Annotated in this window: 83 protein-coding genes; 46 read left to right on the top strand and 37 right to left on the bottom strand. The window is 70.2% G+C overall.

The window, feature by feature from the left end; all coding sequences use genetic code 11:
* Positions 1-314 (bottom strand): L-lactate permease (locus tag ACILSK_RS19565; protein ID WP_395728857.1); only part of this gene is annotated, 314 nt, incomplete at its 3' end.
* 167 nt (positions 315-481) lie between these two features.
* Here ACILSK_RS19565 and ACILSK_RS19560 point away from each other — a divergent pair.
* Positions 482-1,216 (top strand): FadR/GntR family transcriptional regulator, encoded by a 735-nt coding sequence (locus ACILSK_RS19560; protein WP_395728856.1) that lies wholly within the window; start codon positions 482-484, stop codon positions 1,214-1,216.
* A gap of 101 nt (positions 1,217-1,317) precedes the next feature.
* Here the strand turns inward: ACILSK_RS19560 and ACILSK_RS19555 are convergent, their stop codons facing one another.
* Complete coding sequence (locus tag ACILSK_RS19555) at positions 1,318-2,697, bottom strand: FAD-binding oxidoreductase (RefSeq protein ID WP_395728861.1); 1,380 nt, start codon at positions 2,695-2,697, stop codon at positions 1,318-1,320.
* A 98-nt stretch (positions 2,698-2,795) separates the two neighbouring features.
* On the opposite strand from ACILSK_RS19555, the gene ACILSK_RS19550 reads away from it, so the two are divergent.
* Entirely contained in the window at positions 2,796-3,257 is a 462-nt protein-coding gene (locus ACILSK_RS19550; RefSeq protein ID WP_395728855.1) for a thiol-disulfide oxidoreductase DCC family protein, read from the top strand.
* A 14-nt stretch (positions 3,258-3,271) separates the two neighbouring features.
* Here ACILSK_RS19550 and ACILSK_RS19545 read toward each other — a convergent pair whose 3' ends face one another.
* Genes ACILSK_RS19545 through ACILSK_RS19530 form a run of 4 tightly spaced genes read right to left on the bottom strand, consistent with a single transcriptional unit; the run spans position 3,272 to position 5,090 of the window.
* A complete protein-coding gene (locus tag ACILSK_RS19545; RefSeq protein WP_395728854.1) occupies positions 3,272-3,745 on the bottom strand; it encodes a VOC family protein in 474 nt (157 codons plus the stop codon).
* 35 nt (positions 3,746-3,780) lie between these two features.
* The gene (locus tag ACILSK_RS19540; RefSeq protein ID WP_395728853.1) at positions 3,781-4,209 is read right to left on the bottom strand and encodes a VOC family protein; all 429 of its coding nucleotides are present in this window, start codon (positions 4,207-4,209) and stop codon (positions 3,781-3,783) included.
* A gap of 51 nt (positions 4,210-4,260) precedes the next feature.
* Positions 4,261-4,737 carry an SRPBCC family protein gene (locus tag ACILSK_RS19535; RefSeq protein ID WP_395728852.1) on the bottom strand — a complete coding sequence of 159 codons (477 nt, stop codon included), beginning with the start codon at positions 4,735-4,737 and terminating at the stop codon, positions 4,261-4,263.
* On the bottom strand, positions 4,734-5,090 hold the full coding sequence (locus tag ACILSK_RS19530; protein ID WP_395728851.1) for an ArsR/SmtB family transcription factor: 357 nt from the start codon (positions 5,088-5,090) through the stop codon (positions 4,734-4,736). The genes ACILSK_RS19535 and ACILSK_RS19530 overlap by 4 nt, the downstream gene beginning before the upstream one ends.
* 551 nt (positions 5,091-5,641) lie before the next feature.
* On the opposite strand from ACILSK_RS19530, the gene dnaK reads away from it, so the two are divergent.
* From dnaK to ACILSK_RS19510, 4 genes are read left to right on the top strand one after another with little or no spacing between them, the layout of a single operon-like run.
* The gene (gene dnaK / locus ACILSK_RS19525; RefSeq protein ID WP_395728850.1) at positions 5,642-7,495 is read left to right on the top strand and encodes a molecular chaperone DnaK; all 1,854 of its coding nucleotides are present in this window, start codon (positions 5,642-5,644) and stop codon (positions 7,493-7,495) included.
* Positions 7,492-8,190 (top strand): nucleotide exchange factor GrpE, encoded by a 699-nt coding sequence (grpE, locus tag ACILSK_RS19520; RefSeq protein WP_395728849.1) that lies wholly within the window; start codon positions 7,492-7,494, stop codon positions 8,188-8,190. Before dnaK ends, grpE begins: the two co-directional genes overlap by 4 nt.
* Before the next feature lie 40 nt (positions 8,191-8,230).
* Positions 8,231-9,454: a molecular chaperone DnaJ gene (gene dnaJ, locus ACILSK_RS19515; RefSeq protein WP_395728848.1), complete on the top strand. Its 1,224-nt coding sequence runs from the start codon at positions 8,231-8,233 to the stop codon at positions 9,452-9,454.
* A gap of 56 nt (positions 9,455-9,510) precedes the next feature.
* Complete coding sequence (locus ACILSK_RS19510) at positions 9,511-9,930, top strand: heat shock protein transcriptional repressor HspR (protein WP_395728860.1); 420 nt, start codon at positions 9,511-9,513, stop codon at positions 9,928-9,930.
* A gap of 27 nt (positions 9,931-9,957) precedes the next feature.
* Here the strand turns inward: ACILSK_RS19510 and ACILSK_RS19505 are convergent, their stop codons facing one another.
* From ACILSK_RS19505 to ACILSK_RS19495, 3 genes are all read right to left on the bottom strand, one after another.
* Complete coding sequence (locus ACILSK_RS19505) at positions 9,958-11,685, bottom strand: hypothetical protein (protein ID WP_395728847.1); 1,728 nt, start codon at positions 11,683-11,685, stop codon at positions 9,958-9,960.
* Positions 11,686-12,080: 395 nt separating this feature from the next.
* Positions 12,081-14,864 carry a helix-turn-helix transcriptional regulator gene (locus tag ACILSK_RS19500; RefSeq protein ID WP_395728846.1) on the bottom strand — a complete coding sequence of 928 codons (2,784 nt, stop codon included), beginning with the start codon at positions 14,862-14,864 and terminating at the stop codon, positions 12,081-12,083.
* Complete coding sequence (locus tag ACILSK_RS19495; RefSeq protein WP_395728845.1) at positions 14,861-15,148, bottom strand: DUF4242 domain-containing protein; 288 nt, start codon at positions 15,146-15,148, stop codon at positions 14,861-14,863. Before ACILSK_RS19495 ends, ACILSK_RS19500 begins: the two co-directional genes overlap by 4 nt.
* Positions 15,149-15,496: 348 nt before the next feature.
* Between ACILSK_RS19495 and ACILSK_RS19490 the strand changes: the two genes are divergently transcribed.
* Positions 15,497-15,817 carry a hypothetical protein gene (locus ACILSK_RS19490; RefSeq protein WP_395728844.1) on the top strand — a complete coding sequence of 107 codons (321 nt, stop codon included), beginning with the start codon at positions 15,497-15,499 and terminating at the stop codon, positions 15,815-15,817.
* Here ACILSK_RS19490 and ACILSK_RS19485 read toward each other — a convergent pair.
* The 4 genes from ACILSK_RS19485 to ACILSK_RS19470 form a co-directional block, all read right to left on the bottom strand.
* The gene (locus ACILSK_RS19485) at positions 15,814-16,440 is read right to left on the bottom strand and encodes a hypothetical protein (protein WP_395728843.1); all 627 of its coding nucleotides are present in this window, start codon (positions 16,438-16,440) and stop codon (positions 15,814-15,816) included. The two genes, ACILSK_RS19490 and ACILSK_RS19485, sit on opposite strands and share 4 nt — an antisense overlap.
* 73 nt (positions 16,441-16,513) lie before the next feature.
* Positions 16,514-17,500, bottom strand: coding sequence for an SPFH domain-containing protein (locus ACILSK_RS19480; protein WP_395728842.1), 987 nt, complete (start codon positions 17,498-17,500; stop codon positions 16,514-16,516).
* Positions 17,501-17,873: 373 nt separating this feature from the next.
* On the bottom strand, positions 17,874-18,116 hold the full coding sequence (locus ACILSK_RS19475; protein ID WP_395728841.1) for a hypothetical protein: 243 nt from the start codon (positions 18,114-18,116) through the stop codon (positions 17,874-17,876).
* Positions 18,117-18,122: 6 nt separating this feature from the next.
* Positions 18,123-19,091, bottom strand: coding sequence for an SPFH domain-containing protein (locus tag ACILSK_RS19470; RefSeq protein ID WP_395728840.1), 969 nt, complete (start codon positions 19,089-19,091; stop codon positions 18,123-18,125).
* 162 nt (positions 19,092-19,253) lie between these two features.
* Here ACILSK_RS19470 and ACILSK_RS19465 point away from each other — a divergent pair, with 162 nt between their 5' ends.
* A complete protein-coding gene (locus tag ACILSK_RS19465) occupies positions 19,254-19,715 on the top strand; it encodes a helix-turn-helix domain-containing protein (RefSeq protein ID WP_395728839.1) in 462 nt (153 codons plus the stop codon).
* A 172-nt stretch (positions 19,716-19,887) separates the two neighbouring features.
* Here ACILSK_RS19465 and ACILSK_RS19460 read toward each other — a convergent pair whose 3' ends face one another.
* On the bottom strand, positions 19,888-20,502 hold the full coding sequence (locus ACILSK_RS19460) for a ClpP family protease (RefSeq protein WP_395728838.1): 615 nt from the start codon (positions 20,500-20,502) through the stop codon (positions 19,888-19,890).
* 5 nt (positions 20,503-20,507) lie between these two features.
* Complete coding sequence (locus ACILSK_RS19455) at positions 20,508-21,155, bottom strand: ClpP family protease (RefSeq protein ID WP_395728837.1); 648 nt, start codon at positions 21,153-21,155, stop codon at positions 20,508-20,510.
* A 489-nt stretch (positions 21,156-21,644) separates the two neighbouring features.
* Here ACILSK_RS19455 and ACILSK_RS19450 point away from each other — a divergent pair, with 489 nt between their 5' ends.
* From ACILSK_RS19450 to ACILSK_RS19425, 6 genes are all read left to right on the top strand, one after another.
* On the top strand, positions 21,645-23,186 hold the full coding sequence (locus ACILSK_RS19450) for a DUF2079 domain-containing protein (protein ID WP_395728836.1): 1,542 nt from the start codon (positions 21,645-21,647) through the stop codon (positions 23,184-23,186).
* Between the two features lie 93 nt (positions 23,187-23,279).
* Complete coding sequence (locus ACILSK_RS19445) at positions 23,280-24,206, top strand: family 2A encapsulin nanocompartment shell protein (RefSeq protein ID WP_395728835.1); 927 nt, start codon at positions 23,280-23,282, stop codon at positions 24,204-24,206.
* A 162-nt stretch (positions 24,207-24,368) separates the two neighbouring features.
* Complete coding sequence (locus tag ACILSK_RS19440) at positions 24,369-25,859, top strand: peptidoglycan-binding protein (protein ID WP_395728834.1); 1,491 nt, start codon at positions 24,369-24,371, stop codon at positions 25,857-25,859.
* Positions 25,860-25,917: 58 nt separating this feature from the next.
* The gene (locus tag ACILSK_RS19435) at positions 25,918-26,328 is read left to right on the top strand and encodes a hypothetical protein (protein ID WP_395728833.1); all 411 of its coding nucleotides are present in this window, start codon (positions 25,918-25,920) and stop codon (positions 26,326-26,328) included.
* 1,035 nt (positions 26,329-27,363) lie between these two features.
* Entirely contained in the window at positions 27,364-29,340 is a 1,977-nt protein-coding gene (locus ACILSK_RS19430; RefSeq protein ID WP_407077050.1) for a family 2A encapsulin nanocompartment cargo protein cysteine desulfurase, read from the top strand.
* A 351-nt stretch (positions 29,341-29,691) separates the two neighbouring features.
* On the top strand, positions 29,692-30,741 hold the full coding sequence (locus ACILSK_RS19425; RefSeq protein WP_395728832.1) for a hypothetical protein: 1,050 nt from the start codon (positions 29,692-29,694) through the stop codon (positions 30,739-30,741).
* An 83-nt stretch (positions 30,742-30,824) separates the two neighbouring features.
* Here ACILSK_RS19425 and ACILSK_RS19420 read toward each other — a convergent pair whose 3' ends face one another.
* Positions 30,825-31,010 (bottom strand): hypothetical protein, encoded by a 186-nt coding sequence (locus ACILSK_RS19420; protein ID WP_395728831.1) that lies wholly within the window; start codon positions 31,008-31,010, stop codon positions 30,825-30,827.
* 226 nt (positions 31,011-31,236) lie between these two features.
* Here ACILSK_RS19420 and ACILSK_RS19415 point away from each other — a divergent pair, with 226 nt between their 5' ends.
* The 3 genes from ACILSK_RS19415 (at position 31,237) to fmdA (ending at position 33,444) form a co-directional block, all read left to right on the top strand.
* Positions 31,237-31,779, top strand: a complete 543-nt coding sequence (locus ACILSK_RS19415) for a hypothetical protein (protein ID WP_395728830.1) — start codon at positions 31,237-31,239, stop codon at positions 31,777-31,779.
* Between the two features lie 83 nt (positions 31,780-31,862).
* Positions 31,863-32,150, top strand: a complete 288-nt coding sequence (locus tag ACILSK_RS19410) for an FmdB family zinc ribbon protein (RefSeq protein ID WP_395728829.1) — start codon at positions 31,863-31,865, stop codon at positions 32,148-32,150.
* A gap of 40 nt (positions 32,151-32,190) precedes the next feature.
* A complete protein-coding gene (gene fmdA / locus ACILSK_RS19405) occupies positions 32,191-33,444 on the top strand; it encodes a formamidase (RefSeq protein WP_395728828.1) in 1,254 nt (417 codons plus the stop codon).
* Between the two features lie 106 nt (positions 33,445-33,550).
* Here fmdA and ACILSK_RS19400 read toward each other — a convergent pair whose 3' ends face one another.
* Positions 33,551-35,131 (bottom strand): CHAD domain-containing protein, encoded by a 1,581-nt coding sequence (locus ACILSK_RS19400; RefSeq protein WP_395728827.1) that lies wholly within the window; start codon positions 35,129-35,131, stop codon positions 33,551-33,553.
* Positions 35,132-35,179: 48 nt separating this feature from the next.
* Positions 35,180-36,196: a LacI family DNA-binding transcriptional regulator gene (locus ACILSK_RS19395; protein ID WP_395728826.1), complete on the bottom strand. Its 1,017-nt coding sequence runs from the start codon at positions 36,194-36,196 to the stop codon at positions 35,180-35,182.
* 312 nt (positions 36,197-36,508) lie between these two features.
* On the opposite strand from ACILSK_RS19395, the gene ACILSK_RS19390 reads away from it, so the two are divergent.
* From ACILSK_RS19390 to ACILSK_RS19375, 4 genes are all read left to right on the top strand, one after another.
* Positions 36,509-37,696: a Gfo/Idh/MocA family protein gene (locus ACILSK_RS19390; RefSeq protein WP_395728825.1), complete on the top strand. Its 1,188-nt coding sequence runs from the start codon at positions 36,509-36,511 to the stop codon at positions 37,694-37,696.
* A gap of 70 nt (positions 37,697-37,766) precedes the next feature.
* On the top strand, positions 37,767-38,513 hold the full coding sequence (locus ACILSK_RS19385) for a class I SAM-dependent methyltransferase (protein ID WP_395728824.1): 747 nt from the start codon (positions 37,767-37,769) through the stop codon (positions 38,511-38,513).
* 358 nt (positions 38,514-38,871) lie between these two features.
* Positions 38,872-41,496 carry an ATP-dependent chaperone ClpB gene (gene clpB, locus ACILSK_RS19380; RefSeq protein WP_395728823.1) on the top strand — a complete coding sequence of 875 codons (2,625 nt, stop codon included), beginning with the start codon at positions 38,872-38,874 and terminating at the stop codon, positions 41,494-41,496.
* A gap of 321 nt (positions 41,497-41,817) precedes the next feature.
* A complete protein-coding gene (locus ACILSK_RS19375) occupies positions 41,818-42,567 on the top strand; it encodes a thermonuclease family protein (protein WP_395728822.1) in 750 nt (249 codons plus the stop codon).
* Between the two features lie 217 nt (positions 42,568-42,784).
* On the opposite strand, the gene ACILSK_RS19370 is transcribed toward ACILSK_RS19375, so the two are convergent.
* Complete coding sequence (locus ACILSK_RS19370; protein ID WP_395728821.1) at positions 42,785-43,975, bottom strand: DUF4573 domain-containing protein; 1,191 nt, start codon at positions 43,973-43,975, stop codon at positions 42,785-42,787.
* 375 nt (positions 43,976-44,350) lie between these two features.
* Between ACILSK_RS19370 and ACILSK_RS19365 the strand changes: the two genes are divergently transcribed.
* Positions 44,351-44,824 (top strand): RDD family protein, encoded by a 474-nt coding sequence (locus tag ACILSK_RS19365; protein ID WP_395728820.1) that lies wholly within the window; start codon positions 44,351-44,353, stop codon positions 44,822-44,824.
* Here ACILSK_RS19365 and ACILSK_RS19360 read toward each other — a convergent pair.
* Both ACILSK_RS19360 and ACILSK_RS19355 read right to left on the bottom strand, forming a co-directional pair.
* The gene (locus ACILSK_RS19360) at positions 44,759-45,079 is read right to left on the bottom strand and encodes a hypothetical protein (protein WP_395728819.1); all 321 of its coding nucleotides are present in this window, start codon (positions 45,077-45,079) and stop codon (positions 44,759-44,761) included. The two genes, ACILSK_RS19365 and ACILSK_RS19360, sit on opposite strands and share 66 nt — an antisense overlap.
* A 14-nt stretch (positions 45,080-45,093) precedes the next feature.
* Positions 45,094-45,309, bottom strand: a complete 216-nt coding sequence (locus ACILSK_RS19355) for a hypothetical protein (RefSeq protein WP_395728818.1) — start codon at positions 45,307-45,309, stop codon at positions 45,094-45,096.
* A 364-nt stretch (positions 45,310-45,673) separates the two neighbouring features.
* Between ACILSK_RS19355 and ACILSK_RS19350 the strand changes: the two genes are divergently transcribed.
* The 9 genes from ACILSK_RS19350 (at position 45,674) to ACILSK_RS19310 (ending at position 60,295) form a co-directional block, all read left to right on the top strand.
* Positions 45,674-48,274 (top strand): LuxR C-terminal-related transcriptional regulator, encoded by a 2,601-nt coding sequence (locus tag ACILSK_RS19350; RefSeq protein WP_395728817.1) that lies wholly within the window; start codon positions 45,674-45,676, stop codon positions 48,272-48,274.
* A gap of 175 nt (positions 48,275-48,449) precedes the next feature.
* Positions 48,450-50,792, top strand: coding sequence for an MMPL family transporter (locus ACILSK_RS19345; RefSeq protein WP_395728816.1), 2,343 nt, complete (start codon positions 48,450-48,452; stop codon positions 50,790-50,792).
* Positions 50,793-50,875: 83 nt separating this feature from the next.
* Positions 50,876-51,688 carry a hydroxyethylthiazole kinase gene (thiM, locus tag ACILSK_RS19340; RefSeq protein ID WP_395728815.1) on the top strand — a complete coding sequence of 271 codons (813 nt, stop codon included), beginning with the start codon at positions 50,876-50,878 and terminating at the stop codon, positions 51,686-51,688.
* A gap of 5 nt (positions 51,689-51,693) precedes the next feature.
* The gene (gene thiE / locus ACILSK_RS19335) at positions 51,694-52,377 is read left to right on the top strand and encodes a thiamine phosphate synthase (RefSeq protein ID WP_395728814.1); all 684 of its coding nucleotides are present in this window, start codon (positions 51,694-51,696) and stop codon (positions 52,375-52,377) included.
* 150 nt (positions 52,378-52,527) lie between these two features.
* Positions 52,528-53,421 carry a universal stress protein gene (locus ACILSK_RS19330; protein ID WP_395728813.1) on the top strand — a complete coding sequence of 298 codons (894 nt, stop codon included), beginning with the start codon at positions 52,528-52,530 and terminating at the stop codon, positions 53,419-53,421.
* Between the two features lie 159 nt (positions 53,422-53,580).
* Complete coding sequence (locus ACILSK_RS19325; RefSeq protein WP_395728812.1) at positions 53,581-54,930, top strand: class I SAM-dependent methyltransferase; 1,350 nt, start codon at positions 53,581-53,583, stop codon at positions 54,928-54,930.
* Positions 54,931-54,933: 3 nt separating this feature from the next.
* Complete coding sequence (locus ACILSK_RS19320) at positions 54,934-56,133, top strand: alpha/beta hydrolase family protein (RefSeq protein ID WP_395728811.1); 1,200 nt, start codon at positions 54,934-54,936, stop codon at positions 56,131-56,133.
* A 63-nt stretch (positions 56,134-56,196) separates the two neighbouring features.
* Complete coding sequence (locus ACILSK_RS19315) at positions 56,197-56,619, top strand: response regulator transcription factor (protein WP_395728810.1); 423 nt, start codon at positions 56,197-56,199, stop codon at positions 56,617-56,619.
* 253 nt (positions 56,620-56,872) lie between these two features.
* Positions 56,873-60,295 carry a hypothetical protein gene (locus ACILSK_RS19310; RefSeq protein WP_395728809.1) on the top strand — a complete coding sequence of 1,141 codons (3,423 nt, stop codon included), beginning with the start codon at positions 56,873-56,875 and terminating at the stop codon, positions 60,293-60,295.
* Between the two features lie 118 nt (positions 60,296-60,413).
* Here ACILSK_RS19310 and ACILSK_RS19305 read toward each other — a convergent pair whose 3' ends face one another.
* The 4 genes from ACILSK_RS19305 to ACILSK_RS19290 form a co-directional block, all read right to left on the bottom strand.
* On the bottom strand, positions 60,414-62,405 hold the full coding sequence (locus tag ACILSK_RS19305) for a hypothetical protein (protein ID WP_395728808.1): 1,992 nt from the start codon (positions 62,403-62,405) through the stop codon (positions 60,414-60,416).
* Between the two features lie 4 nt (positions 62,406-62,409).
* A complete protein-coding gene (locus ACILSK_RS19300; RefSeq protein ID WP_395728807.1) occupies positions 62,410-63,723 on the bottom strand; it encodes a sensor histidine kinase in 1,314 nt (437 codons plus the stop codon).
* 24 nt (positions 63,724-63,747) lie between these two features.
* Complete coding sequence (locus ACILSK_RS19295; protein ID WP_395728806.1) at positions 63,748-64,497, bottom strand: DUF998 domain-containing protein; 750 nt, start codon at positions 64,495-64,497, stop codon at positions 63,748-63,750.
* A 251-nt stretch (positions 64,498-64,748) separates the two neighbouring features.
* Positions 64,749-65,429, bottom strand: a complete 681-nt coding sequence (locus ACILSK_RS19290) for a response regulator (protein ID WP_395728805.1) — start codon at positions 65,427-65,429, stop codon at positions 64,749-64,751.
* A gap of 585 nt (positions 65,430-66,014) precedes the next feature.
* Here ACILSK_RS19290 and ACILSK_RS19285 point away from each other — a divergent pair.
* Genes ACILSK_RS19285 through ACILSK_RS19270 form a run of 4 tightly spaced genes read left to right on the top strand, consistent with a single transcriptional unit; the run spans position 66,015 to position 68,538 of the window.
* On the top strand, positions 66,015-66,698 hold the full coding sequence (locus tag ACILSK_RS19285) for an energy-coupling factor ABC transporter permease (protein WP_395728804.1): 684 nt from the start codon (positions 66,015-66,017) through the stop codon (positions 66,696-66,698).
* Positions 66,695-67,030, top strand: a complete 336-nt coding sequence (locus tag ACILSK_RS19280) for a PDGLE domain-containing protein (RefSeq protein WP_395728803.1) — start codon at positions 66,695-66,697, stop codon at positions 67,028-67,030. Before ACILSK_RS19285 ends, ACILSK_RS19280 begins: the two co-directional genes overlap by 4 nt.
* A gap of 3 nt (positions 67,031-67,033) precedes the next feature.
* Positions 67,034-67,804 (top strand): cobalt ECF transporter T component CbiQ, encoded by a 771-nt coding sequence (gene cbiQ / locus ACILSK_RS19275; RefSeq protein ID WP_395728802.1) that lies wholly within the window; start codon positions 67,034-67,036, stop codon positions 67,802-67,804.
* Positions 67,801-68,538 (top strand): energy-coupling factor ABC transporter ATP-binding protein, encoded by a 738-nt coding sequence (locus ACILSK_RS19270; protein ID WP_395728801.1) that lies wholly within the window; start codon positions 67,801-67,803, stop codon positions 68,536-68,538. Before cbiQ ends, ACILSK_RS19270 begins: the two co-directional genes overlap by 4 nt.
* 91 nt (positions 68,539-68,629) lie before the next feature.
* Here the strand turns inward: ACILSK_RS19270 and ACILSK_RS19265 are convergent, their stop codons facing one another.
* From ACILSK_RS19265 to ACILSK_RS19245, 5 genes are all read right to left on the bottom strand, one after another.
* A complete protein-coding gene (locus tag ACILSK_RS19265; RefSeq protein WP_395728858.1) occupies positions 68,630-69,379 on the bottom strand; it encodes a L,D-transpeptidase family protein in 750 nt (249 codons plus the stop codon).
* A gap of 1,609 nt (positions 69,380-70,988) precedes the next feature.
* Complete coding sequence (locus ACILSK_RS19260; RefSeq protein WP_395728800.1) at positions 70,989-73,205, bottom strand: MMPL family transporter; 2,217 nt, start codon at positions 73,203-73,205, stop codon at positions 70,989-70,991.
* Between the two features lie 54 nt (positions 73,206-73,259).
* Positions 73,260-75,227, bottom strand: coding sequence for an amino acid transporter (locus ACILSK_RS19255; protein ID WP_395728799.1), 1,968 nt, complete (start codon positions 75,225-75,227; stop codon positions 73,260-73,262).
* Position 75,228: 1 nt separating this feature from the next.
* A complete protein-coding gene (gene glpX / locus ACILSK_RS19250) occupies positions 75,229-76,332 on the bottom strand; it encodes a class II fructose-bisphosphatase (protein WP_395728798.1) in 1,104 nt (367 codons plus the stop codon).
* A gap of 169 nt (positions 76,333-76,501) precedes the next feature.
* Positions 76,502-77,899 carry an alanine--tRNA ligase-related protein gene (locus tag ACILSK_RS19245; RefSeq protein ID WP_395728797.1) on the bottom strand — a complete coding sequence of 466 codons (1,398 nt, stop codon included), beginning with the start codon at positions 77,897-77,899 and terminating at the stop codon, positions 76,502-76,504.
* A gap of 184 nt (positions 77,900-78,083) precedes the next feature.
* Between ACILSK_RS19245 and ACILSK_RS19240 the strand changes: the two genes are divergently transcribed.
* Positions 78,084-78,992, top strand: a complete 909-nt coding sequence (locus ACILSK_RS19240; protein WP_395728796.1) for a hypothetical protein — start codon at positions 78,084-78,086, stop codon at positions 78,990-78,992.
* A gap of 18 nt (positions 78,993-79,010) precedes the next feature.
* On the opposite strand, the gene ACILSK_RS19235 is transcribed toward ACILSK_RS19240, so the two are convergent.
* Positions 79,011-79,724 carry a Clp protease N-terminal domain-containing protein gene (locus tag ACILSK_RS19235; RefSeq protein ID WP_395728795.1) on the bottom strand — a complete coding sequence of 238 codons (714 nt, stop codon included), beginning with the start codon at positions 79,722-79,724 and terminating at the stop codon, positions 79,011-79,013.
* A gap of 228 nt (positions 79,725-79,952) precedes the next feature.
* Between ACILSK_RS19235 and ACILSK_RS19230 the strand changes: the two genes are divergently transcribed.
* From ACILSK_RS19230 to ACILSK_RS19215, 4 genes are all read left to right on the top strand, one after another.
* Positions 79,953-81,755, top strand: a complete 1,803-nt coding sequence (locus ACILSK_RS19230; RefSeq protein WP_395728794.1) for a methylmalonyl-CoA mutase family protein — start codon at positions 79,953-79,955, stop codon at positions 81,753-81,755.
* Positions 81,752-83,914: a methylmalonyl-CoA mutase gene (gene scpA / locus ACILSK_RS19225; RefSeq protein WP_395728793.1), complete on the top strand. Its 2,163-nt coding sequence runs from the start codon at positions 81,752-81,754 to the stop codon at positions 83,912-83,914. The genes ACILSK_RS19230 and scpA overlap by 4 nt, the downstream gene beginning before the upstream one ends.
* 146 nt (positions 83,915-84,060) lie before the next feature.
* The gene (locus tag ACILSK_RS19220) at positions 84,061-85,494 is read left to right on the top strand and encodes a hypothetical protein (protein ID WP_395728792.1); all 1,434 of its coding nucleotides are present in this window, start codon (positions 84,061-84,063) and stop codon (positions 85,492-85,494) included.
* Positions 85,495-85,600: 106 nt separating this feature from the next.
* Positions 85,601-86,128 carry a DinB family protein gene (locus ACILSK_RS19215; protein ID WP_395728791.1) on the top strand — a complete coding sequence of 176 codons (528 nt, stop codon included), beginning with the start codon at positions 85,601-85,603 and terminating at the stop codon, positions 86,126-86,128.
* A 29-nt stretch (positions 86,129-86,157) separates the two neighbouring features.
* Here the strand turns inward: ACILSK_RS19215 and ACILSK_RS19210 are convergent, their stop codons facing one another.
* On the bottom strand, positions 86,158-87,456 hold the full coding sequence (locus tag ACILSK_RS19210; protein ID WP_395728790.1) for a hypothetical protein: 1,299 nt from the start codon (positions 87,454-87,456) through the stop codon (positions 86,158-86,160).
* A gap of 194 nt (positions 87,457-87,650) precedes the next feature.
* On the opposite strand from ACILSK_RS19210, the gene ACILSK_RS19205 reads away from it, so the two are divergent.
* Positions 87,651-88,427 carry an SDR family NAD(P)-dependent oxidoreductase gene (locus ACILSK_RS19205; RefSeq protein ID WP_395728789.1) on the top strand — a complete coding sequence of 259 codons (777 nt, stop codon included), beginning with the start codon at positions 87,651-87,653 and terminating at the stop codon, positions 88,425-88,427.
* Positions 88,428-88,512: 85 nt separating this feature from the next.
* Here ACILSK_RS19205 and ACILSK_RS19200 read toward each other — a convergent pair whose 3' ends face one another.
* Positions 88,513-88,698: a CsbD family protein gene (locus ACILSK_RS19200; protein WP_395728788.1), complete on the bottom strand. Its 186-nt coding sequence runs from the start codon at positions 88,696-88,698 to the stop codon at positions 88,513-88,515.
* 195 nt (positions 88,699-88,893) lie between these two features.
* On the opposite strand from ACILSK_RS19200, the gene ACILSK_RS19195 reads away from it, so the two are divergent.
* The 3 genes from ACILSK_RS19195 to ACILSK_RS19185 are packed head-to-tail and all read left to right on the top strand — an operon-like array spanning position 88,894 to position 90,314.
* Positions 88,894-89,037 carry a GPGG-motif small membrane protein gene (locus ACILSK_RS19195; protein ID WP_395728787.1) on the top strand — a complete coding sequence of 48 codons (144 nt, stop codon included), beginning with the start codon at positions 88,894-88,896 and terminating at the stop codon, positions 89,035-89,037.
* Positions 89,038-89,061: 24 nt separating this feature from the next.
* Positions 89,062-89,634, top strand: a complete 573-nt coding sequence (pyrE, locus tag ACILSK_RS19190; protein ID WP_395728786.1) for an orotate phosphoribosyltransferase — start codon at positions 89,062-89,064, stop codon at positions 89,632-89,634.
* On the top strand, positions 89,631-90,314 hold the full coding sequence (locus tag ACILSK_RS19185; RefSeq protein ID WP_395728785.1) for a TrmH family RNA methyltransferase: 684 nt from the start codon (positions 89,631-89,633) through the stop codon (positions 90,312-90,314). Before pyrE ends, ACILSK_RS19185 begins: the two co-directional genes overlap by 4 nt.
* On the opposite strand, the gene ACILSK_RS19180 is transcribed toward ACILSK_RS19185, so the two are convergent.
* Both ACILSK_RS19180 and ACILSK_RS19175 read right to left on the bottom strand, forming a co-directional pair.
* Positions 90,302-90,562 (bottom strand): hypothetical protein, encoded by a 261-nt coding sequence (locus tag ACILSK_RS19180; RefSeq protein WP_395728784.1) that lies wholly within the window; start codon positions 90,560-90,562, stop codon positions 90,302-90,304. The genes ACILSK_RS19185 and ACILSK_RS19180 overlap by 13 nt on opposite strands.
* A 22-nt stretch (positions 90,563-90,584) precedes the next feature.
* Positions 90,585-91,286, bottom strand: a complete 702-nt coding sequence (locus ACILSK_RS19175; protein WP_395728783.1) for a DedA family protein — start codon at positions 91,284-91,286, stop codon at positions 90,585-90,587.
* Between the two features lie 388 nt (positions 91,287-91,674).
* Between ACILSK_RS19175 and ACILSK_RS19170 the strand changes: the two genes are divergently transcribed.
* A complete protein-coding gene (locus tag ACILSK_RS19170) occupies positions 91,675-93,129 on the top strand; it encodes an FAD-binding oxidoreductase (protein ID WP_395728782.1) in 1,455 nt (484 codons plus the stop codon).
* Between the two features lie 233 nt (positions 93,130-93,362).
* On the top strand, positions 93,363-94,274 hold the full coding sequence (locus tag ACILSK_RS19165) for a DUF559 domain-containing protein (protein ID WP_395728781.1): 912 nt from the start codon (positions 93,363-93,365) through the stop codon (positions 94,272-94,274).
* 174 nt (positions 94,275-94,448) lie between these two features.
* Here the strand turns inward: ACILSK_RS19165 and ACILSK_RS19160 are convergent, their stop codons facing one another.
* Entirely contained in the window at positions 94,449-94,679 is a 231-nt protein-coding gene (locus ACILSK_RS19160) for a hypothetical protein (RefSeq protein WP_395728780.1), read from the bottom strand.
* Between the two features lie 256 nt (positions 94,680-94,935).
* Complete coding sequence (locus ACILSK_RS19155) at positions 94,936-95,532, bottom strand: SigE family RNA polymerase sigma factor (protein ID WP_395728779.1); 597 nt, start codon at positions 95,530-95,532, stop codon at positions 94,936-94,938.
* Positions 95,533-95,607 lie beyond the last annotated feature (75 nt).

Raw genomic sequence — 95,607 nt, 5'->3', positions numbered from 1 at the left:
AGGTCCTCGAACCGGCCGCTGATCACGGTCAGCTCGTAGAGCCAGATCGCGGCCAGCACGATCCACATGATCGGGAACAACCCGTACAGGATGCCCTGCGAGGCGCCCAGCAGGGTCAGGTCGACCGGCATCCCGAACGCCACGATCGCCACCAGGACCGATGCGGCGAGGCCGGCGAGGGCGGCGATGTGAGCCTTCGTCTTCAAGATCCCAAGGAAGATGAAGACCACGGCCAACGGGATGATCGAGACCATCGCCGTCAAGAACAGACTGTCGCCGACGGCGGTGACGTCGGGTGTGTACGGGGTCGCCATTGATCCTCCAGGGAAATGATGTGGTCAGTGCGTCTCGGGTGTGGTCTGACCAAAGAATGTATGGACCATATGGCATGGCTGCTAGGCTGTCCAGAGCGTTGGTCGAAAAAGTTGGCTGCAGATCCGGCAGCCGGCTGCCCGGCCGATGACCGAGCAAAGGAGAGCCAATGGCGGCACCGGCTGACTGGGCCCCTGTTCAACGGGTGCCGACCTACGAGCTGGTGCTCCGGCGCATCGAGGAACAGCTGATCAACCGCACCCTGCGGCCGGGGGACCGGTTGCCGCCGGAGCGCGAGCTCGCCACCGTGCTGGGCGCATCCCGGCCGGCGGTGCGGGAGGCGTTGCGCGTCCTGCAGGCGCAGGGCGTGGTCAAGTCGGCGGTCGGGACCGGTGCCGATTCCGGCACCATCGTCACGGCCGCACCGTCCGGCGCTTTGACCAGGCTGCTCCGGGTGCACCTGGCGGTGGCGTCATTCCCGCTGTCGGACGTCGTAGAGGCCCGGGTGATGTTCGAACGCTTCAGCGCGCTCGGGGCGGCGAAGGCCATCACCCCGGAATTCCTGGCTCGCATCGAGGCTCCGTTGCTGGCCATGGACGACCCCGGCATCGACCGCGCCCGCTTCAACGAACTCGACACCGAATTCCACGTGGCGATCGCCGAAGCGGGCGGCAACCAGTTCGTCGCCGATCTGACGGTGGCCGTGCGGGAGTCGATTCGGAGCGACATCCTCGGCACACTCGAACATTCCGGGGACTGGCCGGAAGTCCGGGACGGGCTGCGGGCCGATCACCACGCGATCTACCGCGCCTTGGCCGACGCCGACGGGCCGCGGGCGGCCGACGAGTTGGAAAAGCACATCGAGGGCTTCTACGCACGGATGCGGGTGGGCGAGCAGGACTGACGGCGGTGACCGGCTGCGCGGGTCGGCGCCGGCGGTGACCGGCTGCGGAATATCAGCGGCTCTGAGCCCGGCCGAAGTTCCGCAGCTGATCCGTGCTCCGGTCACAGGACCTTGCCCGGGTTGAACAGGTCAAGCGGGTCGAGCGCGCCCTTGATCGCCCGCTGCAAGGTGAGCGAGGCCGGGTCCAGTTCCGCGACCAGGCCGCGCCGCTTGAGCAGGCCGACGCCGTGCTCGGCGGTCACCGTCCCGCCCAACTCGATGGCGGAATCGATCATCTCCTCGAACGCCTGCTGGCTGCGCCGCCGGGCGTCATCGTCGCCGGGCTCGGTGAGCATCAACGGGTGCAGGTTGCCATCCCCGGCGTGCGCGATCGTCGCGATTCGGACCCGATGCCCCGCAGCAATGCGCTCGATCGCGGCCAGCATGGTCGGCAGCGCCGATCGGGGCACGCAGATGTCCTCGGTGAGGACAGGGCCCAGGCGCTCCAGGGCCGGATAGGCGAGCCGGCGGGCATCGAACAGTGCCTCGGCCTCGATGTCGTCGGTGGACTGGGCGGCCCAGAGCGCGCCGGCCCGCTCGAAGGCCTCGGCCATCGCGGTCGCCTCGAGATGCCCGGCCTCGCCGGGAGTGTCGATCCGGGCGAGCAGCAGCACGGCGGCGTCCGCCTCGATGCCCAGGTTCTTCCACTCGTTGACGGCGGCCAAGCAGGTCCGGTCGAGCAGTTCCAGGGCGGACGGGGTCAAACCCAGCCGGGTGACCAGGGCGACCGCCCGTCCGGCGTCGACCAGTTGGCTGAACGCGCCCACGACCGTGCGGGGTACACCCCTGACGGCCGGCCGCAACCGCAGGGTGATCTCGGTGATGACGCCCAGCGTGCCCTCGGAACCGACCATCAGTCCGGCGATGTCGTATCCGGCCACGCCCTTGGTGGTGCGCCGGCCCAGCCACGCCGTGGTGCCGTAGCCGGCCGGTCCGCCGACCACTGCCCGCAGGCCGAGCACGTAGTCGCGGGTGACGCCGTACTTCAGGCAACACAGGCCACCGGCGTTGGTGGCGGTGTTCCCGCCGATCGTCGACCACGGCGCGCTGGCCGGGTCCGGCGGGTACCACAGGCCATGTTCGGCGACGGCGGCCTTCAGGTCGTTGTTGACGACCCCCGGCTCGACCACGCAGGTGAGGTTGTCGACGTCGACCTCGCGGATGGCCGTCATCCTGGACAGATCGAGGATGACGCAGCCGTCCACGGCGTTGGCGCCGCCGGACAGGCCCGTGCCGGCGCCGCGAGGCACGATCGGGGTACCGAGGTCGGCGGCGATCCGGACCACCGCCGCGACTTCCGCCTCGGACCGGGCGCGGACCGCCACGGCAGCCGGGCCGACCGGTGCCCACTCCGCCTCGTCGGACGAGAGCGATTGCAGCACATCGGGATCGGTGACCATCCGGTCCGCCGGCAGCTCCCGGCTCAGCGCCTCCAGTAGCACGCTCACGCCCGCCCTCTCCCCGGTTCCGCGGTGGGTCCGACGACGGGCGATGCGGACGTCGCTGTCATGGCCGCGATGCTACGACGCATGATGGAGAGGTGACGGGACCGCTGCTCATCTACGACGGCGACTGCGCATTCTGTCAGCGCTGCGTCGACCTCGGTGGCCGGTTGCCGGAGCCCGTGCCCACCGAGCCCTTTCAGCTGCTCGACCTCGGCACGTTCGGCCTCACGCCGGCGCAGGCCCGGGCGGCGGCGTGGTGGGTGGGCGCGGACGGGTCGTTGCGGCGCGGACACCGGGCGGTCGCGGCGGTGCTGGCGGCCCAGCCGCGGCGCGGCTGGCGCACGGCCGGGTGGCTCATCGACCACCCGCCGCTGTCCTGGCTCGCCGCCGGCGGGTACATGCTCGTCGCCCGGTTCCGGCACCGGCTGCCCGGTGGGACCGCACAGTGCCGGGTGGACCTTCGAACCGATCGTCGGGCATCAGAACCGGATTTCGACATCCCGCAGCCGGCATCGGCGCGGCCGGGTGAAGATCCGCCGGACGGCGTCGATGCGTGAGGCGGCCAAGCGAGTCAGCCCCCGTCGGCGGCCCGTTCCAGTTCGGCGATGTCGAGCTTGGTCATCTTGAGCATGGCCTGCATCGCCCGGTTGGCGCGTTCCGGGTCGGGGTCGCGCTGCAGCTCCATCAGGCGGGTCGGGACGACCTGCCAGGACAGGCCGAACCGGTCCTTGAGCCAGCCGCACTGATCCGTCACCCCGCCGTCGGACAGCTTCGTCCAGTAATGGTCCACCTCGTCCTGGTCGGCACACATGATCTGGAAGGAGATCGCCTCGGAGAAGGTGAAGTGCGGGCCACCGTTGAGCCCGAGATACCTGGTCCCGTCGAGGGTGAACTCGACGGTGAGCACGCTGCCCTCGGTGCCGGGGGTATCCGGTCCGTAGTGGGTGATGCCGTCGATCGTGGAGTTGGGGAAGACCTCGGTGTACAGGCGGGCGGCCGGCTCCGCCTGGCCGTCGAACCATAGACAAGGGACCTGGGCAGGCATGACGTGAACTCCGTTCTGGGATGGGATGGGATGGCTCAGGCGCCGAAGCGACCGCGGGCGTCGTGCGGGATCAGTGGCTTGTCGGCCCGGGCCTTGATCTGCTGCACGGCCCAGGTGTTGCCGTCCGGGTCGGCGAACCCGAAGAATGTCCCGCCGTCCCGTTCGTCGAACACGCTGATCTCGGCGCACTCGACGCCGCGACCGATCAGCTCGGCCCGGGCCGCGGCGGCGTCGGCCACCACCAGTTGCAGGCCGCGCATCGAGCCGGGCGCCATCTCATTCTGCCCCGGCAGATTGCCCACCACGATCGAGCAGCCGGACCCGCGCGGGGTGAGCTGGGCGACGTGCATGTGCTCGTTCTCGGTGTCGTGGTCGAGATCGAAACCGATCTTGTCCCGGTAGAACTCGATCGCCCGATCGAGGTCGGCGACCGGTAGCAGGACGACTTCCAGGGTCCAGTCCATGACGTTTCCTTCCGTTGTTTGGCGAGAATCAGTGTCGTTGCTCGGCGGGAATCAGAGCCCGGCCGCCAGTTTCTCGAGCCGGTCGTAACCCTCGGTCACGCCGGTCTCCATGCCACTGGCCACCATGCCGTCGCGCGCCTCGAGTGCGGGATACACGCTGTGGATGGTCAGCCGGGTCCGGCCGTCGCCGAGGTCGGTGAAGGTCAGCGATTCGATGGCCACCACGTCCGGGAAGCCCTCGAACTCGAAGGTCTGGATCGCGAAGTCGTTCTCGCGGACCACGTGGAACACGCCGTTGAACTTGTACTCGCCACCCTTGCCGTCCTTGTGGACGTACCGGTACCGGCCGCCGGTGGTGAATTCCCACTGCTCGATGTCCATCTCGTAGCCGTTGGGGCCCAGCCACTGTCGGACCAATTCGGGTTCGGCGTGCGCGCGGAACAGGGCGTCGACGGGGGCGTCGAACTCGCGCACGATGTCGATGAACGGCACGCCCTCGGGGGCGGTGATCCGCACGGAATTGGTCATGACGGTTCCTTCCTCTCAGTGTCGGTCCGCGCGAGGAGCGCGTCCAGGTTGCGGAACTGCTGTTCGTGGATCAGCCGGTACCGGTCGATCCAGGCGGTCAGCGCCTCGAGCTGCGCCGCGTTGAGGTGGACGGGCCGGCGTTGTGCGTCCCGCGTGCGGGTGACCAGGTTGGCCTGCTCGAGCACCTGGATGTGTTTGGAAACGGCCTGTTTCGTGATGGCGAAGGGTTCGGCCAGTTCGTTGACCGTGGCCGGCCCGCGAGAGAGCCGGGCGATCATCCGCCGGCGCACCGGATCGGCCAGGGCCATGAAGGCCCGGTCGAGCCTGTCGTCGGAGGAGGGATCCACGATCACTGATCAACCGATCTCTTTATCAATCACTTGATTGATTAAAGGCTAGAACGACATGGAGGTGCTGTCAACCCCGGCCCGGCGGCCTCCCGCGCGGACCGGGGGCCGCGGGTCCGAACTCCTCATCAGCGAACCGAACTCCCCATCGACCAGGCGTCCGGTTCGCTGGACAGGAGTTGCCTGCGGGGCGTCGGCGTTGCCGCTGGTGCGGCCGGGTCGGCAGCGCGGGTGCGGCCGCGTCGTAGCACCGCCGAGCCGAGCACCGCCGAGCCGAGCACCACCGCACCGGCGTGGCCAACGGCCGCCACGATGGGAATCCGATGTGACTCGGTCGGCCGGAATAGATCACCGGGACCACCTGTTGGACCGGGCAGTAAAGTTGAGTCGAACAGACGCAAGTCCCTTGACACCAGCTTGACAACCCTGGGATCCGCAGGCATCGTCGCCTGGGAGTCCGGACAACAAAAGAAGACGAACGGCGAGGCCCGACCGGGCCCGCCACCAGATCACCCGACGGAGTTGGCTCCGTCGGGGAGTGTGCAGGAGGAAATTGCATGTCCCGTGCCGTCGGTATCGACCTCGGTACCACCAACTCGGTCGTCGCCGTCCTGGAGGGCGGCGAGCCGACCGTCATCGCCAACGCCGAAGGCGCCCGGACGACGCCGTCGATCGTGGCCTTTGCCAAGAACGGCGAGGTTCTGGTGGGCGAGGTCGCCAAGCGCCAGGCCGTCACCAACGTCGATCGGACCATCCGGTCGGTCAAGCGCCACATGGGCACCACCTGGAAGTCGCCGGACATCGACGGCAAGACCTACACCGCGCAGGAGATCAGCGCGCGGGTGCTCGGCAAGCTCAAGCGTGACGCGGAGTCCTACCTCGGTGAGTCCATCGCCGACGCGGTGATCACCGTTCCCGCGTACTTCAACGACTCGCAGCGGCAGGCCACCAAGGAGGCCGGCGAGATCGCGGGCCTGAACGTCCTGCGCATCGTCAACGAGCCGACCGCCGCGGCCCTGGCCTACGGCCTGGACAAGGGCGAGAAGGAGCAGACCATCCTGGTCTTCGACCTCGGTGGTGGCACGTTCGACGTGTCCCTGCTGGAGATCGGCGACGGCGTCGTCGAGGTCAAGGCGACCGCCGGCGACAACAAGCTCGGCGGTGACGACTGGGACGAGCGCGTCGTCAAGTGGCTGGTCGACAAGTTCAAGGCGGCCCACGGCATCGACCTGACCCGCGACAAGATGGCCATGCAGCGCATCCGCGAGGCGTCCGAGAAGGCCAAGATCGAGCTGTCCTCGAGCCAGCAGACGTCCATCAACCTGCCGTACATCACGGTGGACGCGGAGAAGAACCCGCTGTTCCTGGACGAGACGCTGTCCCGCGCCGAGTTCCAGAAGATCACCTCCGATCTGCTGGACCGCACCCGCAACCCGTTCCATCAGGTGATCAAGGACGCCGGCGTCAAGGTCGGCGACATCGATCACGTCGTGATGGTCGGCGGTTCCACCCGGATGCCGGCGGTCACCGACCTGGTCAAGGAGCTGACCGGCGGCAAGGAGCCGAACAAGGGTGTGAACCCTGATGAAGTGGTGGCGGTCGGAGCTGCTCTGCAGGCCGGTGTGCTGCGCGGCGAGGTCAAGGACGTGCTGCTGCTGGACGTCACCCCGCTGTCCCTGGGCATCGAGACCAAGGGCGGCATCATGACCAAGCTGATCGAGCGCAACACCACGATCCCGACCAAGCGGTCCGAGATCTTCACCACGGCCGAGGACAATCAGCCGTCCGTGCAGATCCAGGTCTACCAGGGCGAGCGCGAGATTGCGGCCTACAACAAGCGTCTGGGCATGTTCGAGCTGACCGGCCTGCCGCCGGCGCCGCGCAACGTGCCGCAGATCGAGGTCACCTTCGACATCGACGCCAACGGCATCGTGCACGTGTCCGCCAAGGACATGGGCACCGGCAAGACGCAGTCGATGACGATCACCGGCGGCTCCGCGCTGCCCAAGGATGACATCGACCGGATGATGCGGGAGGCCGAGGCGCACGCCGAGGACGACAAGGCCCGCCGCGAGGAGGCCGAGGTCCGCAACCAGGCCGAGGCGCTCGTCTACCAGACCGAGAAATTCATCAAGGACAACGACGAGAAGCTGCCCGAGGACCCCAAGGAGCGGGTGCAGGGCTGCATCAACAAGGTGAACGAGGCACTCAAGGGCACCGACGTCGCGGCGATCAAGTCCGCGGTCGAGGAGCTGGCCAACGAGTCGCAGCAGCTCGGTTCGGCGCTCTACGCGCAGACCCAGGCCGACGCGAACGCTGCCGGTGCGCCCGGTGGACCGGACTCCGGTCCCGGTGCGCAGGAGGAGGAAATCGTCGACGCCGAGATCGTGGACGAGGGCGACAAGAAGTGACCGGACCGCACGGGAACCACGAGGAGCCGGTGATTCGGGACAACCGTCGCGTTGACCCGACCACCGGCGCGGTCCGGGACCCGGGTGCCGCCGGGCCGGCCGAAGCGGCCGGCCCGCAGGCGGGTACCGGCCCCTTCCCGGGGGCCGGCCGGCACGCGGTGCCCGACCCGGCCAACACGGCCGACCAGGACAGCTCGGCGCAGCCGCTGAGCCTCGACCTGTCCGCGGCCGAGCTGGACCTGGCCCGGCAGGAGGCGGCCGAGCGGACCGCCGACCTGCAGCGGATCACCGCCGAGTACGCCAACTACCGGCGTCGGGTCGACCGGGATCGGGAGGCCCAGGCGGCGGCGGCGAAGTCGACCGTCGTGCTCGAGCTGCTACCGGTCCTGGACGACCTGGACCGGGCGCGCGCGCACGGTGACCTGACCGGGTCGTTCGGCGCGGTCGCCGACAAGTTGGTCGCCGCGGTGACCAAGCTCGGCCTGGAGCCGTCCGGCAAGGTGGGCGATCATTTCGACCCGGCGGTGCACGAGGCGGTGCAGTTCGGCACCTCGACCGAGGTGACCGAGCCGACCGTCACCACCGTGTTCCGGAGCGGCTACTCCTTCGCCGGGAAGCTGCTGCGGCCGGCGGTCGTCGTCGTCACCGGGCCGGAGCATGAGGCCGGGGCACCCGAATCGGGTGCGTCCGCCTGACCCCCGGCCACCGGAACATGAGACAGAAGGGAGGTTCCGGGTGAGCGCCAAGGATTACTACGAGAAGGACTTCTACAAGGAGCTGGGCGTCACGAAGACCGCGTCCGGCGACGAGATCAAGAAGGCCTACCGCAAGCTTGCCCGGGACCTGCACCCGGACAAGAACCCGGGCAACAAGCAGGCCGAGGAGCGGTTCAAGGCGGTCTCCGAGGCCTATGACGTGCTCTCCGACACCGAGAAGCGCAAGGAGTACGACGAGGCTCGGAACCTGATGGCGTCCGGCGCGTTCCGTGGCTTCGGCGGCGCGGGTGGCGGCGGGCCGGCGGGTGCCGGTGGCTTCGATATGAACGACCTGTTCCGCAACGCATCGCAGGGCGGCGGGATGGGTGCCGGTGCCGGCGGCATGGGTGGCCTCGGCGACCTGTTCGGCGGACTGTTCAATCGTGGCGGAGCGGGTGCGCCGGGCGGAGCCCGGATGCGCCCGCAGAAGGGCGCGGATCTGGAGACCGAGGTTCGGATCGGCTTCGCCGACTCGGTCAACGGGGTGACGGTGCCGCTGGGCATCACCGAGCGGTCCACCTGCCCCACCTGTCACGGGATCGGCGCCAAACCGGGCACGTCGCCCCGCGAGTGCCCGGTCTGTCACGGGACCGGCCTGACCACTCGCAACCAGGGGTCGTTCGCGTTCTCCGAACCGTGCGCGAACTGCCACGGGACGGGGTCGATCATCGACGACCCGTGCCCGACCTGTCACGGCGAGCGGACGGTCCTGCAGACCCGCAGGCTGACCACCCGCATTCCCGCGGGGGTCTCGGACGGGCAGCGGATCAAGCTGGCCGGCAAGGGCGAGCCCGGTCCGGGCGGCGGGCCGAACGGCGACCTGTACGTCGTCGTGCACGTGACGCCGGACGAACTGTTCGGCCGGAACGGGGACAACCTGACCCTGACCGTGCCGGTCACTTTCCCGGAGCTGGCGCTGGGCACCACACTGACGGTGCCGACGCTCTCCGGATCGGTGAGCCTCCGGGTGCCGGCGGGCACGTCGAACGGCCGCAAGTTCCGGGTCAAGGGCGCCGGGGTGACCCGCAAGGGCGTCACCGGCGATCTGATCGTCAGCGTGGATGTGGCGGTGCCGCAGAAGCTCTCGGGCGCAGCCAAGGATGCGCTGGAGTCGTTCGCGCAGGCGCAGACCGCCGACCCGCGGGAGGCCATCACCCGGGCGCTGCGCTCGCGGGACGGCGCCGTCACCGGGAACTCGTCATGACCCGACCCCGCGGCGGGCCCGGTTCCGGCGGCGACCGGACCGGGCCCGGCTTCGAGATGGACGCGCCGCTGTTCGTCATCTCGGTGGCGGCGCAGCTGGCCGGGATGCACGCGCAGACCCTGCGGTCCTACGACCGCGAGGGTCTCGTCTCGCCCGGCCGCACCGCCGGCGGCGGCCGGCGCTACTCGCACCGGGACATCGAGCTGCTCCGCGAGGTGCAGCGGTTGAGTCAGGACGAGGGCGTCAACCGCGCCGGCATCCGGCGGATCATCGAACTGGAGTCCCAGGTCGACGCGCTGCGGTCGCGGATCGCCGAGCTGACCGAACAGGTCGCCGAACTGCAGGACGACCTGCTCGGGGCCCGGATGGACGCGGCCAACGCCGCCGCCAACGCCATCGCCGGGCTGCGCCGGGACGTGGTGCCCTGGCAGCAGCCGGGCACCGCGATCGTCGCGTGGCGCAGGCCGCGCCGCTGACCGGAAGCCGGCCGGCGGCGCGCTCCGTCAGTGGAGATAGCCGCCCAGGCTCGACCAACCCCCGGAGCCGGGGGCACCGCGGTAGATCCACAAGGCGTTGTCGGCGCCGCGGGCGAGGGCCGACACCCCCGGTCCGGCCGGATCCTGGATCAGAGCGGGCGACGAGGTGATGACGCCACCGACCGGTGTGCCGGAGATCGTGAGCCCTCTGCTCCAATCGCGGAACGCCACGGCGACCTGGTCCCCGTCACCGGATCGAGTGGCGAACGCCGGCCCCGAACACGCCGGCGTCCCCAGGGGTGCCGACCCCTGAGGCCCGCCGGCGCCGAACCGGAAGACGATCACCTCACCGGCCGGCCCACGCGCACCCACCGTGGCCCGAGCCGAATCCGGATCCGCGGCGCCACCGAGACCGGACCGGAGAACCCCGCCCGCGGGCGTCCACGACGTCCATCGGGCGCCGGTCCAGCCGATCGTCCACACCTGACCGTCGGTTCCCCGGCCAAAGACGTCCAAGGTGCCGGGTGCGAGGGAAATGACGGCCGGTTGCGCCGTCAGTCTCCCGCCCAGGCCCTCCCAGCCGCTCCAGGCGCCGCCATCGGTTCCCGCGGCGTGGTACAGCGCCTGGTCGGTACCGACCACGAAGACGTCGAGTCGACTTCCAGCCCATGACGTCGCCGCGGGTCCGAACATGATCGAACCGCCGAGGGACCGGTATCCCTCGTCCGAGTCCGGGTTGGTCATCCAGACTGCGTCATCGCCACCACGAACGAATGCCGAGACCCCGGACGACGTGCGGGCGGCCGCCACCCCGCTGGGCGTCGGGTTGTTCGGATCGCCGTCGCAGCCGCTGAACGGGCCGAGGATGATGATGGTCCGGCAGCCCAGATCCTTGTCGCCGGACCCACGCCCGATGTTGACCGCCGACACGCAGACGGAATGTGCACCTACTGCCGCAGCCGGCAGGACGATGTCGAAACCGTACTTGCCGACGATGTTGTAGAAACTGGCGACGTCATCGCGGGGCAGGTTGGCCAGCCCTCCGATCGTTCGGGTGGCGCCGGAGGGGCCGGTGTCCGAGACCCGGATCTCCACGACGCCGTTGACCGCGTCGGGATCGAACGACCATCCGGCGACCCGGATCTGGCCATCCTGGGCGCCGGCCGCGTCCAGGGTCCCGAACGGATTATGACCGGCCTCGCCCAGGCCGGGGTCGACGGGGACGCTGGTGCAGGCCATCGAACCGCGACCGCCCGCCGGATAGGCCGCCCACGGCAGCGCGATTGCCGGCGCGTCCTGATTCTGCTGGACGTAGCTGGTCGCCAGCGCCTCCCATTTCGCATAGAGGTCGCCCTGCGTACTTCCCTGCACGGCCTCGGCAGCGTCGGTCGGCGCCATGGTCTGCCAGCCGTTGACATCCAAGAGCCCGAGATTAGGTGCTGCACTTCGAGTCCCGCCGAAGAAGGCCATCGACTCCCAGCGTGGGTCCAGCAGCCTCTGCACCGCTCCCTCGGGGTCGGTCCGGCCGGTGCTGTCCCCGTAGTCGCCCCAGCCCCATGCGGGCCGTTGCTGAAACAGGCCGATCGAGTCGGTGTCGTGGGCGCCGTCGAGGGAGCCGAACTTGTCGTGCGGGTATTTCAATGACAGCTTCACCACACTGAGCCAGTAGGCGCGACCCGGCGAGGGCCAGTTGAGGCTCGGACTCGTTCCGTCGTTGGCAAGGTTTCGAATCGAGGACTCCTGCAGCATCACCATCACAGCAATGATCTGACCTTTGATCGGGACACCCATCGTTCGCGCGACGCCGATCATGGTGCGGACGGCAGCGGCTCCGCGCGCTGGGACCGGTTCCGCCGCACCGCTCTGGTTCACCGAGCACGTTGCAGCACCGGCGACCGCCACCGACTCCGACGCCTGAGACCGCAGGGGCGCCGCCCAGGCAGGGCCGGATGCAGCCGCGATGAGGATGCCCGAAACCATGGCCAACACGATCCAGCAGGGAGGGCGCGGGCCTTGGAACCGTCCGGCCGGCGGCCGGATGCTGAAGCGCCGATCGCGGGTCATCACATAGTGCTACCAGTCGATCGCGTCACGTGCATGGTGTGTGCTTGACGTCGGCCTGTGCTCGGCGTGGCCGACGGGTCGCAGGATCAGGTCAGGCCCAGCTCGTCGGCCTGGACCACGACGGCCCGCCGGTTGGCCACGCCGAGCTTGGTGAGCAGGGCCGACACGTGATGATCGGCGGTCTTGGGTGAGATGAACAGCCGATTGGCGATCTCGGCGTTGGTGAATCCGCGGGCCACCAGCTTGGCGACGTCGAGCTGACGGTTGGTCAGCCCGGCCGGGTTCGACCGGGTGCTCAACCGCGGCCGGGCCGGCACCTGCGTGACTCCGTCCCGGCGCAGCGCCCCCCGGACCCTGTCCGCCGTGCCGACCGCGCCCAGCTGGTCGAGCATCTCGACCGCCCGGATCCGGTCGGCCGGCTCCGTCGAATCCGACCAGGCCAACGCCTCGGCGAACGGTTCGCCGGTGCGGTGCCACCAGGACGCGGCGCGGTCGGCCCGTCCGTCCAGCATGAGCCGGAAGGGTTCGGCGACCGTCGGCAGGACCGGCGCAGGTACCCCCAGCCGGGTCAGCCACACGGCCAGATCGCCCGCGGCCCAGGACGTCCCGTCGATCCGGGTGCAGTGTTGCAGCTGCTCGGGGGCGATCTCGGTCACCCTGGCGTCCGGGATCTGGGTCATCCACATCCGTTCGGCCAGCGCGGAGAGCACGGCCAGGCGGCGCAGCGGCTCGTCGATGGTGCCGCCGAGTTCCCACGCGGCGTCCAACGGATCGGGGACGCCGGCCGGCGTCTCGCCGCCGCGCCGCAGCGGCACCAGACCCGAGACCAGGAGCGGCCAGACCATGGCCAGCGGCATGCCATCGCCGTCGAGCACGAACGCGGCGTCCTCCAGGGCGGCGCTCCAGTGGCCCCGGGCGAAGTGCAACCGCGAACGCACCCCGGTCTGCCACTGCCGGCAGATCGGAATGTCCCGCTCCGTGGTGAACGGCAGGCTCTGCTCCAGGACGTGCTGCGCGTCCCGCAGCCGGCGCTGCTCCACATCCAGGTTGGCCAGGTTGGAATAGCCGGTGGAGGCGAGTTCGTCGAGGTTGTGGGTGCGGGCGTCCTCGATGACGTCGGCCACCCGGCTGCGGGCTCCCTCGTCCCCGCCGGCCAGGTCGGCCGCCGCGCGGATCAACCGGGTCCGGATGTCCAGCGCGTCGTTGTGCTCGGTGCAGGCGATGCGGTCGGCGTCGTCATAGCAGGTCACCGCCAGATCGAAGTCGTTGCGCATGTAGGCCAGATAGCCGCGGGTGGCGCGCACCACTCCGTAGGTCAGTTCCTTGCCGGACGTCCCGGCGATGGCGGTCGCCCGGTCGGCGTGCTGTTCGGCGTGCCGTCGGCGGGCGTTGTAGTACTCGAACACCGCGACGGCGTCGTGCGCGGCGGCCAATCCGTCCGGGTCGCCGGCCTCCGGCCAGAGCGGAAACGTGGCGCTGACGGTGGCGATCGCGTCGACCAACTTGTTCGTCATGTACTGCTCGAAGCCCAGCTGGAACAGCAGCCGAGCGCGTTCACCGGCCGAGGCGCCGATCAAATGGTCCAGGGCGATCCGGTAGAACGCCACCGCCTCGGTGTGCGAGCCGGCCCCGGTCGCTTGCCGGGCCGCCTCCTGCGCGTAGCGGGCGGCCCGGGCGGCGTCACGGGCGCCGACCGCGTGGTGGGTCAGCACGGCGGGGTCCGGTGGCTCGATCTGCTCCAGGGCGGCGACCAGCCGGGCGTGCAGCCGGGGCGCGCCGCCGGCCGGGATAGTGCTCTCGACCGCCTGCCGGGCGAGTTCGTGTCGAAACATCAGACCGTCCCGGCCGCGGGTGAGCAGGCCGGTGGTGTCCAGCCGCCGGAGGGTGGGCAAGTCGACCCCCAGCGCCGGCAGGGCCCGGTCGTCGAGCCGGTCCGGCGCGGTGGCCACGAGCTGCAGGACTTCGAAGTCGCCCGCGGTCACGTCCGCCGTGCGGGCCAGCACGGCGTCCCGGACGGAGCTGGGCAGGGGCCGGTCACTGTCTTTGGCCACCTCGGTCACGAAGAAGGGGTTGCCGCCGGTCAACGCGTGCACGACGGACGGCTCGAGCGTGGTGTCGGCCAGCAGCTCGCTGACGCCGGCCACCGAGAGCGCGTCCAGCCGCAGCGTGCACAACGCGTCCAGCCGCGCGAAGTCGCCGAGCAGCGGGCGGGCGGAATGGCCCGGCTCGATCTCGTGGTCGCGGTAGCTGACCAGCAGCGCCAACGGTCGGGTGGAGACCCGGCGGGTCAGGAACCGGAGCACGTCGACCGAGGCGGCATCCACCCAGTGCAGGTCCTCGATGACCAGGACCGTCGGTTCGGACGACACCGCCTCGAAGATCTGCTCGCAGATCTCGGACAGCAGCAGGTCGTGCCGCCGGACGGTGGCGGCGTACCCGCCGTCGACGGCGAGGTCCCGGAACGGGCCGAGGGGGCGAGGGGTGCTCAGCGGGTCGCAGCTGGCCCGCAGTATCCGGACCGGGGCGCCGTTGCCGGCGGTGACCCGGCAGGCGGCCGCGATCAGCGCCGACTTGCCGATGCCGGGCTCACCGACGACGGCGACCCCGGCTCCGTCACCGGCGAGCGCCGCTTCGATCGTCGCTCGAAGGGTGGCCAGTGAGCGGTCCCGTTCGACCAGCTCCACCCCGAAAGCGTAGGTCGGCCGAGCGTGCGAGGCCACCACTCCAGCACGGGTGGAGGGCGCGGAGAGCAAGCCGACGACGGAGGTGCCGGATTGCTCGGTGCGCACCTCGATCGGGCCGGCGGGCCGGGATACACCGAACGGTGCGACCCCCGCCCGCGGCGCCCGCGGCCAGCTGGTGACGGTCACGTGACCGGCATCTCCGCGGCCGTCTGCGGACCGAACTCGTTGGCCACCTCGGACACCAGGTTGGCCGGAAAGCCGCCCCGCCGGGCGTGCTCGAGGATGGTCTCGGCGTCCGCTGCCTCGTGCACGCAATAGACCTTGTCGCCGGCCACGAAACTGTTCACCCAGGTGTAGGGGACGCCCAGGGAGGCGACGGCCTCGTTGGAGGTCCGTGAGATCAGCGCCAGCTCGTCGCGGGTCAGCTTCGAGGCGCCCGGGATCTCGCGTTCGATCAGGAATCGCGTCATGGAGTGCTCCTTCGGTGCTGCCGGCGACCCCGTGTCGCCGGTGTGCGCACCACTGTCCGGCTTCGGCACCGTGCCGGGCATCGGGAGCCGCTCCCCATGTTCGGCGCCGGGAGAACTCCCCACTCGAGTCGCGCGGCCATGCGATCGGGCGGTTGCGCCGTGGGCAGCCCTCGAGCCGACAGGCGCAAGCCCGCGCCGGCCACGACCGCCGACGCGCCGAGATCACGAACTTCCGTTGCAGTAGCAGTTCTCGACCCGCTTCGCGGGCGGGAAAGGTGTTTGAATAAGACGATCTGAACAGGACTTACCGTGTTACCCACGGCCGCGAGTCTCGCTACCATCGAACACATGTCGAACATCGACCAGGCCGTCGCGTTGATCGCGACACTGGCCGCGCTCGACACCGACGGCACAGACCCCGAACTCATCGACGAGATCACCGCCCTGGAACAACTCAAGACCGCGATCAGCGCCCGACAGGCCCGGATCACCGACGCATTCGCGGTGTCCCAACGCGCGACACTGATCCAGACCGTCAACCGGTCGACGCCCGCCGCTCCGTGTGCGCCCAGATCGCGGTGGCCCGCCGGGACAGCCCAGTGTCCTGGCCCGATCGCCCAGGGCCGCCGCAAGCACGCGCAAGATTACGAAGTCCGGTTGCAGCACTAGGCGATCGGCAGGTCGGCCACTCTCGATGCGGCGAAGGCCAGGGTGGCGAGGGCCAGGATGATCAGCATCGCGCGGGCCGGCTTGTACCGGAACGACGACGTGACCCCGGCGAAGAACAGCGCGACCGCCAGCACGATGGTGTTCAGCACGTACTGCTGAGCGTTTTCGCCGGCCTGCACGGCTTCGGCGGCGGACGCCTCGGCCTGCGCCTGCGCATCGAGGTACCCGCCGCGCAGGGTGTCGAGATACACCTGGTCCTGGCTCAGCGGGGTCGGTGCCTGACCGGCGGCCACCTGCGCCTCCCACTTGTCCAGCGTGGGCAGGAAGTCGGGCCGGGCCAGGGACTGGCGGTAGAACTGGGCCAGGCCGGTGTTGCCGGCCTGCACGGCCTGCGCGTAGATGGCGATGAAGTTGGTGTCGTAGCTGATCGTCTGGACGGCCAGACCGAACTGCCGATTTCCCTCCAGCCGATGCTCGGCCTCGACCCGGTTGTCGTCGGTCTGCACCCCGGACCACTGCGAGGCCTGGTAGCCGCACCACGCGGTGCCCAAGGTCGTGACCGCCAGCAGCAGGACCGCGACGATCTCGAGCAGCCGATCCAGGAAGGTCTTCTCGTCGTTCACCGCGCCGCCTCACCGACTGCGGCCAGCGGGCGGGCACCGTGCGGCTCCGGGCAGGGCAGGATCGGCCGACCCGTCATGACCCGGTACCGGCGTCGTCCTGGCCACCCAGGTCGACCAGCCCGGAGCCCGTCAGTGGATCGGCGGCCGGGTCGACCGGGGCGGTGGCGGCCGGGTCGACCGTGGGGGTGGCCGCCGGCAGCGGTCGGGCGGCGACGGCGACGTTCAGCCCATCCGTCCGAGCGACCAGCTCCCGCCACAGGTCGGTCTCCCGGTACCGCCAGGCGTCGTCGCTCGGGGTCACGTGCTTCTGCAGATCGGTGTCGTTCTGCGCGCGCAGGGTGCGGGTCTCGGCCTCGGCACGCTCCCGTTCCAGCTCGTACCGGGCCCGCACGGTGGCCTGGACGACCTCGCCGGTCCGACCCAGATCGACGGCGCCCAGGACGAAGCCCGTCATCACGATGCCGTCGGCCTCCAGGGCGTCGCGGACCGCGGTGGACAGGCGCTGCTCGCAATCCCGGCGCTGAGCGCCGAAGAACTGCTCGATCCCGTCGTGGTGCTCGGCCAACGTGCTCAGGACGGCTCGGGTGCTGACGTCCCGGACGACGCCGAAGACTCCGTTGGGCCCGTACCGCTCGTGCACCTGCTTGAGGTTCTCGGGGAGCAGCTGGAAGCGAACCGTGACGACAACGGTCGCCTCGGTGCGATCGCCCAGGGTGACCTGCAGGGTCGGCCCGGACACCTCCAACCGGTCGAATGCACCGCGACTGACCCGGCGATCGCCGAGGACCCGTTTGAACCCCACCTGTTCGGCGTCACCCAGTCCGTCGGCCCGATACGCCAGCTCGACCGACGGGTACTCCTCGATGATGACCCGGCGGAGCGCGAAAACGAAGTGCCCGCCGGGGGGCAACGACCGGTCGGTCGCCTTGCCGCGGGCCATGACCAGGCCGAGGCTTCCGGATGGCACCCGGATCAGCGACGCGGCGAGGATGATCCAGACCAGCAGGCCGATCGCGGGCAGAATCAGGATCAGGAAGATGATCCAGGCCAGGGTGCTCATCGACCATCCTCCAGGTGGCGTCCTCGCAGGCTCGGACGCCGGGAATCGAGCGCCGATGAGTGTTCATGATTCGTTCGGCAAGCCTCACTCATCGACCGTCCTCCAGGTGGCGTCCTCGCAGGCTCGGACGCCGGGAATCGAGCGCCGATGAGTGTTCATGATTCGTTCGGCAAGCCTCACTCATCGCTGCGTCCTTCGGGTGGGCGGCCGACAGTCGTCGGGGATGAATCTATCCATCCGTGAGGATCCTGGCATTGGGGCATCCTGCGGCATGCACGGGCCGCCGCGCGTCACCCGTTGCGGACGATCACCGGACGGTGTAGGCCGCTCGTCCAGTTATGTCCGGGTCACTGCTGGGAACGGGGGTTCCGCCTCAGTCGGCCGAGCCCGGCCCCGGTCCCGGTTCGGCCCGGGGCCGCCCGCGCCGCGGAATCGGCGCCGGGTTGACTGGCGCCCGCCCGGCCTCCGCCAGGGCCCGCCGCAGCAGCACCTCGACCTGCGCGTTCACGCTGCGAAGGTCGTCGGCCGCCCATCGGGCCAGGGCGTCGTACACGGCCGGGTCCAACCGGAGCAACACGGCGTGTCGCTCCGGTTTGCCGCCCGATCGCTGCGCCACGCCGGCTCAGGTGTAGAGCGAGCCGGTGTTGACGACCGGTGTCGCCTTCTGGTCACCGCACAGCACGACCAGCAGGTTGGACACCATGGCGGCCTTGCGCTCGTCGTCGAGCACGACGACCTCCTCGCGCTCCAGCCGCTCCAGGGCCATCTCCACCATGCCGACCGCACCGTCCACGATCCGGGTACGGGCGGCCACGATCGCGCCGGCCTGCTGCCGCTGCAGCATGGCCTGGGCGATCTCCGCGGCGTAGGCCAGGTGGCTGATCCGGACCTCGATGATCTCCACCCCGGCGACCGAGATTCGTTGCGCCACCTCGTAGGCCAGCTCGGCGGAGACGATGTCGGTGGATCCACGCAGCGAGGTGGCGTGCTCATTCGAATCGTCGTAGGGGTGGGTGGTGGTGACGTGCCGCAGCGCGGACTCGGACTGGACGGAGACGAAGTTCTCGTAGTCGTCGACGGCGAACACGGCCTTGGCGGTGTCCGCCACCTGCCAGACGACGATCGCGGCGATCTCCACGGGGTTGCCGTCGGCGTCGTTGACCTTGAGCGTGTTCGTCTCGAAGTTGCGTACCCGCACCGACACCCGCCGGTGGGTGGACAGCGGCACCACCCAGGTCAGGCCGGTGCGGCGGACCGTGCCGATGTAGCGGCCGAAGAACTGAACCACCCGGGTCTCGCCGGGAGCGATGACCACCATCGGGATCACCAGCAGCAGCATCAGCACGAACGCGACGACCGCGATGGTGATCGGCATGGTGAGCGACATGCCCTTCGTAGCGGCATCGACGATGACGATCACCTGCCAGACGGTGACGCCCAGCATGGCCAGCGCCCCCAATAGGGCCAGGAACCCGCTGACCGCCCAGGCCGGGTGCTCGTCAACGTCCACCCGGATCCCGGAGTGTCCGACCGGTGTGCTCGCCGGCGGCTCGACCTGTGGGTCAATCGTGGCCTGCTGGGTGTCGATCATCGGGCGTCCCCTTGTCGTCGGGCATATATGGATATCTAAGTGATATCACTTTATCACCGGTTCGGCCACGGGTTTGCGCCGGTCGCGAACAACCGGGGTGTGCGCCGTCGCGCCGCCGTACCGTCGGCCGCAGGAGTGGCTCGACAAGGTGGGAGTGCGGTCGTGGGTGAGCTCATCTCGTTCGATCGGGAGCGTGCGGTCCGCCGGTCGGCGCGCGGTGCAGGGGTGGTCCGGCCGTCGGTCGCTCCGACGTCGGTGACCCCGGCCCCGGTGGCGCTGCGCCCGGTGGCCACCCCCGGGGCGGCTCCGGGTCCGCTGGCTTCTCCGTCGGCGCCGCGCCCGGCGGCCGGCCGGGAGCCGCTCTGGCGCGAGGTGTCCGGCGCCGTCCTGCGGGATGAGCGGCGACGTCAGGGTCGCACCCTGGTCGACGTGGCCGGCCGGGCCGGGATGTCCGTGCAGCACCTGTCCGAGGTGGAACGCGGCCGGAAGGAAGCCTCGTCCGAGATGCTGGCCGCGGCCGCCGGTTCGTTGGGGTTGGGCCTGGCCGAGTTGGCCCGACGCTGTGCCCTGACCCTGTCCGGCGCCGGTGCGGCACCGACCGGGCCCGTCCTGCTGGCCGCCTGACACCCCTCGAGCGGATCTGGGCCGCCTGCCGGGGCCGCTCCGCTGATCCTTGTCCCGTCGAATTGGACATTTCCGGCGCGAAAATGGGACGTGGATCAGCGAAGCCGAGAGGCCCCGGGGCGGGGGCGCCGGTGGGCCGAGACCGGGGCGCCGCTGCGGACGAGGCCGCCGCTCAGGCCGGCCGGGCCAGTGCGGGTTGGCGGCTGGTGATGATCATGTCGGCCAGTCCGTAGGCGACCGCCTCGTCGGCGGTGAAGAACTTGTCCCGGTCGGTGTCCCGGCGCAGCGTGGCCAGCTCCTGCCCGGTGTGCCGGGCCAGGACCCGCTCCATCTGCTCGCGCACCCGCAGCAGCTCACGGGCCTGGAGCGCGAGATCAGAGATCTGCCCCTGGCCGCCGCCGGTGGACGGCTGGTGCAGCAGCACCCGGGTGTGCGGCAGCAGCGCGCGCCGCCCGGGCGCCCCAGCGGCCAGCAGGATCGCCGCGGCCGAGGCGGCCTGACCCACGCAGGTGGTGGCCACCGGCGCCCGGACGAACTGCATGGTGTCGTAGATCGCCGTCATCGCCGACATCGAACCGCCGGGCGAATTGATGTAGAGGCCGATCTCGGCGTCGGGGTTGTCCGACTCCAGGTGCAGCAGTTGGGCGACGATGACGTTCGCCACGTCGTCGTCGATCTCGGTGCCCAGGTAGATGATCCGATCGGACAGCAGCCGGCTGAAGACGTCGACGGCGCGCTCGCCGTTGGCGGTCCTCTCGATGACGGTGGGGACGGTGTAGTGGCCCATCGTCGTCACCCCGCCCGCTCTGCGCTCATGCCGAGCCCGATGCGGCGCCGATCGGCGGCCGGGCGGATGTCGGTGGTGGTCCGCAGGATCGCATCCACCAGCCCGTAGTCGACGGCCTGCTCGGCAGTGAACCACCGGTCCCGGTCGGCGTCCCGCTCGATCGTGGCCACGTCCTGGCCGGACTGCTCGGCGGTCAGCCGGGTCATCAGACCCTTGACGTACTCCAGGTTCTCGGCCTGGATCTGCACGTCCACCGCGGTACCGCCGATGCCTGCGGAACCCTGGTGCATCAGGATCCGGCTGTGTGGCAGGGCGTATCGCTTGCCCGGGGTACCGGCAGTGAGCAGGAACTGGCCCATGCTGGCGGCCAGGCCCATGGCCAGCGTGCTGACGTCGTTGGGGATCAGCCGCATGGTGTCGAAGACGGCCAGCCCGGCGGAGACCGAGCCACCGGGCGAGTTGATGTACAGGCTGATGTCGGCGCGCGGGTCCTCGGCGGACAGCAACAGCAACTGTGCGCAGATCCGGTTCGCGATCGGGTCGTCGACCTGCTGGCCGAGTACGACGATCCGTTGGTGCAGCAGGCGGCTCGCCAGCTGGTCGTCGAACGAGCCGGCCAGGCCGGTCGCTGCGGGGGTGGTCAGGGTGGGCACGGAATCCTCCTGGCTCGTCGGGGTGGGTGCCTTCGACGATGCCCGCGAGGCCGTGGCGAGGGGAGCGAATCAACCGGCGGCGGATCCGCCGTGGGCGGATTTCCGATGGACTCGCGGTCGACGATTCCTCGGTCGGAGCCGGCGGCCCGGCCGAGGCCAGGCAAGCCCAGGCCCGGGGAACATCAGGTCGCCCGGTGCGACGCATTGTTCCCCGGTGCGGGGTGGGTGACGACGGCCCCGAGCCGCCCACCCGTGCGTGGGCGAACGCCGCGACGCGGGCGGACCGATCCCGCTCGGCCGGATCGGTCCGGACCGGTCGTCATCTCGGTCACGCCGTACGCCCGTTCGGCCACCGACCTGACACCGATCCGACATCGAACTGGCACGGTGGATGCATCCGCATCGTTCGATCCGGCACACTTCGTCCAGTTCGCCGGGATCCGGCGGTCGAACCGACGTCCGCCGACCCGACCCGCGGAGGAGCCCGCCGTGCCCGACCCTGCCGCCGATCCCGCCTCGGTGCCGCCGGCGCACCTGGTGGCCGGCCCGGGGCCCGAGAGGCGGGGGTGGCGCCCGGCCGGGCCCGGGTCGACCGGGCTCTTCGGTCCGGTTCCGTCCGGCGCGTGGGACCCCCGCCGCCGGCTGGCCGTGTGGGCCGTCAGCGTATCGGCGTTCGTGCTCTACACCTACGAGTCCGTGCTCCGGCATCATCAGTTCAAGACGACGCTCGACATCACGATCTTCCAGCAGGCGATCGCCCACTACGCACGCGGCGAGACGCCGAACGTGCTGTTGAAATCGCAGCTGCCGTTCAACAGCCTCGGCGACCATTTCACGCCCATCATGATGACCCTGGCGCCGTTCTACCGGATCTGGCCAAGCGTGGTCACGCTGCTCGTGGCGCAGGCGGTCATGCTTGCGGTGGGCGTGCACGTGGTGACCCGGGTCGCCGTTCGCCGGCTCGGCGGTCTGGGCTACTACATCGGGATCGCGTTCGCCCTGTCCTGGGGCGTGCTGAAGGTGCTGGATTTCGACTTCCACGAGGCCTGCTTCGCCGTGGCGTTCCTGGCCCTGGCCCTGGAGGCGCTGCTGGACGACCGCGGCGGCTGGTTGCTTTTCTGGTGCGCGGCGCTGTTGCTGGTCAAGGAGGACACCCCGCTCTACATCGCGGGAATCGGGCTGGTGCTCGCCCTGGGCCGCCGATGGCTGCCGGCCGCCGGGCTGCTGGTCGGGTCGGCCGTCGCCTTCGTGCTGCTGACGACGGTGGTCATTCCCTGGTTCAGTTACTCCGGCACCTATACGTACTTCGCGCTGGGCGCCACGGGCGACCGGTCCGGACCGTTCGGCATGGGGTTGACCGTGCTGGACAACCTGTTCAGCTGGGACGGGGTGACCCTGCTCGCCGCACTGGCCGTCACGGCCGCCTGGGGGCTACGGTCTCCGCTGATCCTGGTGATGCTGCCGACGCTGGTCGCCCGGTTCGCCTCGCAGCGCGACGTGTACCTGCAGATGAAGTACTACTACGACGGCCCGCTGATGGTCGTGTGCTTCCTGGCCCTGGTGGTCGCCGTGGCGCAGCGCCGGCAGCGGCTGGGCATCACCCCCGAGCGGGTCCGCGCCTTCTGGGCCGCACCGCAGGGCCTGGCCGCCGCCCTGCTGCTGGTCGTCGTGATCGACTACCAGGTGCACACCTCGGAGCTGCCGTTGACGCTGGAGGCGTCCCGGGAACCGTGCGGCTTCTGCGACGCCGCGCACCGGGTCATCGACCGGATCCCGCCGGGCGAGCGGGTGATCGCGGACGCCGGGGTGCTCGGCAACCTGGCCGACCGCAACCCGGTCCTGCTGGCCGATCGGGAATGGACCGATGGCACGCACCTGCCGCTGGACGCCGACTGGGTCCTGCTGCGGATGGATTCCGGCCCCGCCGGCACCGACACCTCCTGGCTCGATGAACGCCGGGCCATCCTGCTGGCGCACGGCTACGCGCAGGTCGCGCAGGACGGGACATTGGTGCTGCTGCACCGGAGTTGACCGCGTTTGCTGCCCTCCCATATCGGGAAGGGACGGTGGCGGTTAAGGTCCAGGGGTCCGGCCGGCGTGAGGACACATCAAGGAGTTGCGCGCATGACGACTGCCACCCATTCCCAGGCGCTGGGCGATGCCGCCGCCAGGAATCTCGCGGATGTCACCAAGACCGTTCCGCAGATGGCCACGATCACCCCGCGGTGGCTGGTGCACCTGCTGGCGTGGGTCCCGGTGGAGGCCGGCATCTACCGGGTGAACAAGGTCAAGCATCCCGAGGATGTCGACGTCGTCTGCTCGAACTACGACGAATCGCCGTTGCCGACGACGTTCGTGGATTACGAGGAGAACCCGCGCGAGTACATCCTCAATTCGGTCTCCACGATCCTGGACGTGCACACCCGGGTCTCCGATCTCTACTCGAGCCCGCACGACCAGATCAAGGAGCAGTTGCGGCTGAGCATCGAGGCCATCAAGGAGCATCAGGAGGGCGAGCTGATCAACAGCCCGCACTACGGCCTGATCTCCCAATGCGCGCCGAGTCAGCGGATCCCGACCATCAGCGGCCCGCCCACCCCGGACGATCTGGACAGCCTGATCGCCAGGGTGTGGAAGGAGCCGGCGTTCTTCCTCACCCATCCCGAGGGGGTCGCGGCGTTCGGTCGCGAGTGCACCCGGCGGGGCGTGCCGCCACCCACCGTGAGCTTGTTCGGCTCCCAGTTCCTGACGTGGCGCGGCCTGCCGATCGTGCCCAGCGACAAGGTGCCGCTGGAGAACGGGAAGACCAAGTTCGTGCTGATGCGCACCGGCGCCGCCCGGCAGGGTGTGGTCGGCCTGTACCAGCCGGGGCTCGCCGGGGAGCAGGGACCGGGGCTGTCGGTCCGGTTCATGGGCATCGACCGCAGCGCCATCGCCTCGTACCTGGTGTCCCTGTACTGCTCGCTGGCGGTGCTGACCGACGACGCGCTGGCCGTCCTGGACGACGTCGCCGTCGACCGGTTCCACGACTACAACCCGACCTACCGCTGACCATCGGCGGTTGCCCCTTCGCGCACACATCGCGGTCATTCGGACCGAGCTGATCGTCTTTCGGTGACGCGGCCCGCGACCCGGGCCTACCGTCGACGGTGGGCCCGGTGTGATGCCGGATCGGGTCCCTGCGGTCGATCTGTGGTTGCCGGGAGGGTGCTCATGGCCGGCAGCACCGAACGTGCGCGAGCCGACCGCCGGGACCGGCCCGGGTCCGCTGCGCCACGTCCATCGGCGGACCCGGCGCGACCGGCCGAGCCGGTCACCACCACGCTGCAACGCCGGGCCGGCAACCGCGCGGTGGCGTCGCTGCTGGGCATCGGGTCCGAACCCGGGTCGGCCGGCCGCCTGCGGGCGCACACACCGTCCACCGGGCCGGACGTGGCCTCCCGGGTGCTGGCGGGCGTCATTGCCGTGCAGCGGGCCCCGGGTCCGCTGACGCCGGCCCAGGAGCAGGCCGCGGTCGCCTTCGCCCGCGGCCATTACGACGTCAATTCGATCCGGGTCATCCAGGTGATCGTGGGCACCAAGGTCGACGGCAACTTCGGGCCGGTCTCCGCGCAGGCGGTGGCCACCTTTCAACCGGGCGCCGGCCTCGGTGCGACCGGGCAGGTCGACCAGCCGACGCTGGACGCGGTCCTCGCCCGGTGCGTGACCAACGGGCAGCAGGACTACGGCATCTACACGGCGGCGAACTTCCACGGCATCACCATCCGGGCCGGTGCGCTCACCGTGAGCTTCGCGGCCGGCCAGGCCGCCGCCGGGGCGAATGCCTTCGAAACCGGCGGGCTGCGGGTGATCACCCTGGGCCCGACCGCGCTGACGAACTCGGCGAAGGTCCGCGACACCATCAACGCGCAGCTCGCCGTGCCGGCCCCGGTGGCCGCCGCGCCCGGCCCGACACCCAACCTGCTCAAGCCGAATCAGGTCAAGGCGGCGATCGCCGTCAACAGGCGGAGTCTGCGGGATCCGCGGTCGGTGCGGGCGATCCAGGCCTTCATCGGGGCCACGCCCGACGGCGTGTTCAGCGCGGACACCGTGCAGCGGGTGGCCAACTTCCAGAACGGCGCCGGCTTGAAGGAGGACGGTCAGATCGGCCGGATCACCATCAACCCGCTGGTCATGGGCATGGTCGGGGCCGGCGACCGGAACAGCGCCATCCGGGCCATCGTCGACTTCTTCAAGCTGGACGAGAACGGGCTGGTGGACATCCACTTCTCCAGCACGGATGGCAACAACGCCACCACGACCGACCAGGCGATCCCGGGCAACTCGGCGATCACCGTCGGGCCGAGCGCTTTTGCCCAGGGCTGGGCGGGATTGGTGCACACCGTTGCGCACGAGTTCGAGCATGTCCGGCAGAACCGGGTGGGCATCGCCGACCTGCCGATCAGCGAGTTTCTGGGCGAACGGGTGGAGATCCTGTCCAGGGGCATGGATGAGGAGGACCTGGCCGGGTTCATGGACGATGCTCGACGCGCGTTGCGGGAATGGAACAAGATGCCCGCGGCCCAGCGACGGGCCAACTTCGCCAAGTTCGTGGAGGTCCGGAACAAGGTCCGGGCCCGGCTCGCCAAGGCCGCCAAGGCGGCGCCCCTCTCCGCGGCCGACACGGCCACGCGGACCGGTTACAACGCGGTGGTCAAGCCGTGAGGGCCGGACGGGCGGGCCGACTTCGCCCGGCGACGGGGTGGACCGAACGGCGGCGACCATGACTCTCCGGCTCGAACTGCAGGTCCCCGATGAGCCCTTGCGCCGCGCGGACCCGGCGCCGGTGACGGTCACGCTGATCAACACCGGGCCGTCCCCGGTGCTGGCGAACCACCGGATGGCGCCCGGCTACGCCGACAGCGACTCCCGCGAGGTGTACTTCGACGTGGACGGCGACTACGGCCGGCGCAAGTACGAGCGCGACCCACCGAGCGCCGACGATTTCGCACCGCTCGCGGCGGGCGCGCGGATCGGTTGCGAGATCGACCTGCTCGGCTGGTACCGGCTGCGTGCGGCCGGCACCTACCGGGTGGTCGCCCACTACCGCTGCGACGAGGAGTGGGTCGATCCGCCGCCCGGAACCTTCGCCGGGGTCGTCAGCAGCGATCCCGTGACCGTCCACGTGCAGTAGGCCGGCCCGACGATCTCGCGACGTCGTCGACCATCGGGTCCACCCAATCCCGGTGCCGACGGGCCGGACCGGACCCCGGTACGGTCGGTGCGAGGATTGCTCCGCGGGTCGACGTCCAGGCCGGGCCCGCCGTGCTGCCGAACGGACCGGAGAGTGGCATATGCGCAGGTCACAGTCATGACGGAGGTCAGATCGGCTGGCCTGCCGGCCGGCGTCCGGCCCAGCCCCGACGAGCTGACAACCGCATCGACTCCAGACCGGCCCGGTTGGCTACCCGACGAGGCGACGCTGAACCGGCTGGCCGGTGAGTTCTTCTCCGCCCTGCCGGGGGCTGCGCCGGGCCCGGCCGAACCGGTGGCCACCACCTCGCGCACGCCGGGTGGGGTCGAGCACGCCCCGCGCGTCGACGTGCCGGCCCGCTCGAAGGACATCCCCGCCGTGCCCGGCGACGCCGGCGGGTCCGGGGCCGCGACGCCGCTCCCACCCCCGGCCGCCCCCGACCTCCCCGGGCTCGCCGTCGACGACCCGGCCGCGGCGGGCTACGCCCCCGGACGGGCAGTGCCCGACGTCGGCGAGGCGATCACCGCGCTGCTCGGGGGCGCCGGTCTGGGCGCGACCGTGCCCGAAGGGCCGATCGTGCCCGGGCTGACGGGCCTCCAGCTCGCTGATCCGGGGGCGCTGACGCCGGCCGCCGTCGGGTTGGCCGAACCCCGGCCCGGGCCCGACCTGCCCGGGTTGCCGGGCGGTGACCAGCCGATCACCGGCGCCGGGCTGCCCGGCGGCCCACCGGATCTGACGGCGGCCGCACCGATGCGCAGCGGCGTGGGCGGTCCGGTCGCCGACCCGGCCGGAGTGCCGTTCGAGATCGCGGCCCTGCAGGTGCCGCTGCCCGGTGGCGAACAACTGCCGCCGCTTCCCGGCCTGGCGGCGCCGCTGCCCAGCGCCGGCCTTCCCGGCGCCCCGGCCAGCGACCAGGCATTCACCGGTACCGGCCGGCCCGGCGGTCCGCCGGACGTCACGACCGCCGCGGCCGGCCTGACCGGTGCGCAGCTTGGCGGGTCCCCGGCCGGGCCGGCCGGCCCGGCCGATCTATCGGGCTCTCTTCCAGGGCCGGCCGGGGTGTCCGGCGGCTCGGCGCTGCCGGTCGATGCGGCGGAGGGGCTCAGCCGGCTCCCGTTGGCCGCCCCGTTCACCCCGGCGAGCGGCTGGTCGGCGCCTCCAGGGCCGGCGGTGCCGACTCTGCCGAACGGATCGGGCGGGGCAATCCCCGGGGCGGCGGACGGGTCGGTGCCCGGTTCGTCGTCGGCCGGTTCGTCGTCGGACGACCTGCTGGCGCCCGTGCGGTCGCCGGCCGGCGCCGTTCCGGCCGCGCCTACTGATCACCGGGACGCGCCACCCGAGCCGGCCGCCCTGGCCGGACCGGGGCTGCCGTCGCTCCCGCAACCGCCGTTGCCGGTCCCGGATCCGCCCGCGCCTGTGCCGACCCCGTCGTCGCCGTTCTACTTCCTGGCCGAATCCTCCGCCTACCAGGACGCACCCGATCTGGAGTCACTGGCGGCGGCCGCGCTGAACCCGCTCGCCGCCGACCCCGCGCAGGTCGGCGTCCCGTCGCTGGGTCTCCCGGCGTCGGTGGACGTCCCGTCCGGCCTGCTGCCGACCGCCGGTGCGGTGCCGCCGGCGGCGGGCGCGCCGACCTACTACTTCGCCGACCGTGTCGAGCCGCCGACCCGACGGTCGGCCGATGCGGCGCAGGGGGCGGCGCCGCGGCTCGCCTCCGACCCGCACCCGCCGTTCGACGTCCGGCTCGTTCGTCGCGACTTCCCGATCCTGGCCGAGCGGGTCAACGGGCATCAGCTGGTCTGGTTCGACAACGCCGCCACCACGCAGAAGCCGCAGGCCGTCATCGACCGGCTGGCCCACTTCTACCGGCACGAGAACTCCAATATTCACCGGGCCGCGCACGAACTGGCCGCGCGCGCCACCGACGCCTACGAGGGTGCCCGGAAGACGGTCGCCCGGTTCATCGGGGCCGAGTCGGAGAAGAACATCGTCTTCGTCCGCGGCGCGACCGAGGCGATCAACCTGGTCGCCAAGAGCTGGGGGAAGGCGAACATCCACCGCGGCGACGAGATCATCGTCTCGCACCTCGAGCACCACGCGAACATCGTTCCCTGGCAGCAGCTCTGCGCCGAGTCCGGGGCCAAGCTGCGAGTGATCCCGGTCGACGACTCCGGTCAGCTGCTGCTCGAGGAGTTCTCCCGGCTGCTCTGCGAGAAGACCAAACTCGTTGCCGTCACCCAGGTCTCGAACGCGTTGGGCACGGTGACGCCGGTCGACGCGGTGGTCGAGATGGCGCACCGGGCCGGCGCCTGTGTGTTGATCGACGGGGCGCAGTCGATCCCGCATATCCGGGTGAACATGCAGGCCCTGGGCGCCGACTTCTTCGTCTTCTCCGGCCACAAGATCTACGGCCCGACGGGTATCGGCGTGGTGTACGGGCGCACCGAGGTGCTGGAGTCGATGCCGCCCTGGGAGGGCGGCGGCAACATGATCGCCGACGTGACCTTCGAGAAGACCGTCTTCCAGCACCCGCCCAACCGGTTCGAGGCCGGCACCGGCAACATCGCCGACGCCGTCGGGCTAGGCGCCGCGCTCGACTACGTCACCCGCATCGGCGTGGAAACCATTGCCCGGTACGAACATCAGCTGTTGGAATACGCGACCCCGCGAATGCAGGCGGTGCCCGGGCTGCGCCTGATCGGCACCGCCCGGGACAAGGCCAGCGTGCTCTCCTTCGTCCTCGACGGTTACCGGACGGAGGAGGTCGGCGCCGCGTTGAACCAGAAGGGCATCGCGGTGCGGTCCGGACACCACTGCGCCCAACCGATCCTGCGCCGGTTCGGCCTGGAGGCGACGGTGCGCCCATCGGTCGCGTTCTACAACACCACCGACGAGATCGACCGGATGATCGCGGTCCTGCACCGTCTCGCCGCCGACCGCGGTCGGCGCTGACCGCCTGCCCCCGCCCCACCCCGAACCGCCGCCCTGTCCGAACCGCCGCCCTGTCCGAACCGCCGCCCTGGCCCTCCCTCCCGCGCGGATCAACTACGCCTGCGCGGCTGAAGTGACCCCGAATGTGACGGGTGGGACAGAAGCCGATGACTTCATCCGCGCGCCGGTGACGGCGGCCCGACGCATCCCCGTCGTCCCCCGATCGGTGGAGGCCACCGTCCACCGGTGAAAGGGCCGGTCAGGCGACCTGGGTCCACCCCGCCGCCCGGCAGTATTCATGGTGTCCGGAGAACACCGGATGACGACCGAGAATTTGGCCGCCTCAGTCACTCTCGCCAGGAGAACAGGGACATGAGAATCATCAAGAAGACCGTGGCCGTGCTGCTCGCCACCACCGCCTTCTGCGGAATCGGATCGATGGCGGCCGTCGCCTTCGCCGATGCGCCGGCGACCGGGCACGCAACCGTCCAGGCCGCCGACCAGAGCCAGGTCGGCAAGGCCCAGTATTCCCGGGGCTTCCATGTCACCAACCTGTCCGGTGACACCGCCACCCTCATCTCGATCAACGGCGACAACCAGTTCGAGGGCAACCCAGGGATCGGTTCCATGCTCAAGCCTGGCATCGGTATGGACGACTTCGAGGTCACCTTTCTGGCCGCGCGCAACGACGGCGACGACATCACCTACAAGTTGACCGACCCCGCCGGCCACCAGGACGGGACGGTCAGCTTCCACGTCAACGTGGACGCCTTTGGCGCGTCGACGTCGGGTGCGGGGCCGGTGGACGGCCCGTTCCAGGTCTCCGCCAACGGTCCGACCATCACGATTCTCGACCCGGCCGGCACGGTGCACACGATCGCCGGCGACGACGCCCAGGCCCAGGCCGCCACCCTCAAGCAGTTCTGCGCCGAGAACACCGCCGCTCAGTGCGCGTTCACCCCGACGTCGGAGACCCACGTCGACGGCCCCAACCATGTCCTGGTCACCGAGGAGAACAACGGCACCACGCCGGCGGTGCTGACGGCCAGCAAGGGCGACACCGTTTCGTCCTCGGACAGCCTGGAGGTCGACGGCACCCTCGGCGTGAACATCCTGGGCATCGTGAATGCGTCGGTGACGCTCAAGTACGGTCACACCTGGGGAGAGAGCCACACCTTCAGCACCGGCGTCAGCAACACCGTGCCGGCCGGGTACTTCGGTGAGATCACCGCGATCGCCCCGATGGTCCGGGACACCGGGGACTTCGCCATCCACATGGGCAACACCACCTGGAACCTCACCGGCGTGCACTTCGACAGCCCGGATCCCGATGGTGCCGAGCACTTCGGCTACGACCAGCACCCGCTGACCCCGCAGCAGCTGGACACCCTGCCCAAGACCGCAGTCGTCCACGCGGCCTGACACCAGACCGACGCCAGGGCCCGAGCATTGTGCTCGGGCCCTGGTGGCGTCTCGGCGGACGGATCAGGTCAGGTCAGATCTGCTCAGGGCAGGGCGAACGCCATGAACAGCAGCAGCAGACCACCGACCAGGTTGAGCGCGCACACCGTCATTGCCACGCCGCCCCAGCGGCGCTGCCGACCCTGGACCAGCAACACGATCCCGCCGATCGTGAACGCCAGCGCGATGACGAAAAGCAACGCCCGGTAGGCGACCAGCGTCTGGCTCATCGTCTCTTCTCGCTCACCGGGACATGGTATCGACCGCGTCTGGGACGAGGACGACCCTGTCTCCGGCGATCCCTCCGCACAGTCGCCGTGCCTTCCTACCGCACTGGGGCGCTCGGCCGACCCCGACTCCGACTACGACTCCGGCTGCGACGAAGCAGGGGGAACGGGACAATCGACGGATGGGCGAGCGGCAGCGAAGGAACCATCAACCCCTGGGCGCGACGGAATGACGGACGCGGGCGGCGGACCGGCAACGACTGAGCGGGGCGAGTTCCACGGCCGCCGGTGGTACCAGCGCCGAACGCCGCTGGAATCGCACGAGGCCTCCCGCCGGCTGTCCGCCTACGTCTACGGCAACATCCTGATCCTGGCCGCGCTGGTTCCGTTCCAGGAAGAGATCGACGCCCGGCATGCGATGGTCGTGGTGATCGGGACCGCGCTGTGCACGTTCATCGCGCACGCGTTCTCCGAGTACCTGGGCGGTGACGGGTCCGTCCATCCGCGGGCCCTGCTCCGCGAGTCGATGCCGATCCTGACCACCGCACTGGTGCCGCTGCTGTTGTTGTGGCTCTCCCAGGTGACGCGGCTGCAGATGTCGACGGCTCTGCTGATCGCCGAGATCGTGATCGTCGGCCGGATCGCGTCGACCGGCATGGTGGCGGCCCGGTTGCGCAACGAGAAGTCGCGGGTGCGAGTGCTGCTGGCCGGTGTCCTGGTCGCCGCAATCGCATTCGGAATCGTGCTCCTCAAGGTCGCATTGACCCACTGATCGGCCGAAAACGGTCACTCGTCTGGTGGACCGCGGATGACTGCTCTACGGTGGAAGTTCGACCAACGGAGGTCACCAGCTTCATGACGATGTATGCGTTTCGGTGTCAGGAGTGCGGTCCGTTCGATGCCCGTTATCCGATCGGCTCAGCCCCGGATCGCTCCTCGTGCCCCGACTGTGGTGGCCCGTCGTCGCGGATGATCACCGCCCCGGGAATCGCCGGCGGACGCGATCCGTACCGCCTCGCGGTCGAACGCACCATGGCCTCGGCCGACGCCCCCCGGGTCGTCTCGTCGCTCCCGGCGACGAATTCCCGCCGGCCGGTGCGGGTGACCACTCACCCGTTGCACCGCACCCTCCCGCGACCGTAGTCGCCGTGGTATCCGTCCACCCGCTCAACGAGGAGCTGCCATGCCCGAAGTGATCTTTCCGCTCGACTCGTCCCGCAAGTTCGAGGACCAGGAGAAGATCGGTCACAACCGTTGGCACCCGGAGGTTCCGCCGGCGGCCACGGTCAAGCCCGGGGACAGCTTCCGTGTGCACTGCCGCGAATGGTTCGACGGCGCGATCGTCAACGACGATTCCGCGGACGACATCCTGAACGCGCCGCTCAAGACGGTGCACAAGCTGTCCGGGCCGTTCCGGGTGGAGGGTGCCAAGCCCGGCGATCTGCTGATCGTCGACATCCTTGACGTCGGGCCGATTCCCCAGGAGGACTCCGGCCCGCTGGCCGGTCAGGGCTGGGGCTACACCGGCATCTTCGCCAAGAGCAACGGCGGCGGTTTCCTCACCGACCAGTTTCCCGACGCCTACAAGGCGATCTGGGACTTCACCGGTCAAATCGCGACATCGCGCCATATCCCTGGAGTTTCGTTCGCCGGGCTGATTCATCCCGGGTTGATGGGCACCGCCCCGTCCGCCGAACTGCTGGCCAGGTGGAACGCCCGGGAGCAGGCGCTGATCGACACCGATCCGAACCGGGTACCGCCGTTGGCGTTGCCGCCGGAGCCCGAGTTCGCCGTGCTCGGATCGCTGCCGGAATCGGAGTACGCCCGGGTGGCCGCGGAAGCCGCGCGCACGGCCCCGCCGCGGGAGAACGGCGGCAACCAGGACATCAAGAACCTGTCGAAGGGCACCCGGGTGTTCTACCCGGTCTTCGTCGACGGGGCCAATCTGTCGATGGGCGACCTGCACTTCTCCCAGGGTGACGGCGAGATCACTTTCTGCGGGGCGATCGAGATGGGCGGGTTCATCGACCTGCACGTCGATCTGATCAAGGGCGGGATGGAGACGTACGGCGTCTCCGAGAACGCGATCTTCCTGCCCGGCACCGTCGATCCGAGATTCAGTGAATGGATTGCTTTCTCGGGGACCTCGGTGACCCTGGACGGCGAGCAGCGGTACCTGGACTCGCATCTGAGCTATCAGCGGGCGTGCCTGCACGCCATCGACTACCTGACCAAGTTCGGCTACTCCCCGGAGCAGGCCTACCTGATCCTCGGTGCCGCACCGATCGAGGGCCGGCTGTCCGGCGTCGTGGACATCCCGAACGCCTGTGCCACCGTGTATATCCCGACGTCGATCTTCAATTTCGATGTGCGGCCCAGCGCATCCGGGCCGACCCAGATCGATCCCGGACCGGGCGCGCCGCACTCCGCGCCCTGACCCCGGCCCGCGCGCCCCGGGCAACCCCTGCCGACGTGAGCCACCTGCAGGTTCCGCGCGGCGGAAGCACATGGATGGCTCACGCCGGCGGGCCGGGGCCGGCGGGTCAGTGACCGAAAGCGGCGACCAGTTCGCCGTCCTCGATCCGGTCCCAGGCGTCGGTGAAATCGTCGACCGCGGCGTGCGCGAGGTTCTGCTCGATCGCGTGCAACCGGCCGAAGATGAACCCGGCGACCCCGTCGGTGTCGCTCTCGATCGCCAGGGACGCCAGCAGCTCGGCCGCCCGCCGGGCATCGAGGTGTTCCTCGACCGATTCCTGGAGTTCCTCCAACGACGTGGCGAGCACGGCGGCGTCCGGACCGAGCGTTCCGACCGTCGCCTCGGCTGCGTAGCGCATGGTCGTCGCCCAGTCGCCGACCTCCTGCAGCGGTGACGTCCGGGACGGATCGGCGAGCGCAGCCTCGGCTAGCTCGGCGAGCCGGTGCCATCCCGCGGACAGCAGCACTGCGAGTTCGCGGGCGGCGGGTCGCTGGGCGCGCTTGGCCAGGGGCGGCGCCGCGATCAGGTCGTCCAGGGCCTGCAGCGTCGTCAGGTAGTCAGGGCCGGTCAGGAACAGCCCGGCCCGATCGGCGGCCCGGGTCAACCGAGCGGCGCAAGCCTGCTCCAGCCGGGTGCGGGCCCGGTCCCGGTACGGGGCCGGCTCCTCGGTGAGCTGATCGACCAGGCGTTGCCGTGCCGACCGGACGTCACGAGCCCCGTCGAAGGTCGCGGAGGCGCCGCGCAGCGAATCTCGCAGCGCGGATGGCGTGCCGCCGTCGAACAGCGGGGCGAACACGGTGAGCACGGCGGCGATCCGGCGGCAGATCGTCCGGGCGTCCAGCGCGGCGGCCGGGTCGCCCTCCCGCACCGCCCGGTCGGCGGCGATCAGCAGCTCGGACTGCCGGGCCACGTACCCGACGACCACGTCCCCGGCGGACTTGTTGCGACGGAGTGAGGGTCGCCGGAAGTCCAGGGCCCGCGCCAATTTGGACGGCGACGCAGCCGGCCGCGCCCCACCCGAGACCAGGACGTCGACGGTCGCGGCCAGCTGCTCGCGGGTTCCCCCGACGATCTCGGCCTCGACCTCCCGCCAGTGACGGGTCCGGTCGTCGGCGAGCGAGGTGGCGGTGACGTGGTCATCGGCGACCTCGATCAGCACCACGCCCGCGGCGTCCAGCAGATGACGGACGGTGCGCTCGTTGAGGATTCGACCGACCGGGACGAGCGGCCGACCTCGGGCGGCGCCGAGCACCAGGTCGCCGATCTCACCGGGCACCGCCTGCCCGTCGCCGGCGCTCAGCGGCAGCCCGATCTCGGTGCGGGCACCGTCCACGGCCGGCAGCTTCAGGTGCCAGCCGGCGTCCGAGCCGCCCGTGCGCCGGCGCAAGGTGATCTTGGACCGGAGCAGGTCGAGCCGGTCGGTGTCGTAATAGACGGCGTCGAGATGGTGGGTCACCGGCTCGGCGACGCCGGCGATCCCGACGGCCGCGAGTCGCTTGCGTTTGGCCAGTGGCGGCAACGACGCGTCGGGGTCGAGCTCCAGCTTGGTCTCGATCTCGAGCTGCCGCGTCGGCCCCGGGATCGCCGAGGGCGCGGGGACCTCGCCGGCGACGACTCCGGCGGCGGACTTCTTCTGACGGGCGGCCATACCTGTCGTTGGTACCCGCTCGGACTCCGCACACCAAACTGCGGCGTGTCACGGCGCGGCGGTCGAGCCCCGCACCTGCAGCGCCGGCCGCAGCAACTGCACGTCGCCCGGCCGAGTCGGATCGGCCATCCGGCGCAGCAGGGCCCGGGCCGCGCGCCGACCCACCTCGATATTGGCGTTGTCCACACTGGTGAGCCACAGATGACGGACCTGGGCGAGTGAGGTGTTGTCGTAGCCGACCATCGACACGTCCTGCGGCACCCGCAGGCCGAGCTCGGCCGCCGCGGACATGGCGCCGATGCAGCTGATGTCGTTGACCGCGAACACTGCGGTCGGCCGGTCCGGTCGACCGAGCAACCGGACAGCCGCCCGGTAGCCACCCTCCTCGGTCATGTCTCCCGCCTCGATGGTGATCCGATCGGCCAGTCCATGCGCGGTCATCACGTCGACGTAGGCGTCGTGGCGGAACCGGGCCACCGCCCCGTGGCCGCCGGCCAGGTGCGCGATCCGCCGATGACCGAGCTCGATGAGGTGTTCGACCGCCAGCGTGGTGCCGATCCGGTCGTCGTTGGCGATCACGTCGACCCGGGGCAGCACGATGTCCCGCCCGGCGGCCACCACCGTCGGCACCGCGGCCGCGGCGGCCGTGATGGACGCGGTGGACGGCATCGAACCGGCGAGGAGAAGCCCGTCGACCCGCATCTCCAGGAATCCGCGGAGCAGGGCCTCGTCCGCCCGCCGGTCGACCCGGGCGTCGGCCAGCAGGCAGCGGTAGCCGTGTTCGTCAAGCACGGCGGTGATGCCCTCCAGGCAATCGACGAACCAGGGGTTGCGCAGATCGTTGAGCAGGAGCCCGACGGTCTGGGTGCGCTGCGCAGTCAGCTGCCGGGCAATGGCGTTCGGTCGATAGCCGAGCTCGTCGATGGCCTGCTGGACGGCGTCTCGCCGGGCCGGGCTGACGTGCGGCGACCCGCGGAGGACCAGCGAGACAAGGGATTTGGAGACACCGGCCCGCATGGCGACGGTCCGGATGGTCGCCGGTCGGGCAGCGGGTGGTTCGGTCATGCCGATCCCCTCACCGTTCTTGGACCGGTCCATGTTAGCCGCTCGCTGACCCGCCGTCCGGCCCGAACGGCGGGCCGGGTTGTGGTCGGTGGTGGGGCCCGGGGCGGCCGCAGGCCATCGAATTGCCGACTTCGGGCGTCCTGAATCGGTACCGAAGGGCAAAACGTGGCAGGTCGGCGACGTGGATGCGGCGGCGCATCGGCTCGAATGATCCAGAACCCAGGGCTTGACGTTGCCGTGAGAGATTGCCAAGATGTCAGAACATTTGGACCGGTCCACAACGAAGGTGGACGACCCGTGGGAGGACCCGCCGTGACGAACAACGACCGCGCGACGCTCGGGGTGGCGGTGGCCGGATTCGGCTGGATGGGTCGCGTGCACACCCAGGCGTACGCCCGGCTGCTGCATCACTACCCCACCCTGCCGCTGGTCCCGAAGCTGGTCGCGGTCGCCGACGAGGTGCCCGGCCGGGCGGAGGAGGCCGCCGCGCAGTTCGGCTTCACCGAGGCCGTGCGGGATTGGCGTGAGCTGGCCGCCAACCCGGCGGTGGACGCGGTCAGCGTCACCGCCCCGAACTTCCTGCACCGCGAGATCGGCGTGGCCATGGCGGAGGCCGGCAAGCACATCTGGATCGAGAAGCCGGTCGGCCTGACCACCTCCGACGCGCAAGCCGTCGCCGACGCGGTGGCGACCGCCGGGGTGCAGGGCGCGGTCGGCTTCAACTACCGCAACGCGCCGGCCGTCGAGGCGGCCCGGGATCTGATCGCGGCGGGTGAGATCGGCCCGGTCACGCACGTCCGCGTGCGGTTCTTCAGCGACTACGCCGCGCACCCCGAAGGCGCGCTGACCTGGCGGTACGAGAAGCGGCGCGGCGGGTCCGGCGTGCTCGGCGACCTGGCCTCGCACGGTGTCGATCTGGCCCACTTCCTGCTCGGCGACATCACCTCGTTGGTCGCCGACACCGCGATCTTCGTGCCCGAACGGGGCCGGCCGAGCGGCGCCACCACCGCGCATGCGCGAGCCGCCGGCGGCCAACTCGGTCCGGTGGAGAACGATGACTACGCCTCCGCGCTAGTGCGTTTCGCGTCGGGGGCACGGGGTGTGGTGGAGGCCAGCCGGGTCGCCGTCGGCGATCAGAACGCCTACGGCTTCGAGATCCACGGCACCAAGGGCGCCGTGCACTGGGATTTCCGCCGCATGGGCGAGCTGGGCCTGTCTACCGGCACCGCATACCAGGACCAGCCGATCTCCACCGTCTTCGTCGGTCCGGGCGCCGGCGAGTTCCAGGCGTTCCAGCCGGGGGCGGCCAACGCCATGGGCTACGACGACCTGAAGGTCGTCGAGGCGGCCCGGTTCGTCCGGTCGATCGCCGAGAAGCAGCCGTACGGCGCGACGCTCACCGACGCGGTCCGGTCGGCGCAGGCCCTGGACGCGATGGTCGAGTCCGCCTCGTCCGGACGTTGGGTCTCGCTGTCAGCCAGCTTGCCGAGCGGACGGTGATCACCGCGGCGGCGCCGACGGTCAGGATGGTCGGCCGGATTCGTTCGACGCCCCCGCCTACCCTGACCTCATGGCGGATCGTGACGAGATGGCCACGTCCTTCGGTGCCCAGGCCGGCTCGTACGAGTCGGGGCGTCCGGACTATCCCCGCGACGCCGTCGCCTGGCTGCTCGAACCGGTTTCCGCGGGAACGTCCCCGCGGGTTGCCGATGTCGGCGCCGGCACCGGCAAGCTGACCCGGGTCGCGGTGGGGCTGGGCGCGACGGTGACCGCCGTCGAACCCGATGAGGCGATGCTCGCCGTGCTGACCACGGCCGTGCCGGGGGTGGCGGCCGAGGTCGGCAGTGCCGAGAAGCTCCCGCTCGACGACGCCAGCCAGGACGCGGTGATCCTTGGCCAGGCGTGGCACTGGGTCGACCCGGTCGCCGGCTCGCGGGAGATCGCCCGGGTGCTGCGGCCGGGTGGGGTGCTCGGCCTGATCTGGAACATCCGGGACGAGCAGACCCCGTGGGTGCGGCGGCTCACCGAGATCATGTGGCCCAGTCGGGCCGAGACCGCGCTGAGTGAGGGCGGTCCCGTGGTGGCCGCCCCATTCGGCCCGCTGGAGCAGCAACAGTGGTCCTGGGTCCGGCCGATGAACCGGCAGCGGCTGCTGGACCTGGTCCGGTCGCGCAGCTATGTCATCACCGCATCCGACGACGAACGGGCCCGCATCGAGGCCGGCCTGGCCGACCTGCTCGACGATGTCGGTGCGGTGGGCGGGACAACCGTCGGGATGCCCTACGTGACCAGCGCGTTCCGGGTCCTGCGACCGTGACCGGGGATCTCGCGCGTCGGTCGTGAACGGGAACCCGTCCGGTCGATGCCACCGGTAGGTGCCTCCGTGACATGGCGAAGACCGCGCGCTCGACCTCCGCAACGAGCTCAAGCGGACGATCGAGATCGAGGCGCGCAGGACGGTGACGTCGACGTCGGAGGCGGATGTGGTGCGACGGACGCCCGGCCGGGCGTTGGTGACCTTGCTGGTGACCAATCTTGAGCGGAATAGACTCAACTTTTGTGCGTTGCATCATGTGGACGTCTGGGTAGGCTGAAGTTGGTCCGTATCGGCGTCCGCAGAACATCCAGACAGACGAGACCCATCGGCAGCGCAAAGAAAGGCACAACAACCAGCCGTGAACCTCGAGAACCTCACTACGAAGAGCCGCGAGGTCGTCACCGCGGCCGTCACCGCCGCCACCTCCGCCGGGCACTCCTCGGTGGAGCCGGCCCATCTGCTGGGCGCACTGCTGGTGACCCCCGGTTCGACCGCCCCGGGCCTGCTGCGCGCCGTCGGCGCCGATCCCGCCGCGGTCAAGAGCCGCAACGACGCCCTGCTGGGCCGTCTCCCGCGGATCAGCGGCACTACCGTCGCGCCACCCGGCCTTGCCCGTGCCGTGGCGAACATCCTCACCGGCGCCGAACAGATCATGCGCGCCGCGGGTGACGAGTACCTGTCCACCGAGCACCTGCTCGCCGCGCTGGCGCGCCCGGGCACCGATGCGGGCGACCTGCTCAACCAGCTGGGAGCGACCACCGACAACCTGGTCGAGGCGTTCCCGGTGGTCCGGGGCGGCGACCGCAAGATCACCAGCCAGGACCCGGAAAGCACGTTCCAGGCGCTGGAGAAGTACGGCGTCGACCTGACCGAACGCGCCCGCGAGGGCAAGATCGACCCGGTCATCGGGCGGGACTCCGAAATTCGGCGGGTCGTCCAGGTGCTGTCCCGGCGGACCAAGAACAACCCGGTCCTGATCGGCGAGCCCGGCGTCGGCAAGACCGCCGTCGTCGAGGGGCTGGCCCAGCGGATCGTCGCCGGCGACGTTCCCGAGTCGCTGCGCAACAAGAAGCTGATCGCCCTGGACATGGGCTCGATGATCGCCGGGGCCAAGTACCGCGGCGAGTTCGAGGAGCGGCTCAAGGCCGTCCTGGAGGAGATCAAGAACTCCGACGGTCAAGTGGTCACGTTCATCGACGAGCTGCACACGGTGGTCGGCGCCGGCGCGACCGGTGAGGGCGCGATGGACGCGTCCAACATGCTCAAGCCGATGTTGGCCCGCGGCGAGTTGCGGATGGTCGGGGCGACCACCCTGGACGAGTACCGCGAGCACATCGAGAAGGACCCGGCGCTCGAGCGACGGTTCCAGCAGGTGTTCGTCGGTGAGCCCAGCGTCGAGGACACCGTCGGCATCCTGCGCGGCATCAAGGAGCGGTACGAGGCGCACCACGGGGTGCGCATCGCCGACTCCGCCCTGGTCGCCGCGGCGACGCTGTCGGATCGGTACATCACCAGCCGGTTCCTGCCGGACAAGGCGATCGACCTGATCGACGAGGCCGCATCCCGGCTGCGCATGGAGATCGATTCTCGTCCGGTCGAGATCGACGAGCTGCAGCGATCCGTCGACCGGCTGAAGATGGAAGAGCTGGCGCTGGAGAAGGAGTCGGACGCCGCGTCCCAGGATCGGTTGACCCGGCTGCGCCGCGACCTGGCCGACAAGAACGAGCAGCTCACCGCGATGAACGAGCGATGGGAGCGCGAGAAGTCGGGCCTGAACCGGGTCGGCGAGCTGAAGAAGGAGCTCGACGAGCTGCGCATGCAGGCCGAGCGGCACCAGCGCGAGGGCGACCTGGCCAAGGCGTCCGAGCTGCTCTACGCCCGCATCCCGGCGCTGGAACGCGAACTTTCGCAAGCCATCTCGGCCGAGTCGACGGATGAGGCCGCTGAGACACCCATGGTCAGCGAAGAAGTCGGACCGGACGACATCGCCACCGTCATCGCCGCCTGGACCGGCATTCCGGCCGGCCGCCTCATGGAGGGCGAGACCGAGAAGTTGCTGCGCATGGAGGAAGAGCTGGGCAAGCGCGTCGTCGGCCAGGCCGAGGCCGTCCGCGTGGTGTCCGACGCGGTGCGGCGCTCGCGGGCCGGCATCGCCGACCCCGACCGGCCCACCGGCTCGTTCCTATTCATCGGTCCGACGGGCGTCGGAAAGACGGAGCTGGCCAAGGCGCTCGCCGACTTCCTGTTCGACGATCCGCGGGCGATGGTCCGCATCGACATGAGCGAGTACTCCGAGAAGCATTCGGTGGCCAGGCTCGTCGGTGCGCCGCCGGGCTATGTCGGATACGACGAGGGCGGTCAGCTGACCGAGGCGGTCCGCCGCCGGCCGTACTCGGTGATCCTGCTGGACGAGGTGGAGAAGGCCCATCCGGACGTCTTCGACATCCTGTTGCAGGTCTTGGACGACGGCCGGTTGACCGACGGTCAGGGCCGCACGGTGGACTTCCGCAACACGTTGCTGATCCTGACGTCGAACCTGGGCAGCCAGGCGCTGATGGACCAGAGCATGTCGGAGGAGCAGCGCCGGGAGACCGTCATGTCGGTCGTCCGGGTGGCGTTCAAGCCGGAGTTCCTCAACCGGCTCGACGACATCGTGTTTTTCCACGCGCTCACGGTCGGCGAGCTCGGTTCGATCGTCGGCATCCAGGTGGACGCGCTGGCCAAGCGGCTCTCCGCGCGGCGGTTGACCCTGGACGTCACCCCCGACGCCCGCGAGTGGCTGGCGATCGGCGGGTTCGACCCGCTATACGGGGCGCGTCCGCTGCGCCGGTTGATCCAGTCGTCGATCGGCGACCAGCTGGCCCGCGAGCTACTGGCCGGCCGGATCCGGGACGGGCAGACCGTGCGGGTCGACGTCAACGACGACGACCCGGGCGCGCTGGTCGTGCGGCCGGTCGACGAGACCGTTCCGCTGACCGTCTGATCGGTCGGTCCAGGTCGGGCGCGGAACATCCGCGGGCGTGATGCCGGCCGTTGTTCCGCGCCTCTGGGACGGTGCGAGTGCGGGAGCTCGAACTCGGATCCAGTTGCTGCCGTTGGCCGATCGTCGGGCATGTCCGGCTGTCCCGGCACGTACGCTGCGATCGGGACGTCGGGCGCAGGGGGATCGATGACGATGTCGGGCGGGCCGCGCCGCCGCGCGCGCCGGGGGTTGACGGTTGCCGTGGGAGCTGCGGCCGTGGTCATGATCGCCGCCGCCGTTGTCGCCACTGGGATCTTTCGACCGGCCGCCGGCGATTCGTCCGTGACCGGCGACCCGCCGCGATCCACTGGCCTCACCTCCGCCTCGACCTCGGCGGCCACTGCGTCCGATCTGGGGAGCATCGCCCCCACGTCGGGCTACGTGCTCAAGGTTGTCGACGGCGACACCCTGCACGTGCGGATCGACGGCACGGACGAGAAGGTGCGGATCATCGGCATCAACGCACCCGAGACGGACGAGTGCTGGGGCGGCGAGTCGACCGAGGCGGCCGCCCGGCTGTTGGACGGGGCAACCGTCACGCTGGTCGCCGACCCCACCCAGGCCGACCGGGACCGTTACGGCCGGCTACTGCGGTACGTCATGCTGCCGGACGGCACCGATGTCGGGCTGCGGATGATCAGCGACGGCGACGCCGACGAATACACCTACGACAACGCGTACGCCAACCAGCAGGCGTACCGGGCCGCCTACGCCGCCGCGGCCGCCGGTGGGCTGGGCCTTTGGAGCGTGGCGACCTGCGGTGGGAATCCGGCGCCGTCGGGAACGCTGACCACGTCGTCGCCGTCCACGCCGTTGCCGTCCACGCCGTCGCCGTCCACGGCGCCAACGGCCGCGAAGGCCGGCCCGAACGGCTGCGACATCAAGGGCAACATCAGCGCGAACGGCAAGATCTACCACCTGCCCGGCACCCGCGATTACGACCGGACGAGCATCGACGAGGCGAAGGGTGAGCGCTGGTTCTGCTCGATCGCCGAGGCGCAGGCCGCCGGGTGGCGGGCGCCGGGGACCTGATCGCCGCCGGCATCGGCGGCCGAGTTCCGCTCGCGCCTCGACTGAGCCGCCGCCCCGCCCGCGAACGAGATCTCGATGCCCTGTGCGACGCTGAATACGGCTCATCCCGCCCGGGTGGCGCGTATGCGCGCATCGGTGACGAACAATGATGGGAAGGACCGGACGAAGGAGCGCTGCGGTGACCAAGCCAGACCCAACGACGCGGTCGGGGTCGGCTTCACGAGCGCCTCGGCGCGGCCGGCTCGAGTCGATGGCCCGCGGTGCCGTGGGCGCGGCCTGGGCGGCGACCGGTCCGCTGCGATGGGGAGCCGGGCTCGCGGTCCGCACCGCTGAAACCGCGGTTTCGGAGGTCGTTTCGCTGGCCGCGCCGCGACCGACCGAACCGCACGGACCGGCCTCGCCGAGCGCGCCACCGTCGAGCGCGTCGCATGGCCTCACGAGCTTCATCGACCGGCTCGTCGGCACGCTGTCTCCGGTGATCGATTCGATCGTGCGGACCGCCCTGGACGATTTGGATCTGACCCGCATCGTGCTCGACCGGGTGGAACTTGATCGGATCGTCGCCGCCGTGGATCTGGATGCAGCGGTCGCCCGGGTGGACCTGGACGGCGCCGTTGCCAGGGTTGACCTGGACGGCATCGTCGACCGGCTCGACATCGCCCGCATCGTCGAAAGCCTGGACCTCAACGCGATCCTCGAGCATGTCGACCTCAACCGTCTCGTCGGACGGCTGGACATCGACGCCATCCTGGCCAAGGTCGACCTGAATGCGGTGCTGAGTCGGGTGGAACTGAACCCGATCCTGGCCCGAGTGGATCTGGACGCGGTGCTGTCCGGGGTGGATCTGAATGCGGTGCTGGGTCGGGTGGAACTGGACCCGATCCTGGCCCGGGTGGATCTGGACGCGGTGCTGTCCGGGGTGGATCTGAATGCGGTGCTGGGTCGGGTGGATCTGAACCAGGTCCTGGCTGGCGTCGACATCGCGGCCATCGTGCAGCGGTTGGACCTGACGGAGATCGTCGCCGGTGTCGATCTGGACCGGGTGCTGGCGGGGGTCGATCTGAACCGGGTCCTGGCCGGGGTGGACCTCACGGCGGTGATCGGTCGGGTGGATCTGAACCAGGTCCTGTCCGGCGTCGACATCGCGGCCATCGTGCAGCGGCTGGACCTGAACGAGATCGTCGCCGGGGTGGACATCGAGCGGATCGTGACGGGCCTGGACCTGAACGCGATCGTCGCCCGCGTCGATCTGGACACGGCCATCGGGCGCGTGGACATCATCGGCATCGCCAACAAGGTGATCGACGGCATCGACCTCATCCCGATCGCCGAGAACGTCGTCGACGGCATCGACCTCGCCGGCATCATCCGCGATTCGACCGGCAGCCTGGCCTCCGAGGCCGTGCACGGGGTCCGGGTGCAGGGTCAGAACGCGGACGACGCCATCGGGCAGTTCGTGGGCCGGATGCTGGGCCGTCGCCGCCAGCTCGACGGCTCGCCGATCGGACCACCACCGATCGATGAGTCACCCGTCCTCCACCGCACGTCGACGAACGGGCGCGCGCTGCCGCCGAGCGATCGGAGCGGGCCGCAATGAGCGAGCGCCAGCGCGTGAATCCTGGTTACTCACGCCGGCCCGGCCCTTCCGCTGCGGTCGGGCGTGCGGGGCGTTCCGGGAGGGTGGGCCGATGAGCGAGCGCCAGCGAGCGAATTATCAACGCTCTCGTCGGTCCGGCCGAGCCGGCAGGGCCGAGCTAGCGAGGCGTTCCGGGAAGGTCGGCCGATGAGCCGTCCGATGACCGGGCACAACACCGGGCAGACGGAGCAACGGCCGGCGGGCATCGTTACCCGTTCCGCATCCGCCGGCATCGACCTCGCCGTCGTCATCGTCGTCAGTTCGATGGCCTACCTGGGTCTGGTGCTGGCCAAGTTGGTGTGGTCGCCGACCAACTTCACCTGGCCGACCGTCCCGGTCTGGCTCACCATCGCGTTCGGGTTCGGCTTCTCGGTGCTCTACCTGACCGTGGCCTGGGTGACGACCGGACGCAGCTATGGCGGCTATGTGATGGGCCTGCGAGTACTGACGAACGGCAATCGCAAGCTGGGCTGGGCCCACGCCCTCGTCCGGGCGGGGTTCTGCGTCTTCTTCCCCGTCGGCTTGGCCTGGGTCATCTTCAGCCCGAAGCGCCGGTCACTCCAGGATGTCGCGCTGCGCACCACCGTCGTCTACGACTGGCACATCGCCACCGACCTCTGAGCGAGCGTCCGCGAGCGAGGCGCCCCGGTAGGCGGGGGGCCACGCCGAATCAGGGCGCACGCAGATCTGCAGCCGCTGCACGATCAGGTTGAAGGTCTGGATCAGTTCCAGCAGCCGGTCGATCTCCCGCCGCTCGGCGGCTGTGCCATGCAGCGTCCGTCCCGACCGTTGCTCGAACGTCTCCATCTCCGGCAACGCCGACCGGACCACCGAGCCGACCTGACCCGCAACGTGGAACTCGTAGATGGCCGCCATCGTCAATCAGCCGGTCACTCGTTGGTCTCGCCGATGCGGCGGACCTCGATCAGATCCAGGCCGAGGCTCTGCAGCCGGTTGATGATTCCGTGCAGCGCAGCCTGGTCGGCCACCGGACCACGCATGACGGTGCGAACCGGAACGACCTCCACCGAGAAGTTCTCGACCTCGTCGAGAACAGTGTCGGGCAACTCCCCGGACACGCTGATCTCGTACTCGAGTGTCGACATGCGTTCCTCCCGAACCCTGTTGCCTCCCGGCACCCGAGGGGATTCCCTCGCTGTCCACAGACCAAGCGCCGACGGTCCCGATCGTCTCCTGGGAGTGGCGAGGCCCGCGTCACCCCGACCGGATGGTTGACCCTCCGGGTCGTGGTGTGGAAGTAATGCAGATCCGACCGGATCTCACTGAGCGTTCATAGAATGGGCCACAGCTCGCTGTACGCTCCTCCAGATCAGTGAGTGCGAAAATCGTAGAAGTCGGTTAGTTGCGTTATGCCGTATTCGTATCGGCAGGCGTCAAGGGCTATGAGGGTGATGAGGGTTGTCGACGGCCACGCATACGCGATCGACCGCGGCAGCGACGCTCCCTTCGTTGGTCGAGGGCGTCCGGCGGCAGCGCCTGGACGCGATGCTGGACCGCGGACTGGACCACACGCTCACCCTGGTGAGCGCCGGACCCGGGTTCGGCAAGACCCTCACTGTGGCTTCCTGGGTCCGGCGACGGCAGAGCGATCACGCGATCGGCTGGTTGGCCCTTGACCAGACCGACGACTCTCCGCACAGCTTCTGGTCGGGTCTGTTGGCCGCGATCCGGGCCAGCGGTGCGCTGCCCGACGGGAGCGCGCTCAACGATGTGATCCCGGCCAGCGTGTTCGGCGCCCGGGAGGTGGACATCGTGCTGGCCGGGCTGGCCGATCTGCGCCGGCGTCTGGTCCTGGTCCTGGACGACTTCCACCTGATCAAGAACCCCGAGGTGCTCGCCTCGGTCGGCCTGTTGCTGGAGCGACCGCCGGCCCGACTCACGCTGGTGCTGATCACCCGGTCCGATCCGGTGTTGCCCCTGCACCGGGTGCGGGTGGCGGGCCAGCTAGTCGAAATCCGGAGCCGGGACCTGGCGTTCAGCCGCCCGGAGGCCGCCGAGCTGTTCGCCATCGAGGGCTTCCGGTTGCGCGACGACCAGCTCGACACCCTCTACGCCCGCACGGAGGGGTGGGCCGCCGGGTTGCGGCTGGCCGCCATGTCTCTGGACCCCGACGACGTGGATGCGAGCGTGGAACGGGTCACCGGCAGCGACCGCGCCATCGCTGAGTACTTGATCGGCGAGGTCCTGCAACGGGTTGCGCCCGATGAACGAGAGTTCCTGCTGCACACCAGCGTGGTCGACCGCGTCTGCGGCGACCTGGCCGACGCGATCACCGGCGGCACCCACGGCCAGCAGCTCCTGGAACATTTGCAGGCGACCAACACGTTCGTGACGGCGCTGGACACAGAGAACCGGTGGTTCCGGTTCCATCCACTCCTGCGGGATCTGCTGCGGCACCGGTTGATGCTCGAGCAGCGCGACGGCGTTCCCGAGTTGCATCGGCGCGTCGCGGCGTGGCAGGCCGCCCATGGCGACCCGATCGAGTCGGTGCGCTCGTCGATCAAGGCGGGTGACTGGGACCGGGCCGGCCGCACGATGCTGGCCTGCATTCCGCTGATCCTGTCGGTGCAGGCTCCTGCCCTGGCCAAGGCGATCGAGCCGATGGTGCGTCGGGCCAACGAGAACCCCGCACTGTTCGAGCTGCTGGCGGCCTCGGCCTTCCACATGCAGCGCCGGGACTACGGCTCGATGAGTCGGGACACGGCCGAGGCCCGGCAGTACCTGGACGCCGCGCCCGCCGACCTGCGGGGGACGGCCACCGTGGTGCTGGACCTGTTCGACCAGGCGGCCTGCCGGATGAGCGGCAACTCGGCTCGGCAGATCGAGCTGTGCCGAGGCGTGCTGCACATGCTCGATCAGACGCCCCGTCGCGAGATCCCGTTGGGCCGGCACTTCCGCGCGGTCGCCACCGGCAACCTCGGCGTAGGCCAGCTCTGGACGGACGACATCGACGCCGCCGACCGGTCACTCGCCGACGCCGATCAGCAGCTCGGCGATCTCGGCATGGAACTCGCCGTGTTGAACACCTTGTCCTACCACGCGTTGCTGGACGCCATGGTCGGTCGGTGCCGTCGGGCGGAGCGTCGCGCGCGGGTGGCGCTGGAGAACGTCGACCGCCGGGGGTGGGGCTCCGAGATCCAGGGAATGTCGCTGCACCTGGCGCTGAGCCTGGTCCTGGCCGCTCGTGGCCACACGGACCAGGCCGCCAAGGCGGTCGCCAGAGGGCTGGCCGGGACTGCCGGAACCCACACCGATCGGGCCGTCCGGTTGGGGCTGGCCATCGCGGCCGTCGAAGTGGCCGTGTTGCGCGGCGACGGCGCGGCGGCGCTGGAAGCGGACTCGAGGGTGCGGGCCGGCATCGCGCGGACCCCAGGGACCCCGATCCGGATGCGGCGCTGGGCCGACGCAGCCGGTGCCTCGGCGATGATTCTGGACGGGCGACCGGCCGAGGCGATCGACCGGTTGGGTGAGCTTGCCCCGGACCGCGGGTTCTCGGCCGCCTGGCAACGGGTCTGGCTGGCCCGCGCCCTGCTGGACACGGGCGCGTTGCACCGGATGGATGGCGTCCTGCGCCCGCTCACCGAACCGGGCTGGCAGTACCGCGAGCCGGTGGTGTTCGCCCGGCTGCTGCTGGCGGTCCTCGCCGAACGCCAGCACCGGGACGGGGTCGCCCTCACCGAGCTGACTGCGGCCGTCGAGCTGGCCCAGGCCGAGGGAATCCGCCGACCCTTCCTGATGCTGGGCGATCGGCTGACCGGGATGCTGCGGCGTTACCTGGTGCTCGACGGGGCGCACCCGGCCTTCGTGACCGGCCTGGTCGGCGAGGCCCATGAGCCGCCGCGCGAGAACGGTGGTCTCGAACATCTCACCGAGCGCGAGCTGATCGTCCTCAAGTATCTGCCGACCATGCTCAAGGCGGGTGAGATCGCCGACGACCTGTTCGTCTCGGTGAACACGGTCAAGGCCCATCTCCGATCGATGTACCGCAAGCTCGGCGTGAGCAACCGCCGCGAAGCGGTGGAGCGGGCCCGCGCGCTCGGCCTCCTGTAGGCGGGCCGCCCCGGCGCCGGAGGGCCGCCTTGCCCGGCCGGGGCGGAGCTGGCGACCCGGGGCGCGACCGGCGTCATCCGCCCATACTTGCCGCATCGGCATCCGAATCGGAGCGGGCACCGGTATGCCGGCAGATGCGGTAGGAAACTGGACCAAACAGTGGAACGGACACTCAATGCCCATGCACGGACCCGAACCTGATCTCGACGCGCCGGGCGACGAATCGACGCCGGCGCGCGAGCCGCGCCGGCGGTCCGCGGTGCTGCGCGCGGTCGGCCTGATCGCCGTGGTTGTGGCCTGGCTGGCGATCGCCGGGCTGGGCGGCCCGGCCATCGGGTCGCTGTCCTCGGTGCAGTCCAACGATCAGGAATCATTCCTGCCGGCCGGCGCGGAATCGGTCGCGGCGACCGAGGCGGCGCGCGCGTTCGACGACTCCGGTCAGCTGCCCGCCTTCGTCGTCTTCACCACCGCCGACGGCGCGACGGCCACCCCGGACCAGCTCGCCGCCTGGCAGGCCTTCGCCGCCGCGCTGGCCGGCCAGCCGGTGTCCAGCGCCAAGGGCACCGATCTGGGCACCGTCGGCGACTTCCTGGTCGACGGGACGGGCGGCCAGGCCGCGCCGATCCCGGTGATCCCGGCGCAGGACGGGCAGGCCGCGCTGGTCATCGTGCCGCTGTCCGAGGAGAAGGTGACGACCGTCGGAGCCGACGGCAAGGACCCGCTGACCGACGTCGTCGATGCGATCCGCACCTCCGCCGAGGCCACCGTGGCCGACGCCGGGGCCGGCGGCGAGGTGCACATCACCGGCCCGGCCGGGCTCATCTCCGACCTGGGCGCCGCGTTCGCCGGGATCGACGGGCTGCTGCTGCTGGTCGCGCTGTCGGCCGTGCTGATCATCCTGTTCCTGGTCTACCGCGCGGTCGCGTTGCCGTTCGTCGTGCTGTTCACCTCGATCAGCGCGCTGGCCGCGGCCGGCGGGGTGGTCTACCTGCTGGCCAAGAACGGCGTCCTGGCGCTCAACGGCCAGAGCCAGGGCATCCTGTTCATTCTCGTGGTCGGCGCCGCGACCGACTACGGGCTGCTGCTGGTCTCCCGGTACCGGGAGGAGCTGACCAAGGTCGACTCCACCTGGACCGCGATCAAGCGGGCCTGGCGGGCTTGCCTGGAGCCGATTGCGGCCAGCGCCGGCACGGTGATCATCGGCCTGCTCTGCCTGCTGCTGTCCGACCTGAACTCCAACAAGGGCCTCGGCCCGGTCGGCGCCATCGGCATCGCCTGCTCCTTCGTCGCCGCCCTGACCCTGTTGCCGGCGCTGCTGATGGCCGGCCGCTGGCTGTTCTGGCCGCGGGTCCCGCGGGTCGCCGAGCAGGTCGGCGGCACGCACGCCATCACCCACCGCAGCAAGCCCGGGATCTGGGAGAAGGTCGCGGTGTTCGTAGTCCGCCGCCCGCGCCGGATCTGGATCATCACCGTCATCGTCTTGGGCGCGCTGTGCGCGTTCGTGCCCACCTTCAAGGCGTCCGGCACGGCCCAGACCGATGTCTTCCTCACCGATGTGGACTCCATCGCCGGCCAGGACGCGCTGTCCGAACACTTCCCCGGCGGATCGGGGAACCCGGTGGTCATCATCGCCCCGGAGTCGGTCGCCGCCGACGTCGTCGAAGCGGTCGGCGCGGTCGACGGCATCTCCGGCCAACCGCAGATCCTGACCGCCGCCGGCACCGGCCCGCAGGCCGCCGGCGCCCCCCCGCTGGTAGTCGACGGGAAGGTGCAGATCCAGGCGACCCTGTCCGCCGCGGCGGATTCGGAGGAGGCCGAGGCCACCGTCCGGGCCGTGCGCACCGCGGCCCACGCGGTGCCGGGCGCCGACGGGCAGGTGCTGGTCGGCGGGACCACCGCGATCCAGGTCGACACCAACGACACCTCGTCGCGGGACTTGACGGTGATCATCCCGGTGGTGCTGGTGGCCATCCTGTTCGTGCTGATCCTGCTGCTGCGCTCGCTCATCGCGGCGTTGCTGCTGGTCACTGCAACCGTGCTGTCCTTCGGCGCGGCCCTGGGGGTGTCGGCCCTGATGTTCAACCACGTGTTCGACTTCCCCGGCTCGGACCCGGCGGTGCCGCTGTTCGCCTTCGTCTTCCTGGTTGCCCTTGGCGTGGACTACTCGATCTTCCTGATGACCCGGGCCCGGGAGGAGGTGGCCTTCCACGGGCCGCATGACGGCATGATGCGCGGCCTGGCCGTGACGGGCGGTGTGATCACCAGCGCCGGCATCGTGCTGGCGGCCACCTTTGCCGCGCTCGCCGTCATCCCGATCCTGTTCCTGGCCCAGATCGCGTTCATCGTCGCGTTCGGCGTGCTGCTGGACACGTTCGTCGTCCGCACCCTGCTCGTGCCGGCCACCGCGATCGACATGGGCTGGTTCACCTGGTGGCCGATCCGGCCCAAGCCGACGAAGCATCAACTGGCGCAGCGGGAACACCGGGCGGTCGACGACCGGACACCCGCGCGGCAGTAGCGCCCGAGGCCCGCCGGCGCGGCGATCGGCCGGCCGGCCGACCCGCACCCGCCGGTCGCTGCGCCGAGTCGTACTGTCCGGGCATGACCAACACCTCGAGCATCGGTCCCGGCGACTGCGCCGACGCCCTGGCCACCTTGCGCGAGCGGTCCCCGCTGGTGCAGTGCCTGACCAACATCGTGGTCGCCCAGTGGACGGCGAACGTGCTGCTGGCCGTCGGAGCCGCGCCGGCGATGGTGGACAACCCCGAGGAGGCCGGCGCGTTCGCCCGGATCGCCGGCGGCGTGCTGATCAACCTCGGCACTCCGTACGCCGACACCACCGCCGCGATGGAGCAGGCGGTGGGCGCGGCGTCCGACGCCGGCACCCCCTGGGTGCTGGACCCGGTCGCCGCCGGAGCCCTGGCCTGGCGCACCGAGATCGCCCGCAAGCTGCTGTCCGACAGCCCGACCGTGTTGCGCGGCAACGCCTCCGAGGTGATGGCGCTGACCGGCGGGGCGGGCGGCAAGGGAGTGGATTCGGTCGACACCCCGGAGGCCGCGCTGGACGCCGCCGTCGAACTGGCCGGACTGCACGGCACCGTCGTGGCGATCAGCGGGCCGGTCGACCATCTCACCGACGGCGCGCGGGTGGTCAAAGTGGCCAACGGGCATCCGCTGCTGACCAGGGTCACCGGGGTCGGCTGCGCGCTCGGTGCCATGATCGCCGGATTCGCTGCCGTGCTGGACGACCCCCTGGTGGCCGCAGTGGCGGCGACCGCGACGTTGACCGTCGCTGCCGACGCGGCCGCGTCGTCGCCGTCGACGGCCGGTCCCGGATCGTTCGCCGTTGCCCTGCTGGACCAGCTCGCCACGCTCACGCCGGCCGAGCTGGCCGCCCGGGTGCGGCTGAGCTGATTTCGGTGCCGCGGCCGGTCGATCTGACGTTGTACCTGGTCACCGACACCGTGCTGTGCGGAACCCGCGGCGTGGCGGCCACCGTCGATGCCGCGGTACGCGGTGGGGTGACGGTGGTGCAGGTGCGCGACCCACGGGCCCCGGACGACGAGCTCATCCGGCTCGGACGGGCGGTGGCCGCGGCGCTCGCCGGTACCGGAGTGCCGCTGATCGTGAACGACCGAGTGCATTTGGTGGAGGCGATCGGCGCGGACGGGGCGCACGTCGGGCAGGGGGACCTCGATCCGGTCGCCGCCCGCTCGCTGCTCGGCCCGGCCGCGATCCTCGGCCTGTCCGTGCAGACCCTGGCCCACGTGGATGCGGCCGCCGCGCTGCCGCCGGGCACCGTCGACCACCTGGGTGTCGGTCCCGTCTGGTGGCAGGCCACCAAGCCCGACGCCGCCGACCCGGGCGGGCTGGACACCCTCGCCGCGATCGTCCGGCGCAGCCCGATGCCGTGCGTGGCGATCGGCGGGATCGACGCGGGCCGCGCGGCCTTGGTGCGGTCGACCGGCGCGGCCGGGGTGGCGGTGGTCAGCGCGATCTGCGGAACCCCCGATCCGGTCGCCGCGGCCCGGCGGGTGCGCGCCGCCTGGGACGGCGCCGACGCGCCGACCGCCCCCGTGGGTGCGGAAACTCGGCCGGCCTGAGGGCGGCTGATGTTCCGCAGGTCTGCCCGGCCCGGTCGGGTGAGGACCTTCGTCCCTGGCCGCGAGATCGGGGCGGGCGGAGGCTGAGGTCAGGACGTCCGACGAGTCCAGATCACAGGCCGGGCGGTCGTCCGGACGAGGAGTTCGACCATGACTGGGATCCGGTCGCAGATTGTCGTCGGGCTGGACGGATCACCCGAATCGTTGACCGCCGCGCGCTGGGCCGCCCACGACGCCCGGCTCCGCGGCCTGTCGCTGCACCTGGTGCACACGTACAGCATTCCCGCGGTGGGCATGATCGGGTACACGGTCCCGACCGCGCTGACCGACGGCCTGTACGCGACCGGCGAGCAGATCCTGGCCGATGCCAGGACCGAGTTGTACGCCGCCCACCCGGATCTGGAGATCACCGACCGGCTGGTCCAGGCCGACCCGCGGCCGGTCCTGGTGCAGGCGTCCCGGGGGGCGGCGCTGACCGTGGTCGGCACCCGCGGTGGCGGCCGCATTCCCGATGTGGTCCTCGGATCGGTCGCCGTGCACGTGGCCGCCCACGCGCACTCGCCCGTCGCCGTGATCCCGAACGGTTCGGCGGCCCCGTCCGGGGCGGACGGGCCGGTGCGGCTCGGTGTCGACGGATCGCGGATCAGCGAGGCGGCCGTCGAGTTCGCCTTCGACGAGGCCGATCGCCGGCGCGTGCCGCTGCAGGCGGTCATCGTCTGGGACGACGCCGACCTGCGCGGACTGGTCGCCGCCGGGACGCCGCTGGACCTGGTGGAGGACGGCAAGGAACATGCCCTGCTGGCCGAGCAGTTGGCCGGCTGGCGGGACAAGTACCCGGACGTCGTCGTCGAGCCGGTGGTGCGGCGTGGGCGCGCGGCCGAGGCCTTGCTGCGGGCCGACGCCGCCGGACCGGACCCGCAGATGATCGTCGTGGGTAGTCGGGGCCGTGGCGGCTTCGCCGGACTGCTGCTCGGGTCGACCAGCCACAGCCTGATCGGGCACAGCCGGTGGCCGGTGCTGGTCGTCCGCCCGCACGCCCGCTGACTGGGCAGTGACCCGGCCGAGGCCCCTCGTAAGGTGCCGGTCGGGCCGAAACCGCGGCGCCGCCGCCGATCCCGACGCAGCGATTCAGGCAGCGATGCCTGAACCGCCGACGGCTGGCGGCGCCGCACCACCCGGCGGTTGCCGGTCGGTCGCGTCGTGATGCACTCGACCCCTGCGGGGCGTCGTGCGCCCGCCCGATCGACAACCGCGGAGGTCACGGTGCCGAACACCCCCGCCGAGCGGATCGCCGCCGTCGCTGCATCCGTGCTCGGTGGCCCGCTGCCCGTCCGGATCCGGGCCTGGGACGGCAGTGAGACCGGTCCGGCCGGAGCCCCGACCCTCGTCGTGAGCCGCCGTGGGTTGCGCCGGCTGGTGTGGTCGCCGGGCGAACTCGGCTTGGCCGAGGGGTACGTCACCGGCGACCTGGACGTCGACGGCGACCTGGCCGAAGGCCTCGCCGCGATGTGGTCGGCGACCCGCGACGGAACGCTGCGCCGGCCGCGGTTGCACGTCACCGACTATCCCCGGCTCGCCGCCGCCGCGGTCCGACTGGGTGCCGTCGGACCGCGACCACCCCGCCCCGGTGCGGAGGCGCGGCTGCGCGGCGGAAAGCACACCCGCGAACGCGACCGGGCGGCGATCGCCCACCATTACGACCTGTCCAACGAGTTCTACGAGCTCCTGCTCGGCCCGACGATGTCCTACTCGTGCGCGTACTTCACCGGCGGTCCCGGCCAGCCGGTGGACGACGCGCAACGGGCCAAGCTCGACCTGATCTGCCGCAAGCTGGGCCTGGGCCACGGCCGCCGGCTGCTCGACATCGGCTGCGGCTGGGGATCGTTGGTGCATCACGCGGCCGAGCACTACGGCGCCGAGGTGGTCGGCGTGACCTTGTCCGGTGCCCAGCACGACTACGTCACCAAGCGGGTCGCCGACGCGGGCCTGGCCGACCGGGTGACCGTCCGGCTGGCCGACTACCGCGAGCTGATCGGCAGCCCGACCGACCGGGGCGCGTTCGACGCGGTCAGCAGCATCGAGATGGGCGAGCACGTCGGCGACGGTGAGTACCCGGTCTTCGCCCGCATCCTGCACGACGTGCTGCGGCCCGGCGGCCGGGCGCTCGTGCAGCAGATGTCCCGGGCGAAGTCGCACTCCGGCGGGGGCCCGTTCATCGAGACCTACATCGCCCCCGACATGCACATGAAGCCCGTCGGGACCACCGTCTCGATGCTCGCCACCGCCGGCCTGGAGATTCGTGACGTGCACGCGCTGCGCGAGCACTACGGCTGGACGGCGCAGGGCTGGTTGCGCACGCTCGAGGAGCGGTGGGACGACGTGGTGGCGATGATCGGCGAGCAGAGCGCCCGCATCTGGCGGCTGTACCTGATCGGCGGGGGCCAGGCGTTCGCGCAGAACCGGATGGGCGTCGACCAGATCCTGGCCGTGCGCCCGGACGAATCCGGCGCGGCCGGCCTGCCGCCCACCCGACGCGGATGGGACGGGGACTGACCGATGGCGAAGGTCCCGACGGTCGCCTTCGGCAATGCGGACTACGACGGCCAGTTCCAGCGGACCCTGCTCGCCTCGTACGCGGGGTTCGCCGACCTCGGCGAGGCATTCGCGACCGCAAGGGAGATCGGCAAGCCCGACGCCGAGCGCTGGTACAACGCGTGGTTCGGCCGGGCGGAGGCGGTCCGTGGGATCGCTGAGACGGCCTCCGCCGCCGGCGATCGGGCATCGGCCCGCAGCGCCTACCTGCGGGCCGCCGAGTACTACCGCCAGTCCTACTTCTTTCTCCGCAGCGACCTGGCCGACCCCAGCCTGCACCGCGCCTACGCCGCCCAGGTCGCCGCGTTCACGGCGGCGATCCCGCTGCTCGACCTGCACGTGGAGACCCTCGCGGTGCCGTTCGCCGGGACCACTCTCAAGGCGTACTTCTTCGCCCCGGACGATTCCGGCACGCCCCGGCCGACCGTGCTGGCCCCCTGCGGGTACGACTCCACCGCCGACGACGGGCTGGTCTACCTGACCGGTCCACTGGAGCGGGGCTACAACGCCGTCGTCTTCGAGGGACCCGGCCAGGGCGCGGCCCTGTACCGCGACCGGCTGTGGATGCGTCCCGATTTCGAGGTCGTCCTGTCGCCGGTGGTCGATCTGATCGCCGCCCGCCCCGACGTCCGAGCCGATCAACTGGTGCTCGTCGGGCGGTCGTTCGCGGGCTATCTGGCGCCCCGGGCGGCGGCATTCGAGCCGCGCCTCGCGGCCCTCGTCTGCGACCCGGCCCAGCCGGACATGGGCACCAAGATCCCGTCGGGCCTGGTCGGCACGGTCGCCCCGGCCGTCGTCAACGCGCAGATGCGGATGAACGCCGACCGACGGGAGTTCTTCGGCGCCCGGATGGCCGTGCACGGGCTGACCCGGATCTCGGACTACTTCGCCGAGTTGCGCCGGTACACGATGCTGGACGTCGCCCACCGGATCACCTGCCCCACCCTGCTCGTCGAGTGTGAGGGCGACTTCGTCGGCGGCGGCGGACCCGAGCTGCAGAAGGCGATGACGGGCACGGCGGCGACCCTGCTGAATCTCACCGCCGCGCAGGGTGCCGGCGGGCACTGCGGGGCGATGGGCCAGCGGGTCTGGAACCAGGTGGTCTACGACTGGCTGGCGACGACCCTCGGCCGCGATCGATCCGGTGGCCCGGCCGGGGGTTGACCGCCGCCGACGGTGCGGCCAACCCCCTGTCGACGGGCCGGCGGCCGCGCATGATCGATAGTGGTGATCGAGCCGAAGCCGGTCGAGGAGGTGATCGCCGTGGCGGAGCCGGACCCGCGGGTGCGCGTGCTGATCGTCGACGACCAGCGACCGTTCCGGGCCGCCGCCACCGCGGTCGTCGAATCGATCGACGGGTTCGAGGTGGTCGACGCGGTGGAGACCGCCGAGCAGGCCATCGACGGGATCGAACGCACCGGCCCGGAGCTCGTCCTGATGGACCTGAACCTGCCCGGGATGGACGGGGTCACCGCCAGCCGGCTGCTCCGGGAGCGGTACCCGGAGATCATGGTGGTCTTGCTGTCCTCCTACGACGAGGCCGAGTTCACCGACCTGATCAGCGACTGCGGGGCGAGCGCCTACGTGCCGAAGGCCTCGTTCGGCCCCGAGCGGCTCGAGACGCTCTGGCGGGAGCGATCTGGTCGGTGATCACCGGGCGACCTCGCGCCGAATTCGACAATCCTCATTGCCAGGAGGCCTGCTGGTCGATGGCTGGTGGCATCGCGGCAGACCTATCAGTCGAATCACCCAAATAGAAACAAATCGCCGCAGAGGCGCGCCTTATGGTTCGCCCGCGATCCTCGCGGGCTACCAATACGGCAGGGAAAAAGAAGGTGCGGCAACCGCGTGAAGCTTCCTACAATGACTGGCACGGAGTATTCGAGGCATACTCGGGGGCGAAATGAAGACAGTCGATTCGGGAGGCAAGGTCGTCTCCGGCGAAATCCGCGAAGGGTACGACGGATTCATATCCTACAGTCATAACGAACGGGATCGCCGGGCGGCGTTCGCTGTCAGGCGAGGACTTGAGCGGTACGCTAAGCGCTGGAACCAGCGACGGGCGCTCAAGATATTCCATGACGATCAATCCTTGTCGGCCAACCCCGACCTTTGGACGACAATTGAAAGTCAGTTGGCGCGGGCGCGTTGGCTGATTCTCATCGCCTCGCCCGAGGCGCGTGCTTCTTCGGGGGTGCGCAGAGAAGTCGGCTGGTGGTTGAAGAATCGATCGATCGAGACCATTCTTGTGGTGGTAGCGAAGGGTGAGATCATAGAAGATGATCGAGATCAAGGTGTTGACCTAGTCGCTTCGAATGCCCTTCCCGATGTGCTTGCCCGCGCCTATTCACGGGTGCCGCTGTGGCTGGACGCTCGATGGACCTCGTCGGAGAGTGACCCGAGGTTGCTGGAGGAAAAATATCTTCGGCTGGTAAAGGATCTTGCTCCGACATTGCATGAAAAGTCCAAGGAGGAAATGTCGGGTGACGCCGATCGGGAGCACCGCAGGACTCTACGGGTCACCCGAGGCGCGATTGCGCTCTTGGTTGGTTTGCTCGTGCTTGCCGTCGCCGCGGCCGCGCTGGCGGTAGTGCAGCGAAACATTGCGGTCGCGGAGAACAGGAAGGCGTTGGCTCGGCAACTCGCGGCCAGCTCGAACGCGCTTCTGGACAGCGATTTGGGTTTGGCCAACCTGCTCGCGGTGCAGGCCCATCAGCTTGACAACAATCCGCAAACGAGATCCGCGCTGGTACGCGCGCAACACTCGAACACTTCGCTGGAGCGCTTTCTCGCATTTGCCGACCGGGTGAACGCTCTCCAAATGGCCGATGGCGGCCGAATTGTTGTGGCTGGCCTGCGCAACGGGGAATTGATCAGGCGACGGGTCGACGCGACCGAAACAGCGGCCCTGTCGACTCTGCCGGCGCCGGTTGTCGCGGTGGCATCGGACGCCGATGGCGCCGTGGTGGCCGGGACCGACGGCACCGAGATCGTCGCATTCAAGCACGAAACACAGCTGCTTCATGTCCAAGCACCGGAAGGACAAGACGCCAAGCTGGTCAAGGTCGATCCAGCCGGGACCATGATGGTTGTTCAGACGGAGCCCAACGATCTGTCCAGCGCTCCGCGTCAACTGCTGGTGTACGACCTCAAGGGCGGCGCGCCGACGTCGATGCACTTGTTGGGATTGCGTCCGCTCGATATTGCCTTGTCCGGCGACGAACTGACCGTCCTCGATCCGTCCAGCTGGCAGCGTCTGAAACTGTCGGATTGGACATCCGTGTCGGGTGGGAATCTGGAGAACGGTGTGCATCAGAAGGCCGCCGGGCTCTCGCGCAACGGTGAGTACTTCGCCAGCATCAACGGAGTGACCGATGCACCGGACCTGATTCCGGTATGGAGTGCGAGTGCGGATTTCGATCCGCGTCGGCCGCAGGGCAACGCCTTTGCTCCGATTGAGGTGCCTACCGAGCTGGCCATCAGCCTGGATGGCCGTTCACTCGCGGTCAACGATAGCGGTGTGATCTACGTGTCTGATGTAGGCGCCGCCGGGGCCGATCGTCCGACTGCGATCGAACTCAATGGCGCCCGAAATGTCAACGTCGGTACCTTGCAATTCGTCGGCGATACGCGCCACCTTGCCGCAGCCTCGGACGACAGGGTCGTCCTGTGGAATCTGGATCAAGCCTCCCGATCGGTCCGGCGCATCGACGTCTCGGTGGAGGGATCGTGCAATGCGTGCCCGCTCCCGGCCCTCGCGGTCAATCCCGACGAAGAGTCCGTGGCGGCCGTGGGCTCGACCGGGACGATCGTCGACATAGCAAACCCGAGCAGCCCGGCCGTCTTCGACGCATTGGGGTTTTCGGTCGGGCCCAACTTGTTTTGGGATGAGCCCGGCGACAACCTCTATCTGCCCTCGACGAGCGACGCGGCGAGCCCGCATCCGGGTGTGACGCCGATCCGTCTTCCCAAGCACCTGGATGGGCCGGAGGATTCGAGCGTCGTCATTGCGTCGAGCATGCTGAATGACCGGGAGATCGCCGCCGTCGATGATCTCGCGAGGATCTACATCGTTGACGTCGGTTCCCCGAACGCCGTGCAGGTCCGCCGGGCCCAGGTCGAGACGACCGACTTCAACCGGGTTCCCTACGATGGCGTCGCGATCGACCCCGCGACGGAGCTCGCCGCGATCGTTTCGCCAACCGGTTCCACGAGCGTTGTCGATATTCGATCAGGGACGACCGAGCATGTCATCGACAGCGAGCAGGCGCAGTCGGTTTCCTATGCCGGCGGCCGACTGCTGGTGCAGCGAAGCGACGGCGCACTCGAGATATGGGACAAATCCGGCCGCGCCCTTGAACGAACAATCGCAGCCGACTCAAGGTATCTGGTGACCACAGGCAGTCCGAGCGGATCAATTGTCGTTCGACAACGTACCGATTCATCTATGATCCTTAGTGATCTCGAATCGGGCTTCACCTTGGCCGTCCTGCCGCCTGGGGACCGGCTCGGTCGCAAGACTCGCGCTGTCTTCGGGCCGGATGGCCAGCGCCTGTATATCGTGACGGAAGCGGTATTCGCGGCCAACGGTCGTGGACGTCCAGGGATTCTTGAGATTGTGGACCTTTCGGACGGTGCGTTGATCAGCGGCGCGTGCAGGTTGGCCGGGCGGGCACTGACCCAGCGCGACTGGGACGGCGTCACCGGAACCGAGCCTGCGGACGACACGCTTGCCTGCTCGGACCAATTCGTTGACCAATCATCGACGACGCCTCGAACATCAACTCTTATCGCGAGTCAATCGGCATCGGCATCGACGGCGTCCGCGCTCGCGGGAACGTCGGTGCCGGCGCAGGGGTCCGAGTCTCGCACATCGTCGGTGTCGGCCATGGTGGTGGCCGCACCGAGTCAATCGACTTCCGCGCTGCCAGGGACGGCGCCAGCGGGCTCGGTGACGACCGATGACGGTGCGGTCGGTTGGTCAGGGGCGTTCGACACTCCGGACGGCAACATGGGTTGCGTGCAGAACATCGCGCAGTACGAAAGCGGTGGGGTGGTCTGCTTCATGTGGCAGCAGGACTTCCCGGCGCTTGGCTGTGAGAACTTGGCGTTTACGACCGTCTACCTCGAGTTGTACGGGAGCCCCAAGATCAGCGGTTGTGGGACCGACCTGCTGACTGAATTTCCGGATCGGGAGACCCTTCCCTACGGATCCGCTGTTGTCATCGGCGGCGTCCGGTGTTCGGTTGAACCAGGTGATCTGGTGTGTATAAATTCTGTGAATCGAGGGTTTGCATTGAATCGAACGCGCTATGAGCCGCGCTAATAATGGGTGGTGCGGTGAGCCGGGCCCGGCTTTGTGGTGACGCCGAGCGACTGACATGATCGCCCTGGCTCGCGGCCGATCGGTGCCCGAGCGGTACCGGGGCGAGTTGTCGCTGAATTCACTGGGCGGCGCGGACGTGTGGGATCACCGCGTATACCCATGGTCCGTCGATGGTCAGCGCACCGTCCAGGGCAGCGATCCGGTCCCGGACGCGCAGCCACCGGTCGGGCGAGCGGTCCGAACCCGACACCTGCCCGGTCAGCGCTCCGTCGACGACGGCCAGCCGGACGGTACCGGGCCGGTCGCCGGGGACCAGGTCGACGCAGAACAGGTACGCGGCCGCCTCGACGTCCCGGTCCAGTCGCTCGTCGGGTAGCCCGGCCAGGTCCAGGACGACTTCCGGTGAACGCTCGTAGGCGGCGAACAACGCCGGCGCCAGCCCGCGCCGCTCGAGCAGGGCGGGAAACACCCCGCGCACCACCGTCCGGAGCTCGGACAGGGCCGCCTCGACGTCGTCGATCGCGCCGGCCACCGCGTCCGGTCCGGCACTCTCGAGGCCATCCCGGGCGGACCTCAGCATCGGCACCACCCGTTCGTCGATGTCCGCGGCGAACCGTTCGCGGGCTTCGTCCTCGGCCCGAACCAACCGGCGGCGCGAGCGTTCGAGCTCGGCCGACGACGACTCGACCTGGGCGACCCGCTCGGCCACCTCGGCCTCGAGCAGCGCACCCCGGAACGCCACCCCGGCCTGCCGGCCGATGTCGTCGAGCAGGGCCCGCTCGAACGGTCGCAACCCGCGACCCGCCGGCACCTCCACGCTGACGCAGCCGATCGGTTCACCGAGATCGGTCACCGTAGTGGCATGCTCGACCGACCGCGTCGCCGGGCGGGCGTTCGGCCGGGCCCAGGTGGACGTCACCAGCGGATCGTCGGTGGGGCCCACCGTCGCGACCGCCCGGACCGCGCCGACGGCGCGACCGGCGATCTCCGCGACCAGGGCCGGGACTGCCGCCGGGCTGGGCCGGTTCGCGAGCTCCTGGTTCAGCCCGGTGAGCGCCGCGTAGGGCGCGGCCCGGGGTCCATAGACGAGCCGGTCGGCCCACCGCAGGACCCGCCGGCGCAACGGTTGGAAGGCCGCGGCGACGAGCGCGGAGGCCACCAGCGACGGCCAGTACAGGTCGGAACCGGACGCCCCGAACGCCGACAGGGCCCAGCCGATCGTCACGACGACCGCGATGTACCCGGCGGTGACGAAGACGCCGAGCACGGCCAGCACGATGGCCCGGGACAGGATGATGTCGATGTCGTACAGCCGGTACCGCAGGATGGCGATACCGATGCTGACGGACACGAAGATGTAGGCCAGATAGATGGGCAGGACGGTGTACCAGGGCGCGGCACCCACCGTGAGCTGCACGGCCACCAGCAGTGCGTAGGTCGCCGTCAACGCCGCACCGGAGGCGGCCAGCCAGAGCAGCTGCTGGCGGCGCTCGCCGGTGGCGACCTGGAGCCGGCGCCACACGGCCACCGCGCCGAGCCCGATCGCCACCGCCATCGCGACGCTGCTGGTGATCAACACGGCGACGGCCGCCGGACCCATCTCGGCCGGCTCGTCGCCCACGAAGACCGCGGGCGGGAAGGTCAGCAGGACGACGTCCTGAGCGAGCAGCGCGCCGATCGGCACGAGCGGGGCGTACCGCCACCGCCGGGACGGCAACCGACCTTCCGGCGCCAGCAGGTAGATCAGGGCCAGGAAGGCCACCGTGAAGAACGCGCCGAACAGCTGGGAGCCGAACAGCACCCCACGGGGGATGGCGTCGGGCCGGCCGGTCGTGATCAGGGTGAACACGACCGCCTTGCACGCGAGGCCGAATGCGTCGCCCAGTTGGCCGGCCGCGAACAGCCACCCGACCATGTTGCGCGGGTAACGGCTGATGATCAGGGCGCCGACCGCCGCGCCCAGCACGGATCCGATGGCCAGCAGCGGGAATCCCTGGTCGACGAGAACGTCGTAGGACCAGAACGACACGCCGGAGCCGAGCAGCGCGATGCCCTGAGCCACGACGCAGAGGCAGGTCGCACCGAACATGATCCAACCGAGGCGACGCACGCGGTCACCGCCCATCGGGGGTGGGCAGCTCGAAGCTGATCCGGGTGCCCCGGCCCGGGGCGGACGAGACGGTCAGCCGGCCGCCGATCGATTCGACCCGGTCCCGGATGTTCGCCAGGCCACGTCCGGCCGTCGTCACGTCGGTGTCGAAACCAACTCCTTCGTCGGAGATGTCGGCCTTCACCAGTCGGTCGAGCAGGTGCACGTCCACCTGGATCCCGCCGGCCGCCGCATGCTTCGAGGAGTTCTGCATCGCCTCCAGCACGCCGAAGTACAGGGTTGCTTCGAGATCACTGGAGAACCTGGGGATCTCGTCGACCGTGAGCGTGGCGGGCACCGGGCTACGCCGCGCGGCGGCCCGGAGCGCCGCGACCGGTCCCTGTTCGGTCAGGATTCTCGGGTACAGCCCGCGGGCGAGCTCCCCGAGGGTCTCCACGGCCGAGTCGAACGCTTCGGCCTGGGCGTCGAGCACTTTTCCGGCGCGCTCAGGGGCCCGGGCCAGCAGCGTCTGCACCAGGCGCAGGTTCACCAGCAGCGCAATGACCTCCTGCTGCGCGCCATCGTGAATGTTGCGTTCCAGCCGCTGGCGTTCCGCGTCCTGCCGGGCGAGCAGGGCCCGCCGGGCGCGGCGCAGGTCGGCCGAACGCTGCTCCAGGTCGTCGATCCGCCGCTGCAACTCGACCCGTAACCCGGCGACCCGCAGCAACAGGCCGGACTGCGCGGCAACTCCGTCGACCAGCCGGCGCTCCGTCGTGGTCAGACCCGGGCCGGCCGGCATGACCACGATCAGCCGGCCGAGTCGCTCGCCGCGATCCCGGACGTCGAATTCGTACCGGGCGGGCTCGCCCGGTGGGCCACCGGTGACCCCGGAACGGTCGGTTTCCCAGAACGCCGCCGCCTCCAGTTCGCCGTTGACCGTCACCCAGACCTCGGTGTGCTCGGCGCCGGTGCTTTCGCCGACCACCGCGGCGATGCGCCGAGGCAGGTCGACGACCGCGGTCCGGCCGCCGATGGAGTCGAGGAAGCCCGCCAGCACCTGGGCGCGCGAGCGGTCGTCCGCGTGGGTGAGCCGGCCGATCAGCCTGCGGGTTCGCCGCCGAACGGGTTCGAAGGCGAGGGCGACGACGGCGGTGACCACGACCGAGGTGGCCAGGCCGGGCGGACCGGTGCGGCCGAGCAGCCGCTCGATCCCGACCGCGGCCGTGTATGCCAGCACCACCAGTACGCCCATCACGAGCGCGGTCGCGAGCCCCAGGCCTCGGTCGCGCCGGGCCCGGTCGACGGCCCGGGTCGCGACCGAGGATGCCGTTTCGGACATTCGATCAGCATCCCCCATGTCGGTTCACCGCGATATGACGGCGCCGGCCCGCCGGCCGGCCCGCAGCAGGGCGATCGCGGACATCGCCAGCAACGCGATCTGCGCAGCACCGGCGACCCGCTGCAGGATGCCGGGCGGCAACATCAGATCGGGCAGCCCGAGCACCCCGGGCAGCCGGTTGGCGATCAGTGCCGCCGACAACCCGCCGGCCAGCAGGGCAACCGCGCTCAGGGCGGCCGCCGGGGGCCGGGCCGGGTCGCCGGCCCCTCCCGTCCGGCGCAGCCACCGGGCCAACCGCCAGCCGGCGATCGGCAACGCGGCGAAGACCACCGCTCCCGCGTAGAGGTGGATGTTCGACGAGACGTCCTGCGGGGTGCCGCGCAGGTTCGTCGGGAACACCGCGGCGACCACCAGCGCGGCCGCCCATATCTGGAGCAGCACCCGGATGCCGCGGGTTCCGGGGACTGAACCCAGACCGTGGGCCAATGCGGCGGCGCCCACCGCAAGCGCCCCGGTGGTCAGCGCGAACAGCAGCGTGCCGTGCGGCAGCGAGACGACGTAGTCGCTGATGGTCCAGCCGGACGGCTCGATCGGGTCGGTCGCCGACAGGTGCAGTGCGGTGATCGGCGGCACCGCGGCCGCCGATCCGGCCACCGCACCCTGGGCTGCGCGCTCCAGGTGGGTCCGCCGCGGCCGGTCCACCGTCGCGGCGGTCGCCGCCGGCGCGGTCGTCGTGGTCGGGGCGAAGGTGGCGGGGAATTCTGCGACGCTCATTGTCGGTGCCTGCTTTTCGCTTCAATGGTGGAAAGCCGAACACCGACGACGCTATTGAATGGCGAATCCGCAGGTCAGAGTGCTATCCGTGCAATAGCGATCGAAAATCGCCGGAATAGGGGCGGACGTCCCGGCTATTTCCGGCGGTCATTCTGCGGCGGGGATTCGGCCCGCCACCGGCCGTCGTGGGGTCAGCCGCCACCGGCCGCGGGGTTGCCCGCACCGCCGGGGGCCCAGGATTTCGGGAGGGGTCAGCGCTTGCGGCCGGTGCTGCCGGCTTCCAGGAACGCCAGGACGGCCATCACTCGGCGGTTGTTCTCGCCCTCGTCGACCAGGCCGAGCTTCTGGAAGACGACCCCGATGTGCTTCTCCACCGCGCGGTCGGACATGAACAGGGTGCGGGCGATCGCCGCATTGTTGCGTCCGGCGGCCATCTCCGCGAGGACCTCACGCTCCTTGTCGGTCAGGTCCTGCAGCGGGGACTTCGCCTGCCGGGCGCGCTGGAACAGCATCCCCTCGACGACCTTCGGATCCAGCGCGGAACCGCCGCGACAGACGTCCTGCAGCGCCCGGACGAGCTCGTCGACCTGCGAGATGCGTTCCTTGAGCAGGTAGCCCAGGCCGCCGACGCCGTCCGAGAGCAGGTCGAAGGCCAGATCGTCCTCCGCGTACTGGGACAGTACGACCACGCCGATCTGCGGAAACTCGGATCGGATCCGCTTCGCTGCCTCGATACCTTCGGCGGTGAAGGTGGGCGGCATCCGGATGTCGGTGAGCACCGCGTCGGGTGTCAGCTCACGGACCGCCTTGAGCAGCGACGCCGGGTCGCCCACCGCGGCCACCAGGTCGATCTCGTCCACCTCGGCGAACAGCGCGCTGGTGCCCTCGCGGACCAGGTAGTTGTCCTCGGCGAACACCACACGCAGCGCCACGATGGGGACTGTAGACCCCGTGCCGCCGGCGGGATCCCGGAGCGTCGTCGCCGGGACCCCACGGCACCGCCGTCGCGACCCGACGGCACCAACGGGTCGGTGGCGGATCCGTAGCCATCCGATCACGCAACGGCTCCGAACACCGGCGGGGCGGAGCCGGTTCCCGACCGCGGTGTGAGGGGGCCGCAGGTCGGGAACCGGTTTGCCTCGTCGTGCCGGCGGCCGTCGGTGGCTGCGGTCGTCCCGGCGGGGAGCTCTCGGCCGTGGTGATGCCGGCAGATCGACCGACGGCCCGGCCGGCCGTGAGCGGGAGCGCCGCGACTGCGTCCCCGAACGAATCGGTGCCACCTGCGCGGTCGCGGTGTCGACGCCCGAACCACATCGGAGCGACTGAGCCGATGAACAGATCTGGGTCTACCATCCTCGCATTGCCGACCTCCCGGGCCGCCGTGGGCGGGATGCCGGTCGGGTCCTCGCTCCGCATGGTCCGGCTCGACGAGTCGGCCCCGCATCACAGGTCGTCGTCCAGCATCGCCCCGTCCATCTCGACAGTCGTTGCATCACCAGTCGCCCCAGGAGTGCCGGATGCACATTCCCGACGGTTTCATCGACGCCCCGACCTCGATCGTCGGCGGAGTCGTCGCGGTCGGTCTCATCGCGGTGTCGATCAAGAAGGCCGGTGACACGCTGGATGACCGGCAACTGCCGCTCGCCGGGCTCGTCGCCGCGTTCATCTTCGCGATGCAGATGATCAACTTTCCGGTGGCCGGCGGCACCAGCGGACACCTGCTGGGCGGGTGTCTGGCCGCCGTCCTGGTCGGGCCCTGGGTGGGCAGCCTCGCCATGACGGTCGTGTTCATCGTGCAGGCGCTGGTGTTCGCCGATGGTGGGCTGACCGCCCTGGGCCTGAACATCATCCTGATGGGCTACACCACCTGCTTCGTCGGATACGGCCTGTTCGTGCTCCTGCGCACGATCCTGCCGCGCAACAAGTCCGGCGTGAGTGTGGCGGCGGCACTCGCCGCCTGGTGCGGGGTGGTCGCGGCGTCGCTGGTGTTCACGGGCTACTACGCGGTCGGCGGCACCGGGGGCGCGTCGGTCGGCACGGTCGCCGTCGCGATGATCGGCGTGCACATGGTGATCGGAATCGGCGAGGCGGTCATCACCGGGCTGACGGTCGGTGCGGTCATGGCCACCCGGCCCGACCTGGTCTACGGTGCCCGCGACCTGCGCCCGGCTCTGCTCACCGACGGCGAGCCCCTCCGTTGACCCGCCGTTCGGTCACCGCATTCGTGCTCGCCGGCCTGGGTGTTGCCCTCCTGCTCGCCCTCGTGGTCAGTCATTTCGCCAGCTCCGAGCCGGACGGCCTGGAGCGGGTGGCGATGGACCAGGGCTTCGCCGATACCGCCACCGGGCACGGCGCCGCGGGCAGCCCGCTCGCCGACTACGGGGTCAGCGGCGTCGAGAACGGCTGGTTGTCCACCGGGCTGGCCGGCGTGATCGGCGTGCTGCTGTGCTTCGCGCTGGGCGCGGGGCTGATCTTCGCGATCCGCCGGACCCGCCGGCGGCCGGCGAACCCGGCGTCCGAACGGCAGCGGTGAACCATGGGCGGCGGACACGGGCACTCGCACGTGCTGTTCGTGCACGCCGACTCCGGAGTGCATCGACTCGCACCGGAGTGCAAGGTCGTCGCGACCGTGCTGTTCGTGCTCGCCGTCGTCGCCACCCCGCGGGAGGCGTTCTGGGCATTCGGCGTCGACGCCGCCATCCTGATCGCCGTCGCCCTGGTTGCCCGGGTGCCGCTGCTCGGCTGGGGTCGCCGCTGCCTGATCGAGGTGCCGTTCCTGTTGTTCGCGGTGTTTCTGCCACTCCTGGGCACCGCCCCGTACATCCAGGTCGGGCCCCTGACCCTGTCCGAACCCGGCCTGTGGGGCGCGTGGAACGTCGCCGTCAAGGGCACTCTCGGGGTGGCCGCGTCGGCGCTGCTGACTGCCACCAGCACCGTGCCCGACCTGCTGCGGGCGCTGGAACGGTTGCGGGTGCCGCGGCCGTTGGTAGCCATCGCGACCTTCATGATTCGCTACGGCGAGGTGCTGTCCGCCGACCTCGCCCGGATGCGGATCGCCCGGATCTCCCGGGGTGACGACCCGCGCTGGATCTGGCAGGTCCGGGCGCTGGCCCGGACCGCCGGTGCGTTGTTCGTCCGGGCCTACGAGCGGGGCGAGCGGGTGTATGTGGCGATGCTGGCCCGTGGTTACGGGTTCGGGCCGGCGGTGCCTGCGGTGGAGCGGGCGCCGGGCCGGGCGTGGGCGACCGCGCTGGCGTTGCCCGCGGCGGCCGGACTGGTCTGCGCCGCCGCGCTGGCGACTGCATGACCCCCGCGGGGACGCTCGAGGTGCGCGGCCTGGCGTTCGCCTACCCCGACGGGCGGCAGGCGCTGTTCGGGGTCGATCTGTCGGTGGCGCCGGGGGAGCGGGTAGCGATCCTCGGCCCGAATGGCGCGGGCAAGACGACGTTCGTGCTGCACCTGAACGGCACCCTCGGCGGGGGCGCAGGCAGCGTCACCGTCGACGGCCTGCCGGTCGGCAAGGCGACGCTGAAGGAGGTGCGGCGACGGGTCGGCATCGTCTTCCAGGACCCGGACGACCAGCTGTTCATGCCCACCGTCCGCGACGACGTCGCGTTCGGCCCGGTCAACCTGGGTTTGCGGGGGGCCGAGCTGGACGACCGGGTCCACCGGGCGCTCGCGTTGACGGGGATGTCGGACGCTGCCGACCGGGCCCCGCACCACCTGAGCTTCGGTCAGCGCCGCCGGGTGGCGGCCTCGACCGTGCTGTCCATGGACCCGACGATCCTGGTGCTCGACGAACCGTCGTCGAACCTGGACCCCGTGGCCCGCCGCGAGTTCGCCGATATCGTGCTCTCGCTCGGGTTGACGACGCTCATGGTCACCCACGACCTGCTCTACGCCCTGCAGCTCTGCCCGCGGTCGGTGATCATGAACGCCGGGCGGATCGTGGCGGACGGGCCGACGGCGGAGATCCTGCGGGACGCCGACCTGCTGGCCGCGAACCGGTTGGAGCTGCCCTTCGGCTTCGTGATGCCCTGACCGTGGCTGGTGCCGTCCCACATCCCGGTGCCCGCCCCCGCCTGGAAGGGGCGCGTCCGCCCGGAGTCCGGCGTCGGCCGGCTCGCGCCGATCAGTACGGCGGGGCGCCCCACACGTAGACCTTGTCGCCGACGGACAGGGTGTTGAAGAACGTCGACGAGGCGTCCCAGGACAGGTGGATGCAGCCGTTCGACTGGTCGTACAGGCTGCCCTGGTGGAAGGCGATGTCGCCGTCGAAGAACACCGAGTTCGGCATCGGCGCGTTGTTGAACAGCGACGACTTGTGGTTCTTGTCCTTCCAGAACACCGAGAACGTGCCGGTGCGGGTGCGGGACCCGGCGGCGCCGGAGGTGATGGACACCGGCCCGTAGGTGATCTGGCCGCCGGACTGCAGCCACGCCTGGGTGTTGGCCAGATCGACACAGGCCGAGGCGGTTGCCGGGCAGGGGTTGCTCGCCTGGGCGGCGGCCGCGCCGGCCGCGTTCGGGTTGGCGACCGGTTCCTTGACGGTCAGCGTGGCGGAGGCCGTGTCCGGCTGGAATCGCACGTCACCGGCGTAGGACACCGTCACGGCGTGGTCGCCCGCGGCGACCGCGGACGCGACGCCGGTGATGATGCCCTTCTCGTTCACCGCGCCGGACGCGATCTGGCTGCCGTCCACCGTGATGGCGGCGTTGCCGCTGGGGCTCTGCGGGGTGCCGACGACGTCGGCGGTGACCGTGATGACCGGGGGTGGGGTTGTCGGTGAAGGAGATGACGATGTCGACGTCGGTCTGCGTGGTGGTGACGGAGAACTGCCTCGACGGAGGCGTTGCTCGTAGCCGGTATAGGGCGGCGGCAGTGTTGTAGACGTCGAGGACGACGACCCTCGGCGACCACCGTCTCGCCGTCCAGCACGGTCACGTGGCCGGATAGGTCGGTTGCGCCCGGGGCCGCGACCGTGATGTCGAACGACTCGTTGTCGCCGTACCGGATGGAGTCCTTCCCGACGCCCGCGGTGATCGATGAGACCGCCTTGGCGACGGCGTAGCTGGTCGTCCCCTGCGCCGGGGTGAACGCGGTGCCATCGGTGGGGGTGAATGCGGCGGCGATCGCATGGTCGCCGACGGCCAGGCCGGCCGGGAGTGGCACGGTGGCGGTGTCCCCGGCGACCGACGCGGAACCGGCGGCGGCGCCGTCCACGGCGTCGGCGGTGACGCGGCGGAGCCGTCGGCGACGTGGTGGTTGACGTCGAGGTGAACTCGACGAGCCCGACGGGGCAGTGGACGTCGTTCGCGCCGCAGGCGGCGACGCCTCGCCGCGACGGCGGCGGTGATGCTTCGTCGGATGCCGCGCACGGGCACCCTCAAGGTTCGAACTTCGTGATCGGCCGCGTCGTGCCGCGGGCGGTATAGACGGCTTGCGGCCGACGTCGGCGACGTGACGCGTACACGTCGGACGTGCCCGGGGGTCGGCGTCACCCTCGGCGACCACCGTCGGCGCGGTCCGTGGTGGTGACACGTGGCTGCGCGGTCGGACGCCTCGACGGCCGGCGACCGTGTAGCGGGAAGGTCGCATAGGGCCGGGGTCGGGCGGATGGAGACCGAGGACGACGCCCGCGGTGATCGGCGTCCCGCCTTGGCGACGGCAGTCCAGCACGGTCGTCCCCTGCGCCGGTTGCGCCCGAACGCGTGCCATCGAGCGCCGGCGGCGATCGTCATGGTACCGGACGGAGTCCAGCCGACGCCACGGTGATGGTGAGACGACTTGGCGCGGCGAACCGGCGGCGGCGCCGTCCAGGGTGAACGCGACCGCACCGGCCACGGCCCGCCCGTCGGCGGCGGACCTGCGCGTGCACGGAGCCGCCGATCGGCCACCGGTGAGGGTCATGGCGGTGTCCCCGGGAACCGGCGGCAGCTGCCGACGTCGAGGCGACCGCCAGGCCGAGCCCGACGGCGGCGGTGACCTGCGCGTGCACGGAGCCGTCGGCGATGATCGTCACCATGCGGCGACCGGGTGCGACCGAGGAGAAGTTGCGGTCGACCGCGACGGCGGCGGAAGATCAGCACGGTGGACGCCCAGCAACCCCCTCAGCGAGGTTCGAACTTCATGGTGGCACGGGCCGGCACGCAGACGCCGGTGACGGCGGATCGCGTTCGGCGAACCGGTCGGACGAACGTTGGGCGCCGCGCACGGGCGATGGCGAACTTCATGGTGGCACGGGCCGGCCGCAGACCGGGTCGGCCGATCGTCGTGCTGGAAGGTGGGACGCGCGACCGGCGCTACGGTCCCCCCGACGGCGCGATCCCTTGCGGCACCGTACTGTGTTTGGCCGGGAATCTCACCCGCCGGCGGCGACGGTGGGGAAGTCGCGCCTGATCACGGGCCGACGATCGGGCGGCCGACGAGACCGAGGTCACGCCGGCCGCCGGGGCCGACGGGGTGTCGCCGCCGGCGGGCCCTGGACTGGGTCAGTGCCGCAGGCCCAGCCGATCGTGCAGCCGACGCAACGGCGCCGGCGCCCACCAGTTCCACTCACCGAGCAGCGTCATGGTGGCCGGCACGAGCAGGCAGCGGACCAGCGTGGCGTCGATGGTGACGGCGACGGCCAGCGCGATGCCGGTCTCCTTGATCACCAACAGATCGCCGAGGGCGAACCCGGAGAACACGAGCACCACGATCAGCGCGGCCGAGGTGATGATGCGGCCGGACCGCTGCAGGCCGATCACCACCGCCTCGTTGTTCGTCATGCCCTTGTCCTTGAATTCCTTGATCCGGGACAGCAGGAACATCTCGTAGTCCATGGCCAGCCCGAACCCCAGCGCCACCACCAGGATCGGGATGATCGCCTCGATGCCGCCGACCGAGGAGAAGTTGAGGACCGACTCGAACCGGCCGTCCTGGAAGATCAGCACGAGGACGCCCAGCGACGCCCCCAGCGAGACCACATTGATCAGCAACGCCTTGATCGGCACCAGGATCGACCCGGTGAGCAGGAACAGCAGCACGAACGTGGCGAGCATGACGATGGCGATGGCGTACGGCACCCGTTGGCCGATCGCGTGCGTGAAATCCATCAGGTGTGCGGTCTGCCCGGTGACCCAGGTCCGGAAGGGGGTTCGGGTCTCCCGGACCTGGGTGACCACGTCCTTCGCCTCGGCGCTGCCGACGTCGGGATTGGTCATGAAAACGCTGAAGACGGCGTACTCGTCGCCGACCGGCCGCGGCGGCGACACCAGCTCGACGCCCGCCATCGCGGAGACCTCGTCGGCGAGCTCGGTCATCTGCTCGGGCGACGTCTTGCCGACGACCTGGACCTGCGGCAGGCCGAACGCCGGGTACTGCTCGGCGAGGGTGTCGAAGAAGACCCGATCCGGGTGCCCGGGCGGCAGGAGCTGCTCACCGGAACTGCGCATCTCCAGCCGCAGGGCGGGTGCGGCCAGCAGCCCGAGGATCGCCAGCACCCCGATCACCACCAGCCACGGGCGTTTCTGCGTCCAGCGAGCCAGCCCGGAGAAGAAGCCGACGTCGGGGGCCACGTCGCCGAGCCGGTTGGCCACCTTCTTCAGCACCGGCACCTTGGTCATGGCGCCGGGCCGCAGCATCCGGGGGCCGGCGAGGGCGAGCAGGGCGGGCACCAGGGTCAGCGCCACCAGGAGCGCGACGACCACGACGCTGACCCCGGCCGCGCCGATCGCCCGGAAGATGTCGGCCTGGAACACCATCAGCCCGGACAAGCTGATCGCGACGGTGATCGCGGAGAACAGCACGGTCCGGCCGGCAGTGCCCATCGTCGCGACCAGCGCCTCGGTGCGGGCCGCCCGGGTCGACCGCGTGGTCAACTCGGAGAACCGTTTGCGCAGCTCCTCCCGGTAGCGGGACACGATCAGCAGGCCGTAGTCGATGCACAGGCCCAGGCCCATCACCGTCACCACGTTGACGACGCTGGCGTCCAGATCGATGAAGTAGGAGAAGGCGAGCAGGGTGGCCAGCGCACCGGCGATGGATGCGATCGCGCCCATGATCGGCATGCCGGCGGCGACGAACCCGCCGAACACCAGCACCATCACCAACAGGCTGATCGGCAGCGCGATCAGCTCCCCCTTGACCAGGTCCTTCTCCACCTGGCCGGTGATCGCGCCGAGCAGCAGGCTGCCCCCGCCGACCTGGGCGGTCGACCCGGGATACTGCGCCGTCAGCTCGTCGCCCAGGGCGGTGAGCCGGGCCTGCACCTCGTCGAGCGCGGCGTCCTGCTGCGCCTTGGGCAGGTCGGGTTCCAGGGTGACCGACACCAGGAACCCGTCGCCGTCCTTGGCGACCAGCGAGGCGGCCTGCGGATTCTGCGGGCCGCCGGGGACGGTGATGGGCTCGGCCACCGACGCCACGTGGTCGATGGCCAACAGATCCTGGTGCGCCTGGCCGACCGGCTCGACCAGGCCGGGATCCGCCGGGTCGACGCCCTGCACCAGCAGGGTCATCGACTGGCCGGTCGAGGAGTTGTCGGTGAGGATCGCCAGTCCCTCGTCGGACTCGCCGGGGACGGTCAACTGTCCAGTCGACAGGCGGGCGAAAAGTCCCTCGCCCAACGCACCGGTGGCGGCAGCGAACGACGCGACGGTGATGATCAACCAGGCCAGGACGATGAGTCCCGGATGACGGGCGATGCCCCGTCCCAACCCCTGCAGCACGTCATGATCGTGACGTACGTCGATGAAGCGCGCGTGAGCAGGGCAGGCTTGGGCTCAGCCGACGTGCACCTTGGGCCGGACGGACCGGTCCGGCTCGGCGCGGCGCAGCACCTCGCGGGTGGTCGGCGCGATCTCCCCGTCGCCGACGAACAGGAACCGCAGCAGGTTGGCGACCGGGTTGCCCTCGGTCCAGCCGAAGTAGACATTCGGCTTGACCCGGTAGTCGTCGCGCAGGTGCAGCAGCAGCGCGGCGATCGAGTTGGCGACGACCGGGCTGGACATCTCCAGCACCCGCCGCCCGTTCCGGATCGAGCCGTGCACGGCCAGCTTGGTGCTGAATTCGGAGGCGTCGGTGACGGTCACCTCGAGGAAGATCACCGGGTCCTCGGCCGGGATGTGGTTCTCGATCCGCTGCTGGCGTTCCTTGAACGCCAGCGAGTGGTGGCCCTCCGGCTCGGGGTCGTGCGCGACGAGCTGCACGTCCCGGCCGACATAGTCGGTGAAGAAGCTCGCCGCCTTGGCGTCCAGGGTGATGCTGTCGGTGCGCAACTCGAAGGCCCGTCGCGCCCGGGACCAGAAGGACACCACCATGATCGCCACGATGAACAGGGAGGCGATCCGGACGCCGTCGGGCCGTTCCACGATGTTGTCGATGGTCGTGTACACGAACACCGCGGAGATGACGCCGAAGCCGACGGCGGACCGCCGGGCCCCGCGCTGCGCGGCCGACAGGGTGACCGCCACCGACGCGGAGGTCATCAGCACCAGCACGCCGGTGGCGTACGCGCCGGATTGGGCGTCGACGTTGGCGTCGAACGCCCACGTGACGCCGAAGGCGATCGCAGCGAACACCAGGACGAGCGGCCGGACGGCCCGCGCCCACTCGGGCGCCATGCCGTAGCGGGGCAGGTAGCGGGGCACCAGGTTGAGCAGGCCGGCCATGGCCGACGCCCCGGCGAACCACAGGATCAGGATGGTCGAGGCGTCGTACACGGTGCCGAACCCGTTGCCCAGGTACTCGTGGGCCAGGTACGCCAGCGCCCGACCGTTCGCCTCCCCGCCCGGCTGGAACTGCGCCTGCGGGATCAGCAGCGTGGTGATGAAGCTGGAGGTGATCAGGAAACAGCTCATGATGACGGCGGCGGTGAGCAGCAGCCGGCGGGCACCCCTGATCCGGCCGACCGGGTTCTCCTCGGTCTCCCCGTCCTCGCCCTTGACCTGGGGCATCACCGCCACGCCGGTCTCGAAGCCGGACAGGCCAAGGGCCAGCTTGGGGAACACCAGCACCGCGATGCCGACCATCAGCCAGGGGCTGCCGTAGCTGGTGAACAGGGCCGAGGTCCAGTCCGGGATGACCTGCGGGGCGGTGATGATGTGCTCCAGCCCGACGACCACCACCACCAGGTTCAACGCCAGGTACACCCCGACCAGCACCACGGCGATGCCGATCGCCTCGGTGAAGCCGCGCAGGAACACCCCGGCCAGCAGGCCCAGCAGCAGCAGCGTGATCAGCAGGGTGTGGTTCGACCACGATTCCGGGATGAACGGGTTCTCCACCAGGTGCGCGGTCGCGTCGGCGGCCGACAGCGTCATGGTGATCAGGAAGTCGGTGGCCGCGAAGCCCAACAGGACCAGCACGAACACCTTGCCCGCCCACTTGGGCAGGTGCCGCTCCAGCATCGCGATGGAGCCCTCGCCGTGCGGGCTCTCCTTGGCCACCCGGCGGTACACCGGCAGCGCCCCGAGCAGCGTCAGCAGGATCAGCACGATCGTCGCGAACGGCGAGAGCAGCCCGGCGGCCAGCGCGGCGATGCCCGGCTGGTAGCCCAGGGTGGAAAAGTAGTCGACGCCGGTCAGGCACATGACCTTCCACCAGGAGTGCCGCTTGTGCTCCTCCTGCGGAACCTGGCCCGGGCCCTGGTGGTTGCCCTGCTTGTCGACCAGGCCTTCGAGCAGCCAGGGCCGGAACCGGCTCGGCTTCCGGGTCTGCCCGACGGGCGGGCCCGTGGCGATGCCGGTCATCTCAGCCCGCGTCCAGATCCGGGTCCGGGGCCGGCGGCAGCAGCATCGAGGTCGACAGGCGGTGCTTGGTCTCGATGGTGCGGACCGCGCCGCTGGACGAGCGCATGGACAGGCTGTGGGTGATCGCGGCGTCCCGGGAGAACCGCACCCCGCGCAGCAGGTCGCTGCCCGTCACGCCGGTGGCCACCAGGTAGGCGTTGTCGCCGCGCACCAGGTCGTCGGTGGTCATCACGCGGTCGGGCTGCAGTCCGAGGTCGCGGGCCTGCCGGGCCTCGCCCGGATTCCGCGGGGCGAGCTTGCCGTAGATCGCCCCGCCCAGGCACTTGACCGCGCAGGCGGCGATGACGCCCTCCGGTGCGCCGCCGATGCCCAGCGCCAGGTCGATCTCCGACTCATCGGTCAGCGCGAGCAACGCGCCGACCAGGTCGCCGTCCAGCAGGAACATGATCCGGGCCCCGGTGGCGCGGATTCGCCGGGCCAGCTCCTCGTGCCGGGGCCGGTCGAGCATGGCGACGGTCACGTCACGCGCATCCTCGCCGCGCGAGCGAGCGATCGCCCGGACCGTCTCCTCGATCGGGGCCGTGACGTCGACGACGTCGACCAGGTTCGGCCCGACGACCACCTTGTCCATGTAGACGCACGGCCCGGGGTCGTACATCGACCCGCGGTCCGCCAGCGCGACCACCGAGATGGCGTTCGGCAGCCCCTTGGCGGTCAACCCGGCCCCGTCGATCGGGTCGATCGCGATGTCCACCATGGGCCCCTGGCCGGCGCCGATGCGCTCGCCGGCGTAGATCATCGGCGATTCGTCCTTCTCGCCCTCACCGATGACGACGACACCGCGCATCTGGATGGTGCCCAGCACCGGACGCATCGCATCGGTGGCGGCGCCGTCCACCTCGTCCTCGTCGCCGCGGCCCAGGAACCGGGCGGAGGCGATCGCCGCCGCCTCGGTGGCCCGGACCAGCTCGAGCGCCAGGATCCGGTCGTCGTCCAGGCTGGGGATCAACGGCGTCGACGGCGCGCCGATCTCGGAGTCGAATCCGGCGTCGGTCATCCGGTCGCGGCTGGTGTCGTCCGATGGGTCGAGGTCGTCGTCGAGCATCTTCGGTCCTTCCCCACCCCAGCAGCCGTGCGCTGCGACCATGGTGGAGCCATCGTGCTCCGGTTGCACGCTCGGCGCGCCGCCGGGGTTCGCTGATCAATCCCGCGAGTACCAGCCCGAACGGGGCGGTACTCGCCGAATTGATCGGCGCGGCAGCGCGGCCGGCGGTTCAGCCGACCTTCATCCGGGTGGCGGCCTGCGACCTGGCCCGTTGCTCCGCCATCTTGTCCTCGAAGCCGGCCTGCCAGCCGTCATTGAGCGGGATGCCCTGCCGGCGGGCCTCCTCGGTGGACAGCTCGACGGGGAAGCCGAAGGTGTCGTAGAGGACGAACAGCTCGTCACCGCCGACGCCGTCCCGATAACCGCGCAGCTGCCTGATGCCCTTGTTCAGGGTCCGGCGGAACGCCTTCTCCTCCTTGACCAGCACTCCCACGACGGCCTCGGCCCGCTGCGCCACCTCCGGGTAGTCCTCGGTGTACATGCCGGAAACGGTCGGCACGATCTGCGCGAAGAAGTTCTGCTGCAGCCCCAGGTCGAACGCGTAGCGGACGGCCCGGCGGATCAACCGGCGCATCACGTAACCCTGCTCCTTGTTGCTGGGTCGCACGCCGTCGACGGCCAGGAACGTCGCGCCGCGCAGGTGGTCGGCGATCACCCGCATGGCCACGGTGTCGGTGTCGTACGAGCGGCCGGACAGCTCCTCGAGCTTGGCCACGATCGGCCACAGGAGGTTGATGCGGAAGACATCCGGGGTGTCGATGGACGCGGCGGCGATCCGGGCCAGCCCGCCACCGAAGTCGACGTTGCGTCGGGGCAGCGGGTCGAAGCCGGTCTCGGTACGCCCGTACTCCATGAAGACAGAGTTGCCGATCTCGATGTACCGGCCGCAGTCGCAGTTGGGGTGACAGTGCGCGCCGTACGCGACGTCATGCTCGATCTGCGGATAGAGATAGAACATTTCCGAGTCGGGTCCGCCGGGCTCGCCGACCGGCATATTGTCGGCGCTGCCGCCCCGGCACCACCAGTTCTTCTTGCCGTAGAACGAGATTCGCGCGCCCTGCGAGCCGACCTCGCCACCGTGTTCCTCGGTGTCCAGGTCGACCTGCTCGGCCGAGATGCCGGCCTCGGTGAACAGCCGCGTCCAGATCTTCGCCGATTCGGTGTCTTTCGGAATGCCGTGCGCGGGGTCGCCGGAGAAGCAGGTGACGTAGAGGCGCTTCGGGTCCAGTCCGACCCGAACGGTGAGGAACTCCCAGATCTGCGGGAGTTGCTCGGCCTTGAAATAGTCGCCCAGACTCCAGTTTCCGAGCATCTCGAAGAACGTGGTGTGCCGGTTGTCGCCGACCTCGTCGATGTCCTGCGCGCGCAGACAGGTCTGGCTGTCGGTCAGCCGGTGACCGGCCGGATGGTCCGCCCCCAGCAGGTACGGCAGCAGCGGCTGCATGCCGCTGCCGGTGAACAGCGTTGTCGGGTCGTCCCGCGGGATCAGCGGGGCCCGCGGGATGACCACATGCCCCCGTTCGACCATGAAGTCCAGATAGCTCTGACGGATGTCGTCGGCGTTCACCGTCGGATGATCACATGCCGCGCGGGTGTCCGCCGTGCGAGCCCGATCGGCCGAGGAGTCGCGGGTCGACCATTCGCGGTGGTCGTCCGCGCCGGCCGCTCCGGCCGCGCCGGAATCCGGACAAAGTATGTATTTGCGACGTGACTTCTGCGGTCCGAGGAGCGATCCCCCCGGAAGGAGCATCATGTCCACAACGGCAGAAAGCCTCACGAAACTGGATCGGTACCGGATCACTTACCGATACCTGCGCGCCGTCATGGTGGCAGTGCTGCTGCTGCTGGTGATTTCGGTGGCCTTCCAGGCTTGGCAGGCAACGTGCGTTCTCACGTCGATCAGCGCCTATTACTACACACCGGTCCAGGCCGTCTTCATCGGCTCCCTGTTCGCGCTCGGAGCGGCGCTGATCGCCTATCAGGGCGAGTCGGGCGAGGAGGAGGCCGTACTGAATCTCTCGGGGTTCATGGCCTTGGTGGTTGCGATCGTGCCGACCGGCGAGGACAACAACTGCGGTGCGAACGTCATTCAAAGGTCGGCGCAGGCGAACGCGGACGCGGTGCTCAACAACATCGTCTCCTTGCTTGCAGTCGGTGTGGTGGCGGGATTGGTGCTGTTGGCACTCAGATGGAAGCGCGGAGAGGTGCCCGCCCGAGCGGCCGATCGTCCGGCCACGGGATGGCGCCGATTCGTGATTCCGTCGTGCATCGTCGTGCCCGTGGCCGAACTCATGCTCTTCCTGTTCAAACGAGACGACTTCGTCGCCAAGAGTCACGGCATCGCGGCGGTCACGATGGTGATCGGTCTGGTCCTCGTGATGTGGTTCAACGCATATTCCGACCGGCGCCCGGCCTGGGATCGCAAGGGTACGAACTATCGCCTGGTCTATCGTCTGATGGCGGTCGCGATGGTGGTCGCTCTGCTGGGCACGACGGGGCTCTTCTGGGGGAGGTCCCATCTGGTACTGGCGTTGGAACTCGTGGTGATCGTGATCTTCGGTGCCTACTGGATTGTCCAGAGCGTCGAGCTTCGAGGTGCTGGCGTCACCGCGATGCCGCCGGGCGGCGACGACGATCACGTGCAGGAGGTTCGAGTCTGAGTCGGCGGCGAATCGGGCTCAGCCGGTGACAATCCCGCTCAGGACGGCCTGCACGTTGCCCTCGGCCCGCAGCTTGTCCACCCCGAGCCCGGCGAGCACCCCGTCGCCGTCCTCGAACTCCAGCAGGGCCAGCAGCAGGTGCTCGGTGCCGATGTAGTTGTGGCCCAGCCGCAGTGCCTCCCGAAAGGTCAGTTGCATGACCTTTCGGGAGCCCGCGTCGTAGGGGATCGGATCCGGCGACGGGCCCGGCCCGGACGGAAGCGATGCGAGGGCGGCGGCTCTCACTGCCTCCGGGGTGACGCCCTGGTCGGCCAGGGCTCGGGCGGCCAGGGCGGCGGGCTCGGACAGCAGGCCGAGCACCAGGTGGGCCGGCCGGACCTCGTCGTCGTCGAGGGTCCGCGCCTCGTCCTGTGCGGCCATGATCACGTTCCGAGCGCGTGGGGTGAAGGCGTCAAAACCCTGTTGCGGGTCCAGCGTGGGCGGCTTGGGCACGAATCGCTTCTGGGCGGCCTGCTTGGTCACCCCCATGCTGTGCCCGATCTGCGTCCACGACGCGCCGGAGCGGCGGGCCTGGTCGACGAAGTGACCGATCAGGTGGTCGGCCACGTTGCCCAGGTGTTCGGCGGCCAGTACCGCGTCGGAGAGCTGGTCCAGTGGCTCGTCGTGCACCGAGGTGATGGCGGAGATGAGCTCGTCGAGCCGGGGAGCCTGCGGGATGGGTGGGACTGTCATGCGTCAACCATAGGTTGACGGTCGGCAATCGTCAACCTCGGGTTGTCGCTCGGCAGCCGGGTCTTGACTGCCGACTCGCCAGAAACACAGGTTCGCAGCCCGGCGGAACCTGCACGTGTGGCGAGTCGGCGAACTCCTGGCCGGGACCGAGTGTCACCCACTGAGACCGAGTGTGATCTGTCCCGCTGAACGGAGACCCGGCCCCGAGTGCGGCCATATGATCCGCAAATGAGCGAGCTCAACGAGGAGATCCCGCTGCGACTGGCCGTTGACGACGTCACCGCGCAGCAATGGGAGCAGGCGGCCGCCGCCGTCCTGGCCCGGATGAAGCGGCCGGTCGCCGACCCGGCGCAGGTGTGGTCCGCACTGGCCCGCACGACCATCGACGGCCTGACCGTTCCCCCGCTGGGCACCGCCGAACGGTCGGCCGGGCAAGCGTTGTCGATCGCGACGCCGGGCCGGGCGCCGGCCGGCTGGGACGTCCGGGCCGCCCTGTTCGACCAGGACCCCTCGGCATCCGCGGCCGCCGCGATCACGGAGCTGGAGGGCGGGGCCACCTCGCTGTGGCTGACCGTCGGCGGACCGGGCATCGCCCCCGCCGACCTGCCGGCAGCGCTGCGTGGCGTGCACCTGAACCTGGCCCCGGTCGTGGTGAGCGCCGGCGCCGGCGTCACCGGTCTGCAGGCGGCCACGGCACTCGCCGAGGTCATCTCGGCCGCCCCGGACGGCGCCGCCGCCGGCACCGGCCTGGGCGCCGACCCGATCGGCCGGCTCGCCCGATCCGGCGATGTGCCGGATCCGGCCGACGTCGCCGACCGGATCTCCGACGTGCTCGCCCTGGCCACCGATCTCGGCGTCCGCGGCTTCGTCGCCGACGGCACCGTCGCGCACGATCGCGGCGCCGGTGACGTCGACGAACTCGCCTACACAGTGGCGGCGGGGGTGGAGTACCTGCGGGCCTTCGAGGCCGCCGGGCTCGACATCGACGGGGCCCTGGGATTGCTGGAGCTGCGGCTGGCCGTCACCGACGAGCAGTTCACCTCGATCGCCAAACTCCGTGCGGCCCGGGTGCTCTGGTCCCGGATCGGGCAGCTGTCCGGGGCGACCCCGGCCACCGCGAGCATCCACGCGGTCACCTCCCTGCCGATGACCACCCGGTACGACCCCTGGGTCAACCTGCTGCGGACAACCGTCGCCGCGTTCGCGGGTGGGGTCGGCGGCGCGGACGCGGTCACCGTGCTGCCCTTCGACATGCGGCTCGGCGTGCCGGACGCATTCGGCCGGCGGATGGCCCGCAACATCTCCGCGTTGCTGATCGAGGAGTCGCATGTCGCCGCCGTGGCCGACCCGTCGGCCGGCGCCTACGCCATCGAGATGCTGACCCACGAACTGGCCGAGGCCGCCTGGGACCGGTTCCTGACCATCGACCGGGCCGGCGGGGTACTGGCCGCGCTGGGTGACGGATCGCTGCGCGCCGGCTGGACCGACACCGCGACCCGGCGCCATGGTCAGGTCGCCACCCGCCGCCGCCCGCTCACCGGGGTCAGCGAGTTCCCGAACCCGGCCGAGACGCTGCCGGCCCGGGTGCCGTGGCCCGCGCCGCCCGAGGTGCCTTCCTGGGGTGCGGATTTCGAGGCGATGCGGGACGAGCCGCCGGCCGATCCGGTCTTCCTGGCCACCCTCGGAACGGTCGCCGAGCACTCCGCGCGCGCCGCCTTCGTCACCAACCTGCTGTCCGCCGGCGGCATCGTCGCGCGATCGGCCGGACGCACCGAGAGCGTCCATGACGTGGTCGCGTCCTATGACGGCGAGCGGGTGGTGCTGGTGGTCGGCGCCGATGCCAGGTACGCCGAGTGGGGTGCGGACGTGATCAACGGGCTGCGCGCCGCGGGCGCGACACGCATCGTCCTGGCCGGTCGTCCGGTACCCGCGGTGGCCGAGCTGATCGACGACCACATCGCGGTGGGTCAGGATGTCGTCGAGTTCCTGCGTCGAGTGCGCGACGCTCTGCTGAAGGTGGCGGCACGATGAATGTTCCGAAGAGCTTCAGCAATCACCCGCTGGTCGACTCGACCGCGGCGACGCCCGAATTGGTTGCGGGAAAGGGCTTCTGGCTCTCCCCAGAGGGTATCGAGATCAAGTCACGCTATACCGCTGACGATCTGACCGGTCGGGACGCGCTGGACACCTACCCGGGGCTGCCGCCGTTCCTGCGCGGCCCCTACCCGACGATGTACACCACCCAACCGTGGACGATCCGGCAATACGCCGGTTTCTCTACCGCGAAGGAGTCGAACGCCTTCTACCGTCGCAACCTCGCCGCCGGACAGAAGGGGCTGTCCGTCGCGTTCGACCTGGCCACCCACCGCGGCTACGACTCGGACCACCCCCGGGTCGCCGGGGACGTCGGGATGGCCGGTGTGGCCATCGATTCCATCTACGACATGCGGCAGCTGTTCGACCACATCCCGCTCGGCGACATCAGTGTGTCCATGACGATGAACGGCGCCGTGCTACCGATTCTCGCGCTGTACATCGTGGCGGCCGCCGAGCAGGGGGTGCCACCGGAGCAACTGGCCGGGACGATCCAGAACGACATCCTCAAGGAGTTCATGGTCCGCAACACCTACATCTACCCGCCGGCATCGTCGATGCGGATCATCTCCGACATCTTCACCTACACCGCGGCGAAAATGCCCAAATTCAACTCGATCTCGATCTCGGGTTACCACATGCAGGAAGCCGGGGCCACGGCCGACCTGGAGCTGGCCTACACCCTGGCCGACGGGCTCGAGTACCTGCGCACCGGCGTCGCCGCCGGCCTGGACATCGACCGCTTCGCCCCTCGGCTGTCCTTCTTCTGGGCGATCGGCATGAACTTCTTCATGGAGATCGCGAAGCTGCGGGCGGCCCGCGCGATCTGGTCCCGGCTCGTCGCCGGCCTCGGCGCGAAGAATCCGAAATCGCTCTCCCTGCGGACGCACTCGCAGACCTCCGGGTGGTCGCTGACCGCCCAGGACCCGTTCAACAACGTGGCCCGCACCTGCATCGAGGCGATGGCCGCGACCCAGGGACACACCCAGTCCCTGCACACCAACGCGCTCGACGAGGCCATCGCGCTGCCCACGGACTTCTCCGCCCGCATCGCCCGCAACACCCAGCTGCTGCTGCAGCAGGAATCGGGGACCACTGCAACCATTGATCCGTGGGCCGGCTCGTACTACGTCGAGAAGCTCACCCACGACCTGGCCGACCGGGCCTGGCAGCACATCCGCGAGGTCGAGGACGCCGGCGGGATGGCCAAGGCGATCGAGGCCGGCATCCCCAAGCTGCGCATCGAGGAGGCCGCTGCGCGCACCCAGGCCCGGATCGATGCCGGCGCCCAGGCCGTCGTCGGTGTCAACCGGTACCGGGTCGACGAGGAAGACCCCCTTGACGTGCTCAAGGTCGACAACCGGGCAGTCCGGGCGGCGCAGATCGCCCAACTGCAGGCGTTACGGGCGGAGCGGGACGAGCGGGCGGTGGCCGCCGCCCTCTCGGCCCTCACTGCGGCCGCGGGCGCCGACCCGCTGCCCGGCGACCTGGCGCACAACCTGCTCGCCCTGGCCGTCGATGCCGCGGCGGCGAAGGCCACCGTTGGTGAGATCTCCGACGCCCTGGAGAAGGTCTGGGGCCGGCACACCGCGCACATCCGTACCATCACCGGGGTGTACCGAGCCGAGGCCGGCGATTCCCCGGCGGTCGCCGAAGTTCTCGCCGCGACCGAGCAGTTCGCGCTGGACGAGGGCCGGCGCCCGCGCATCCTGGTCGCCAAGATGGGTCAGGACGGGCACGATCGCGGGCAGAAGGTCATCGTCTCAGCCTTTTCCGACCTCGGCTTCGACGTCGACGTCGGCCCGCTGTTCTCCACCCCGGCCGAGGTCGCCCAGCAGGCGGTCGACAACGACGTGCACGTGGTCGGGGTCAACTCGCTGGCCGCCGGGCACCTCACGCTGGTGCCGGCGCTGCGCGACGCGCTGGCCGAACTCGGCCGGCCGGACATCATGATCGTCGTCGGCGGGGTGATCCCGCCCGGCGACGTGCCGACTCTGCGCGAGATGGGCGCGGCGGCGGTCTTCGGCCCGGGCACCGTGATCGCCGAGGCGGCGCTCGACCTGCTCGGCCAGCTCTCGGCGTCGCTGGCGCACTGAGCGCGTCGGGAACCTCGTCAGATCCCAGCGCGCCGCAGCGATGTCACGGTCGGGACGGCAGGGCCGGTCGGGACGAAAACCACTCGACCGACCCGCCGGACCCCGGCGACACTTGTCCTCCAAGGGTCGGGCGTGAGGGAGGCCTCGTGGTGGATATGCGGATGGCCGTCCTGTTGTTGCGGGTGCCGGGTGCGCCGGACGAGCCCGCACGGGAATACACCGAGCGGCTGTTCACGAACGCCGGCCGCGGCACGGGCAACCTCGTCGACTACTTCGTCGACATGTCCCTCGGACAGGTCGACCTCGGCCGTAGTCAGGTGTTCGGCTGGATGGACTACGGCCATTCGATCGCCGACATTCGTGCGGTGTACCGGCAGGCCTATGACGCCAAGCACGCAGAGCGTGAGGCGGCCGGCGATCCGCCGGGGATGGCGGACCAGGTTGCCGGCGACTACGCCAATCAGACTTATCGGGACACCCTGGTGGCGTGGGCGCGGGCGGCGTTCGCGGGGTGGGTCCTGAGCCAGCCCGTTCAGTCCTCACTCGCCGAGTTCGACGATCGGGTGATCTGCGTGTTCAACCAACCGGTCGACTACTTCGGATCGCCGGGCCGGACGGTCGTGAACTGGGATCCGGCCGGGCCGCCGTTCTCGATCGACCTCACCGGTGTGGCGCACGAGGTCGGCCACAACCTCGGTTTGAATCACTCCCGCGCGCAGGACTCGGCCGCCGAGTACGGCGATCCGTGGGACATCATGAGCGCCTATGACGGCGTCCATCTCGCGTCGTCGGGACAGGGACCGACCCGGGATATCCCGTTTCTGACGGTGGGACCCGGACTGAATGCGGCCAACCTCGACCTCGTCGGCTGGTTGGACCCCACTCGCGTGATCGATCCGGCGGCCGCGACCGGTTCGGTCGAACTGCGCCCGCTGCACCGGCGGGACCTGCCGGGCTTTCTGGCCGCTCGTTTCCGGGTGAACGGTTCACCCATCTACGCCGAGTTTCGGATTCCGGACCGATGGGATCGGGCGATTCCGCGCCCGTGTGTGCTCCTCCATCGGCGGGGGGTCCACCCCATCGCCGGCAACGCCTGCTCGGAGTTGATCCCGGCGGCCGTGTCGGCCCCGGGTGGTCCGCGACCGGACCTCCGGACGGGCGAATCGACCGTGATCGGCGACCCCACCGGGATCTTCGCGGCCGCGCTCGAGATCGAGGTGCTGAGCATCGACCGCGACCGAGCTACCTTGCGCTATCGGGTGCGCCCACGGCGTCGCGATCGGCAGGCCGCGATCGTGTTCGCCGGCGTCGCGGCCGGAGCGGGTGGACTGGTCTGGACACCGGGTCGTGGCCTGCACCCGGTGCCGCCGCATTCACCGCTGGTGAATGTGCTCGACGCGGTCGCGGACTACGAGACGCTGCAGCAGATCACGGAAGGCCCGGCCGGCGAGTTGGAACAGCTCAGGCTGGCGCGCCTGGTGGCCGCCCGCGATCGGATCGACTCGATGATCGTCGCCCGCAGGCGGGACCAGGTTCCGGCGCCGGTCACCCGGGCCCCCGAGGGCGGACCGGCGTCGTAGGCGACCGCGGGCATCAGGCGCTGACGGGTCGGATAGCGGTCCGAATTTGTCCTCTATCGACCCTACGGTGGGGCCTGTGACCAGCAGCCGACCGGAAGGGCGCGACATGACCAGCACCGAGACCACCGAGACCAGGACCTTGAGCCAGGAGCGGCAGGACCTGCTCGAGGCCTTGCAGACCCAGCGTTACTTCCTCAAGTTCACCGCGCAGGGGCTCACCGACGAGCAGGCCCGGCTCACCCCGACCGCCAGCGCGTTGTCCATCGGCGGGCTGATCAAGCACGTGAGCGCCACCGAGCAGGGGTGGTACGACTTCGCGACCGGCGCACCCGAGTCGATGGCCGGAGGGGACAACGCCGAGGCCGACTACGCGGACGGTTTCCGGCTCCGCGAGGACGAGACCCTGGCCGATGTGCTGGCCGCCTACGACACGGTGGCTGCCCGCACCGACGAACTGGCCGCCACCGCCGACCTCGACGTCGCCTACCCGTTGCCGCCGGCGCCCTGGTTTGCACCCGGGGCGACCCGGTCGGTGCGCCGCGTCCTGATCCACCTCGTCGGGGAGACCGCGCAGCACGCCGGTCACGCGGACATCATCCGGGAGACCATCGACGGCCAGAAGACGATGGGCTGAACAAAGGGGCCGACCTGAACGGGCGCGAGTCAGGTGGCGGCGGGTTCGCGTTCCGTACGGCTCGCCGCCTCCTTGGCGGCCTCCTTCTCCAGTGCCCGTGCCTCGGCGTTGTTGGTGTAGTCGGCGATTTCGCGCTGTAGCAGCCGGCGCACCTTGGGCTGCTGGGACAGCGCGACCGCGAAGACGGTGAGCAGGATCCACATGGAGACGCAGGAAACCACGAGGAAGATGAGTGGGAGCCATTGCTCGCCCAGCTTCGCGGCCAGGTCCCGCGCGGCGAAGGCTCGCCAGATCAGCATGATGTTGACCAGGTAGCCGACCGCGTACGACGCGGCGAACGCGATGAGGAACTGCTTGAGACTGCCCGACTGCTTACGCTTGAGGATGGGTTCGTCCCGGCTGGGGATGGCGATCGAGACGACGTTGCCCACGCCCAGCCACAACAGGATGAAGCACACCGTCAGCACCAGGGCATTGACGAATCGGCTCCAATCACCCGAGGTGATGGCGATCAGTGCGCTGATCACGAAGCCGATCGGGGCCACCAGGCACAGCAGGGCAAGGTTCTTGATCACCAACAGGTGCCAGAGCCGCTGGCCCGTGTCGAGCGCCGCGCGCACGCGCATCGCGTCGAAGGACAGCGCGTTGATGCAGACGGCGCCACCCATCACCACCGACAGCACGAACAGTCCGAGGAACGGCAGCCACTGCTTGTCCTGGTCCCAGTCGAAGAGCCGGATCCAGCCGAGGTAGAGCAAACCGAGGGCCAGTGCGATGGCCAGGCTCTTCATCGTGTTCCGCGGTTTGCGGTTGACGATGTACCGGATCTCGCCGAGCAGCCCGCCGGCCAGCGCCGGTCCGTGGCGGCTGACCGGATTCCGGCCGGCCAGCGGCACGTGGCCGTCGATGGCCGCGGCATCGACGGCGTCCTCCCCGGCGTCGATCCGGGCGAGCCGGGCCTGGAGGACGGCGAGGGCGGCATCGGTCAGCGCGACCCGGGCCACCCCGACGGCAGCGATCGCGTCGGCCTCGGCCTGGGCCGCGGCCGCATGCGTCACCTCGTCGCCGCCCGGCTCATCTGTCGGCGCGATCTCCGGCTGGGCGCCGAGATCGAGATAGTTCTGCCGAAGGTCCGCCCACCGCGGCGAGAGCCGGTCGGTGCCGCGGCCGTCGAGTCGGATCGCCTCGCGTTGATCCTCGGCGGCCTTGCGCACGCGCCGGACGGTCGCCGCCACGTCGCCACGGTCCTTCCACTTGGCGGCCAGTGCGGACTTTTCCGCCGCGGCCGCCCGTTCGACCAGCTCGGTCAGGTCGTCGATCGCTGCCATGGCTGCTCCAGGGTCGTGCCGTGCGGACTGGCCCAGAGCCTGCTCGCAGGATCGCATCGGGCGCATCGTCCTGCGCGTGTGAGGCGCCGGCCAGGGGGCATCCGGCTGCCGGGCGCGGCCCCGTGCGCCTCGGGTCGGCGGTGCGGTCCGGTGTTCATCGAGGCTCCCGGTGCGGTCCGGCTACCGTCGCTGGCATGCCCATCGCACTCGTCACCGGCGCGACGTCCGGAATCGGCTATGCGTTCGCCCGGCACCTGGCCATCGCCGGCCACTCCCTGGTGCTCGTCGCCCGCAACGAGGCCCGGCTCGCCGACCGTCGGACCGAGTTGATCGGGATGGGTGCGCCGACGGTCGAGATCATCACCGCCGACCTGACCGAGCCCGACCAACGGGACCGGGTGACGGAGCGGCTCGCGGCCTCGGTGGACCCGGTCGACCTCCTGATCAACAACGCCGGCGGCACGTTGGGCGTCGAGTTCCTGCAGGCCCAGCCGGCGGACCTGCAGCGGCAGGTGGAGCTGAACTCGGTGGCGGTGATGCTGCTGATGCGGGCCGCGTTGCCGGGGATGATCGCCCGAGGGCACGGCGGCATCATCAACGTCGCGTCGACGGCCGGCCTGGTGCCGGGTCGCGGATCGACCTACGGCGCCACCAAGGCCTTCGTGGTGTCGCTGAGCGAGGCGATGGCGATGGCGGTGCAGGGAACCGGCGTGCGGATCCAGGCCCTGTGCCCGGGATTTGTGCGGACCGAGTTCCACGATCGGGCAAAGATCGACATGTCAACGACCCCGGGGTGGGCCTACGTGGACATCGACCTCCTGGTGCGGGAATCGCTGGACGACCTGCGGCACAATCGAGTGCTCAGCATCCCCGGAGCGCTGTACAAGGGCGTCTATCTGGCGACCCGGGTGGTTCCGCGGCCCTGGCTTCGTCGGGCCGCCGCGCGGGTCAAGTCCAAGGGCCGTACCTGACCCAGGACATACCCGAATGAAACGAGAAGCGGCGCCCCCCGGTGTCCGGGGGAGCGCCGCGTCACGGTTCTCGAGGCGGTCAGCCTCAGGAGCCGAAGGTGTCCTTCGCCGCGTCCTTGACGTCGTCGCCGGCCTGCTTGACGTTGGCCTTGGCCTGCTCGGCCTGCCCCCGTGCCTCGAGTTCCTCGTTGCCGGTCAGCTTGCCGGTGGCCTCCTTGACCTTGCCGACCGCTTCCTCAGCGCCGTGCTTGATCCGATCGCCCATCGTCATTTCGGTTCGTCCCTCCTGATCGCCGGCTCCTGCCGGCATGCCCCACCCGATCGTGGGAGCTTCCTGGAGGGGGTACCCCACCGGGTCGATGACCAAACCTGGACGGAGCGACGGGCGGACGTGCGTTTCCGGGACGTCCGGCGCGGGTACCGGCCCACCCGTGGGCCCGGAGCGGGCCTTGGACAGGAGAAGACAATGGCGTTCGTGCTGTGGATTCTGGCGGTGATCCTGGTGGTCTCCGGGATCTTCGCGATCATTCGCAAACAGTTGCTGTGGGGGATCGTGCTGATCGTGGTCGGCCTGCTGGTCGGGCCGGGCGGGGTGAGCATCTTCACCTGACGGTCGCTGTGACACCCTGACCGGGTGACCGAGATCCAGTCAGCGCCCGTCCCCGACGTCGAGCTGCTCCGGCGGTTGGCCCGATTGGTCGGCGAACTGGCCGTGGTGCACGGCCGGGTCACGCTCTCGTCGGGACGAGAGGCGGATTATTACGTCGACCTGCGCAGGGCCACCTTGCACCATGAGGCGGCACCGCTCATCGGTCGCCTGATGCGACAGCTCACGGCCGATTGGGACTTCGAGGCCGTGGGTGGCCTGACCTTGGGTGCGGATCCGGTGGCCACGTCGATGATGCATGCCCCCGGGCGGTCGCTGGATGCGTTCGTCGTGCGCAAGCAAGCGAAGGCGCACGGCATGCAACGGCAGGTCGAGGGTCCCGCCGTCCAGGGGCGGCGCGTGCTGGTGGTGGAGGACACCACCACCACCGGCAATTCACCGATGACGGCCGTCGATGCCCTCCGCGAGGTCGGCGCCGACGTGGTCGGGGTGGCCACCATCGTGGACCGGCAGACCGGCGCCGACCAGGTCTTCGCCGACGCCGGGCTGGAGTATCGCTTCCTGCTCGGATTGGACGACCTCGGCCTGCCCCCGATGTGAGCGAGTCGATCGACGAGCCGGGCCCGACCGAATGGACGGCGGCGCCGGTCGGTGTCGGACCGCACCCCCAGCCCTGGCCGACCGACGACCGGTATGACCCTGAGTTGCTGGCCGGCGGGGACACCCGCAACGTCGTCGACCGGTACCGGTACTGGCGGCGTGCGGCGATCGTCGCCGACCTGGATGAGCGGCGCCACCCGTTGCACGTGGCGATCGAGAACTTCGCCTACGACGCGAACATCGGCACGGTCGTCCGCACGGCCAACGCATTCGCCGCCCGCGAGGTGCACATCGTCGGCCGCAAGCGCTGGAACCGGCGCGGCGCGATGGTCACCGACCGGTACCAGCACCTGCGGCACCATCCCGATATCGCTTCGCTGATCGGTGCCGCCGGCGACCTTGGCCTGACCGTGGTGGCGGTGGACAACCTGCCCGGTTCCGTGCCGATCGAGACCACGCCGTTGCCGCGGGATTGCTTGTTGCTGTTCGGCGGCGAGTCGGCCGGACTGAGCGACGGGGCCCGGGACGGCGCGGCCGTCACGGTGTCCATCGCCCAGTTCGGCTCGACCCGATCGATCAACGCCGGGGTGGCCGCGGGGATCGCGATGCACGCCTGGATCCGGCAGCACGCCGACCTGACGACCGCGTGGTCGTTCGGGCCCGACGATCAGGCCGGCTGACACCAGTCGGCCGGCATCGCGACGTCCACCCCGAGGAAGGTCACCGACTGACCGCAGGCTTCGTCCTTGACCCCGTTGGCGAAGTCGATGACGTGCTGCCGCTGCTGCCAACCCACGAAGATCAGCACGGCCGCGAGGACCAGCACGATGATCTTGCCGACGATCTTCTTGATCAGGATCGCGGCGACCACCGCGACGACGGCGATGGCGATGAGGATCCAGGGTGCGGTGCTCTGAATCGTGCTCAACTGCAATTCCATGCTGCGGGACTCACTCGGCCGCGGGCTCGATGGTCGGCTGTCCGGGACCTTCACCCTTGGCGGCCTGCTTCGCCCGCCGGCTGGCCACCCAGTGGGCGACAGCCGGGAACGCGCTCGCGCAGATCACGACGACGACCGCGGCGATGACGATGAGGTCAAGGTTGTCGCGGATGAAGCCGAACTGCCCGAGGAAGTAGCCGGCAATGGTGACGGAGGCGATCCAGAGGACACCGCCGATGGCCGAGTACAGGGTGTAGATCTTGACGTTCATCTTCGAGGCGCCGGCCATCACGGTCGCGACCGTGCGGACCACCGGCACGAACCGGGCCAGCACGATGGTGACCTTGCCGTACTTGTCGAAGAACGCCGCCGACTTGTCGATGTATTCGCGTTTGAGCAATTTGGCATTGGGCCGGTTGAAGACCGGTGGACCGATCTTGTAGCCGATCCAGTAGCCGACCATGTTGCCGACGAATGCGGCGAGCGAGACCAGGGCGATGAACAGCCAGAGGTTGATGTCGATCGCGCCGCTGGCGATGAACAGGCCGGACACGAACAGCAGCGTGTCGCCGGGCAGGAAAAAGCCGAGCAGAATGCCGCACTCGGCAAAAATGATCAGCATGATGCCGAGCACGGCCCAGGCACCCATGTTGTTGATCAGGTTTTCCGGACTCAGCCAACCGGGCAGGAGCGCGAGGTAGGTAGTCGTCACAATTCTCCAGGGTACGGGCCACCACGTCGGCAACCTGTGTGATTGATGTGCGGCGAGACGGCGACCACAGCGTCGTCCACCGGCCGGGTCCCCGGGTGCACACGCAGACCGGTCGCCATGCAGAGGACGCAGCGGATCGGCGGCGGGTTGCTCGGTGGTGCCGGCGGGTTGCTCCGTGGTGCCGGCGGGTTGCTCGGTGGTGCCGGCGGGTTGCTCCGTGGTGCCCGCGGATTCCTCCCGGGCTCCGGCCGGTCCGATCCGAGCCGGTCGGGTTCGGCCCTCCCTTGGCCGACTTGCCGTATTCGGTCCCTCCGGAATCGATTCAGCGAGCCGAATGAGGCAAGTCGATCGGTGGGGGCGGGACGGGGTCCGGGGCTACGGTCGAGCGATGGACGCAACTGCGACGTCCGCGGCAACGGTGCCGACCGATGCGCCGACCGCGGTCAGCCCGAACGGGGCCTCGACCCTCATCGACGCGCTGCGTGCGGCCGTCGGGCCGGATCAGCTCCAGACCGATCCGGACATCACCGCCGCCTACAGCCGGGACATGATGCCGCTGGCCCCGTCCGGGATTCCGCTGGCCGTGGTGTTCCCGACCGACACCGCCCAGGTGGCGGCCGTGGTGAAGGCCTGCGCGGCCGCCGGGGTGCCGATCGTCCCGCGCGGCGCGGGCTCGGGCCTGACCGGAGCGGCCAACGCGGTCGACGGCGCCGTCACCGTGGTGATGACGCGAATGAACCGGATCCTGGAGATCGACGAGGGCAACCGGCTGGCGGTGGTCCAGCCCGGGGTGGTCAACCTGGACTTCCGCACCGAGGTCGAGTCCCGCGGCCTGTTCTACGCGCCGGATCCGTCGTCCTACGACTGGTGCACCATCGGCGGCAATCTGAACACCAACGCCGGTGGCCTGTGCTGCGTGAAGTACGGGGTCACCACCGACGCCGTCCTCGGCCTGGAGGTGGTGCTGGCCTCCGGGGAGGTGCTGCGCACCGGCCGGCGAACCGTCAAGGGCGTCGCCGGGTACGACCTGACCAAGCTGATCATCGGCTCCGAGGGCACCCTGGGGATCATCACCGAGGCCACGCTGGCGCTGCGGCCCAAGCCGGCCGCGCCCTGCACGATGGTCGCCGCGTTCGCCGACACCGAGAGCGCCGGGGCCGCCGTGTCCGCGGCGATCCGGGCCGGGCTGGTGCCGTCGTTGCTGGAGATCATGGACGCGACCTGCATCTCCTCGGTTGAGGCGTACACCGGATCGAGCATCCTGGGCGACGGCGACACCCCGGCGGCGATCCTGATCGGCCAGTCCGATGCGGGCCCCGGCGTCGCCCGGCGGGAGATGGACGAGCTGGAGCGGGTCTGCGCGGAGGCCGGGTCGACCTTCCTGTACGTCACCGACGACCTGGCCGAGGGGCGGCTGTTGCTGCAGGCCCGCCGGCTCGTGCTCACCTCCCTCGAGGTGCTCGGCACCTGGCTGACCGACGACGTCTCCGTGCCGCGGACCGAGATGGCCAAGCTGATCCACGCCTGCTCGGAGATCGCTAACGACGTGGACCTGACGATCGGGGTGGTCGGGCACGCCGGCGACGGCAACATGCACCCGACGATCGTCTATGACGCCGCCGACCCGGATCAGGTGCGCCGGGCGGCCGACGCCTTCGGCCGCATCCTGGACGCCGGCCGGGCGCTGGGCGGGACGGTCACCGGGGAGCACGGCATCGGCCGGATCAAGCAGGATTTCCTGGCCCGCGAGGCCGGTCCGGTCGCGATGGACGTGCACCGGGCGATCAAGCGGGCCCTGGATCCGCAGGACCTGTTCAACCCGGGGTCGATGTTCGCCCGCTGAGCCCGTCGGCGCGCTGCGCCTCGTCCGGCGCCTCGTCCCGCGCCCGACCCGGCCGGCGCGACTGGCTTGATGTGCCCGCTGAGCGGGCAGTTCGAGCCGTTCGCCGTGGGCAGGTCGTGGCGGCCACGGGTCGCGCGGGGACGTCGTCCGTCCTCTCGTCCACATGTCCGATTTTTATCCACATTCGACGATTTCCCGGGCGACGTGCTCGATCGGGCCGCGAGCATCGGAGGATGTCGAGCTTCGATCCGGCGGTCCAGCGTCTGCTGGTCGTCCACGGCGGTGTCATCAGCCGACGCGAGCTCCTCGAACTGAGGGTGAGCGCGTCGGCGATTGCCCGCCGGGTGACCGCGGGTGACATCGTTCCGGTCCTACCGGGGATCTACCGGCCGGCGACGACCCCCCTGACCCCGGAGCTGCGACTGCGGGCGGTCGTCCTGCGGCTCGGTCCCGACGCCGTGATCGCCGGCCGGTCGGCTGCGTGGTGGCACGGCCTCACCACGACCAACGCTGCCCGGGTGGTCGTCATTCTGCCGCCTCGGCGGGGACATGAGCGGTCCGGTGGCGTCCAGGTGGTCCGCACCCGGCTGGACCGGGCGGACCGGACGGTCGTCCGCGGGCTGCCGGTCACCCATCGCGCCCGGACCGTGCTCGACAGCGCCGGCGAATCCGACGCGGAAGAGATCCGGGATGCCGCGCTCCAGCGCGGCACATCGATCTGGTCCCTGGAGCGCGCCCTGGACCGGCGTGGGTCCGGCCGAGGGGTGGCGGCGGCTCGTCGGCTGCTGCTTGCTGCCAAGGACGGCGGGGTGTCACCACCCGAGCGGCTCGCTTTGCACGCCCTGCTCCGGGACGGCCGGGAGCGGTGGACGGCGGGAGTACGGGTGCGCGTGGGCGCGGAGCAGGGGTACTGGTTGGACCTGGCGGTCGAGGACATCAAGCTGTGCGTCGAGGTGGACGGATGGACGGTGCACTCACAGGCCGAGGCTTACCACTCCGATCGTGAGCGGCAGAACGCGCTGGCCCTGGCCGGCTGGACGGTCCTGCGCTACACCCCGCGGCAGCTGCGCGACGACCTGGACGGCGCGGTCGAGGAGATCCTGGAGATGTCGGCGACGCTTCGGCGATCCCGGCGTCGCGGCTGACCACGCCGGGCCAGTCGCCCGCGCCAAGCCGAGCCGGGTCGATGGGCAGGAAGAGCCCGCTGAGCGGGCACTTCGAGCCATTCGGCGCTGAAGGGGGCGGGCGCGGACCGGGCGCGCGCGGGGAGGACTCGCGGAGCGAGGCGCCACCACGACGGGCGGGCACGCCTGATCCGGTCAGAGCAGTAGTGAGAGCAGACCGACGCCGATGCCGACGAGCAGTCCGACGATGGCGGCCAGCAGCACCAACTGCGCAGTGGACAGCCGCAGCGAGGCCCGGCCGCCGGTGCCGCTGGGCGAGGCCTGGCCGCCGGCCATCGCCTTCAGCGCCTGCGACAGCACCTGCTCGGCGCGGGAATCGTCGGCCGACCCGGGCGGCTGTCCCGGATGCGGAGGCCCCTGGGTCATCCCGGGTCCCTTCGGGCCCCGGGATGACCGTGCCGATGGTTCGCTCGGCAAGCCTCGCTCACGTATCCCGTGTCCCTTCCGGGGCACCTCGCGGGCTCGGTTGCCCCGGAACGGGCCCCGGGATGACCGTGCCGATGGTTCGCTCGGCAAGCCTCGCTCACGTATCCCGTGTCCCTGCCGGGGCGCCTCGCGAGCTCGGTCGCCCCGGAACGGGCCCCGGGATGACCGCGCCGATGGTTCGCTCGGACGCCCTGCGTCATGAGTGGGTCGACCGCATGATGTCCCCGAGCTTGGCCACCGCCCGGCTCGCGGTGGACTTCACGGTGCCCTTGGACAGTCCGGTGGCCTCGGCGATCTCCGCCTCGGACAGGCCGCCGTAGTACCGCAGGACGAGCACCTCCCGTTGCCGAGGCGCGAGATCGCCCAGGGCGGACACCACCGCCTGATGCTCGGTGGACAGCAGGGCCAGCGACTCGGCGGACCGGGCGGTGCCCGGGTCCGGCGGGACGTACGCCCGGGCAGTGCGCCGGCGCCGCAGCATCGATCGGGAGCCGTTGACCACCGCGGTGCGCAAATAGCCGATCGCCGCATTGCGGTCGCGCAGCCCGCCCCAGTTCCGGTACAGCCCGGCGAACGCCTCCTGCACCACGTCCTCGGCGCTGGCCATGTCGTCCACCAGCAGGATCGCCATCCGGACCATCTGCATGCGGTGGGACCGGTAGAGATCGTCGATGGTGATCGGTGGCGGCTCGGGCGGCTGCGGTTCGTGATCGAGTGCGTAGGCCGGGTTCAGCGTGGCCAATGTGCCCAGGGTCCGTTCGACTTCGGATTCAGACCCGACCTGTTCGGCCATCAGTGATCCGGCTCCTCCCACGCGACACCGTCCGGCAGATCCGGCAACTTCGATCCTGGCACGGAGTGGGGTTCT

It is taken from the genome of Nakamurella sp. (assembly GCF_044224575.1).
Taxonomy (GTDB): domain Bacteria; phylum Actinomycetota; class Actinomycetes; order Mycobacteriales; family Nakamurellaceae; genus Nakamurella.
The sequence above is the reverse complement of the archived record's forward strand: the minus strand, read 5'-3'. Positions and strand labels throughout refer to the sequence as shown.

What these genes read in the sequence shown, in the direction of transcription:
- ACILSK_RS19170 (WP_395728782.1), top strand. Translation starts at nt 91,675, where the DNA reads ATGGACGCAACTGCGACGTCCGCGGCAACGGTGCCGACCGATGCGCCG.
- ACILSK_RS19325 (WP_395728812.1), top strand. Translation starts at nt 53,581, where the DNA reads ATGCACTCGACCCCTGCGGGGCGTCGTGCGCCCGCCCGATCGACAACC.
- ACILSK_RS19415 (WP_395728830.1), top strand. Translation starts at nt 31,237, where the DNA reads ATGACGGACGCGGGCGGCGGACCGGCAACGACTGAGCGGGGCGAGTTC.
- ACILSK_RS19230 (WP_395728794.1), top strand. Translation starts at nt 79,953, where the DNA reads ATGAGCGAGCTCAACGAGGAGATCCCGCTGCGACTGGCCGTTGACGAC.
- ACILSK_RS19495 (WP_395728845.1), bottom strand. Translation starts at nt 15,148, where the DNA reads ATGACGCGATTCCTGATCGAACGCGAGATCCCGGGCGCCTCGAAGCTG.
- thiM (WP_395728815.1), top strand. Translation starts at nt 50,876, where the DNA reads ATGACCAACACCTCGAGCATCGGTCCCGGCGACTGCGCCGACGCCCTG.
- ACILSK_RS19345 (WP_395728816.1), top strand. Translation starts at nt 48,450, where the DNA reads ATGCCCATGCACGGACCCGAACCTGATCTCGACGCGCCGGGCGACGAA.
- ACILSK_RS19435 (WP_395728833.1), top strand. Translation starts at nt 25,918, where the DNA reads ATGACTCTCCGGCTCGAACTGCAGGTCCCCGATGAGCCCTTGCGCCGC.
- ACILSK_RS19545 (WP_395728854.1), bottom strand. Translation starts at nt 3,745, where the DNA reads ATGCCTGCCCAGGTCCCTTGTCTATGGTTCGACGGCCAGGCGGAGCCG.
- ACILSK_RS19300 (WP_395728807.1), bottom strand. Translation starts at nt 63,723, where the DNA reads ATGTCCGAAACGGCATCCTCGGTCGCGACCCGGGCCGTCGACCGGGCC.
- ACILSK_RS19540 (WP_395728853.1), bottom strand. Translation starts at nt 4,209, where the DNA reads ATGGACTGGACCCTGGAAGTCGTCCTGCTACCGGTCGCCGACCTCGAT.
- ACILSK_RS19210 (WP_395728790.1), bottom strand. Translation starts at nt 87,456, where the DNA reads ATGGCAGCGATCGACGACCTGACCGAGCTGGTCGAACGGGCGGCCGCG.
- ACILSK_RS19330 (WP_395728813.1), top strand. Translation starts at nt 52,528, where the DNA reads ATGACTGGGATCCGGTCGCAGATTGTCGTCGGGCTGGACGGATCACCC.
- ACILSK_RS19505 (WP_395728847.1), bottom strand. Translation starts at nt 11,685, where the DNA reads ATGGTGATGCTGCAGGAGTCCTCGATTCGAAACCTTGCCAACGACGGA.
- fmdA (WP_395728828.1), top strand. Translation starts at nt 32,191, where the DNA reads ATGCCCGAAGTGATCTTTCCGCTCGACTCGTCCCGCAAGTTCGAGGAC.
- ACILSK_RS19270 (WP_395728801.1), top strand. Translation starts at nt 67,801, where the DNA reads ATGACCCCCGCGGGGACGCTCGAGGTGCGCGGCCTGGCGTTCGCCTAC.
- ACILSK_RS19295 (WP_395728806.1), bottom strand. Translation starts at nt 64,497, where the DNA reads ATGAGCGTCGCAGAATTCCCCGCCACCTTCGCCCCGACCACGACGACC.
- ACILSK_RS19445 (WP_395728835.1), top strand. Translation starts at nt 23,280, where the DNA reads ATGACGACTGCCACCCATTCCCAGGCGCTGGGCGATGCCGCCGCCAGG.
- ACILSK_RS19200 (WP_395728788.1), bottom strand. Translation starts at nt 88,698, where the DNA reads ATGACGATGGGCGATCGGATCAAGCACGGCGCTGAGGAAGCGGTCGGC.
- ACILSK_RS19425 (WP_395728832.1), top strand. Translation starts at nt 29,692, where the DNA reads ATGAGAATCATCAAGAAGACCGTGGCCGTGCTGCTCGCCACCACCGCC.
- ACILSK_RS19470 (WP_395728840.1), bottom strand. Translation starts at nt 19,091, where the DNA reads ATGATCGACACCCAGCAGGCCACGATTGACCCACAGGTCGAGCCGCCG.
- ACILSK_RS19310 (WP_395728809.1), top strand. Translation starts at nt 56,873, where the DNA reads ATGAAGACAGTCGATTCGGGAGGCAAGGTCGTCTCCGGCGAAATCCGC.
- ACILSK_RS19285 (WP_395728804.1), top strand. Translation starts at nt 66,015, where the DNA reads ATGCACATTCCCGACGGTTTCATCGACGCCCCGACCTCGATCGTCGGC.
- ACILSK_RS19320 (WP_395728811.1), top strand. Translation starts at nt 54,934, where the DNA reads ATGGCGAAGGTCCCGACGGTCGCCTTCGGCAATGCGGACTACGACGGC.
- ACILSK_RS19400 (WP_395728827.1), bottom strand. Translation starts at nt 35,131, where the DNA reads ATGGCCGCCCGTCAGAAGAAGTCCGCCGCCGGAGTCGTCGCCGGCGAG.
- ACILSK_RS19355 (WP_395728818.1), bottom strand. Translation starts at nt 45,309, where the DNA reads ATGTCGACACTCGAGTACGAGATCAGCGTGTCCGGGGAGTTGCCCGAC.
- ACILSK_RS19195 (WP_395728787.1), top strand. Translation starts at nt 88,894, where the DNA reads ATGGCGTTCGTGCTGTGGATTCTGGCGGTGATCCTGGTGGTCTCCGGG.
- dnaK (WP_395728850.1), top strand. Translation starts at nt 5,642, where the DNA reads ATGTCCCGTGCCGTCGGTATCGACCTCGGTACCACCAACTCGGTCGTC.
- ACILSK_RS19480 (WP_395728842.1), bottom strand. Translation starts at nt 17,500, where the DNA reads ATGAGCACCCTGGCCTGGATCATCTTCCTGATCCTGATTCTGCCCGCG.
- ACILSK_RS19385 (WP_395728824.1), top strand. Translation starts at nt 37,767, where the DNA reads ATGGCGGATCGTGACGAGATGGCCACGTCCTTCGGTGCCCAGGCCGGC.
- ACILSK_RS19535 (WP_395728852.1), bottom strand. Translation starts at nt 4,737, where the DNA reads ATGACCAATTCCGTGCGGATCACCGCCCCCGAGGGCGTGCCGTTCATC.
- ACILSK_RS19165 (WP_395728781.1), top strand. Translation starts at nt 93,363, where the DNA reads ATGTCGAGCTTCGATCCGGCGGTCCAGCGTCTGCTGGTCGTCCACGGC.
- ACILSK_RS19240 (WP_395728796.1), top strand. Translation starts at nt 78,084, where the DNA reads ATGTCCACAACGGCAGAAAGCCTCACGAAACTGGATCGGTACCGGATC.
- ACILSK_RS19160 (WP_395728780.1), bottom strand. Translation starts at nt 94,679, where the DNA reads ATGACCCAGGGGCCTCCGCATCCGGGACAGCCGCCCGGGTCGGCCGAC.
- ACILSK_RS19365 (WP_395728820.1), top strand. Translation starts at nt 44,351, where the DNA reads ATGAGCCGTCCGATGACCGGGCACAACACCGGGCAGACGGAGCAACGG.
- ACILSK_RS19420 (WP_395728831.1), bottom strand. Translation starts at nt 31,010, where the DNA reads ATGAGCCAGACGCTGGTCGCCTACCGGGCGTTGCTTTTCGTCATCGCG.
- glpX (WP_395728798.1), bottom strand. Translation starts at nt 76,332, where the DNA reads ATGCTCGACGACGACCTCGACCCATCGGACGACACCAGCCGCGACCGG.
- ACILSK_RS19215 (WP_395728791.1), top strand. Translation starts at nt 85,601, where the DNA reads ATGACCAGCACCGAGACCACCGAGACCAGGACCTTGAGCCAGGAGCGG.
- ACILSK_RS19440 (WP_395728834.1), top strand. Translation starts at nt 24,369, where the DNA reads ATGGCCGGCAGCACCGAACGTGCGCGAGCCGACCGCCGGGACCGGCCC.
- ACILSK_RS19360 (WP_395728819.1), bottom strand. Translation starts at nt 45,079, where the DNA reads ATGGCGGCCATCTACGAGTTCCACGTTGCGGGTCAGGTCGGCTCGGTG.
- ACILSK_RS19490 (WP_395728844.1), top strand. Translation starts at nt 15,497, where the DNA reads ATGTCGAACATCGACCAGGCCGTCGCGTTGATCGCGACACTGGCCGCG.
- ACILSK_RS19255 (WP_395728799.1), bottom strand. Translation starts at nt 75,227, where the DNA reads ATGACCGGCATCGCCACGGGCCCGCCCGTCGGGCAGACCCGGAAGCCG.
- ACILSK_RS19410 (WP_395728829.1), top strand. Translation starts at nt 31,863, where the DNA reads ATGACGATGTATGCGTTTCGGTGTCAGGAGTGCGGTCCGTTCGATGCC.
- ACILSK_RS19235 (WP_395728795.1), bottom strand. Translation starts at nt 79,724, where the DNA reads ATGACAGTCCCACCCATCCCGCAGGCTCCCCGGCTCGACGAGCTCATC.
- scpA (WP_395728793.1), top strand. Translation starts at nt 81,752, where the DNA reads ATGAATGTTCCGAAGAGCTTCAGCAATCACCCGCTGGTCGACTCGACC.
- ACILSK_RS19395 (WP_395728826.1), bottom strand. Translation starts at nt 36,196, where the DNA reads ATGACCGAACCACCCGCTGCCCGACCGGCGACCATCCGGACCGTCGCC.
- cbiQ (WP_395728802.1), top strand. Translation starts at nt 67,034, where the DNA reads ATGGGCGGCGGACACGGGCACTCGCACGTGCTGTTCGTGCACGCCGAC.
- ACILSK_RS19560 (WP_395728856.1), top strand. Translation starts at nt 482, where the DNA reads ATGGCGGCACCGGCTGACTGGGCCCCTGTTCAACGGGTGCCGACCTAC.
- ACILSK_RS19510 (WP_395728860.1), top strand. Translation starts at nt 9,511, where the DNA reads ATGGACGCGCCGCTGTTCGTCATCTCGGTGGCGGCGCAGCTGGCCGGG.
- ACILSK_RS19155 (WP_395728779.1), bottom strand. Translation starts at nt 95,532, where the DNA reads ATGGCCGAACAGGTCGGGTCTGAATCCGAAGTCGAACGGACCCTGGGC.
- ACILSK_RS19460 (WP_395728838.1), bottom strand. Translation starts at nt 20,502, where the DNA reads ATGGGCCACTACACCGTCCCCACCGTCATCGAGAGGACCGCCAACGGC.
- ACILSK_RS19205 (WP_395728789.1), top strand. Translation starts at nt 87,651, where the DNA reads ATGCCCATCGCACTCGTCACCGGCGCGACGTCCGGAATCGGCTATGCG.